This window comes from Pseudomonas sp. H3_E07, assembly GCF_054668895.1.
Genome location: NZ_CP162795.1, coordinates 5,910,002 through 6,025,344, shown reverse-complemented (window position 1 = coordinate 6,025,344; position 115,343 = coordinate 5,910,002). Strand labels below are relative to the sequence as shown.

The 115,343-nt window shown below is 54.7% G+C and carries 104 protein-coding genes, 1 tRNA gene and 6 pseudogenes (2 of these 111 running past the window's edge); 70 read left to right on the top strand and 41 right to left on the bottom strand.

Going from position 1 to position 115,343, the window contains the following annotated elements; translation table 11 throughout:
* Positions 1-936, bottom strand: partial view of an alpha-E domain-containing protein gene (locus AB4O08_RS27910; protein WP_010210504.1) — the 5' portion only. 15 nt of this gene lie to the left of the window's left edge; 936 of the gene's 951 nt are visible here — the first part of the coding sequence; its start codon is at positions 934-936; its stop codon lies beyond the left edge, outside the window.
* Between the two features lie 2 nt (positions 937-938).
* Positions 939-2,348 carry a circularly permuted type 2 ATP-grasp protein gene (locus tag AB4O08_RS27905; RefSeq protein ID WP_010210503.1) on the bottom strand — a complete coding sequence of 470 codons (1,410 nt, stop codon included), beginning with the start codon at positions 2,346-2,348 and terminating at the stop codon, positions 939-941.
* Positions 2,349-2,700: 352 nt separating this feature from the next.
* Between AB4O08_RS27905 and AB4O08_RS27900 the strand changes: the two genes are divergently transcribed.
* The 3 genes from AB4O08_RS27900 to AB4O08_RS27890 all read left to right on the top strand — a co-directional run bounded on the left by AB4O08_RS27900 (position 2,701) and on the right by AB4O08_RS27890 (position 3,623).
* Positions 2,701-3,246 (top strand): hypothetical protein, encoded by a 546-nt coding sequence (locus AB4O08_RS27900; RefSeq protein ID WP_460114597.1) that lies wholly within the window; start codon positions 2,701-2,703, stop codon positions 3,244-3,246.
* A gap of 69 nt (positions 3,247-3,315) precedes the next feature.
* Complete coding sequence (locus tag AB4O08_RS27895) at positions 3,316-3,477, top strand: hypothetical protein (protein ID WP_010210501.1); 162 nt, start codon at positions 3,316-3,318, stop codon at positions 3,475-3,477.
* An 11-nt stretch (positions 3,478-3,488) separates the two neighbouring features.
* Positions 3,489-3,623 (top strand): hypothetical protein, encoded by a 135-nt coding sequence (locus AB4O08_RS27890; RefSeq protein ID WP_010210499.1) that lies wholly within the window; start codon positions 3,489-3,491, stop codon positions 3,621-3,623.
* Here the strand turns inward: AB4O08_RS27890 and AB4O08_RS27885 are convergent.
* Positions 3,614-4,966, bottom strand: coding sequence for a cation:proton antiporter (locus AB4O08_RS27885; protein ID WP_021493170.1), 1,353 nt, complete (start codon positions 4,964-4,966; stop codon positions 3,614-3,616). The two genes, AB4O08_RS27890 and AB4O08_RS27885, sit on opposite strands and share 10 nt — an antisense overlap.
* Before the next feature lie 333 nt (positions 4,967-5,299).
* Between AB4O08_RS27885 and AB4O08_RS27880 the strand changes: the two genes are divergently transcribed.
* The 5 genes from AB4O08_RS27880 to AB4O08_RS27860 are packed head-to-tail and all read left to right on the top strand — an operon-like array spanning position 5,300 to position 10,582.
* Positions 5,300-7,294 (top strand): aminotransferase class I/II-fold pyridoxal phosphate-dependent enzyme, encoded by a 1,995-nt coding sequence (locus tag AB4O08_RS27880; RefSeq protein ID WP_010210497.1) that lies wholly within the window; start codon positions 5,300-5,302, stop codon positions 7,292-7,294.
* A 25-nt stretch (positions 7,295-7,319) separates the two neighbouring features.
* Positions 7,320-8,174, top strand: coding sequence for a transporter substrate-binding domain-containing protein (locus AB4O08_RS27875; protein WP_029529146.1), 855 nt, complete (start codon positions 7,320-7,322; stop codon positions 8,172-8,174).
* A gap of 2 nt (positions 8,175-8,176) precedes the next feature.
* A complete protein-coding gene (locus AB4O08_RS27870; RefSeq protein ID WP_010210493.1) occupies positions 8,177-8,881 on the top strand; it encodes an ABC transporter permease in 705 nt (234 codons plus the stop codon).
* A 7-nt stretch (positions 8,882-8,888) separates the two neighbouring features.
* Positions 8,889-9,587: an ABC transporter permease gene (locus AB4O08_RS27865; RefSeq protein ID WP_010210492.1), complete on the top strand. Its 699-nt coding sequence runs from the start codon at positions 8,889-8,891 to the stop codon at positions 9,585-9,587.
* The gene (locus AB4O08_RS27860; protein ID WP_031291359.1) at positions 9,584-10,582 is read left to right on the top strand and encodes a DMT family transporter; all 999 of its coding nucleotides are present in this window, start codon (positions 9,584-9,586) and stop codon (positions 10,580-10,582) included. Before AB4O08_RS27865 ends, AB4O08_RS27860 begins: the two co-directional genes overlap by 4 nt.
* Here the strand turns inward: AB4O08_RS27860 and AB4O08_RS27855 are convergent.
* Positions 10,538-11,077: pseudogene (locus AB4O08_RS27855) on the bottom strand (TetR/AcrR family transcriptional regulator); the annotation flags it as partial. The gene AB4O08_RS27860 and the pseudogene AB4O08_RS27855 overlap by 45 nt on opposite strands.
* A gap of 90 nt (positions 11,078-11,167) precedes the next feature.
* Between AB4O08_RS27855 and AB4O08_RS27850 the strand changes: the two are divergent.
* Positions 11,168-12,166, top strand: coding sequence for a M14 family metallopeptidase (locus tag AB4O08_RS27850; RefSeq protein WP_137205958.1), 999 nt, complete (start codon positions 11,168-11,170; stop codon positions 12,164-12,166).
* On the opposite strand, the gene AB4O08_RS27845 is transcribed toward AB4O08_RS27850, so the two are convergent.
* Positions 12,128-12,985: an AraC family transcriptional regulator gene (locus AB4O08_RS27845; protein ID WP_010210488.1), complete on the bottom strand. Its 858-nt coding sequence runs from the start codon at positions 12,983-12,985 to the stop codon at positions 12,128-12,130. The two genes, AB4O08_RS27850 and AB4O08_RS27845, sit on opposite strands and share 39 nt — an antisense overlap.
* Positions 12,986-13,128: 143 nt before the next feature.
* On the opposite strand from AB4O08_RS27845, the gene AB4O08_RS27840 reads away from it, so the two are divergent.
* Positions 13,129-13,929, top strand: a complete 801-nt coding sequence (locus tag AB4O08_RS27840) for an alpha/beta fold hydrolase (protein ID WP_021493165.1) — start codon at positions 13,129-13,131, stop codon at positions 13,927-13,929.
* A gap of 200 nt (positions 13,930-14,129) precedes the next feature.
* Here the strand turns inward: AB4O08_RS27840 and AB4O08_RS27835 are convergent, their stop codons facing one another.
* The 7 genes from AB4O08_RS27835 to AB4O08_RS27805 are packed head-to-tail and all read right to left on the bottom strand — an operon-like array spanning position 14,130 to position 20,416.
* Positions 14,130-15,494 (bottom strand): sensor histidine kinase, encoded by a 1,365-nt coding sequence (locus AB4O08_RS27835; RefSeq protein ID WP_021493164.1) that lies wholly within the window; start codon positions 15,492-15,494, stop codon positions 14,130-14,132.
* Positions 15,491-16,153: a response regulator gene (locus AB4O08_RS27830; protein WP_010210483.1), complete on the bottom strand. Its 663-nt coding sequence runs from the start codon at positions 16,151-16,153 to the stop codon at positions 15,491-15,493. Before AB4O08_RS27830 ends, AB4O08_RS27835 begins: the two co-directional genes overlap by 4 nt.
* A 12-nt stretch (positions 16,154-16,165) precedes the next feature.
* On the bottom strand, positions 16,166-16,810 hold the full coding sequence (locus AB4O08_RS27825) for a tetratricopeptide repeat protein (protein ID WP_010210481.1): 645 nt from the start codon (positions 16,808-16,810) through the stop codon (positions 16,166-16,168).
* A complete protein-coding gene (locus tag AB4O08_RS27820) occupies positions 16,807-17,616 on the bottom strand; it encodes an SDR family oxidoreductase (protein WP_010210479.1) in 810 nt (269 codons plus the stop codon). Before AB4O08_RS27820 ends, AB4O08_RS27825 begins: the two co-directional genes overlap by 4 nt.
* The gene (locus AB4O08_RS27815) at positions 17,603-18,277 is read right to left on the bottom strand and encodes a TenA family transcriptional regulator (protein ID WP_042572414.1); all 675 of its coding nucleotides are present in this window, start codon (positions 18,275-18,277) and stop codon (positions 17,603-17,605) included. The genes AB4O08_RS27820 and AB4O08_RS27815 overlap by 14 nt, the downstream gene beginning before the upstream one ends.
* Positions 18,274-19,752, bottom strand: a complete 1,479-nt coding sequence (locus tag AB4O08_RS27810; RefSeq protein ID WP_460114596.1) for an AMP-binding protein — start codon at positions 19,750-19,752, stop codon at positions 18,274-18,276. Before AB4O08_RS27810 ends, AB4O08_RS27815 begins: the two co-directional genes overlap by 4 nt.
* The gene (locus AB4O08_RS27805) at positions 19,742-20,416 is read right to left on the bottom strand and encodes a thermostable hemolysin (RefSeq protein WP_198832021.1); all 675 of its coding nucleotides are present in this window, start codon (positions 20,414-20,416) and stop codon (positions 19,742-19,744) included. The genes AB4O08_RS27810 and AB4O08_RS27805 overlap by 11 nt, the downstream gene beginning before the upstream one ends.
* A gap of 181 nt (positions 20,417-20,597) precedes the next feature.
* Between AB4O08_RS27805 and AB4O08_RS27800 the strand changes: the two genes are divergently transcribed.
* From AB4O08_RS27800 to xylB, 6 genes are all read left to right on the top strand, one after another.
* A complete protein-coding gene (locus AB4O08_RS27800) occupies positions 20,598-21,140 on the top strand; it encodes a cytochrome b (RefSeq protein WP_021493159.1) in 543 nt (180 codons plus the stop codon).
* Positions 21,141-21,304: 164 nt separating this feature from the next.
* The gene (locus AB4O08_RS27795; protein ID WP_069673062.1) at positions 21,305-22,837 is read left to right on the top strand and encodes a sugar ABC transporter ATP-binding protein; all 1,533 of its coding nucleotides are present in this window, start codon (positions 21,305-21,307) and stop codon (positions 22,835-22,837) included.
* Positions 22,830-23,807, top strand: a complete 978-nt coding sequence (locus tag AB4O08_RS27790; protein ID WP_010210472.1) for an ABC transporter permease subunit — start codon at positions 22,830-22,832, stop codon at positions 23,805-23,807. The genes AB4O08_RS27795 and AB4O08_RS27790 overlap by 8 nt, the downstream gene beginning before the upstream one ends.
* 30 nt (positions 23,808-23,837) lie before the next feature.
* Positions 23,838-24,770 (top strand): ABC transporter substrate-binding protein, encoded by a 933-nt coding sequence (locus AB4O08_RS27785; protein ID WP_010210471.1) that lies wholly within the window; start codon positions 23,838-23,840, stop codon positions 24,768-24,770.
* A 22-nt stretch (positions 24,771-24,792) separates the two neighbouring features.
* Complete coding sequence (locus AB4O08_RS27780) at positions 24,793-25,794, top strand: LacI family DNA-binding transcriptional regulator (protein ID WP_460114595.1); 1,002 nt, start codon at positions 24,793-24,795, stop codon at positions 25,792-25,794.
* Between the two features lie 7 nt (positions 25,795-25,801).
* On the top strand, positions 25,802-27,292 hold the full coding sequence (xylB, locus tag AB4O08_RS27775) for a xylulokinase (RefSeq protein WP_044287196.1): 1,491 nt from the start codon (positions 25,802-25,804) through the stop codon (positions 27,290-27,292).
* A gap of 10 nt (positions 27,293-27,302) precedes the next feature.
* Here xylB and AB4O08_RS27770 read toward each other — a convergent pair whose 3' ends face one another.
* The gene (locus tag AB4O08_RS27770; RefSeq protein WP_010210467.1) at positions 27,303-27,746 is read right to left on the bottom strand and encodes an Lrp/AsnC family transcriptional regulator; all 444 of its coding nucleotides are present in this window, start codon (positions 27,744-27,746) and stop codon (positions 27,303-27,305) included.
* A gap of 109 nt (positions 27,747-27,855) precedes the next feature.
* Here AB4O08_RS27770 and AB4O08_RS27765 point away from each other — a divergent pair, with 109 nt between their 5' ends.
* Positions 27,856-28,758, top strand: coding sequence for a DMT family transporter (locus AB4O08_RS27765; RefSeq protein ID WP_010210466.1), 903 nt, complete (start codon positions 27,856-27,858; stop codon positions 28,756-28,758).
* On the opposite strand, the gene AB4O08_RS27760 is transcribed toward AB4O08_RS27765, so the two are convergent.
* From AB4O08_RS27760 to fabF, 3 genes are all read right to left on the bottom strand, one after another.
* Positions 28,736-30,715 carry a peptidase U32 family protein gene (locus AB4O08_RS27760; protein ID WP_021493154.1) on the bottom strand — a complete coding sequence of 660 codons (1,980 nt, stop codon included), beginning with the start codon at positions 30,713-30,715 and terminating at the stop codon, positions 28,736-28,738. The two genes, AB4O08_RS27765 and AB4O08_RS27760, sit on opposite strands and share 23 nt — an antisense overlap.
* Before the next feature lie 70 nt (positions 30,716-30,785).
* On the bottom strand, positions 30,786-31,166 hold the full coding sequence (locus tag AB4O08_RS27755) for a RidA family protein (RefSeq protein WP_034105287.1): 381 nt from the start codon (positions 31,164-31,166) through the stop codon (positions 30,786-30,788).
* A gap of 65 nt (positions 31,167-31,231) precedes the next feature.
* Positions 31,232-32,500, bottom strand: a complete 1,269-nt coding sequence (gene fabF / locus AB4O08_RS27750) for a beta-ketoacyl-ACP synthase II (RefSeq protein WP_460114594.1) — start codon at positions 32,498-32,500, stop codon at positions 31,232-31,234.
* Between the two features lie 109 nt (positions 32,501-32,609).
* On the opposite strand from fabF, the gene AB4O08_RS27745 reads away from it, so the two are divergent.
* From AB4O08_RS27745 to AB4O08_RS27735, 3 genes and pseudogenes are all read left to right on the top strand, one after another.
* Positions 32,610-33,098 carry a winged helix-turn-helix transcriptional regulator gene (locus AB4O08_RS27745; RefSeq protein ID WP_010210461.1) on the top strand — a complete coding sequence of 163 codons (489 nt, stop codon included), beginning with the start codon at positions 32,610-32,612 and terminating at the stop codon, positions 33,096-33,098.
* A gap of 114 nt (positions 33,099-33,212) precedes the next feature.
* Positions 33,213-33,932, top strand: a pseudogene (locus tag AB4O08_RS27740) (PAS domain-containing protein); the annotation flags it as partial.
* 51 nt (positions 33,933-33,983) lie between these two features.
* A complete protein-coding gene (locus tag AB4O08_RS27735; RefSeq protein ID WP_370737450.1) occupies positions 33,984-34,568 on the top strand; it encodes a methyl-accepting chemotaxis protein in 585 nt (194 codons plus the stop codon).
* Between the two features lie 110 nt (positions 34,569-34,678).
* Here AB4O08_RS27735 and AB4O08_RS27730 read toward each other — a convergent pair whose 3' ends face one another.
* Positions 34,679-36,001: an OprD family porin gene (locus tag AB4O08_RS27730; protein ID WP_460114593.1), complete on the bottom strand. Its 1,323-nt coding sequence runs from the start codon at positions 35,999-36,001 to the stop codon at positions 34,679-34,681.
* Between the two features lie 357 nt (positions 36,002-36,358).
* On the bottom strand, positions 36,359-37,228 hold the full coding sequence (locus tag AB4O08_RS27725; RefSeq protein ID WP_010210455.1) for an isocitrate lyase/PEP mutase family protein: 870 nt from the start codon (positions 37,226-37,228) through the stop codon (positions 36,359-36,361).
* A gap of 245 nt (positions 37,229-37,473) precedes the next feature.
* Between AB4O08_RS27725 and AB4O08_RS27720 the strand changes: the two genes are divergently transcribed.
* Together AB4O08_RS27720 and AB4O08_RS27715 are read left to right on the top strand one after the other, a co-directional pair.
* Positions 37,474-37,548, top strand: a tRNA-Lys gene (locus AB4O08_RS27720).
* A 55-nt stretch (positions 37,549-37,603) separates the two neighbouring features.
* Positions 37,604-39,892 (top strand): hypothetical protein, encoded by a 2,289-nt coding sequence (locus AB4O08_RS27715; protein ID WP_460114592.1) that lies wholly within the window; start codon positions 37,604-37,606, stop codon positions 39,890-39,892.
* 857 nt (positions 39,893-40,749) lie between these two features.
* Here the strand turns inward: AB4O08_RS27715 and AB4O08_RS27710 are convergent.
* A complete protein-coding gene (locus tag AB4O08_RS27710; RefSeq protein WP_460114591.1) occupies positions 40,750-41,955 on the bottom strand; it encodes a hypothetical protein in 1,206 nt (401 codons plus the stop codon).
* A gap of 521 nt (positions 41,956-42,476) precedes the next feature.
* A complete protein-coding gene (gene mauJ / locus AB4O08_RS27705) occupies positions 42,477-43,817 on the bottom strand; it encodes a methylamine utilization protein MauJ (RefSeq protein WP_460114590.1) in 1,341 nt (446 codons plus the stop codon).
* Between the two features lie 349 nt (positions 43,818-44,166).
* Between mauJ and AB4O08_RS27700 the strand changes: the two genes are divergently transcribed.
* The gene (locus AB4O08_RS27700) at positions 44,167-45,129 is read left to right on the top strand and encodes a hypothetical protein (RefSeq protein ID WP_460114589.1); all 963 of its coding nucleotides are present in this window, start codon (positions 44,167-44,169) and stop codon (positions 45,127-45,129) included.
* A 622-nt stretch (positions 45,130-45,751) separates the two neighbouring features.
* Here the strand turns inward: AB4O08_RS27700 and AB4O08_RS27695 are convergent.
* The gene (locus tag AB4O08_RS27695) at positions 45,752-47,278 is read right to left on the bottom strand and encodes a phosphorylase family protein (RefSeq protein WP_460114588.1); all 1,527 of its coding nucleotides are present in this window, start codon (positions 47,276-47,278) and stop codon (positions 45,752-45,754) included.
* 51 nt (positions 47,279-47,329) lie between these two features.
* Positions 47,330-48,208: a WYL domain-containing protein gene (locus AB4O08_RS27690; RefSeq protein WP_460114587.1), complete on the bottom strand. Its 879-nt coding sequence runs from the start codon at positions 48,206-48,208 to the stop codon at positions 47,330-47,332.
* A 276-nt stretch (positions 48,209-48,484) separates the two neighbouring features.
* On the opposite strand from AB4O08_RS27690, the gene AB4O08_RS27685 reads away from it, so the two are divergent.
* The 7 genes from AB4O08_RS27685 to AB4O08_RS27655 all read left to right on the top strand — a co-directional run bounded on the left by AB4O08_RS27685 (position 48,485) and on the right by AB4O08_RS27655 (position 56,217).
* Entirely contained in the window at positions 48,485-49,429 is a 945-nt protein-coding gene (locus AB4O08_RS27685) for a CBASS oligonucleotide cyclase (RefSeq protein ID WP_460114586.1), read from the top strand.
* Complete coding sequence (locus tag AB4O08_RS27680; RefSeq protein ID WP_460114585.1) at positions 49,426-49,917, top strand: HORMA-1 domain-containing protein; 492 nt, start codon at positions 49,426-49,428, stop codon at positions 49,915-49,917. The genes AB4O08_RS27685 and AB4O08_RS27680 overlap by 4 nt, the downstream gene beginning before the upstream one ends.
* Positions 49,914-50,810, top strand: a complete 897-nt coding sequence (locus tag AB4O08_RS27675; protein ID WP_460114584.1) for an AAA family ATPase — start codon at positions 49,914-49,916, stop codon at positions 50,808-50,810. Before AB4O08_RS27680 ends, AB4O08_RS27675 begins: the two co-directional genes overlap by 4 nt.
* A gap of 153 nt (positions 50,811-50,963) precedes the next feature.
* Complete coding sequence (locus AB4O08_RS27670; protein WP_460114583.1) at positions 50,964-51,524, top strand: 3'-5' exonuclease; 561 nt, start codon at positions 50,964-50,966, stop codon at positions 51,522-51,524.
* A gap of 236 nt (positions 51,525-51,760) precedes the next feature.
* Entirely contained in the window at positions 51,761-52,465 is a 705-nt protein-coding gene (locus AB4O08_RS27665; RefSeq protein ID WP_078833756.1) for a DUF6710 family protein, read from the top strand.
* Positions 52,466-52,649: 184 nt separating this feature from the next.
* Positions 52,650-54,632: an ATP-binding protein gene (locus tag AB4O08_RS27660; protein WP_078833757.1), complete on the top strand. Its 1,983-nt coding sequence runs from the start codon at positions 52,650-52,652 to the stop codon at positions 54,630-54,632.
* Positions 54,633-54,837: 205 nt separating this feature from the next.
* Entirely contained in the window at positions 54,838-56,217 is a 1,380-nt protein-coding gene (locus AB4O08_RS27655) for a DUF6035 family protein (protein ID WP_460114582.1), read from the top strand.
* A 58-nt stretch (positions 56,218-56,275) separates the two neighbouring features.
* On the opposite strand, the gene AB4O08_RS27650 is transcribed toward AB4O08_RS27655, so the two are convergent.
* The gene (locus AB4O08_RS27650; RefSeq protein WP_078833758.1) at positions 56,276-56,752 is read right to left on the bottom strand and encodes a hypothetical protein; all 477 of its coding nucleotides are present in this window, start codon (positions 56,750-56,752) and stop codon (positions 56,276-56,278) included.
* An 87-nt stretch (positions 56,753-56,839) separates the two neighbouring features.
* On the bottom strand, positions 56,840-58,120 hold the full coding sequence (locus AB4O08_RS27645) for a tyrosine-type recombinase/integrase (protein ID WP_460114581.1): 1,281 nt from the start codon (positions 58,118-58,120) through the stop codon (positions 56,840-56,842).
* Positions 58,121-59,719: 1,599 nt separating this feature from the next.
* On the opposite strand from AB4O08_RS27645, the gene AB4O08_RS27640 reads away from it, so the two are divergent.
* The 4 genes from AB4O08_RS27640 to AB4O08_RS27625 all read left to right on the top strand — a co-directional run bounded on the left by AB4O08_RS27640 (position 59,720) and on the right by AB4O08_RS27625 (position 64,191).
* Entirely contained in the window at positions 59,720-61,567 is a 1,848-nt protein-coding gene (locus AB4O08_RS27640; protein ID WP_460114580.1) for a Mu transposase C-terminal domain-containing protein, read from the top strand.
* Positions 61,568-61,577: 10 nt separating this feature from the next.
* Entirely contained in the window at positions 61,578-62,480 is a 903-nt protein-coding gene (locus tag AB4O08_RS27635) for a TniB family NTP-binding protein (RefSeq protein WP_460114579.1), read from the top strand.
* 2 nt (positions 62,481-62,482) lie between these two features.
* Positions 62,483-63,241, top strand: coding sequence for a hypothetical protein (locus AB4O08_RS27630; protein ID WP_460114578.1), 759 nt, complete (start codon positions 62,483-62,485; stop codon positions 63,239-63,241).
* A gap of 566 nt (positions 63,242-63,807) precedes the next feature.
* Positions 63,808-64,191 carry a hypothetical protein gene (locus AB4O08_RS27625; RefSeq protein WP_460114577.1) on the top strand — a complete coding sequence of 128 codons (384 nt, stop codon included), beginning with the start codon at positions 63,808-63,810 and terminating at the stop codon, positions 64,189-64,191.
* An 850-nt stretch (positions 64,192-65,041) separates the two neighbouring features.
* Here AB4O08_RS27625 and AB4O08_RS27620 read toward each other — a convergent pair.
* Entirely contained in the window at positions 65,042-65,512 is a 471-nt protein-coding gene (locus AB4O08_RS27620; protein WP_099311854.1) for a helix-turn-helix domain-containing protein, read from the bottom strand.
* A gap of 185 nt (positions 65,513-65,697) precedes the next feature.
* Here AB4O08_RS27620 and AB4O08_RS27615 point away from each other — a divergent pair, with 185 nt between their 5' ends.
* From AB4O08_RS27615 to AB4O08_RS27545, 15 genes are all read left to right on the top strand, one after another.
* On the top strand, positions 65,698-66,147 hold the full coding sequence (locus tag AB4O08_RS27615) for a hypothetical protein (RefSeq protein ID WP_460114576.1): 450 nt from the start codon (positions 65,698-65,700) through the stop codon (positions 66,145-66,147).
* Between the two features lie 21 nt (positions 66,148-66,168).
* Positions 66,169-66,564: a DUF6957 family protein gene (locus AB4O08_RS27610; RefSeq protein WP_460114575.1), complete on the top strand. Its 396-nt coding sequence runs from the start codon at positions 66,169-66,171 to the stop codon at positions 66,562-66,564.
* A 428-nt stretch (positions 66,565-66,992) separates the two neighbouring features.
* Positions 66,993-67,388 carry a hypothetical protein gene (locus AB4O08_RS27605; RefSeq protein WP_460114574.1) on the top strand — a complete coding sequence of 132 codons (396 nt, stop codon included), beginning with the start codon at positions 66,993-66,995 and terminating at the stop codon, positions 67,386-67,388.
* Positions 67,389-68,157: 769 nt separating this feature from the next.
* Positions 68,158-68,985, top strand: coding sequence for a pentapeptide repeat-containing protein (locus AB4O08_RS27600; protein ID WP_460114573.1), 828 nt, complete (start codon positions 68,158-68,160; stop codon positions 68,983-68,985).
* Between the two features lie 240 nt (positions 68,986-69,225).
* Complete coding sequence (locus tag AB4O08_RS27595; protein ID WP_460114572.1) at positions 69,226-70,938, top strand: ATP-dependent nuclease; 1,713 nt, start codon at positions 69,226-69,228, stop codon at positions 70,936-70,938.
* A 70-nt stretch (positions 70,939-71,008) separates the two neighbouring features.
* Positions 71,009-72,319 carry a UvrD-helicase domain-containing protein gene (locus AB4O08_RS27590; RefSeq protein ID WP_460114571.1) on the top strand — a complete coding sequence of 437 codons (1,311 nt, stop codon included), beginning with the start codon at positions 71,009-71,011 and terminating at the stop codon, positions 72,317-72,319.
* Between the two features lie 220 nt (positions 72,320-72,539).
* Positions 72,540-73,394, top strand: a complete 855-nt coding sequence (locus AB4O08_RS27585; protein WP_213939592.1) for a hypothetical protein — start codon at positions 72,540-72,542, stop codon at positions 73,392-73,394.
* Between the two features lie 135 nt (positions 73,395-73,529).
* The gene (locus tag AB4O08_RS27580; RefSeq protein WP_460114880.1) at positions 73,530-74,903 is read left to right on the top strand and encodes a transposase; all 1,374 of its coding nucleotides are present in this window, start codon (positions 73,530-73,532) and stop codon (positions 74,901-74,903) included.
* Positions 74,904-75,371: 468 nt separating this feature from the next.
* Positions 75,372-75,689 (top strand): IS66-like element accessory protein TnpA, encoded by a 318-nt coding sequence (tnpA, locus tag AB4O08_RS27575; RefSeq protein ID WP_015885959.1) that lies wholly within the window; start codon positions 75,372-75,374, stop codon positions 75,687-75,689.
* Complete coding sequence (gene tnpB / locus AB4O08_RS27570) at positions 75,686-76,021, top strand: IS66 family insertion sequence element accessory protein TnpB (RefSeq protein WP_015885960.1); 336 nt, start codon at positions 75,686-75,688, stop codon at positions 76,019-76,021. Before tnpA ends, tnpB begins: the two co-directional genes overlap by 4 nt.
* Before the next feature lie 50 nt (positions 76,022-76,071).
* Complete coding sequence (gene tnpC / locus AB4O08_RS27565) at positions 76,072-77,598, top strand: IS66 family transposase (RefSeq protein WP_015885961.1); 1,527 nt, start codon at positions 76,072-76,074, stop codon at positions 77,596-77,598.
* 209 nt (positions 77,599-77,807) lie between these two features.
* Positions 77,808-79,724 carry a methyl-accepting chemotaxis protein gene (locus AB4O08_RS27560; RefSeq protein WP_043205934.1) on the top strand — a complete coding sequence of 639 codons (1,917 nt, stop codon included), beginning with the start codon at positions 77,808-77,810 and terminating at the stop codon, positions 79,722-79,724.
* Positions 79,725-80,086: 362 nt separating this feature from the next.
* Positions 80,087-80,263 carry a hypothetical protein gene (locus tag AB4O08_RS27555; protein ID WP_460114570.1) on the top strand — a complete coding sequence of 59 codons (177 nt, stop codon included), beginning with the start codon at positions 80,087-80,089 and terminating at the stop codon, positions 80,261-80,263.
* A gap of 322 nt (positions 80,264-80,585) precedes the next feature.
* Entirely contained in the window at positions 80,586-80,885 is a 300-nt protein-coding gene (locus AB4O08_RS27550; protein ID WP_460114569.1) for a hypothetical protein, read from the top strand.
* A gap of 434 nt (positions 80,886-81,319) precedes the next feature.
* Positions 81,320-81,619 carry a hypothetical protein gene (locus AB4O08_RS27545; RefSeq protein WP_460114568.1) on the top strand — a complete coding sequence of 100 codons (300 nt, stop codon included), beginning with the start codon at positions 81,320-81,322 and terminating at the stop codon, positions 81,617-81,619.
* 107 nt (positions 81,620-81,726) lie between these two features.
* On the opposite strand, the gene AB4O08_RS27540 is transcribed toward AB4O08_RS27545, so the two are convergent.
* Together AB4O08_RS27540 and AB4O08_RS27535 are read right to left on the bottom strand one after the other, a co-directional pair.
* On the bottom strand, positions 81,727-82,125 hold the full coding sequence (locus AB4O08_RS27540; protein WP_460114567.1) for a hypothetical protein: 399 nt from the start codon (positions 82,123-82,125) through the stop codon (positions 81,727-81,729).
* 140 nt (positions 82,126-82,265) lie between these two features.
* Positions 82,266-82,502 carry a hypothetical protein gene (locus AB4O08_RS27535; protein ID WP_177113980.1) on the bottom strand — a complete coding sequence of 79 codons (237 nt, stop codon included), beginning with the start codon at positions 82,500-82,502 and terminating at the stop codon, positions 82,266-82,268.
* Between the two features lie 212 nt (positions 82,503-82,714).
* On the opposite strand from AB4O08_RS27535, the gene AB4O08_RS27530 reads away from it, so the two are divergent.
* The 3 genes from AB4O08_RS27530 (at position 82,715) to AB4O08_RS27520 (ending at position 84,977) form a co-directional block, all read left to right on the top strand.
* Positions 82,715-83,497, top strand: a complete 783-nt coding sequence (locus AB4O08_RS27530; RefSeq protein ID WP_460114566.1) for a DUF4253 domain-containing protein — start codon at positions 82,715-82,717, stop codon at positions 83,495-83,497.
* A gap of 262 nt (positions 83,498-83,759) precedes the next feature.
* Positions 83,760-84,434, top strand: a complete 675-nt coding sequence (locus tag AB4O08_RS27525) for a DUF1444 domain-containing protein (RefSeq protein ID WP_241669116.1) — start codon at positions 83,760-83,762, stop codon at positions 84,432-84,434.
* A gap of 9 nt (positions 84,435-84,443) precedes the next feature.
* Positions 84,444-84,977 carry a hypothetical protein gene (locus AB4O08_RS27520; RefSeq protein WP_241669117.1) on the top strand — a complete coding sequence of 178 codons (534 nt, stop codon included), beginning with the start codon at positions 84,444-84,446 and terminating at the stop codon, positions 84,975-84,977.
* 365 nt (positions 84,978-85,342) lie between these two features.
* On the opposite strand, the gene AB4O08_RS27515 is transcribed toward AB4O08_RS27520, so the two are convergent.
* From AB4O08_RS27515 to AB4O08_RS27495, 5 genes and pseudogenes are all read right to left on the bottom strand, one after another.
* Positions 85,343-86,482, bottom strand: coding sequence for a hypothetical protein (locus tag AB4O08_RS27515; RefSeq protein ID WP_003191440.1), 1,140 nt, complete (start codon positions 86,480-86,482; stop codon positions 85,343-85,345).
* A 253-nt stretch (positions 86,483-86,735) separates the two neighbouring features.
* Positions 86,736-87,827 (bottom strand): bifunctional transcriptional activator/DNA repair enzyme AdaA, encoded by a 1,092-nt coding sequence (locus AB4O08_RS27510; protein ID WP_065930956.1) that lies wholly within the window; start codon positions 87,825-87,827, stop codon positions 86,736-86,738.
* Between the two features lie 121 nt (positions 87,828-87,948).
* Positions 87,949-88,749, bottom strand: a pseudogene (locus tag AB4O08_RS27505) (isocitrate lyase/PEP mutase family protein); the annotation flags it as partial.
* 406 nt (positions 88,750-89,155) lie between these two features.
* Positions 89,156-90,478, bottom strand: a complete 1,323-nt coding sequence (locus tag AB4O08_RS27500) for a chloride channel protein (protein ID WP_191952841.1) — start codon at positions 90,476-90,478, stop codon at positions 89,156-89,158.
* A gap of 135 nt (positions 90,479-90,613) precedes the next feature.
* A pseudogene (locus AB4O08_RS27495) lies at positions 90,614-90,759 on the bottom strand (potassium transporter TrkH); the annotation flags it as partial.
* 1 nt (position 90,760) lies between these two features.
* Between AB4O08_RS27495 and AB4O08_RS27490 the strand changes: the two are divergent.
* Positions 90,761-91,186, top strand: a pseudogene (locus AB4O08_RS27490) (methyl-accepting chemotaxis protein); the annotation flags it as partial.
* Between the two features lie 171 nt (positions 91,187-91,357).
* Positions 91,358-91,723 (top strand): histone-like nucleoid-structuring protein, MvaT/MvaU family, encoded by a 366-nt coding sequence (locus tag AB4O08_RS27485; protein WP_012723702.1) that lies wholly within the window; start codon positions 91,358-91,360, stop codon positions 91,721-91,723.
* A 116-nt stretch (positions 91,724-91,839) separates the two neighbouring features.
* On the opposite strand, the gene AB4O08_RS27480 is transcribed toward AB4O08_RS27485, so the two are convergent.
* On the bottom strand, positions 91,840-92,802 hold the full coding sequence (locus tag AB4O08_RS27480; RefSeq protein WP_012723703.1) for a GlxA family transcriptional regulator: 963 nt from the start codon (positions 92,800-92,802) through the stop codon (positions 91,840-91,842).
* Between the two features lie 329 nt (positions 92,803-93,131).
* Between AB4O08_RS27480 and AB4O08_RS27475 the strand changes: the two genes are divergently transcribed.
* The 3 genes and pseudogenes from AB4O08_RS27475 (at position 93,132) to AB4O08_RS27465 (ending at position 95,363) form a co-directional block, all read left to right on the top strand.
* Entirely contained in the window at positions 93,132-93,590 is a 459-nt protein-coding gene (locus tag AB4O08_RS27475) for a hypothetical protein (RefSeq protein ID WP_137201177.1), read from the top strand.
* 144 nt (positions 93,591-93,734) lie between these two features.
* Positions 93,735-94,460, top strand: a pseudogene (locus AB4O08_RS27470) (MCP four helix bundle domain-containing protein); the annotation flags it as partial.
* Between the two features lie 21 nt (positions 94,461-94,481).
* The gene (locus AB4O08_RS27465; protein WP_412071110.1) at positions 94,482-95,363 is read left to right on the top strand and encodes a methyl-accepting chemotaxis protein; all 882 of its coding nucleotides are present in this window, start codon (positions 94,482-94,484) and stop codon (positions 95,361-95,363) included.
* Positions 95,364-95,538: 175 nt separating this feature from the next.
* Here the strand turns inward: AB4O08_RS27465 and AB4O08_RS27460 are convergent, their stop codons facing one another.
* On the bottom strand, positions 95,539-96,513 hold the full coding sequence (locus tag AB4O08_RS27460) for a helix-turn-helix domain-containing protein (protein WP_065945821.1): 975 nt from the start codon (positions 96,511-96,513) through the stop codon (positions 95,539-95,541).
* A gap of 312 nt (positions 96,514-96,825) precedes the next feature.
* Between AB4O08_RS27460 and AB4O08_RS27455 the strand changes: the two genes are divergently transcribed.
* Together AB4O08_RS27455 and AB4O08_RS27450 are read left to right on the top strand one after the other, a co-directional pair.
* Positions 96,826-98,139: a methyl-accepting chemotaxis protein gene (locus AB4O08_RS27455; RefSeq protein WP_460114565.1), complete on the top strand. Its 1,314-nt coding sequence runs from the start codon at positions 96,826-96,828 to the stop codon at positions 98,137-98,139.
* Between the two features lie 53 nt (positions 98,140-98,192).
* A complete protein-coding gene (locus AB4O08_RS27450) occupies positions 98,193-98,465 on the top strand; it encodes a DUF1652 domain-containing protein (protein WP_224265959.1) in 273 nt (90 codons plus the stop codon).
* Positions 98,466-98,864: 399 nt separating this feature from the next.
* On the opposite strand, the gene AB4O08_RS27445 is transcribed toward AB4O08_RS27450, so the two are convergent.
* Both AB4O08_RS27445 and AB4O08_RS27440 read right to left on the bottom strand, forming a co-directional pair.
* Positions 98,865-99,206 (bottom strand): carboxymuconolactone decarboxylase family protein, encoded by a 342-nt coding sequence (locus AB4O08_RS27445; protein WP_065945823.1) that lies wholly within the window; start codon positions 99,204-99,206, stop codon positions 98,865-98,867.
* A 21-nt stretch (positions 99,207-99,227) separates the two neighbouring features.
* Positions 99,228-99,773 (bottom strand): FUSC family protein, encoded by a 546-nt coding sequence (locus AB4O08_RS27440; RefSeq protein WP_065945824.1) that lies wholly within the window; start codon positions 99,771-99,773, stop codon positions 99,228-99,230.
* Between the two features lie 218 nt (positions 99,774-99,991).
* Here AB4O08_RS27440 and AB4O08_RS27435 point away from each other — a divergent pair, with 218 nt between their 5' ends.
* Positions 99,992-100,342 (top strand): IclR family transcriptional regulator domain-containing protein, encoded by a 351-nt coding sequence (locus AB4O08_RS27435; RefSeq protein WP_083207115.1) that lies wholly within the window; start codon positions 99,992-99,994, stop codon positions 100,340-100,342.
* On the top strand, positions 100,336-100,572 hold the full coding sequence (locus AB4O08_RS27430; protein ID WP_157829727.1) for an IclR family transcriptional regulator domain-containing protein: 237 nt from the start codon (positions 100,336-100,338) through the stop codon (positions 100,570-100,572). Before AB4O08_RS27435 ends, AB4O08_RS27430 begins: the two co-directional genes overlap by 7 nt.
* A 150-nt stretch (positions 100,573-100,722) precedes the next feature.
* Here the strand turns inward: AB4O08_RS27430 and AB4O08_RS27425 are convergent, their stop codons facing one another.
* Positions 100,723-101,265, bottom strand: a complete 543-nt coding sequence (locus AB4O08_RS27425) for a cysteine hydrolase family protein (RefSeq protein WP_137201183.1) — start codon at positions 101,263-101,265, stop codon at positions 100,723-100,725.
* A gap of 101 nt (positions 101,266-101,366) precedes the next feature.
* Positions 101,367-102,257 carry an MBL fold metallo-hydrolase gene (locus AB4O08_RS27420; protein ID WP_065945826.1) on the bottom strand — a complete coding sequence of 297 codons (891 nt, stop codon included), beginning with the start codon at positions 102,255-102,257 and terminating at the stop codon, positions 101,367-101,369.
* 133 nt (positions 102,258-102,390) lie between these two features.
* On the opposite strand from AB4O08_RS27420, the gene AB4O08_RS27415 reads away from it, so the two are divergent.
* The gene (locus tag AB4O08_RS27415) at positions 102,391-103,419 is read left to right on the top strand and encodes a GlxA family transcriptional regulator (RefSeq protein WP_460114564.1); all 1,029 of its coding nucleotides are present in this window, start codon (positions 102,391-102,393) and stop codon (positions 103,417-103,419) included.
* Between the two features lie 49 nt (positions 103,420-103,468).
* On the opposite strand, the gene AB4O08_RS27410 is transcribed toward AB4O08_RS27415, so the two are convergent.
* The 3 genes from AB4O08_RS27410 to AB4O08_RS27400 form a co-directional block, all read right to left on the bottom strand.
* Complete coding sequence (locus AB4O08_RS27410; protein WP_224265958.1) at positions 103,469-104,407, bottom strand: GlxA family transcriptional regulator; 939 nt, start codon at positions 104,405-104,407, stop codon at positions 103,469-103,471.
* Between the two features lie 665 nt (positions 104,408-105,072).
* Entirely contained in the window at positions 105,073-107,154 is a 2,082-nt protein-coding gene (locus AB4O08_RS27405) for a TonB-dependent receptor (RefSeq protein ID WP_122461176.1), read from the bottom strand.
* Positions 107,155-107,263: 109 nt separating this feature from the next.
* Complete coding sequence (locus AB4O08_RS27400; protein WP_460114563.1) at positions 107,264-107,653, bottom strand: DUF2946 domain-containing protein; 390 nt, start codon at positions 107,651-107,653, stop codon at positions 107,264-107,266.
* 176 nt (positions 107,654-107,829) lie between these two features.
* On the opposite strand from AB4O08_RS27400, the gene AB4O08_RS27395 reads away from it, so the two are divergent.
* From AB4O08_RS27395 to hutU, 8 genes are all read left to right on the top strand, one after another.
* Complete coding sequence (locus AB4O08_RS27395; protein ID WP_122461172.1) at positions 107,830-108,714, top strand: LysR family transcriptional regulator; 885 nt, start codon at positions 107,830-107,832, stop codon at positions 108,712-108,714.
* A 94-nt stretch (positions 108,715-108,808) separates the two neighbouring features.
* Positions 108,809-109,975: a pyridoxal phosphate-dependent aminotransferase gene (locus AB4O08_RS27390; protein WP_137201184.1), complete on the top strand. Its 1,167-nt coding sequence runs from the start codon at positions 108,809-108,811 to the stop codon at positions 109,973-109,975.
* Positions 109,972-110,904, top strand: coding sequence for an AEC family transporter (locus AB4O08_RS27385; protein ID WP_101220337.1), 933 nt, complete (start codon positions 109,972-109,974; stop codon positions 110,902-110,904). Before AB4O08_RS27390 ends, AB4O08_RS27385 begins: the two co-directional genes overlap by 4 nt.
* A gap of 543 nt (positions 110,905-111,447) precedes the next feature.
* Entirely contained in the window at positions 111,448-112,230 is a 783-nt protein-coding gene (locus tag AB4O08_RS27380) for a transporter substrate-binding domain-containing protein (RefSeq protein WP_101220338.1), read from the top strand.
* A 55-nt stretch (positions 112,231-112,285) separates the two neighbouring features.
* Entirely contained in the window at positions 112,286-113,014 is a 729-nt protein-coding gene (locus AB4O08_RS27375; protein ID WP_137201185.1) for an ABC transporter permease, read from the top strand.
* Positions 113,011-113,721 carry an ABC transporter permease gene (locus AB4O08_RS27370; RefSeq protein ID WP_068933319.1) on the top strand — a complete coding sequence of 237 codons (711 nt, stop codon included), beginning with the start codon at positions 113,011-113,013 and terminating at the stop codon, positions 113,719-113,721. The genes AB4O08_RS27375 and AB4O08_RS27370 overlap by 4 nt, the downstream gene beginning before the upstream one ends.
* A 16-nt stretch (positions 113,722-113,737) precedes the next feature.
* On the top strand, positions 113,738-114,502 hold the full coding sequence (locus tag AB4O08_RS27365; RefSeq protein ID WP_137201186.1) for an ABC transporter ATP-binding protein: 765 nt from the start codon (positions 113,738-113,740) through the stop codon (positions 114,500-114,502).
* A gap of 183 nt (positions 114,503-114,685) precedes the next feature.
* Positions 114,686-115,343: the beginning of a urocanate hydratase gene (hutU, locus tag AB4O08_RS27360; protein ID WP_137201187.1), read on the top strand. Its footprint extends 1,034 nt past the window's final position; the window shows 658 of its 1,692 coding nt (coding positions 1-658); the start codon lies at positions 114,686-114,688; its stop codon lies off the right edge, out of view.

The window sequence follows — 115,343 nt, the reverse complement described above, 5'->3', positions numbered from 1 at the left end:
GTAGGAACTTTGAATCGCCCGCGCCAACTCGCGCACGGTGTCGATAAAGTCCGTCAGACGGCTGTGCAATCCCTCTTCAAGAATCTCATCAATCCCGGTATACCTCAGCCGCGCCTCGAACTCCGCCGCCAGCCGCTGCGCCGTGCGCCCATAACTGCCGGGCAGGTCTGCCAGAATATGGCTCAGTTCCTCGATGCAGGCATGCAACGAACGCGGCACATCACTGCGCAACAGCAGCAACTCGGACACGGAACGGGCATTCAGTGCGTTCGGGTACAGCTCGGTGTAGGCCTCGAACGACGACAACGCGCGGAGCAGGGCACTCCACTGGTAGTAACCGCGTGCCGACAAGTCGCTGACTTCTTCCGACTCCTCGCCAAACATCTCGTAGCGCGCATCCAGCAAGCGCAGGGTGTTATCGGCGCGCTCGACAAAGGTGCCCAGGCGGATAAACCGATAGGCGTCGTTGCGCATGATCGTCCCGGAGGTAGCCCCCCGGAACAGGTGCGAGCGCTGCTTGACCCAATCACAGAAGTGGCTGATGCCATGTCGCGCCAGGCCGCCGGCGGCGATGCTGCGCATTTCCAGCCAGGTGGCGTTGAGGTTTTCCCACATATCGGCAGTGATGCGCCCGCGTACCGCGTGGGCATTGCCACGGGCGGCACGTAGGCAGTTGTAGATGCTGGCGGGGTTTTCTTCGTCGAGGGCGAAAAAGTGCAGCATACGCTCGGCGTCCAGCTGTTTATGGCGTTCCAGGTAACTGTCCAGGGTGCCGCTGCTGAGCAACGACATGGCCAGTTCATCCAGTCCGTCACTGCGCCCGGCCTGGGGCATCAATGACAGCGAATAACTCACTTCCAGCATGCGTGCCAGGTTCTCGGCACGTTCCAGGTAACGGGACATCCAGTACAGATCTGCGGCGGTTCTACTCAACATACTCAGCCCTCCACCACCCAGGTGTCCTTGGTTCCGCCGCCTTGCGACGAGTTGACGATCAACGAGCCTTCCTTCAGCGCCACGCGGGTGAGGCCGCCCGGCACCAGGCGGGTTTCCTTGCCCGAGAGCACAAAGGGCCGCAGGTCGATATGCCGTGGGGCGATGCCGTTTTCGACAAACGTGGGGCAGGTGGACAGGCTCAGGGTCGGCTGGGCGATGTAGGCATGGGGCCTGGCCTTGATGCGTTGGCGAAAATCCTCGATCTCGGCCGCGCTGGACGCCGGCCCTACCAGCATGCCGTAGCCGCCGGAGCCCTGGGTTTCCTTGACCACCAGTTGCGGCAGGTTGGCCAGGACGTGGGACAGTTCGTCGGGCTTGCGGCACTGGAAGGTCGGTACGTTCTGTAACACCGGCTCTTCATCCAGGTAGAAACGGATCATTTCCGGCACGTAGGGGTAGATTGATTTGTCGTCGGCCACGCCGGTGCCGATGGCGTTGGCCAGCACCACGTTGCCGGCGCAATAAGCGGCGACCAGGCCGGGCACGCCAAGCATCGACTCGGGGTTGAACGCCTTGGGGTCGAGGAAGGCGTCGTCGATACGCCGGTAAATCACATCCACCGGTTTGGGGCCGTCGGTGGTGCGCATAAACACCTTGAGGTCCTGCACAAACAGGTCCGCGCCCTCTACCAGCTCAACGCCCATTTCACGGGCCAGGAACGCATGCTCGAAAAACGCACTGTTGAAGCGACCCGGCGTCAGCACCACCACGTTGGGGTTGTCCAGGCGGCTTGAGCTCTTCAGGGTCTTGAGCAGCAGGTTGGGGTAGTGGTCCACCGGCGCGATGCGCTGCTTGGCGAACACTTCGGGGAACAGGCGCATCATCATCTTGCGGTCTTCGAGCATGTAGCTCACGCCGCTGGGGGTGCGCAGGTTGTCTTCAAGCACGTAATAGGTGCCGTCGCCATCGCGCACCAGGTCCACGCCGGAAATGTGCGAATAGATGTCGCGGTGCAGGTCCAGGCCGACCATGGCCTTCTGGTAACCCTCGTTGCCCAGCACCTGGTCCGCCGGAATGATCCCGGCCTTGATGATGCGCTGGTCATGGTAGATGTCGGCAAGAAACATGTTCAGTGCATTGACGCGCTGGATACAGCCGCGTTCGATCACGCTCCACTCACTGGCGGGGATGCTGCGGGGGATGATGTCGAAGGGAATCAGGCGCTCGGTGTCTTGCTCGTCGCCATACAAGGTGAAGGTGATACCGGCGCGGTGGAACAGCAAGTCGGCTTCACGGCGACGCTGGGCCAGCAGCTCCGGCGGCGTATTCGCCAGCCAGCGGGAGAAATCCTGGTAATGCGCACGGCACACGCCGTTTGCGTCATTCATTTCATCAAAGAAAGATCGAGCCATTCCAGTACCTTGTCAGTGCCGAGGAAGCAGGGGGGGGCACTGCCGTTTCAAAAAACGCATTTTTTATGAGCCCGTGGCGATGGGTGCCAATGGGCCAGGTCCTTACTTTCTTATGGGGTTGGCTCTGGGTCGGGGGGTAACCAATGCTCCTGTATCCGGGCAGATGAATGGATAAAGCAATGCCTGTGCCGGAATGCCGGAAACCCTCGATTTGTTGGGTATGGGTCGATTCCAACAGGCCAGTGCTCCCATTCATGGTGCACGCTCTGTTCCGATTTGGTGCGTGAACAAACTTGAACTTCATCCGTACCTGATTCTTCTAACAGGACACGAACCCGCATGGAGCATCGATGTGCCCAGAATCATCTCACCAGACACTCCGGAATCGAGCCTGATCGATCACAGTGAACACAACGCCAAGATTTTCGGCTCGCCCAAGGACCGCCTCGACTTCTATCGGCGCGAAATCCAATACGAAACCTCCATCCTCGCCAACCGTACTGACGCTTATCTCACCGCGCAGTCGTTCCTGGTGATTGCCTTTGTGTCGGGCATGGGGAACCTCAACCCCGAATGGGGCAAGCTGTTCACCTTGGTGGTGCCGATTTTTCTTGCAGTGTTGGGCATCCTCAGTTCCCTCAACGCATGGCCTGGGATCCGTGCGGCGTATGAGATCATCGATCACTGGCACTTCAAGCAAAGCGAACTGTTGCGCAGCGAGCCGGTGATGGGCATGGCGTATGACGAGTCGCCGCTGTTTTCCGAGATGGAGTCGTCCCACAAGGGGTATCGCAAGTCGCTGCTGTTCTCCATGCGCGCACCTTGGTTGTTCATGGTGTTCTGGGTAATGCTCGCCGCTTACGCGTTTTACATCCAGGTCGACAACCCAGGGTCGTAAGCCGATGGAACTTCATCGCCCCGGGCATTACCTTAACTCTACCCAGGCGATATTTTCCGAGAGGTAACCATGAGCACAGACAAACAACCCGCCACCGGTGCGGATGCGCCCAAAGACCCGGTTCCGGCGAAAGACCCCAAGGCCAAGGAAAACGACTACAGTCCAGACTTCAAGCCCAAGCCTGAGCCCAAGCCTGAAACCGATGCCGATATCGACACCCAAGGTGGTTAGAGGAGACGGTCATGTCCAAAGAACTCGACGATGAACTCAACGACCCCGGCAATGAAGACCCGGGTTCGTTGATGGATGATGCAGAGGTGCCGCTCAACGATCTGGATGACGCGGCGGATGTGGGTAATACCGAGCGTCAGGACTGAGTATTCACCCGGGCACGTCGTTCATACCACACCAGCATCGGTTGGGTACTGAGGCCATGAACGACGATGCTCAGGGCGATCACCGATAAGGTGAGGTTCACCGCCACCGCGCTGCTGGTGCCGATCAGGCCATGATTGAGCGCGTAAAACAGGTAGTAAATGCTGCCGATTCCGCGAATACCGAACCAGCCCATCAGGCCGCGTTGTTGACGATCAATCAGACGCCCCCAAGGCATCGCCAGCACACTGATCGGCCGAATCACGCCAAACAACAGCGCCGCCATCGGTAATGCCCGCCAATCCCAATGGCTTATCAGCACAATCCCCAACACGGTCACCAGGAACACCTCCATCGAGCGTTCCACCAGGCTGCCGAATGAGAGCATGTCGCCCATCATGACGCCGGCGGCGATCTGGGTGTCCTTCAGTTCGCTCACATCCCCTTGCAACGCCCGGTCCGGCTCGACTTCCAAATGGCCCACCACTGGCAATGCCAGATGCTCCGAAGGCGTTTGTGAGTTTCCGGTGGAGCGGAATTCCGCCTGGCGCAAACCAAGGCCCGCCGCAAACACGGACAGAAAGCCATAACCGCCCACCGCCTCGGCGACCACATAGGCCAGGGCAATCAGAGCGAGGGTCAGGTAATCATTGGGCGAGAGCGTGCTGTCACTGTTGGTGATGCGCAGCCACAACGTCACGCGGCCAATGCCCCGGCCCATCCAGTAGCCGATCAACAACCCGGCCGGCACTGCCCACAGCAAATTCTTCAACACCCAACCGCCCAGCCAATCGCCGTCAAACCCGCCGTGTTGCATGAACAGCAGGGCAAAAATCACAAAGGGGAAGGCGGTGCCATCGTTCAAGCCCGCTTCGCCGGACAATCCGAAGCGCAGCGCGTCGTAATCCTGAGCGTTATTGACCTGCACCAGGCCTGCCAGCACCGGATCCGTTGGCGCCAGTATCGCGCCCACCAGCAGCGACACGCCCCACGACAGCGTAAACAGGTAGTGCAGCGCGAGGCTGATCCCCAGGATGGTCAGCAACATCACCGGACCGGCCATGCCAAACGCGATGCGCCAGGTACGATGCTTGAGCGGCAGGCGCAGTTTCAGGCCGCTGACAAACAGCGAAAACAGCACCGCGACTTCCGTGAGGTGCTCCATCCAGCGTGCCGAGTGCTTGATATCCAGGTGCAGCAGGTCAACACCCAGGGGGCCAATCCCCACACCCAGCAGCAGGCACACTGCCGAGGTGGTGACCGGCATCCAGCGCAAATAGGAAGAGGTGAGGGCGAGGGTGAGCAATACGGCGCCCAGTACGGCCATCCATAGAATAAAAGTCATCGAAGGTGTACCGGGCCGTGGTCTATTCAGCTTGGAGGACTGTGGCGGGTCACCGGTTCAATGTGATTGGGTCAATTGCGAACCGATGGGAATTCATGCTGCTCTCCACCCACGTCACGTTGAGCGAGCTGAACTTCGGCTCAGCCGGCGAATTGCAGGCCTGTCACCGCTGCCAATCGATAAAAATCGCCACAACGACCTCTTTGGACCATAAACGACACGGTCGCAAACTTACCCATTGAACGACTGTTCAGTTTGAACTATGTTGACCGCATCCACCCGTTTGTCACCGGACGGGTTCGCGCTGTTTCTTCTTGAACAAGAGGCTCTGGCATGCGGTTTTCCCCCTTCGTCGAACGAATTGCAGGGCAGGGCGTAGCCGCCTGGGACATCCACCACGCCGCGTTCCAGGCGGCCAGCCAGGGGGAAGACATCATCATCCTCAGCGTCGGCGACCCGGATTTCGCCACGCCATCGTTCATCACCGACGCCGCTGTGAGTGCCTTGCGCGAAGGTGACACCCACTACACCGAAATCCCCGGTCGCCCGGCACTGCGCGAGGCCATTGCCGCGCGCTACAGCAAAACGCTGGCACGTGCGTTGAGCGCCGAGAACGTGATCACCGTGGCGGGTGCGCAGAACGCTTTGTTCGTGACCTCTCTGTGTCTGTTGCAGGCCGGTGATGAAGTGCTGGTGCTCGACCCGATGTACGTCACCTACGAGGCCACGCTGAAGGCCAGCGGCGCGACGTTGGTGCGCGTGCCCTGTTCCCCGGAATCCGGTTTTCGCCTCGATGCCCAGTTGCTCGGCGCAGCCATCACACCGCGTACGCGGGCGATTTTCTTCTCCAACCCGAACAACCCGACCGGCGTGGTGCTCAACCTGCAAGAGCTGCAAGCCATTGCCGACCTGGCGATTGCCCGCGACCTGTGGGTGGTGGTGGATGAGGTCTATGAAAGCCTGGTGTTCGACGGTGAGTACCACAGCCTCGCTGCGCTGCCGGGCATGGCCGAGCGTTGCGTGGTGATTGGCAGTTTGTCCAAGTCCCATGCCATGACCGGCTGGCGTATCGGCTGGATCATCGCCACGCCGCAGATGGTCGCACACGCCGAAACCTTGGTGCTCAGCATGCTCTACGGACTGCCGGGTTTCGTGATGGAAGCCGCCACCGCCGCGGTGCTGGCCCATGACGACGTGACTCAGGGCATGCGCGAGATTTATCGGCGCCGTCGCGACTTGGTGATGGCGGGGCTCAGTGCATGCCCTGGCATCAAGGTACAGGCGCCGCAAGCCGGGATGTTTGTGCTGGTGGATGTGCGCGGCACCGGCCTGGGCTCCCTTGACTTTGCCTGGCGCCTGTTTCGTGAAGCCGGCGTTTCGGTACTCGACGCCGCCGCGTTTGGGGCGCCGGCCCAGGGTTTCGTTCGCTTGTCTTTCACCTTGGGCGAGGAGCGCCTGTCTGAAGCCTGCCAACGCATCGCGCACTTTGTCGCCAAGCTCGCCGGTGAACCGCGTATTGCGGCAGCGCCCAGGATCGAAGAGGTGCCAGCGGCCGAAGCCAAAAAGATGATCGAGGTCATCGACCTGCACAAGCGCTTCGGCAATATCGAAGTGCTCAAGGGCATTTCCCTGACGGCCCACGAAGGCGACGTGATCTCGCTGATCGGCGCCAGCGGCTCCGGCAAAAGCACCCTGCTGCGCTGCATCAACATGCTCGAAGTGCCGGACCAGGGCAGCATCCATGTGGACGGCGAAAGCATCAAACTCAACTACGGCCGTCCCGGCGCGCCCCTGGTCGCGGATGCCAGGCAACTGGTGCGTATCCGCTCGACCCTGGGCATGGTGTTCCAGAACTTCAACCTGTGGCCGCACCGCACCGTGCTGGAAAACCTCATCGAAGCCCCCACCCAGGTCCTGCGCGAAAGTCGCGCCGAGGCCATCGAACGCGCCGAAGCCTTGCTCGAACGCGTCGGCCTCGCGGCCAAACGCAACGAATACCCGGCGTTCCTGTCCGGCGGCCAGCAGCAGCGGGTGGCGATTGCCCGCGCGTTGGCCATGCGCCCCAAAGTCATGCTGTTTGACGAACCCACCTCGGCCCTCGACCCGGAATTGGTGGGCGAAGTGCTGCGGGTGATCCGCTCCCTGGCCGAGGAAGGCCGCACCATGATCCTGGTCACCCATGAAATGGCCTTCGCCCGGGATGTGTCGTCAAAAGTGGCGTTTCTGCACCAAGGCATGATCGAAGAAACCGGCTCGCCGGATGCGGTGTTTATCGATCCACGCAGTGAACGTTGCCGACAGTTCGTCAACGCGCATCAAACTCGCTAACTCCATAACAAGACGGGGCAACATCATGAAATCCAAGCGAATGGCAACGTGGTTGGGCAGTGCAGTGTTGATGTTGGCCGCCGGTTTCAGCTGGGCGGCGGAGAAACCCATCGTGTTCGCGGTTGCCGCAGAACCTTATCCGCCGTTTACCGTGAAAGGCGGCAATGGCCAGTGGTCCGGCTTTGAGGTGGACCTGATCCACAAGCTCTGCGAAGGCATGAAAGCCGAATGCCAGATCAAGGAAGTGGCGTGGGACGGCATCATTCCCTCGTTGCTGGCGAAGAAGATCGACGTGATTTTCTCGTCGATGTCGGTGACCGATGAGCGTGAAAAACAGATTGCTTTCAGCCGTGCTTACTACGATTCCCTGTTAGGCGTGGCCGGGCCAAAAGGCAGCGAAGTCGAGATCTCCCCGGCGGGCCTCAAGGGCAAGTTGATCGGCGTGCAGATCTCCACCGTCAGCGCCAACTACCTGAAGAAGTACTACGAAAACATCGCTGACCTGAAGTACTACGACACCCAGGAATCGGCCAACGCCGACCTGATCGCCGGGCGTATCGACTACATGATGGCCGACGACACCGCCATTGCGATGATGGTCAAGACCCCGGAAGCCAGTGGCCTGGCCCATATCGCCAGCGTGCCCTACGACCCGATCATCGGCCGTGGGGTCGGCGCCGGCCTGCGCAAGGAAGACACCGCGCTCAAGGCCCGGCTGGACAAGGCCATCGGCGAGTTGCTGGTGAGCAAGGACTACGACGACCTGTCGCAGCACTATTTCGGCCTGTCGGTCAGCCCGTGCAAGCGCACCGATACCCCGGCGTTTGTGAGCAAGACCTGTGACAGCCCCTACCCGCAAATCGCCCAGAAGACCGAATAACCATGTTCGACCTTCTCAGCTTCGACGAACAAGGGTGGGGCAATGCGTTGCTCAAAGGGTTATGGATGACCCTGCAGATCTCCGCCGGCTCGTTTGCGGTGGGCGTGTTGATCGGCCTGGTGGTGGCTTGCCTCAAGCTCAGTGCGCCGCGGCCCATCGCGCTGTTGATGCGCGGCTACACCACGGTGTTTCGCGCAGTGCCGGAGCTGCTGTTGATCCTGTTGCTGTATTACGCCGGCTCCATGGGCCTCAACGCCCTGATGCTGTGGATGGGCTTCGCGCAGATGAACATCAGCGGACCGCTGGTGGCGATTCTGGTGTTGGGCCTGGTGCAAGGCGCCTATGCTTCGGAGATCTTCCGCGCGGCAATCCTGGCGATTCCCCACGGCCAGATCGAAGCGGCACGGGCGTTTGGCTTGAGCGGGTTTGGCCTGTTCCGCCGGGTGACCTTGCCGATCATGGCGCCGTTCGCCCTGGCCGGTATGTCCAACCTGTGGATCAACCTGATCAAGGACAGCGCCTTGATCAGCGTGGTCGGCACCAACGAGTTGCTGTACACCGCCAAGCAGGCGGCGGGCTCGACCCGTCAATACCTGCTGTTCTACCTCACGGCCGCCGCCTTGTATTACCTGGTGACGCTGGCTTCCAACTACCTGTCCGGGCGCCTGGAGCGACGAATCCGTCGCTGGATGCCGGTTGTCGAGTGAGCGGCCCATGCCTGATTGGATAAGTTACTACGCGGGGCTGATCGCCAAAGGCTTGCAGACCACCTTGTCGCTGCTGGTGATTTCGGCGCTGCTGGGTTTTGCCCTGGCGGTGCTGGTGGCGTTGGCGCGGTTGTCGCGACGCAAATGGCTGGCCCGTGGCGCGCAGGCCTACACCAGCGTGTTGCGTGGCACGCCGCTGCTGATTCAGATCTACATTTTCTACTACGGGCTGGGCAGCCTGTTCGCGCAGTTTCCGATGATTCGTGGCAGTTTTCTCTGGCCCTACCTGCGTGACGGTTACTGGTACATCGTGTTTGCGCTGGTGTTGTCAGTCGGCGCCTATGTCGGCGAAGTGATTCGCGGTGGCCTGTTGGCAGTGCCCAAGGGCGAAATGGAAGCCGCGTCAGCATTCGGCATGACGCCGCGCCAAGCCTTGTTGCGGGTGCGGCTGCCACGGGCGATGCGCCTGTTGTTGCCGACGCTGGCGGGGGAGACGGTGATGTTGCTCAAATCCACCGCGCTGGCCTCGACCATTGCCGTGGTCGACCTGTTGGGTGCGGCCAACGTGGTACGCGCACAGACCTTGCAGATCTATCAGCCGCTGTTGCTGGTGGCGGCGGTCTACCTGTGTCTGACCTTCCTCATCGAAGGCGTCTACGCCATTGCCGAACGGCGCGGCACACCGCTGCGCAGGTCGGCCGGATGACACAGGACCGCGGGTTGCAAGGGATTGCCCTGTGTTCGCTGGCCTACTTGTTCCTGGCGTTGCAGGACGCGGTGGTCAAGTGGCTGGTGGCGGATTATTCGGTGTTCACCATTCTGTTCTGGCGCAGCCTGGTGGTGGTGATCGTGTGTCTGGTGGCTGGGCGCATGGGCTTGTTGCGGCGGGCCTGGGTATCGGTCAGCCGCCGCATGCTGATCATTCGCGGTCTGTTGTCGTTGCTGGCGTGGTTGCTCTACTACACCGCCGCCAAGGACCTGAGCCTGGCGGAAATGACCACCCTGTATTTCTCCGCGCCGATCATGGTCACGCTGCTGGCAGCGCTGATCCTCAAGGAGCGCGCCAGCCGTGGACAGTGGATCGCGTTGATCATCGGGTTTGTCGGGGTGATCATCGCGTGCCGTCCCACCCATATGCTCGACCCGTGGCCCATCGCCCTGACCTTGGGGGCGGCGTTGTGCTGGGCGTTTACCTATATCCAGTTGCGCCAGGTCGACCCGAGCAGCACGGTGCTGGAGCAGATGTTGATCACCAACGTGGTGTTTGTCGTGTGCATGGGCGTGACCTTGCCGTGGACCCACACACCGGCCCCTGCGCCGGCCTGGCTGGGCATGTTGGCGGCGGGTTTGGTGGGCGGTATCGGACAGTTCCTGCTGTTTGCCAGCTTCCGTCGCGCCACGGCGACGTTACTCGCGCCGTTCGAGTACACCGGGCTGATCTGGGCGTTCATTCTCTCGAGCCTGGTGTGGGGCACGCTGATGGATGGCTCGCTGATCATCGGCGCGGTGTTGATTGCCATCAGCGGCACCCTGGCCATGCTCAGCGCTCGGCACCCGGTGTCACAGGACGTGGTCGGCGCCGAATGCGCCGTGACGCAACCCCTGTACCCAGCAGCGGCAGATGTGCAGCCCGTTGGCGGGGCTGAAGGTGCCGGGGTTGAGGCACCCCTCGAGCCAGAGTCCATCAAGCATCGCCGATAAGCCGATGGCGGCCAGGTGACTGTCGTGGATTACCAGGTTTTCGCTGTTGGCCAAGTCGTCCAGCAGTTGTCGGATCAATGCCAGGTAGGCGTGATAGCTGTTTTCGTGGGACTGGTTCACGTGGGGCGAATGGCGGATCAGGCTCCAGAACACCACCCACACACCGAGCAGATCGGGGTCCATGACCCTGGGCGAGAATGAGGCACTGAGAAACGCGTCCAGGCGCGCGGCAGCGCCTTCGGCCTGTTCCACGTGTGCCCAGAGGGCGCTGGTCAGCTCGTTGGCCAGCTTGTGGTAGGTCTCGGCGATCAGCGCGTCAATGCTGCCGAAATGGTGGTTGAGCAACCCCACTGACACCCCGGCCTCGGAGGCGATGCGGCGCACGGATATCCCGGCATGCCCATCACGGGCCAGGCAGGTAAGGGTGGCGGCAATCAGCAGGTCCCGGCGTTCGTCGGGGTCGGCGCGGCGCAGTTTGGGCAGGTCGGAGGTCATGGGCAGGCCTTGGATGAAACAGCACAGCGCTCAGATTAGTTGAACGTGTGTTCAATCTCTACCGATTAATTGATCAGAGGAGGGCAAGGCATGGCGAAAGACCTTTCGTGGCAGGAAACCGGCGACGCCGGCAATGTGCTGAATATCGGGGCCTGGCGTTTTGACGGCGACGGCACTGGGCCGAAGGTGCACCTGCAGGCGGGCGTGCATGCCGACGAAATCGCCGGGATGCTGGTATTGCATCAATTGCTGCCGCGCTTGCAGGCATGTGCCGATCAGGGGCGACTCAAGGGGACGGTCACCGTGGTGCCCCAAGCCAATCCCTTCGGCATCGGCCAGTTTCGCCAGGGCCGCTTGCTCGGACGGTTTCACGAAGCCACCGGGCAGAATTTCAACCGTGCCTTCGACCATTCCCTGGCCATGGAGCGCCCGGCGAGCAACCTGGCGCAATGGCAGAAACGCCTGGTGCAGTTGGCTGCCGAGGCTGACCTGGTGCTGGACCTGCACACCGATGACGAGGCGTTGCCATACCTCTACATCCATCGCCGTTTCTGGCCCGACCAAGGCCTGGCGCTGGCAGCAGCGTTGCAGGTGGAGCTGGTGATTGTCTGGGATGAAGGCGGCGATGGCTCCTTTGAAGAAACCATCATCAATCACGCATCGCCGCAACTGGCCGCCACCATTGAGCTGCGCGGGCAGGCAGACGTCAGCGACGCCCTGGCGCAACAGGATGCCGATGGCTTGTGGGCGTGGTTGTGCGTCCACGGCGTGATCGACGAGGTGGCGAGCATCGCCGAATGGCCAGGCGACGTGGTCGACATGGGCTGCATGGAAACCATCCTCGCCCCCTGCGCCGGGATATTGGTGTTCGAGAAAAGCCTGGGCGACTACGTGGACGAAGGCACGTGTTTCGCGCGCATTATCGGCCGCCCCGGTGATCCGACCTCCGAAGTGACCTTGCACGCTGCCCAGGCCGGACGCATGGTCACCGCGCACCGCGAGCGCCTGGTGGCCCAGGGCTCGGTGGTCGCCAAGTTCACTGGCACACGGTTATCCGCCAGCTACAGCGGCGGCGTGCTCGACCCGTAGCGGCGCCTGCAACTGCAGCCACTCCCGCGGGCTGGTGCCGATCTTGCGGCGAAACGCACGGGCCAGCGCCGAGGGGCTTTCATAACCGACTTCATCGGCGATCAGGGCGATGGGGCGACCTTCACGCAGGCGTTTCTGTGCCAGGCTCACGCGCCAGCTCAGCACGTAGTCGGCTGGAGTCTGGCCGACCACTTTATGGAAATGCGCGGCGAAACTGGCACGGGACATGTTCGACTCAACGGCCATTTCCTGCACGGTCCATGGGCGTTCGGGGTTGTTGTGCAATAAGGTCATGGCCCGCGCCAGGCGCAAGTCAGCCAGGCCAGACATCATGCCGGTGGTCATGCTGTGATAGGCCATCATGTGGCGCAGGAACTGAATCACCATCAGCTCAAACAGCCGGTTCATCACCGCCTCGCGACCGCAATGTTCGGCAAAGGCTTCGTCGAACAGCCAGTCCAGCGTGCCGGCGATCATTGGGATCTGCTGCAGCGGCATCACGATGGTGTCGGTCAGCGCCACGGACAATGGGTTATCGATCCCCCCATCAAAGCGCAGCGAAGCCGCCACCACCTGGGCGCGCTCAGCTTTTGCCGCGACCAACCGATGGGGCAGGGGACGCGGCACCAGCACCAGGCTGGGCTCGGGAATACGCAGGGTGCCGTCGGGCATTTCCAGGCTGGCCTGGCCTTCCTTGAGCAAGTAAACCCGGCCGCGCTGCTGCAGATCGCGGGTGTCGAGGGCGCCGTGCAGGGGCCCGCTGTGAAAGGTATCGGCACCGATGCCGAAGTGCACCAGCAGTGTGGACAAGCGATCCATGACTCACCTGATAGCAAATAAACAATATTTTTAGACGATCTGCGCTATATCGTCGACTATTAGCCTCCATTTGTAAAACACACTTCGGCATCATGGCCTCACGTTCAACGCCTTGAGCGCCTACCCTAACGGAGCAAACGTCTATGAAAACCTTCAAGTTCTCCCGCGTCGCCGCCGCCCTGATCACCGGTGCATTGGCCTTCGGTATCGCCACCGCCAGCTTTGCCGCGCCACAGAAAGCCACCGTGGTATTGGTGCATGGCGCGTTCGCCGACGCCTCCAGCTGGAACGGCGTGATCGCCGGACTCAAGGCCGAAGGCTACCCGGTGGTCGCCGTGGCCAACCCGCTGCGCAGCGTCAAGACCGACTCGGACTACGTCGCCGACATCGTCGCACATACCCCGGGGCCGGTGATCCTGGTCGGCCACTCCTACGGAGGCTCGGTCATTACCAACGCCGTGCATGGCAGCGACAAGGTCAAGGCGCTGGTGTATGTGGCCGCTTTCGCCCCGGAAAAAGGCGAGACCGCGTTCGAACTGTCCGGCCGCTACCCTGGCGGCACCCTGGGTCCGACCCTCGACAAACCGGTGGTCTCCAAGGACGGCGTGACCGACCTGTATATCCAGCAAGACAAGTTCAACAGCCAGTTCGCCGCCGACGTGGCACCCAAGGAAGCCCAGTTGATGGCAGCCGGGCAACGTCCGATCACCGAAGCCGCGCTGAAGGAGCCGTCGGGTGACCCAGCCTGGAAAAGCGTGCCGTCCTACTTCATATACGGCTCAGCTGACAAAAATATTCCCGAGGCCGCGCTTAAATTCATGGCCGACCGTGCGGGTTCGAAGGAAACCGTGGATGTGAAGGGAGCTTCCCACGTGGTGATGGTGTCGAACCCGACGCGGGTGGTGGCGATCATCAACGATGCGGCGAAGGCTAACGCGCAATAACAGCGCTGATACCACTCGACGATAGGAGCTGGCTCGCCGGCGATGCAGGTACTCGGCACATCAGGCATAGCCAGGTGATGCCATCGCAGGCAAGCCAGCTCCCACATTTGATCGAGATCGGCTTTCCGATTGCAGGAGACCTCAAGGGTTCTCTAAGCGCTCCAGCAACAGGCGCTCCAATGTGCCCGCCGGCGCAGACTTCACCTAGGTATCTCCAGTGTCGCTCTCAGGCCACCGGACGCCAGGTTTTCCAGGTGTACCCGGCCGCCCAAGTGCTGAGCGATGGTGTGCACGATGGTCAGGCCCAAGCCAGCGCCTTCGGGATTGCCCCGGCTGTAGAACAGCTCGAAGAGACGTTCGCGCTGACTCTCGTCGATGCCCGGCCCTTGGTCGTCCACGGTCAGTACGAAGCGTTTGGCGTCCTGGCTCAGCTTCACGGTGATGACCCCATGTTCTGGAGAGAAATTCGCCGCGTTGGTCACCAGGTTGGTCAGGGCAATGTTGATCGCGCCAGGATCGGTCGTCACACGGTACGGGGCATCGTCGGCATTGAACACCAGTTCCAGGCCTTTGCTCAGCAGCCAGGGTGTCAGCTGGATCAGCGTTTCACGCACGGTTGTCGCGAGGTCGATCGTCTGAAGTGTTAGTTGCCCGGCGCTGGGTTCCAGGCGCGCCATGGTCAGCAATTGGCTGACCAGGCGGCTGGTGCGGTCGACGCCTGTGATCAGAAAGGCCAGTGATTCGCGTCGTTCGGCTTCGGTGCCGGCCTCCAGCAGGTTTTGCGCGTGCACGCGCAATACCGCCAGGGGCGTGCGCATCTCGTGGGCAGCGTCGGCGATAAAGCGCCGCTCACGGCCGAGCATCTCCTGGATCTGCGCGAGCATCCGGTTCAATGCCGCCTGCATCGGCTCCAGCTCGGTGGGCAAGGGCGTCAATTGCATCGGTTCCAGTGAGCCTGAGTGCCGCGCCCGCAACGTGGCGGCCATATCGGCCAGCGGCTTGAGACCCCAGCCGATGGCCAGCCAGACCATTGCTGCCAGGATCAAGCTACCCAACACATTGGGCCATAAAGTATGCCGCACGATGCGTTGCACCAGGTCGGAGCGCACGTCGTCACGCTCACCCACCCAGATGCGCAGGCCATTGTCCTTGTCCTTGAGCACGAAACCGCGCCATTCCCGGCCGTTCAGGTCGTCGATATTGCTGTACCCCGGTTGTGCCGGGGGCACGGCGAATGATGGCGCGCTGGCGGTAAATACCAGCAGTTCGCCTTTTGGGCTCCACACCTGGAAGGCGATCTTGCTTTCGTAAGGGTGCCCATCCACCTTGGGAATGGCCTCGCCCAAGGCTTTGTTAAAGGCGCGATACAGGTCGGCCTGGTCTTTGCTTGCCAGTGGCAGGCTCATGACACCTTGGAGCAGGCGCGCATTCTGCGCCAGTTGTGCATCGTAGACTTCGGCAATTTCGTGATTGCTGTCATGCAGGTTCAGCACGCTGATCACCAGCAAACCGGTGAGCAACAGGCCGATGATCAGCGTCAGGGTGCGCCGCCGGATCGAAGTCATCGGCGCTCCTCCACCAGGTAGCCAACGCCTCGAATGGTACGGATCAGATCGCTGGTGAACTTCTTGCGCAGGTGATGGATATGCACTTCCAGCGTGTTGCTTTCGGCTTCTTCGTTCCAGCCGTAGAGCAACTGCATCAATTGGTCACGGGTCATGACGCGGCCGGGCGGTGACAGCAATTCGTGCAGTAGTTGATATTCCTTGGGAGTCAGCAGCACGGGTTGGCCATGGTAACTGACGTGCTGCGTGCTCGGGTCAAGGCAGATGCCAGCGTGTTCGATCACCACCCGAGCGCGGCCGGCGCTGCGGCGCAGCAAGGCGCGCAAGCGCGCCTTGAGTTCGGCCAGATCGAAGGGTTTGATCAGGTAGTCATCGGCACCGGCATCGAGCCCGGCAATGCGGTCCTCGGTGGCATCGCGTGCCGTGAGGATCAACACGGGCACCGTGGCGCCACTGTCGCGCAGGCGACGCAGCACTTCCAGCCCGTCCATGCGTGGCAGGCCAAGGTCCAACACCACGGCGTCAAAGGTTTCGCTGAGCAGCGCGTGCAGGGCACTGCTGCCGTCTTGCAGCCAATCGACGGTGTACCCTTCGCGAGCCAGCGCCTGGTGAATACCTTCCCCCAGCGCCACGTCATCCTCGATCAGTAATAGACGCACGCAGACCCCTTGTCAGTTGAGTTTTTTATGGGTGTCGGCCAGCAGGCTTTCGATTTCCTTGCGCCGCCCGGCATCGGCGGTTTCCCGACCGGGCCGTGGCGCGGCCAGCAGGGCTTTTTGCAAGGCATCACGGGCTTCGCCATAACGTTTTTGCCGGTAGAGGTGTTCACCCCAGAAGTAAAGACTATCAATGCCCGTCGGGTTAAGTTGCAAGGCCTGTTTGAGCAACTGCTCAGCTTTGTCGGCATCGCCGAAACCGATCGGCCAGCCAGGTACCCGGTCGTACAGTGCCGCCAGGCTGGTGTAAGCCGAACCTTGCAGGGCCTTGGGGTCAAGGGCGAGGGCGGTTTCCAGGTCGGCCTTGGCCACCTTGACCTTGCTCAAGGCGCCGAGCCCGCCCTGAGCGCCGGCCCAACTGCTGGTGACAATCCCCGACCAGATCCACGCTTCGGCGACCTGAGGGCGATCCTGTGTGAACGCTGTCGCCTGGGCGGCCAGTCGTTCGAACGCTTGGGTACGCTGCTCCTCCGGCAGGTTGTATTGGATATGGGCCCAGCGCGTCTGGATGTCATTCAGGCGCTGCTGGTCGATGGAGTCCAATGCCCAGGTGAAGGGGCTCAAGGCGCTGAGCAACAGCGCGGCGAACAATTGTTTCATGGGTTCAGATCCTTATTCACGGGTTTAACGCTCAAGCGGCGGACCAGCGGCAGTTGTTTGCGCAAGCCGCGGTCGACCAGGTTCGGCAACAGGCTGTTGAGGCGCACGAAGAAGCGTTCTGGCCAGCCCAGGTAAAGGTCGCGTCGTTCGTTGGCGATCGCCTGGATCACCGCGGACGCCACGGTGTTCGGGTCGTCGACGTTAGACTTGAGTGCATCGTTCAAGGCCTGCGCCGCCGGGCTGTTCATCTGGGTCCGGGTCGCGCGCGGCGCTACGTACAGTACGCCGACACGCGTGTCGGCCAGTTCCCGGCGCAGGGCTTCGGAAAACCCGCGCAAGGCAAACTTGGTGGCGCAGTAGGTCGCATAGCCGGGGTAACCGATAGAGCCATACGTTGAGCCGACATTCACCACCATGGCGGTCGGTGCCTGCTTGAGCAGCGGCAGCAGCAGCTTGGTCAGGCAGATTGGCGCGGTGATGTTGAGCGCCAGCATGCTGTTGATCTCGTTGTCGTCTAACTGTTCCAACATGGCAAAGTGGTTGATGCCGGCTGCGTTGATCAACAGGTTGACGCCACCGATGGCCTCGGCGGCGGCCAGTACTTTACGGCGGTCGGTGAGGAAGGTCAGGTCGGCACTGACCCAGCACAGTTGCTGCGGATAGCGCTCAAGCAAGCCCTCCAGCGGCACGCGATGGCGGGCTACGGCGAGCACCTGCGCACCACTGGCGCACAGGGCAGAGGCGATGGCGAGGCCGATTCCACCGCTGGCGCCGGTCAGCACCACGCGAGCATCAGACAGGCGCATGGGGCGTCTCCCCGATACGCGGCAGGCTGCGGAACATGTCGGTGTAAAGGGCGTACACCACCTTTGATGCACGGATCACCGCGGCCTGGTCGTCGGGGTCTTCCAGGCTGTTCATCAAGCGGCGGTAGGTTTCCATGTGGCCGATGTCCAGGGAACCGTGAGAGCTCAGGTAGCTGAACGCGGTGGCCGGCAGTTGCAGGCGCTCACGGATGCTACCGGCCGCATGGGTAGCCAGGGCGATGCTGGTGCCTTCCAGCACATTGACCATGCCAAACAGGCCTACCGGGTTGTCACGGGCGATCAGGTCATAGAGGTAGCTGACCATCAGCTCGATAGGCAAACCTGGGCGTCCATCGCGCACCGCGTCTTTGTCTCCACCGCAGGCGGCAATGTCATTGAGCACCCAGTGTTCGTGGCCATATTCGTCCTCGATGTACTCGCAGACGGCCTTGCGCAGCCATTCCAGGCGTGACGGCAGGCGCGCACCGCAGGCCATCATCAATGGCACCGTGTGGCGGACGTGATAGTAGGCCTGGGCCAGGAACGCACGATAGCTTTCCAGGCTGACCTTGCCTTCCAGGGCGTCCCGGATGATCGGCAAATTGAACAGGGCCTGGCGTTCGTGTTGGGTGGCGTCTTGCAGGGTGTCGAAAAAATTCACGATGAGGACTCCTCATTCAGTTCGGGGGTGAGATCGGATTGATAACGGGCGACGATGGCGTCGCGCTTTGGTCGACCATTGGCCGTAAGCAGGCCGTTGGCGGTGGTAAACGGTTCTGCCAGGCGCGTCCAGCGATGCACCTGGGCGTAGTCGGGCAGGCCGGTGTTGGCCTCGGCCACCGCGGCGGCCAGTTGGGCGTCGCTGCAGTCGGCACGCAGGGGCCAGAGCAGGGCGTGGTTCTCCGGCAGGGCTTCGCCATAGACGAATGCCTGGGCGATGATGCCGCCCTGGGTCAACTCGGCCTCGACCCAGTCGGGGTTGACATTGCGCCCGTAACTGGTGACGAACTGATGCTTCTTGCGGCCCTTGAGGTAGAGAAAACCGTCTTCATCAACGTCACCCAGGTCGCCGGTGGGCCACCATGGCGCGTGCAGGTCGGGCTGGTCCAGGTAACCGAGCAGCATCGGTCCCTTGACCAGCACTTCGCCGTCTTCGGCCAGGCGGATTTCAACGTGGGGCAGCGGTCGACCGACACTGCCCGGACGGTGTGCCTCAGGATGATTGAGGCACACCACAGACGCGCACTCCGACAGCCCGTAACCCTCGTAAACCGTCATGCCCAATTGCTGCGCACGTTGCAGCAAGGCCTTGGATACGCGCGCGCCGCCGACGGCAGCAAATCGCAGGCTCTGGGGGTTGAACTCCTTTTGCTCGGCGGCGATTACCAGCATCAACAACAATTGCGGCACCAGGATCAGGCTGTGGGGCTGGCGCGTTGCCAGGCAACCGAGCAATTGGGCGGCGTCCACTGCGCTGGCGCCCTGGATGCCCAGGCTTTTCTGGCTGGGCAAGCTCAAAGTGGCGCCGGCATACAAGGCGGCGTAGCAGCCGAGGTTTTCCAGCAATATCGCGATGGGCAACAACGCCAGGTGGTGCCGCGGGTCCCTGGAATGGCTGGCCTGATGCAACTCGCGGGTAACCCGCAGCAAGCTGTCGGCGCTCAGGCAGACCCCTTTGGGGGCCCCGGTGGTGCCGGACGTGAACGTCAGCTTGGCGGTATTTGACGGCATCGCTGGCCGGCCTTCAAAGGTGCGGCACCAGAACTCGCCGGCTTGGCGGTAACCGCCAGCCTGCAGTTCTGCCGCCAGGTGAGGCTCGGCGATCACCCGTTCGGCGTGACTCTGTTCCAGGCAATGGGCGCGCTGGGCCGGGCTGAAGAACGGAGGCAGTGTCAGGCAGGTCAAGCCTTCGAACAGCACTGCCAGGTCCCACAGCATCGCGTCGACGCCATTGTCCAGGGCCAGGGCCACCACCTTGACGCCTTCGTCGCGCAGGCGCTCCTGGCGATAAGCGACTTCGGCGAACAGGGAGGTGTAGTCCATTTTCCAAGTGTCACCCCACAGGGCGATAGCACCATCGTTGCGTTCGGCATGGCCGCGCAGCACGGCGTGGAAACGACGGGTTTCAGGCGACATTGCTGGCGTCCTCGTTCGTAGGCAACCCCAGGCGTGAGAACAGGCCCATGTTGCGTAAATGAATGAACCCGGCGCGGATATTGCCGACATGCACCCAAGGCTGGCTCTCGTAGTAGCTGCCCCAGTGCTGGCGCTCATCGCCCAGGCGCTGCGGGTCGGCCGCGCAGAGAGTGACGGGCTTCAAGCCGAGGCGGTGGAAGCTGTTGACCAGACCGATGTTGCCGGTGAACGCCACCCACTCCAGCCCTCCCATGGCCAGCAGCCAGGTAATGGCGATGATGCTCAAGCGCGCACTGCCGGTGTCGCTGGCCGCGAGGTTGCCGACTTCGGCGATGACGCTGCGCTCCACCGGATGTTCGGCGGCGGCACTGATCAGCGGGTCGATCGGATGGTCGAGGTAGCGTTCCAGGAACAACGGCTCGGCGCTCGCCAGGCGGACGCCGGCGACCGCGCAGAGCTCATCGTTGGCGTGGCTCACGCCAAACAACTGCGGCATGAAGTGGCGAATGTCAGCGCCGTGTGCGACGCGGAAACGCTGTTGGATAAATGCCTCGAAAGCAGGTCGCTGAGGGTCTTGGGGCAGGGCGCGGCAGAGGCGCAGCGGTGCACTGTTTGCCTGGCCGAATAGCAGGGGCAAGGGAATGTTCCAATCGATATCGGGCATTGGCGGTACGCCTCCCAAGTGAAGTTGGGGGCAGTATCGAAGGCATTTCTTAACGAAGTCTGAAGGTGGCGAAAATGATCGATTTGGCGATCTTCAGACTGCCTTAAGACTCCTCGGGGAGGGTGGCGTCGACTCTTCCAAGCCACGTTCGGCCATCCCTTCCCCACAAGGTGTCTTTTTCATGAGCGAAACCCAGACCACACAGCGCTATACACGGTTATCGATGACCCTGCATTGGCTGATGCTGGCGCTGTTTGTTGGCGTCTATGGCTGCATCGAACTCAAAGGCCTGTTGCCCCGCGGCCATGCGCTCAAAAGCCTGCTCCTTGGCGGCCACGCACTGTTCGGCAGCGGGATTTTCCTGCTGGTGTGGTTGCGTTTGCTCGGGCGCCTGGCACCTCGGCCACCGATCGTGCCGCGCCCGCCGGCCTGGCAGACCGGCGTGTCGCACCTTATGCACCTGGCGTTGTACGGCCTGATGATCATCACGCCGATATTGGCCTGGTTGATGCTCAACGCCGGCGGCAAGCCCGTGCCGTATTTTGAATTTGCCTTGCCCTCGCTGGTAGCGCCAGACCCGGTCCTGGCCAAGCAATTCAAGCATTGGCACGAATGGCTGGGCAGTGCCGGTTATTGGTTGATCGGCCTGCATGCGGTGGCTGGGCTTTTCCATCATTACTGGGTGCGAGACAACACCCTGATGCGCATGTTGCCAAAACGCTAGAACCACACAAATCGCGAATAACGCGCCTGGTGAAACGTTTCATCTTGCGATAAACGGCTCACGCAAGCGCTTGCGTAAGTAAATGTATCTGATTAGAGTCGGTGGCAATCGGCTCTGATCCAAGGGGCTCGAATACAAAAATAAAAAAATCCAGGAGCTCATCCATGAGCCTTGAACCCTTGCTTGAGATGCAGGGCATCAGCAAAACCTTCAATGGTTTGCGCGTGCTCAAGACGGTCGGCCTGAAGGTCTACCCCGGCGAAATCCACGCCTTGATGGGGGAGAACGGCGCCGGCAAGTCGACGCTGATGAAGATTCTCTCCGGTGCCTACCAAGCCGACCCAGGCGGTGAAATCCGCATTGCCGGTCAGCTCATCCCCACCTTCGACCCCGCCACCGCCAAAGCCCTTGGCATCGCCGTGATCTATCAGGAATTGAGCCTGTGCCCCAACCTGAGCGTGGCCGAGAACATTTACCTGGGCCGCGAATTGCGGCGCGGCTGGACCATCGATCGTAAGGGCATGGAGGCCGGTTGCATCGAAGTGTTGCAGCGCCTGGGCGCTGAGTTCACCCCGGCCACGCGAGTCAGCAGCCTGTCGATCGCCGAGCGTCAGTTGGTGGAAATCGCCCGCGCCCTGCATGCCCACGCCAAGATCCTGGTGATGGACGAACCCACCACGCCCTTGTCATCCCGCGAGACCGACCGCTTGTTCGCGCTGATCAAGCAACTGCGCAGCCAGGGCTTGGCGATCATCTACATCAGCCACCGCATGGCCGAAATCTACGCGTTATCGGACCGCGTCTCGGTGCTGCGTGACGGCCAGTACATCGGCGAGTTGACCCGCGATGCACTGTCCGCCGAAGCGTTGGTGAAAATGATGGTGGGCCGCGACCTGTCAGGGTTCTACAAGAAGGAACACGCCGCGTATAACCCCGGCAACGTGGTGATGCGGGTGCGCGACATGGCCGACGGCAAGCGCGTGCGCCACTGCAGTTTCGACGTGCATGCCGGCGAAGTACTGGGCATTGCCGGCCTGGTCGGGGCAGGGCGCACCGAGCTGGCGCGGCTGATCTTTGCGGCCGACCCACGCACCTCGGGCACCCTGGAAGTGGTCGGCAAGGCCGTTACCCCACTGCGCACCCCGGCGGATGCGATTCGCGCAGGCGTCGTCTACCTCACCGAAGACCGCAAGGCTCAGGGCCTGTTCCTCGACATGAGCGTGGCGGACAACATCAACGTCTGCGCCTGTGTGCCGGATGCCCATGCCGGCGGAGTGCTGGACCGCGACCATGCGTTGCAGCGATCCAATGATGCGATCAAGTCGCTGTCGATTCGCGTGGCGTCAGGCAAGGTCAATGCTGGCGCCTTGTCCGGCGGCAATCAGCAGAAGGTGCTTCTGGCACGGCTGCTGGAGGTCAAACCCCACGTGCTGATCCTCGACGAGCCCACACGCGGCGTCGACATCGGCTCCAAGTCCGAGATCTACCGCATCATCAATCAATTGGCCCAGGCCGGCATCGGCATCGTGGTGATTTCCAGCGAGTTGCCGGAAATCATCGGCACCTGCGACCGCGTGTTGATCATGCGCGAAGGCCAGCTCGTCGCTGAAGTCGGCGGTGCCTCCGGCCAGGCTATTTCCCAAGAACGCATTATTGACCTCGCCACCGGTGGCGATCAGGTGGTTGCCCATGGCTGAGTTGAATATCGCAACGACAAACAAAGCGGAACGCGCACGCGAGCTGATGCGCACGGTGGGCATGTTGCCCGTGCTGATCTTGCTGTTGGTGGGCTTTGCCCTGGCCAGCGAGAACTTCCTGACGATGCAGAACCTGTCGATCATCTCCCAACAGGCGTCGGTGAACGTGGTGCTGGCGGCGGGCATGACGTTTGTGATCCTCACCGCCGGTATCGACTTGTCAGTGGGCGCGATCCTGGCGGCCTCGGCGGTGGTGGCGTTGCAGGCGTCGATGTCGCCGCAGTTCGGCATGTTCGGGATTGCCGCGGGTATCGGCTTCGGGCTGTTGCTCGGGCTGGTCAATGGCGGGTTGATCGCTTTTATGCGCCTGCCGCCGTTTATCGTCACCCTTGGCGCACTGACGGCCATGCGCGGGCTGGCGCGGCTTTTGGCGGACGACAAGACCGTGTTCAACCCGGACCTGCCATTTGCCTTCATCGGCAATGACTCGTTACTCGGCGTGCCCTGGTTGGTGATCATCGCCGTGGCCGTGGTGGCGCTGTCGTGGTTCATCCTGCGCCGCACGGTGATGGGCGTGCAGATCTACTCGGTCGGCGGCAACCCGGAAGCGGCGCGGTTGTCGGGGATCAAGGTGTGGAAGGTGCTGCTGTTCGTCTACGCCATGTCCGGCGCGCTGGCCGGGCTGGGCGCGGTGATGAGCGCTTCGCGTCTATTCGCTGCCAATGGTTTGCAACTGGGGCAATCCTACGAGCTGGATGCGATTGCGGCGGTGATCCTCGGTGGCACCAGTTTCACCGGCGGCGTCGGCACCATCGGCGGCACACTGATCGGTGCGCTGATCATTGCAGTGCTCACCAATGGGCTGGTGCTGCTGGGCGTGTCGGATATCTGGCAATACATCATCAAGGGCATTGTGATCATCGGCGCGGTGGCGCTGGATCGTTATCGCCAGTCCGGTGCGCGGACCTGATTTCATACAACAATCACAAGAGAGACCCGCATGAACCTTAAACGCATGTTTCCCGTCATTGCCTTGGCTGCCCTGATGTCCCAAGCCGTCGAAGCCCGTGAGTTGAAAGCCCTCGGCATCAGCATGGGTTCCCTGGGCAACCCGTACTTCGTGACCCTGGCCGATGGCGCCACGGCGCGGGCCAAGGAGCTGAACCCCAATGTCAAGGTCACCTCGGTGTCGGCTGACTATGACCTGAGCAAGCAGTTTTCGCAGATCGATAACTTCATTTCGTCCAAGGTCGACCTGATCCTGATCAACGCCGTCGACCCGTCTGCCATGGCCTCGGCGATCAAGAAAGCCCGCGATGCCGGGATCGTCGTGGTCGCTGTGGATGTGGACGCCAAGGGCGTCAACGCCACCGTGCAGACCGACAACGTCGAAGCCGGCAAGCTGGCCTGCCAGTACCTGGTGGACAAGCTCTCCGGCAAGGGCAACGTGATCATCCAGAACGGCCCGCAAGTGACCGCCGTGACCGACCGCGTCAAAGGTTGCAAGGCCGCACTCGCTGCTGCGCCCGACATCAAGGTGCTGTCCGATGATCAGGACGGCAAAGGCTCCCGCGAAGGTGGCTTGAACGTGATGCAGGGTTATCTCACGCGCTTCCCGAAAATCGACGGCTTGTTCGCGATCAACGACCCGCAAGCCGTCGGCAGCGACCTGGCGGCCAAGCAGCTCAAGCGCAGCGGCCTCATCATCACCTCGGTGGATGGCGCGCCGGATATCGAGAATGCGCTGAAGACCGACTCCCAGATACAGGCGTCTTCCAGCCAGGACCCATGGGCCATGGCGCAGACCGCGGTAAACGTGGGCAATGACATTCTCAACGACAAAGCCCCGGCCGAAGCGGTTACCCTGCTCACGCCCAAACTGATCACCCGCGACAACATCGGTACGTACAGCGGTTGGTCGAGTAAACATTGATCCATTGAGAAGGAACAACGCCGTGGTCACCATGGATGACGTGGCAAGCCGGGCCGGGGTGTCGACATCGACGGTGTCGCACGTGTTGAACGGCACCCGCAAGGTCAGCCCGGCCACCGTGCTGGCGGTGCAGCAGGCGATCCAGGCGTTGGGCTACATCCCCAACACCCTGGCGCGCTCGCTGGCCCGGTCAAGCACCAATACCATGGGTGTGGCGATCTCGGCGTTGTCCAACCACTACTTCAGCGAAACGGTGCACGCGATTGAAACCGAGTGCGCCAAGAACGGCTACATGATGCTGTTTGTCGACACCCATGATGATCCGGAGCAGGAATTGCGGGTGGTCACGGCGCTGCATCATCGGCGGGTGGATGGGATTGTGCTGGCGCCCTCCAATGGCTCCAAGGCGCTGGAGTACCTGCGGGCCAACGAGGTTCCAGCAGTGCTGGTTGACCGCATGATGAGCGATCAATTTGACCAGATCGGGGTGGACAACGCCCAGCCGACCCAGGCCCTTATCCAGCACCTGATCGCCCATGGGCACCGGCGGATTGGTTTTATCGCCGGGCGGGAGGGGTTCAGTACCACGGACGAGCGCGTCGCGGGTTATCGCGCGGCATTGCTCGCGGCGGGGCTGGCGTTTGATCCGCAACTGCTGGTCAACGGCGGCTCCAACACTGAACCGGCGCGCAAGGCAACGGTGCAGTTGCTGGGGCTGGCAGCACCACCTACGGCGATTATGGCCGGTAATAACCTGATGACCCTCGGCGCCATGCAGGCCCTGCGTGACGCGCAGATTACCGTGCCGGGGCAGATGGCCCTGGTCGGTTTCGATGATTTTGACTGGGCGGACTTTTTCGAGCCACGCCTGACCCTGATCGCGCAGCCGGTCCAGGCACTCGGCGCCCAGGCCGTGCACCTGTTGTTGCAACGCATGGCCTCGCCTGACGCGCCGCCCCACAGCGTGCGCCTGACGCCGACCCTGCAAGTGCGTAATTCATGTGGCTGTATTGGATTGGAATGACCTCCGTATGAGCAACCCTGTTTCCCTCGGCATCGACCTCGGCACCTCGGAACTCAAAGCGATCCTCATGGACCTCGACGGTTCAGTCCTGGCCCATGCCGGCGTGCGCCTGAGCGTGTCGCGGCGTCATAGCGGCTGGTCCGAGCAAGACCCGCAGGATTGGTGGCAGGCGTGTTTGCAGGCGCTGGCCCAGTTGCGCACGCATGAGGCATTTGCCCGTGTGGCCTGTATCGGCCTGTCTGGGCAGATGCATGGCGCGGTGTTGCTGGGGGCGGATAATCGCGTGTTGTATCCGGCGATCCTGTGGGATGACTCGCGTGCGGTCGCCGAGGCTGAACGGTTGGGAACGGCGTTTGCCGACGTCACCGGCAGCCTGCCCATGGCGGGGCTGACAGCGCCGAAACTGTTGTGGCTGAAACAGCATGAGCCGCAGGTGTTCAAGGCCATCGATTGTGTGCTGTCACCCAAGGACTACCTGCGCTTGCGTTTGAGTGGCGAGCGCATCAGCGAGATGTCGGATGCCGCCGGCACATTGTGGCTGGATGTGGCACGGCGTGAGTGGTTCGTCCCGATGTTGCGCGCGACGGGGCTGTCGCCTGCGCAGATGCCCAGGTTGGTCGAGGGCGGTGCCGCGAGCGCGGTGTTGACGGCGGACGGGCTGGGTTTGTCTTCCTCCGTCGTGATTGCCGGCGGCGGCGGTGACAACCCGGTCGCGGCTGTCGGTATCGGTGCGATCAAGGCAGGGGACGCCTTTATCACCCTCGGCACCAGCGCGGCCATCGTCGCCATCACCGACCACGCTGCCGGCAACCCGGCCAGCGCGGTACACAGCTTTTGCCATGCACTGCCTGACCGTTGGTACACCATGGGCGCCATGCTGGCCGGGGCCAGTTGCCTGCGTTGGGTCACGCGGCTGACGGGGATGCCGGATGAACAGACCTTGTTGGACCAGGTGCAGGCGCAATTGCCGATTGAGCAGGCAGTGCCCCTCAGTACCCCGCTGTTTCTGCCGTACCTCGCCGGCGAACGCACGCCGCACAACGATCCGCTGCTGCGCGGCGGATTCATGGGCCTGGGCCATGACTGCACACCCGCTATGCTCGGTTATGCGGTGATGGAAGGGGTGGGTTTCGGTTTGCTGGATGCGCTGCGCGCCGTGCAATCGGCCGGTGCCAACGTTGATGCCTGCGCCTTGGTGGGCGGCGGGGCGCGCAGCGAATACTGGGCGCAGTTGCTGGCCAACATCCTCCAGCGGGAGATATACACGTTGCACGGCAGTGAATTGAGCGCCTGCATCGGGGCGGCGAAACTGGGCTTCCTGTCGATCGGGGAAGGGGACGCGTTGTTGCAAGCGGGAATGCCGGTGAAGGCCCGGTATAGGCCGGATCCCGCACAGCAGGCAGTACTGGCAGCGCGTTATCGCCTGTTTCAGGGTTTACTGGGAGCGGCAAAAGCACTGCACGAACAGGCCACGCAGCCGTGTCAGGCATCGCGCTGATGACTCACGATCACTCATCCGACAGCGGCGGCAAACGCCGTTTCACCGGGGTTTTCTTGACGATCGCGGTGTTGGTTTCGGCATAGGCATTCAGCTTGTCGAGCAGGTTGTCCAGATGATCCATGGTGCGCACATGCAGCCGTGCGATGAAGCAATCATCGCCGGTCACTTTGTCGCACTCGGTGAATTCGGGGATCGCCTGGATCTGCCGTTCCACCTCATGCAGTTTGCCGGGCAGGGGGCGGATGCGCACGATGGCTTGCAGCAGGTAGCCGAAGTGCTTGGGGTCGATGTCGACGGTGTAGTGGGTTAGCACGCCGCGCTCTTCAAGACGGCGCAGGCGTTCGCTGACACTCGGCGAGGACAGCCCGGTAATGCCGGCCAGGGTCTTGAGGGACAGGCGTGAGTCGTCCATCAAAGCGGCGATGAGTTGCTGGTCGATGGTGTCAATCATGGTTTCCACCTAATAAGTAAAGGCAATCCAGTGGTTTGGCCTTTTTTAGGCGCTGGAGCCGCTCCCGAACAGATTGCCATAATTGAGCCTCACTTGAGGAGCTTCAATCATGGACACATCCATCCGTCGTGGTTCGTGGGAAATGATCGCCGCCATGCTCATCTCGGGCACCATTGGCTGGTTTGTACTGGTCTCTGGCGTGTCGGTGATCGAAGTGGTGTTCTGGCGCTGCGTGATCGGTGGGCTGACGCTCTTGCTGGTGTGCGCGCTGCTGGGTTATTTGCGCCTGGACCTGCTGAACGGGGCCAAGCTCGGCCTGGCGATGCTCAGTGGCGTGGCGATTGTTGGCAATTGGTTGCTGCTGTTCGAATCCTATTCCCGTGCCTCCATTGCCATCAGCACAGCGGTGTACAACGTCCAGCCGTTCATGTTGGTGATGCTGGCGGCAGTGTTCCTCGGAGAAAAGATCACCGTGCAGAAACTGGCGTGGCTGAGTATTGCGTTTTTGGGGATGCTGGCGATTGTCACGGCCCATGGCGACCAACAGACCGGCGACGATTACCTGGCCGGCATCGCCTTGGCGCTGGGTGCGGCGTTTCTCTATGCCATTGCGGCGCTGATCATCAAGCGTTTGAAAGAAGTGCCACCGCATTTGATGGCGTTGATCCAGGTGACCACCGGCGCGCTGCTGCTCGCGCCAATGGTGCCTTGGAACAGTTTGCCAGCCACTACCAACGCCTGGGCGGCATTGGTGACACTCGGCGTGGTGCACACCGGTTTGATGTACGTGCTGCTGTACGGCGCGATCCAGAAACTGCCCACGGCAATTACCGGTGCGCTGTCGTTCATCTACCCGATTGCGGCGATCTTCGTCGATTGGATCGCCTTCGGGCATCGCCTGGGCTGGCTGCAATGGTTGGGTGTGGCGGCGATTCTGCTGGCGGCTGCGGGGTTGCAGCGGGGCTGGTGGTGGCCCCGCTCGCAGACGGTCAGTGCGTACCCTGGAAAATGATGTTTTCCGGGTTGAAGTGCTCCACCGCGCTGCCCGGTTGCGGCAAGCCCAGGATATGCCCCTTGATCTTGCCCACCACGTGCATCTCGCACGGTTTGCAGTCGAACTTCAGGGTCAGCACTTCATCGCCGTGGATCAACTGCATCGGCGCGACCTTGGTCTTCACGCCCGTGACACCCTTCGCCTGTTTAGGGCACAGGTTGAACGAGAAGCGCAGGCAGTGCTTGGTGATCATCACCGGTACTTCGCCGGTTTCCTCATGGGCTTCGAACGCGGCGTCGATCAGCTTCACCCCATGACGGTGGTAGAAGTCGCGGGCTTTCTGGTTGTAGACGTTGGCCAGGAACGACAGGTGCGCATCCGGGTAGACCGGCGGCGGGGTGGTTTCGGCTTTGCGTCCACCGCGTGGATGTGCGGCAACACGGGCAGCGGTCAGCGCTTCGATCACTTCGCGGCGCAAGGCTTTGAGCTGTGAGTTGGGGATGAAGAACGCTTGCGGCGCATCCAGCTGGATATCGGTCGCGTGGTATTCGGTGGTGCCCAGTTGGCCGAGCAGGTCGCGCAAGGTATCCAGCGCCTGCTCCGGCTTGTTGGCCACGCCGAACGGGCCGGGCAGGGTGACGCTGGCGCTGATGCCTTCTTCACTGGTGGCAGTCACGTCCAGCTGCTCTTCACGCAGGCGAGCCACCCACGTCAGGCCGATGCGGCGTTCGGACGAGGTCTTCAACAGCGCCTGTTGCCAGTTGTGGTCGAGGTTGCGGTTCAGCGGATGATTCGGGCGCAGTTGATGCAGGCCGGCCGGCATTTCATTCGGTTCGACGCGGTAGCGATAGCGTTTCTCGCCGTCTTCCTCGAACTCGCCCTTAGGCTCGGCGATGTTGGCGCGGAAACCCACCACTTCACGCTTGACCAGCACGTTGAGGCCGTCGCCATTGGACAGCGGCTCATGGGTGACCACTTGCAGGTCACGCTTGCCGGCTTTTTCCACCACACCCACCGGCAGGCCGGTGAACGTCGGGGTGTCGAAGGCGCCGATGTCGATCTTGCGGTCAGTGACGAAATAGTCGGTGCTGCCACGGTGGAAGGTCTTTTCCGGATCGGGCAGGAAGAAGTGCGCGGTACGGCCGCTGGAAGCGCGAGCCAGGTCCGGGCGGTCTTCAAGGATCTCGTCGAGGCGCTGACGGTAGTAGGCGGTGATGTTCTTCACATAGCCCATGTCCTTATAGCGACCTTCGATCTTGAATGAGCGCACGCCGGCTTCGACCAAGGCGCGCAGGTTGGCGCTCTGGTTGTTGTCTTTCATCGACAGCAGGTGCTTTTCAAAGGCCACGACACGGCCCTGATCATCTTTCAAGGTGTACGGCAAACGGCAGGCCTGGGAGCAATCTCCACGGTTGGCACTACGGCCGTTCTGCGCGTGGGAGATGTTGCACTGCCCGGAGAACGCCACGCACAAGGCGCCGTGGATGAAAAACTCGATGGCGGCATCGGTTTCGTCGGCGATGGCGCGGATTTCCTGCAGGTTCAGCTCACGGGCCAAGACCAACTGCGAGAAACCGGCCTGGTCGAGAAACTTGGCGCGGCCCAGGGTGCGAATGTCGGTCTGGGTACTGGCGTGCAGCTCGATGGGCGGAATGTCCAGCTCCATCACGCCAAGGTCTTGCACGATCAACGCATCGACGCCGGCGTCATAGAGCTGATGGATCAGCTTGCGCGCCGGTTCCAGTTCGTTGTCATGCAAGATGGTGTTGATCGTGGTGAACACGCGTGCGTGGTACCGGCGCGCGAATTCTACCAGGGACGCGATATCGCTCACGTCGTTACAGGCGTTATGGCGCGCGCCGAAGCTCGGGCCGCCAATGTACACGGCGTCGGCGCCATGCAGGATCGCCTCGCGCGCGATGGCGACATCGCGGGCAGGGCTGAGTAATTCCAGGTGATGCTTGGGCAAGGACATAGTTTTTTTAGTCAGGCTTGTCACGGTTGAGGCGGGCATTGTAGCTGTGAAATGCCTGACCGGCACCCACTCAGGCCTGAGCGGCCATCGCAGTCACTTCCACGCGCATGCCTTCTACGGCCAAAGCGGCAACGCCAACGGCCGCGCGCACGGGCCAGGGCTTGGCAAAGAAGCGTTTGTAGACCTCGTTGAAGGCCGCGCGATCGGCCATATCCGTCAGATAAATGGTCAGGTGCATCACCCGGTCCATCGAGCTGCCGGCCTTTTCCAGGGCGACTTTCAAGGCTTGCAGGGTGCATTCGCTTTGCTGGGTGATATCGCCCAGCTCCAGGCTGCCATCAGCACGGGTCGGGATCTGGGTGGACACCAGGATGCCATTGAAGCCGATCACGTCGGAGGAAATCGAGTCGGCATCGGGGTCCGGGGTGTAGTGCAGGTCGTGGTTGGCCATGGGCGCCTCTGGTTGGCAGGTTCAGAAAGGCGCCCATGGTCCCCGAAATTGACGACAGGGGCAAACTACGCCCAGCGGCGGAACAACACGCTGGCATTCACGCCGCCGAAGCCGAAGCCGTTGGACAGCGCGTATTCGATCGGCATCGGGCGGGCTGCACCGCGCACCATATCCAGGCCATCCGCAAGTGGGTCGGGGTTTTGCAGGTTGAGGGTGACCGGGGCAACCTGGTCGCGCAGGGCAAGCACGGTGAAAATGGCTTCAATTCCGCCCGCAGCCCCCAACAGGTGACCGGTGGCGGATTTGGTCGAGCTGATGGCCGGACTGCCTTTGGCGCCGAACACCGTGTTGATCGCCGCCAGTTCGCCTTTGTCGCCCACCGGAGTGGAGGTGGCGTGAGCATTCAAGTACTGCACCTGGGTTGCATCGATTCCAGCCTGGCGCAAGGCCTGCAGCATGGCGCGTCGCGCACCGTCGCCATCTTCCGGGCCGGCCGTCATGTGATAGGCGTCGGCACTGGTGCCGTAGCCCACCAACTCCGCAATCGGCTGTGCGCCACGTGCCAGGGCGTGTTCGAGTTCCTCGATGACGAGCATGCCGGCGCCTTCGCCCATGACAAAACCGTCACGTGCCTGGTCGAATGGCCGCGAAGCCAGCTCGGGTGTTTCATTGAAGTCGCTGGACAATGCCCGTGCCGCCGCAAAGCCGGCCAGGCTGACCCGATGAATTGCCGCTTCGGCGCCGCCACATACCGCCACATCGACTTCACCGGCACGAATCATCCGTGCCGCGTCGCCAATCGCCTGCACACCTGCCGCACAGGCGGTCACCGGTGCGCCCAGCGGGCCTTTCAACCCATAGTTGATCGACACATGCCCGGCGGCCATGTTGCTCAGGAAGGAGGGGATGGTGAACGGCGACAACCGCCGTGGGCCTTTGCTATCGGTGGTGCGTACCGCATCGGCAATTGCCGGGAAGCCGCCGACACCCGAAGCGATGATGGTGGCAGTACGTTCCTGCGCTTCGGGCGTCACTGGCGCCCATCCGGCCTGCTTCAAGGCTTCATCCGCCGCCGCCAGGGCGAACAGGATAAAGCGGTCCATCTTGCGCTGTTCCTTGGCTGCCAGCAGTCGATCGGGGTCGAAGCCGGCTTCTGGATCCTGCTGCACGCTTTGTACCTGGCCACCGATGCTCACGGCCAGGTCTCCGATCAGTTCTTCCGGTAGCCGGCGAATGCCCGACTGCCCGGCCAGCAGGCGTTGCCAGGTTGACTCCACGTCAGCACCGAGCGGCGTCAGCGCGCCCATTCCTGTCACAACGATGCGTTTATTCATGATCAATCGACTCCGGTTGCGTTGAGGGAACAGACCCTATGGACGTCACTATCATCATGAAAGTAACATGGCGTCACGCAAATAGGCACCGCTCAAAGGAATCCCGCCCATGCAACGCAAGTCCCTTACCCGCGACGAATGTCCCATCGCCCGCAGCCTTGAGCGGGTAGGGGAGTGGTGGAGCATCCTGATCATGCGCGACGCACTGCAGGGCCTGCGCCGTTTCGATGAGTTTTCCCGCAGCCTGGGCATCGCGCCCAATATGCTTACGCGCCGCCTGAACGCCCTGGTAGAGGCCGGCATGTTGGAGCGCCAGGCCTACAGTGAAAGGCCGCCGCGCTATGAATATGTGCCGACGGCCAAGGGCGAGGATTTCCGCATGGTGCTGATGTCGCTGGTAGCCTGGGGTAACCGGCATTACGCCGAGGAGGGCACCAGCGTGGAGTTGGTGGAGCGTGCGACGGGCACGCCAGTACAGCCAATGTTGGCCCGTGCGGATGGGCAGCAGGTACCACTTGACCAGTGCATGTTGCAGGCCGGCCCGGCGGCGAGTTCGGGCATGCGCGAACGCCTGGCCTTGCTCGATGCAAAGCGCTGATCAAACGAGTAGTTGACGCCAGAAAATAATCCCTCCAGCGCGCGTAAAGTCGCGGATTTCCGAGCCGATAGCAAGTAGAGACACAGGGTTCTCCGCACGGTTGAGGGTAAGTCCATGTTCAACACAGCACTCAAGACAGCACTGTCGGCCAGGACGGCCGAAGTCACCGAGTTCAAAGGACTGATCGCCGCACTGGAACGCTCCATGGCCGTGGTCGAATTCGACCTGAACGGCAGGGTGCTGCGGGCCAACGACAACTTCCTCAACACCCTGGGCTACAACGCCAGTCAGTTGACGGGTAAATCCCACCGTGACTTTTGCCCGCCAGCACTGACCAGCAGCCCGGCCTACAGCCAGTTCTGGAGTGATTTGAAGGCGGGCAAGTTTGTCTCGGGTACCTTCAAACGTGTGGATAGCAACGGCAACACCATCTGGTTGGAAGCCAGTTACAACCCGGTGCTGGATGAGCGCGGCCAGGTGTTAAAAGTGGTCAAGTACGCGCTGGACGTGACCAGCAAGGTCGAGCAAGAAGCGGCCACCCGCAGCAAACTCACGGCGCTGGACCGGGCAATGGCGGTGATTGAATTCGATTTGAATGGCCAAGTGCTGGACGCCAACGTGAATTTCCTCAATGTGATGGGTTACACCTTGGCGGAAATCAAAGGCAAACATCACCGGCTGTTTTGCGAACCGGCGCTGATCAATAGCCATGAATACACTGACTTCTGGCGTCGCTTGAACAGCGGCGAATTCTTCGCTGGTCAATTCAAGCGCCTGGGCAAGCAGGGGCGTGTGGTATGGCTGGAAGCCAGCTACAACCCGGTATATGACGGCGACGGCAAGCTGACCAAGATCGTCAAGTTCGCCAGCGACATCACCGAGCGCGTGGAAAAGTTCGAAGAAGACTCCCGAGGTGCGTCGCGGGCTTACCATATCTCCTCCGAGACCGAGCGCTTTGCCGAACATGGCACCCAGGTGATCCAGGAGACTGCCAGCGAAATGCGCCGCATCGCCGACAACATCGGCGCCTCTGCGCGGCTGGTGGGGCAACTGGGCGATCGTTCCGAGCAGATCACTGCCATCGTCAACACCATTCGCGGGATCGCCGACCAGACCAACTTGTTGGCCCTCAATGCGGCGATCGAGGCGGCGCGCGCGGGGGATCAGGGGCGAGGCTTTGCGGTGGTGGCCGATGAAGTCCGGCAACTGGCCGGGCGGACCAGCCGCTCGACGGCGGAAATTGCCGAAATGATCGGCATGATCCTCTCGGAAACCCGTGACGCAGTGACCAGCATGAACGCCACCCAGGAAGGCGCGCAACGCGGCGTCAGCCTGGCTGATCAGGCGGGTTCGGTGATCCTGCAGATTCGCACCAGCACCAGTGACGCCGTGGAGGCGGTGAGCATGTTCGCGTCGAAGCTGGATGAGTCGGAAGTCATTCCCAAGACCGCAGTGGGTTGGGTGGGTTAACGCCCCCCAATGGGAGGCGCGAGCATGCTCGCGAAAAACGCCCGGGCAACGCGTAGATTCAGGATGTACGCGTTATCCTTGAGGTTATTCGCGAGCAAGCGCGTGCCTACCTATAGCAGGGTAAACGGATAGTCGACGATCAGCCGCAGCTCGTTCAGGTCGCCATCGCGCTGGTCGGCGTTTGCTGCCACGATCGCATCACGCACGCGCAACGACAGGTTTTTCGCCGGACCACTCTGGATCACGTACTTGGCCTCCAGGTCCGTTTCGTGGTGCGCGCCGTCGTCACCGTAGTCGCCCGCATAGGCGCTGTGATCCGGCGTGTGGGTGCCATTGATATCCGAACCGTTGATATAGCGCCCCATGAAACTCAGTCCCGGCACGCCATAACTGGCCATGTTCAGGTCATAACGGATCCCCCAGGACTGTTCGCCCGGCCCGTTGAAGTCCCCCCATTGCACCGAGTTGGCCAGGTAGACCGAGTCGCCGCCTTCGCCCGCGCCGTTGTTGCCGGTGCCGATGTAGTCAAACGGTGTGTCGCCATGCACTTTCTGGAACGACAGCGTCAGCGTATGCGCCTGCAGGAACGAGTACGCCGCCGCCAACGAGTAGGTGGTGTTGTTGATCGCCCCGGCCTTAGCGCTGCCGGTGTCGAGGGTGCGGTAGAGGTTGCCGTCCAGCGCGAGTGACTGGTCATGGGCCAGCGAGACCACGTAGTTGAGGTTGGTATAGTACTGGCGCCAGATGTCTTCCAACTCACCGGCATACACCGTTGCGCTGAGGGATGGGCTGAAGGTGTACTTGCCCCCGAGGAAACTTGCACTGTTGGCCGCGATATTGGCGTAGGTCGCGTAGATATCGTGATCATGGTTGCTGGTCATGCCACTGTTGGTGCTGGTGAAGTGCCCGGCTTCCAGGTCCAGCCCGGCGATTTCGCTGCTGGTCAGGTCGAAACCGGTAGCGGTCTGCGGCAACAGGCGCGTGCCGCCGGTGGCGAAGACCGGGGCGGTGGGCTGCATGTCGCCGAATTTGAGCTGGGTCTTGGAGACTTTGATCTTCACCGCCGCGCCCACGGAGCCGTAGGCGTCTTCGGGGTCGCCATGCCGGTCGGTCGGCAGGTTGCCGGTGCCGGCGTCCGCGTGGGTGGCGTCAAGTTTCAACCCGCCATAGGCGTAGGCGTCAACGCCGAAGCCGATGGTGCCCTGGGTGAAACCCGAGGCGTAGTTGAGCATCGCGCCCTGGGTCCAGTCGATGTTATCGGCCCGTCCGCCTTCGCGATTGCGATTCATGTAGTAGTTGCGCAACAACCCGGTGACGCTGCTGCCCTCGATAAACCCCTTGGAGTCCGCCTGGTCGGTGACCGATTCGGCAAACGCCATCTGACTGATACCGGCACACACCGCCAGTGCTAACAGGCTCGACTGTTTAATCATGTTGTGACTCCCCCGGAATAATGAGCGCGCGCGCAGAAACACTGCACTTATTGGCTGGCGCATAAAGGTGTATGGGCAGATGTTTGCAGGTGAGCTGTTAGGGTTTTTTATTGTGTTCGGCGTGGCTGCCGAGCTTGATTCTAAGCACAGTCTGCGCGGCCTGCAGCGGGGGACCGGATGAAACTCGATTAATTAAACTTCACTCTTTTTAATCGCCTGCGGGTGTAGCGTGGGGGCTGTCTTAGCCGCTCTGCTTCGACAAAATCCTTTGGTTGCCGCCGCAGAGTCTGCGGCGGATTTTTTTGCGTGGGCGGCTGATTGGAACTGGTTTGTATAAGGAAAGCGGAGCGGGGCGCTTTACTCTTTTACATCCATGAATTCTTCAGCCCATGCCACGTAGCTTTCCGGCAAGGTATAGGTGTGCGTCAGCTCGGTGGCACTGAGGTTATCGGTGCTGTGGGTCAACTGGCGCTGGGCTCGCAGGCTGTCGTAAGTCGCCTTGATCGCCGCAAAGTAAGCACCGTGACCGGCAACCACCACGCGTACGCCGAGGCTCGCCAGGCGCTTGGCATCATTGAGCTTGGGATTGCCATAAGTCACCAGCATCAGCGGCACCGTCAGGTTCTCCGCGATCTTCTCCAAATGCTCGAAATCCGCCACACCGACCATGCAAATTCCATCGGCGCCGGCTTGCTGATACGCCAGGGTGCGCTCGATCACAGCTTCGGTCGGCAACACGCCGGCATTGGTCCGGGCAATGATCGACAACTGCGGATCAACACGGGCTTCCAGCGCGGCGCGGACCTTGCCGATGCCTTCTTCAATAGAGATCAGGTCAGTCGACTTGCGGCCGAATTGCGCAGGCAGCAACGTGTCTTCAATCGTTAACGCGGCCACACCGGCACGCTCAAGTTCTTCGACGGTGCGCATCACGTTCAGCGCGTTACCGTAACCGTGGTCGGCATCGGCAATGAAAGGCAGTTGGGCGACACGGCCGATACGGGTGGCTTGCTCAACGAACTCACTCAGGGTGATCAGCGCAAAATCGGGCGCGGCCAATACCTGCAACGACGCAACGGAGCCACCGAGGATGCCGACTTCAAAACCCAGGTCCGCGGCGATCCGCGCCGACATCGGGTCAAAGACGGAAGCGGTTTCAACGCAGGTTGGGGTGGCAAGCAATTCACGGAATTTGCGGCGCAGGGCTGAGTGAGAAATCTTTGGCATGGGCTTTCCTGGTTCTGGTCATCGTCTTGTGACGATCAATGTCTATTCGTGGTGGTGCGAGATTAACATGCAGGAGCGCGCGGGATGATGACGTTTCAGCATTGGAGGGTATGGAGTGCGGGTTTACGGTTGGGGAGAAGTTACACCAATATTTTCGAACGGGAGTAATCTTTGTATGCGTCACGAGCGGCAACGTTTTCAGTCTTCACATTCGTTTCGTTGCGAGTAGACAATGTGCGCTCTGTTCCGGGGTAGTTCAGCGGTAGAACACTCGGCTCTTAACCGGGTGGGCGCTGGTTCGAATCCAGCCCCCGGACCCACTACATCGCAGGGTCAGAAGGACATATGTCCAGGCACGATAGGGAATCGGATGCAATGGCCGGCATAAACGCCGGTTATGCGGTCTTTCAGTTATCTCGAGCATTGACCTCATCGGGTCTAGACACTGAGAAAGCGCGTGAACGGATTGAGCGCTGGCAGCAGGTGGTCGAACACATGGTGCAGGGCACCGCGCTGTATGGCTCGCGTATACCACTCGTGGATGTGCCTGAATGGGTCACACTGGAGGTAGTCACGGGTGGTCTTGCCACTGGACAGTATCTGGCCGGTGGTGCACTGACCGAGTACGAACGGCGGATGGCCGCCTCAATCCCAGGCATCCGCCCTGGTTTTGAACGACTTGATCTCAACACCTGGCACCTTACGGATGAGGGGATCGAAGCCCTGCAAAAGCAACTGGTGAACAGCGACTATCGGATCGATGTACCAGAAGAGGCAGCGCTACTGTACGTGGCTTGGCTGTTGGGACAGCAGCGCACGGAGGAAGCACGCAGACTGATTGAGTCGATCGCATCTTTTTTTGAGCAACTGCGTTTCTTTCCAATGGCTTCTGACGGGCTACCGCTCGCGGCGGTGGAAGTGCAGATCTTCGATGTCGGCGATATCAAAAAGCTGCTTTCAAAACTCCCTGCGCAGCAGCGTCTGGCGGTGCAAAAACATGTGGTCGTGACTCGGTTGCCTTTCTACGATGCAGCTATCTCGCTCTTCCTCTTAACGTACCAGGATGATTGGCCTTGTCGGCAATATCCTGAAGGCTGGCTTGAGCAGGCGAATGCGCTAAGTAGTCAGTTCGATGCATCCGGTAGCAATGACATCCTCAACGTTGAACCTTTCAGGGGCCGGGTAGGGGAGTTGTACGCGTTGCTAAGGCTCTGCTCCCGTGACCCAATCTCGCTGACAGGGCGTCAAGTCGGACGTATTCGGCGGATCGTCAATGATTTCGTGTGCAAACATGGTCATCCCGAATCCGAAAATCATCTACAGAGCCGAGCCATACAGCGCCATCAGGTGGCCGCGCCCGAGCATCATCTGATCGCGAAGGCGGTTTCTGAGCGTCTGACCAGCTATACGAGCTCGGAAGGCATCTCTGATTTTTCGTCCCTGTTGGAACCGATTACCAATGAGGAGGCGAAGGCATATTCGCTGAAAACCGGTGTCGCCATTCCACCAGCAGTTCGCCGACGCCTCGAGCGCTGTCGAAAGGGAACTATCAGTCAGTTGATTGACAAGGGATTGATCACATCTGGGGATACCGTGGCGCGAGTACTGCCAGCGATGACGGCCGAAATCTGCAGTGCTGGATTTCGCGATACGACACTGCGCACGTTGTCTATCGCAACGTCTCGTGCTTTTCGGCGACGCCGTTCATTGCTACTGCTCAACCTACAGAGCCAAGTCAAAATCAGTGAGTTGCCTTGGGTGGCGGCCGTTGAAGGTGAACGAGAGGCACACACTGTCGCCGTTGAGGGAGCCAGACAAGCCTTGATCGAATCCTCGGCAACAACTCTCGCTGCTTTCCCTCAGGCAATCCTTCCGAACAAGCTACTTCAGGAGTTTGGTTCGCTTGCTGTCACGGCGAAGCTGGATCTTCCTTTTGTGGAGGAGGTCGCGGCAGACATTTTCATGGGAACCTTTTCGAATAAATTCGTGGAAGCAGCCAGGCGAGCGGCCTCGTTGATAGATGGCACCCTTTACGCCCATTATTACGACATCGACACGAACCAACTGGCGATCCTTCCCGATAAGCCGAAATCAAAGAGCAGAAACTATTTCCAGCGTGACTTGGATACCAGTGATGCATTGGCGAAGCTGTGCGCACAGCGGGCTAATGCACCCTCGGGTGGATGGCATTCAGCAACCAACGGCAGGATCATCGAGCAACAACAGATTTTGACAACGCAAAACCTTTCGCTTCTGTTTGGTGATCTCGGTTTGAAAGCGCTGCTACATCATCGCTTGGGCTCACTTGCTCAGGAGTGCTTCCAATGGATATGCATGCGGCAGCAGATGAAAATCAAGTTCTATCACTCTAGCTTGGTGATGCTCAAAAATACCGCTTATGCCTGGCGCCAGATGGTGTTTTATTTATCCATGCAGGATGACGCCGAGAGGCGTTGCGCAATCGATAGTATCGAAGCTCATTTCACGGCTCAACCCATTGCATTCCGAGAGAGATTTCTACCGGCAATTATGGGGTTGCGTGTAGCAGCTTCCGGGCTCCCGTTGACCCTGAACCGCCGGAAAAGTGAGGGTGTTCAGGTTTTTCTCGGATGGACCACCGAACGACATTGGTTGTTACCATCGCAAACGAATGACATCAGTTAACCGCTCGGCTGTATCGATGAGGCGTGCTTGAACGCCTCAAAAGCGATATCTGTATATCTGGCTGGAGTTCTTGTACAGACGGGGCAAAACTTTCATGCATACATCAGGACCGAAGTCAGGAAGGACGTCCAACGAGAAGAGCCTGAACGTCTGCAAAAATCGGAAAGTGGTGGCGCGTAACCTCAAGCACAAGTATAGAAAGTTCCACCCTGACACATCATTTAACTTGTGGGCGATGTCATTTGTTTATAAGTGGCTCATGGGCCTAAAATTGCTGACTCAATGCTCTCAAAATTAACGTAATTGTTCATCGATTGATGTTCATAGACCTCGTTTCCGCCCGCCTGAGCCTTGCCGCCCCAACCTATGACAGTTCCGATTAAGGGGTGAGGGATGCTGGTTTTCAGAAAACACGCTTTGGGATCTGGATTGGAAAACGATGTTGCAGGGCATACGGCCTTGATCTGGGCCCTAGAAAGCCGAACAGAAGCGGATCAAGATCGTCGTCATGGATGATTGCCTTGTACGTGCTGTTCTCCTGGTCGGACAGCTCTTGGCACACTATCCACGTTACCATTTTGTGGATCGTAGGGTCAGACAACGTGTGTTTTTGGAGGGTAGGCAACGATGAATTGGTCATCTCATTTCCTCTGTATATAGTCGGGAAATAAAGACGACGAGGATGGCAGGGTCAAGGTGATGAGCAGATCGAGGAGAGCGTTTCCGACGAAAAAGCGTAACCTCTAAGCATACCCTTAAAAATTAGCCGCACGTTACGTAAGGAGTTGCTGGGTAGAAAGATTCTTCATTATTTTATAAATGTGAGCGCACAATAGCTACGCTCACGCTAACTAACTTTAGTAAGAGTATTGAGCGTCTTGCATCATGTCGTAGATAGTGGAAAGTCGCTTCGTATCTTTGAAGCGCTCGGCAGTCAAAAGCTCTGTAAGCGCACCACGCATGAATTGGTTTACAATGATGTTGTCGTTAGACATTTCCTTATCCCCACCGTGAACAATCGCTGACCGCATTCCATAAACCTTCTTGGTCAGCTTCGCAACGTGCTTCCGTCCGTTAACATCTTTCGCCACGATAAATGCAAACAGGTCGGCAACGTTTTGACCAATGCTCTTCTGGAAGAGAGCTCCGTCATTGTGGGAGAACAAAACTTCCAGTGCTATACAGGTGTAGAGTATTGAGTTACGCATGTCCTTGGTTGACGCCGACTCACCAAGGGCGAGGGCGGTATTTAAAATCCGCGCCTCCAGATCCTGAAGCTTAGCGCCTGTGTGTTTGCGTTCGTATAGCCCCCAAAGCTTTCCTAGCTCCTCACGCGACGTAAAGAACGGATTGTTTACCGGAATTTTCTCTATCGTTTTGTTCCGGATATCGCCCGTCGACATGAAACCCTTGGCGTCGCGAATTTGGTAGGAGTTAGTGCTCACATACATCAGCTCATGAGACATATCTGGCTTTAGCGGAAGCCCGGTCTCAATCAATATGCTTTTGTCCTGTTTTCCCGCCAGAAAAACGATCAGCTTGCCAAAGTTAAGGAATGCGTTTTCGGCCTTTTCATAAGCGATTTCTTTATCGTAAACTTCGCTTATAATCGTGCTAATGTACATGCCTTTTTGGTTTGCCAAAGGCATCTCCAAATCTTGCAGATATCCAAAATTAAAGCACGCCAGCTCGAACTCACGTACGCCATCGTCTAGGCGAATGCCTGAAATGGGAACCGTGATCGTCATCGACGTCGGTTGTTGCTCCAAAAACTCCGAAAAAAATATCTCAGCGGAAACGGGGATTTCTCCAGAGCGTTTGATTATTGGTAAGCGGTCTTCAATGAACTTGTAGATCGTTTTACGACTGAATCTACTTGCTACTGTCGAATTTTCGATTGCCAAAAGCTCGAGCACTATAAAATAGGTATTACGATCCGTTGCAATAATCGATGTCCCGTCTAGCGATGTCCAAGACTTATACGATGTTTCCTTGATCAGGTCATCAGTGTTGATAAGTCTCAAGAGCTCCATCATGGCGCTCATTTTTTCTAAAAAACCCATCGCAATACTCCTTTACTGATCATCCTTCAATTGCCGTTCGCTTGCTTACTAGGCTTCCGCCGTAACCATATCATCTGATCGTTACAGGTTGACGCGATGTAATTTCGAGATTTTTCAGAATGGCCGGGTAGGTATCGCCCAGCGGAGGGCGCTTCTGAGTAAAAATCATCTGTAAACGCAAAGGCTTGGGCCTGTCAGCGGCGGCTCCATCCGTATTTCGCATAGTCTCTCGCCACAATCGCTGCAGCTTCAGAGGCAACCCGGTGAAAGGTGTTGTCCTTCGAGCCATCACCGAATTCGTTGATTCCTCGGGTGACTAGGACGGGTACTTCCTGTTTCCTGCAGGCTTCGTAACCCCATGAGCCTCCATCTCTGCAATATAGGCTTTATCGTAGGGGCCTCTGAAGCTTTGGAAAACCGAGCGGTTGGCAATGAGGCGAGGTCTTACTACCGAAAAAGTCTGGCGTGCCCTGGTCATTTCAAGAAGCTCGGTGCGTGCGGCTTGGCCCTGCGTTGCCTGATCAACCTGTGGCCTCGTCTCCCGATTCAGGTACGTCCTTCAAGAGCTCCTGCAGCCCAGTGAGGTTTTGCTGATGGCCAGTGAAATCTGGGCTCCAATTGACCGGCAACATGTAGGCTTCTGATTTGCCCATTCGGTGCTCTCGGTCGGAAGACCAAATCTCCACCGAGCCATTGCAGTACATGAAGAATTTGAACTGTTCAAGAGCAATCTCGGCCTGAATGTCGCTCCGGCTCTCGCGCCTTGTGTTAAGTAATACGCATCCTCGGATGGGGTCGATGATGAGCCGCTCATTTCTGAAGTCCATCCAAAATTCAATCGCCACTTTGCCATTAGGAGATTCGAGTTTGACGCCAAGCCTTCCTTCGTTCATCCCTCCGTCTGTCATGCGCATTCCACCGAGGTGAACACACGACTTACCTTTTCGAGCCATTACGTAGAAGTCATCTGGAAGTATGTACTCGCGGCCCTCGGCAAGCTCACCTCTCCGAAGTGCCTCCAATTGCTCGTTGTCGAACAGGGTTCGAAAACCCTCCAGCTCGTAAAGGTGATCGCGCTCATATGACGAGGGAGGCCGTACACCAAGCCGTTCATCCATTGCCAGCTCCGCGAGATGGCGCATCAGCGGCTTATCGAAATGGATTCGTTGGTGGTCATCTGGATCGTCTGGATCGACGATATCCTCGCGCTCAGCATGAGCGATCGCATGGCGTCCTTGTGTGGCCAGGTATTGGGAGATATTTTCGCCATGCGCCTCCAGCTCTTCACTCCGAGAGATCGCATCTCTATCCGTCATTTGGGGCAATGTCTGCTCGATCCATGGCCCTCGTTCCCGGCCATTTGGAAGAGAGCGTGCGAAAGCCTTATAGAAACCTAGAAACGAGTAAAAGGGATTGCCGAGTGACAGCCCTTCACGGTAGTAGGCCAGCGCCTTTCGAGCCTCATCGCTCTGCGGAACATGAAGGTTCTCGTCTGAGAAATACTCGGTGATAGCGTTGTTCAGCATCCTGCCCACGCGGAATGGGCTGCTACCGCCTCCCCACATGACAATGTCAACCTTTTTGCCTTCGCGCCAAGCGATAGCCGTCGCCAAGCGCATGACAGCTGCACGACCCTCATTTACAGATAGCCCATAGCCGTTTGCTCGAATCGCAATCGCCGGAAGGCTACGGTGCTGGCCGTCGATTACTGCTGGCTGCAGGAGGAAATCAAGACCCTCGAATCTGACGATTTGAGGACGGTTTGGCCAGAAGACCTGGGTCTCTAGTCCACCTACCACCCATTGCCCTCGCTGGTTCTGGTACCGCTCGGCCAGTTCGAAAGGATCGTCGGTCGCCAGCATTGAAGAGCTCCTAAAAGTTGGTGGCCGCGGTGCGCCACTCCAGATTATATTCAATTTCCATCAGCGGGGCGATGTGCTTGCTTCGAGCGAAAGCAAGTTATCTAATGGACAAATGAGCATAGTCGTGCTGAGTCAATATGTAATAGGGAGGCGGCAAATAGCAAAAGTTAAGCTTCATATGAGTATCTCTAGAGGTGATGACTCGTTTGCTGATTTCTATAGCTTGATGGCTGGGTTAGAGCAATGATTGCTTGGTCGTTACAAAGGGTGATGTGTGCGCGCGGATATGAGTAAGTGCGTCACTGAAATTGAAATTTATGTTACTACCTTAGATTGAGAGAGTGGAGAGATGTCAATCAGTTGGCCGGAGCTTGATGGCTTTATATCCCGGGCTATACAAGGCAATATGATTCAAGCGTCTAGGCGGCTTATATTCACCCACTGCAATGAAGAGCTGGAGAAGCGGGGATTTTTCTTTGCAGATGTGCTTTATAACTTTGGCGGTACGGGGCTGTTGATAAAATATGAGGAGAAATTTTTTCTTATTACGGCGCAGCATGTTATAAAAGCTCATTACTCGGAGCCTCAGAATGAGTCGCCATTTTTCACCAACGCCTTAGCGAAAAGTCAGTGGGATGACGTGAGCAAGCTCCTGTATCCAATACGAGGTTGGGAAATCGGCTCGTTGATTAAGAGCGATATCCCATGGATTGATGATGAGGATATTGTGCTTGTAGAGATGGGGCAACCGATGCCAGGGGGATACCCCGAACACTTCTTGGACTTTGATACCCCAGATAGTTTTGGTTACCTGAGGCGAGATGAATTCCAGGAAGGATTGATATTCCTAGCAGCAGGGTATCCCATCGAGGAAAATCATGTAATGCCTGCTGAAAATGGCGAGCATGACTTTACCACCAATCTTCATCGTTTTACCTATCCTGGTTTCTGCACAATGGAGAACGGAAACCCCTACCTCAGGTTTGAGCGTGAATACACTCATGAAGAGATGAATGGGGTGAGCGGTGGAGTTGTTACAAATGTAGAACCTAACGCTGAGCAGACGCGGTGGGTGGGTATGATACAGAAAGCTGGAAATGGAACGCTTCGTTTCTATCCGGCCTATTTGATTCTGCCAGCAATCTTGAAATACAGAGAAGCGCAGACGTATGTTATTGATCCGGCTGCCAATCTCGTAGATTTGGAGATGCAGGCTACTCTAGAGGCGATACAAGCCAGAAAAGAACTTAACGAGATGATCAGGCAAATGGGGGAGCGTACAATTCTCCAGCAAAATCGTAACGAGGTTTAGCTTTGCCTACCTTGTGGGCCTTGGGGGTTACTCAGGGCTCAGTGTGGGGTGCAGGTTCAGAGACGCGAGCCAAAGTACAGACTGGTTTTCCCATGCCTAGTGATAACAACTGTCCAGTCCAGCTCAAGCAGCCGAATGATACGACGCCACCGGCGCCGTGCCTAAGGCAATGAAGAGGTATCACCGAGCCCAAGGACGTAAAGTGGGAGCCCCTGGCGGTTCACAACATCGGACTTGGCGTGCTTCGAGGCTATCTGACAGGAGAAGGGAAGCTGCTTGTAAAGAACACCTCGGAGGCTAACCTCGTCGGTTTCGTGCCTGGAGGGGCGCGCCCTATGGGCGAGTACATGAAAAATCCAGAGAATGCCCTCATCGTCGCTGGCCCGCAGGCGTTTGCGAGGGAGTGGCTGTATGAGGGTCGGTACAATGAGAACGCCGATGCGTCCACCTATCCGTCCTTCATTTTCGCACGTAAGGGGTGAGGGCACCTTACTAAAGTCAGATGCCTCCAGCCCCGAGCCACCATCAACACTTAAGTATGGATAGTGGCGGAAGATACGTCACCGACGTGCTTTCGCACCGAACGCCTCATATAGGGGGGGTCGACATTTGGGCCTGGTATTCAGTGACCTTGAGCCCGACTCCAGCCGTGAATGATGTAGTCAACGACCACAATGGCAGCAGCATCGGACGCCACTTTGTGGAAAAGATCATCCTTTTTGTCGTCGCCGAAATCGCTGATTCCTCGGACGACCAAGACCGGGACGTTTTGTTTCTCGCAGGCATCCACGACACCATAAGCCTCCATCTCCGCGACACAGGCTTTATCGTGGATCTGTCGTAGCCGTGCGAAGAATTCGGAGTCTCTAATGAGTTTTTCCCCGGACACGATCGTTGCAGTGGAAGCTTTGAATTTTGGTGCGACTTCGCCAGCTGCGGACTCTTTCGGCATGCTCACACCTAGCGCCTTTGCGCGCTCCTGCAAGCGGTCGGAGAGTGACGGAGAAGAGAAGTAGGTGCTGAGATCCTGAAGCGTCGCCATTCCAGGCCGTTGCATCTCAGGGCGCGCCGCCAGGACACCATCTGCCAACGCGGCAGCGCTTTCGTAATACACAACGCGCTCCGATACGATGGCCTCACCCAAGGTCATCTTCCCTCGCAGCCCGCCAGCGATGCCCATCATCAGCACTTTTTTTGGCTTCAGCTCTGACAAAAGCTGGGTAGTTATGTTGCCGGCGTTCACATTACCTGCCGAACCTAGCGAAGCGATCGCACACGAAACAGGGCCATCGTGTCTGTCCAGGATCGTCGTCCAATAGTGGATGTAGTTCGCAGAGCGCCGATGCGGCGTCTCATCCTGAATCCCGCAGGCAAGCTTGGCTGAGGCCAGTTCAACTGACAGGGCAGTCAGAATCAGAACATCTGGAGTCCGGGAGGCTTGTTCAGCTTCTCTTTCTGCTTGGAATAGCCCCACGGTCATCTCTGCCAGCTCTTCCAGCGGGAAAATAGGTTCTTGCAAAGAAAGTGTCCCCAGTTCCCCTTTCACTTGCTCTCCAGTGATTGGAAACATCGACAGTGGGTCACTGAAGAACGCTTTATGCAAGCCGATCGCCCCGACACCATCATCGCTGAAGCCTCCGACCTGCAAGTCGAAGGGCAGAACGGGTAGGCGTTTTCTGCGCATTTTGTGCGCCCGATCGGATACCCCACGGCCTCCACCGATGGCAATCATCGCAGTGGCCACTTCGACTTGCTCATCCCCGATATTGCCGCCGGTCACAAGGTCATCATCGATATAGATGATCTCTGCGAACTTCTTGGCCTGCAGTCGCCGAATGAACATACGATGCTCTTCGGACATCTTCTCCGACATGGCTTTGAGAGATGTGACGATCTTCATCTGGCGTGCCGGTGTGTAATTCGAGGCAAGCGCGCTTGCCTCGTTAGCTACCGTCCAATCGAAGGTAAGCAGGTCACCATCATCATTTTTGGGTTCACCGGCAAGGTATACAACAAGTCCGCCATTAGCGTCCAAGATGCTTTTGGTGAGCGCCCGGGTGAAGGCGTGGGCCCGATCGACGAAACGCTTCTCCGTTTTGTGAGAGATGCTGCCCGCGATCAGAATGAAATCATTTTCAAGGTTTGCCATCGTGACAATTCCGGTAGCTGAGGTGTTAAGTGTTGGCTAAATTTTTATGGGTTAATACTGGAGTAGTGCCCTAATCTCGTCCTTGTTTTTGAGGGCGAGCTGGATGACTTCGGGCTTCTGGCCGGCCTGATCGTCATTCAGGTTAAGCTGGAACAGCAGGTACAAAAGCAGCGCTCGACGGCATTCGAGATGCATCTCACCCTGTTCCATCAGGAAGTCGGCCTCAATCAGTTGGTGCTGCGCCGCGCTTAGGCCTGGGTGTGGGACGAGAACGACATCCACGATAGTGTTCCACGCGTAGTCCTCATCAGCCCGCTCCCGATCTTGCCCACCATATTTGCAATACTTGATACGGGTCAGAGAGAAGTCCCGGAAGGCCTGACGTTTGTGACAATAGGCCCGGACGTGCCAGCGATTCCCGTCATGAACCAAAGCATGAGGAGAAAGTCGCCGCTCTCCACCTTCAGGGTCTGTCAGTGACTGATAGAAGACCTCAACGTAACCTTTTTCGCGAATCGCGCGCAGGATCTCCCCAACAACGTCCGCGTTGAGTCGACGGCCCAGTTTGGGAACGGCGGCTACAGGGGACTGCCAACCCAGAAAGTTTCCATATGGGATCTCTGGCTGTACGGCCACGCGAAGCAAATCATCCAGGTAGCGCTCGACCGAGGTAGATCGGAAAACGGCTTTGAATGCATCGGTTGCTCTGTAAACCCTTGCCCGCGTGTCGTACTCCAGGTTGCTCTCGGCAAGCTTGCCGTACTCAGTAATATCCAGTGATGCCTGTGGCACTGATATTCCGAAGAAGTCAGTGAGGCTGCTTCGGTTGATCTGACCATCCCACCGCAATCGATAGTCGATGAATTCCAACCGGCGTTCCTGTCCCCAACGTGCTCCTTGCCGTCCCTTGCTGTTAGGTTGGTCGTCCATGGGTCTGGATTCGTTTGTCATGATCGAAACTCAATAGCGTATAAAAACTAGACTGCATATAAAAACTATGCGTATAGTAATCATACGCTAGCGAGTTGGAGTTCGCAATTTTCCTGGCTGTATCTTCGGATGATGCAGGACGGTTGAGCCGCAGGAAGCCGTAGGGGCAATTTGGGCATAGCGCTCGAGTTGCTGCGCCATCTCGTCCGTCGGCATGTGGTTGAGCCGCTGGTAGGGAGGCTTCGCGATTAATACATTTCCATGAGGGGGCGGCAGATGCCACTTACCAACAATCAGATCAAGTATTACGACAGTAACGTGCTGCGCCTGCCAAAGGACAAGCGGGAGACCTACAACGCTCAGGTCGACCGCCTAATCGCAGCGCTGAAGGACAGCCTGAAAAAGCAGGACAAAATCACCATCAAGAAGGTGGTGAAGGCCGGATCTTTTGCCAAGCACACCATCCTGCGGCCTAACTCCCAGTTTCCAGCCGACGTTGACGTGGTCTTCTACATCAGCGGGCAGAAGGTCGATGAGGAAACCTTCGGGACACTGAGCCAGAAAATCTACGATGCGCTGATCAAGCTGTACCCGAACAAATCTGTTGAAGACTTCGAAATCCAGCGTAAGGCAGCCAAGGTCACCTTCGTAGGTACGGGACTTGAGGTCGACATCGTTCCGGTCATCGAAAACCCAAACAAGGAGGGCTACGGCTGGCAGTTCGACCGTGTCGATGGCACGAAAACCGAGACCTGCGCGCCCTGCCAAGTGAAGTTCGTAAAGGATCGAAAGGATGAGGATCCGGACTTCCGCACCCTTGTGCGTATGGCCAAGCAGTGGCGCAGCTGGAAGGGCGTTCCTCTGAAGTCTTTCCACATTGAGCTGATTATGGCCCACGTGCTTGAAGTGAACGGGAAGGCCGGCTTGCTTGAGAAACGCTTCCGTGACTTCCTTCTGTACATCGCAGAGTCCGGGCTGAATGAGGTCATCAAGTTCCCCGAGAACGGATGGGTCTCTCAATTCTCTGATACGGTCGTAATCATCGACCCGGTTTGCGATACGAACAACGTCGCGAGCCGCATCACAGAGGAAGAGCGTAAAGAAATCGTTCAGATCGCTCAGGAGTCCTGGGAAACCGCGCACTTTGCATCGCTTGAAGATGATCTTGAGGTGTGGAAAGAGCTTTTCGGCAAGGGCCTCAAGGTGGAGGCCGCAATATGAGTTCTACCTCCACCCAAACCAGCACCTTCACCACTACTGATATTGAAGCGGTCATGCGGCGTATCACGGCTGACCTCGTGATGATCGCTTCCAGCAGCGGCGCGATCACCGAAGCCGAGGCTCGTGAGTGGGGGCATGACATTGAGGTTCTGGCCAAGTACGGCTACCTCGAGTATGTCGATGTCACCCTGTTGAGCTACGGGGTCGAGTACAAGGCTGCGCGATTCTACGTCAATGAGTCTGGCTCGCTTGCGAACCAGCGGCCAGGAAATGCCCTCTGGCCAAGGCTCTCGAGCCCAAAACTGCGGATTGTTCTCGGCACCACTGACGCCTACGATTCGAAAGCTCAAGAAAATATGGCCAGCAAAATGAAAGGCAGCTGGTCGACCAATTACGCGGATATTTCTCACTCCCAGCTGACCCAGAGTGGTGGGCGTGAATACTCTAGCAATGGCTTTGGCATGGAACGTAAGGACTACACCCGATGAGCACAACCTCCGTTTTTGACTCGGCCATTGAGCTGCCGGACATCCAGCTGACTGATCGCGAGAAAAGGTTGCTCGGGTTTTCTGGCCGCTATGAACGTGTGCAGAACCAGCTCCAGCTGCTGCTGAACCAAGGCCAGTTGTCCGAGTGGAGCAAGCAGCATCATAAAAGTGTGCTGCCGATCTGCAACCTCGTAGCCGATCAGTATCCCCTGGTGATCTTCCATGGCGACGTTGGTACCGGGAAAACCGCAACAGCGGAGTGCATTGCTAACCGTATAGTCCTGGATTCGCGCGCTGAGGACTCGGTTCTGTTCAAGCTGAGCAACCGCGTTCGTGGCTCCGGTAAGGTCGGCGAGATGGGCACTCTCTTGACCCAGGCTTTCGCGGAAGTCGCCGAGGCAGCGGGTAAGAAGCGCCGGGCAATTCTGATTATTGACGAAGGTGACTCGATCGCGGCCTCCCGATCGCAAAGCCATAGCCACCACGAAGACAAGGTGGCAGTGAACACCTTGATCCAAGGCGTAGATGAATTGCGCAAGTACGGCGGCCGAATCGTGGTGATCTTGTGCACCAACCGGCTCTCCGTTCTTGACGCAGCGCTTCGTCGTCGTGCAGCTATCGTTGAAGAGTTTACTCGGCCCGATATCGCTGAGCGGAAGGAGCTGTTCAGCATGGACTTGGCAGGCATGGGCCTTTCTGACAAGGAGCTGGCTGAGCTGGCTACTGTCACTGGTGAGCGCAACGGTCAGCCCGTATGGACTTTTTCAGATATTCGGACTCGTTTGTATCCTACTGCGATGGCAAAGGCTTTTCCGAATAGGCCGCTGACCTTCCAAGATCTGACTGACTCGATTCTGTCTATGCGGCCGTCTCCAGTGATGGAGGATAAGTAATCGACCAAGACCATGATCGGCGAAACGGTTCGGTGGGGCAGGGGCAACCTGCCTTCTCTCCCATCGTATTTGCCTGCCGATAATTTCCAGCATTTTGTGTCTGGTAATGGACGCTGTGGTTGTCAGCCTGGCAACTGCTCAAATGGGGTAACTATGAACGCCGACAAAGAAATTTTCGTTTCCGTAGATATTGAGGCTTCAGGCCCAATTCCCGGGAAGTACAGCATGCTGTCAATCGGGGCATGCTTGACTTCAAACCCGGAGGAGCAGTTCTCTTGCTACCTGAAACCGATCTCTAAAGAGTTCGTTCCTGCAGCTCTGGAGGTGACGGGCTTGTCCTTGGATAAGCTGCGTAAAGAGGGCTTGGAGCCCGCTGAGGCGATGTCACAGTTCAAGGCTTGGGTTGAGTCTCTTGCCGGTGCAGACCAGTCGGTAGTGTTCGTGGGCTTCAATGCATCCTTCGATTGGAGCTTCGTGAATTACTACTTCCACCAGTACCTCGGTGAGAACCCATTTGGCATTGCAGCGTTGGACATCAAATCGATGTTCTTCGGTACTGCCCAGTGCACCTGGAAATCGACTCGGTCGAGTGAGATTGAAAAGGTCGTTAGCCCTGAAACGTCTGGAAATCACGATGCTTTGGACGATGCCGTGTATCAGGCAGAGCTGTTCAATTTGATTCGACAGAAGCTGGTTGCTAGCAAGCGCTCGTAAATTTTTGTGGGTGGATTGCCAAGCACTTTACTGTTACCACCTTGGCTTGAGGGCTTAGCCGGTGATCAGAATGGGCCATGGTGGTTGCTGAAGCTGGGATTGACACTGAAATCGTGTATCTCAGGAAAATCAATGGACAATCGAAAATAGCAGTGGGTGTGATTGATCCGTTAGACGGTGCGCGCTTGTGGGCCGCTTACCGTTGAATAGGAGGTATCACTCCAAAAGAGGGCTCCATGTACACAACCGACAGCACCAATATTGCGGTATACAACCACCTCATGAAGGTCGCTAAGGAGATTGCGCTGACCAATCCAAAAGGTCTTCCTGATTTGATCCGCGCAATCCTCAGGCCGCTTCAGTCCGAACATCTGCTAGCGGTAGCTGAACGTGGTCAAGACGCGCTGCCAAACCTTGATGGTGCTTGGTTCTTTGGATCAGCCGTGCGCGACAGATTATTCTCCACCTCTGGATCTCGCTGGCTTGGCCGACCACTTCCCCAAAACCAGTACGTCCTCAAGCTTTCCCGGGATATCGTGCTTCCATGGCCATGGAGTCTCCGAGGTTACGTTTCAGCTCTGGCGACTATTGGTTCCGCCAAAGCACCCGTCGCCATGAGCCAGACATCTACAAGGCCCTACAGCCGTAACTATCAAGGGCCGTGGGTTCAGGACGATAATCATAGTGTGCATCTTTGGTTACCTTGGGGTATCGGTTTTGTATATGGAGGGAATCACTCGATCGCTGCAGGGATTCTGGCTGGAGAGGGTGAGGTCATCCCTGAAAAGGTGTACGACATGAGTCACCTCTTGGACAGCCTTCACTGCGACGGGGCGTATTTCTACGAAGCGGACAATGGAGAGAAGGTCGAGGCTGTTATCGACGTAAGGCGCGCTGCAGTTTTTGAGATTGGTAGGCTTATGGGTGCACAACACTCGTGAAGGCTGCATTGAAACCATCGAGAATCGCTGTGGGAGCTTGATCGTCTGCCGCTGTAGACATCGCGATGAGGTATTTAAAAGGTGCTCTATCTAGATTCTGCTTAGCATTCCAATGGGGTAGGATTGCTGAAATACGCAGTGCTAGAGCCAATGGCCCGGAAGCACCAATCCATGGAGGAAATTGATGTCCGACCAAACCCGTCACCTGTCGTTGTTTGAGGAGGACTATCTTCTCCGCGAGTTGGGCCCCGTCGCGCATGTGCCACAGGTGGCTCTTACTGAGCTAGTGGCTAACGCGTGGGATGCCGGCGCAAGCAAAGTTGACTTGTTTCTACCCTCTGAGCCTGGCGGAACGCTGACGGTGGTCGACGACGGTCACGGAATGTCGGCCCAGCAGTTCAGCAAGCGATGGATGACGCTTCGGTACAATCGCCTCAAGCATCAAAGTTTCAAGGTCGAATTTCCTAAGGGCAAGAGCGCCAGATTCAGGAAAGCCTATGGCCGCAATGGAGTTGGCCGGCATGGGCTTCTTTGCTTCGGTGATGAATACCAGGTGGAAACTTGGCGTGACGGCAAACTGAGTACGTTCACTGTAGGAACGGAGTCAGGGCCTAGTCCTTTCGTGGTGCGCTCCGAGGAGTTTGGCCAACGTGAAGGCTCCGGTACACGCTTGTCGGTGTCAGTCACCCGAAAGCTGCCGGACGCGAATGAAATCATTACAGTCCTTGCAGCAAGATTCATCCATGACCCGGGCTTTCAGATTCGAGTTAATGGCACACCTCTAACCTTGGCAAAGCTTGAGCAGCATGCTCGTACGCATAACCTCGAACTGAGTGATGGCCGGACAGCAAAAGTCATTGTCATCGACTCCACACAGCAGAACCACTCGTCCATCCACCAAGGCGTGGCCTTTTGGGTTGAGCACCGACTCGTAGGCAACCCCTCGTGGGTCATCGGCCAGGTCGCAAACTTTGATGGCCGCACACGATTCGCTAAGCGCTATAAGGTCATCGTCGACACCCAGGGGTTTGAAGACCAAGTGATCCAGGATTGGACAGGATTTCAATCGACGCCTGTCGTTGAGGAGCTGTTCAAGGCCGCTGCGGATTGCATCGGCAAGGTAGCAGACGAATTGGCGACCGAGGTGGTTGAAGCCACTTCAGAAGACGCCTTGGTACAGAACCGGTCAGAGCTCAAATCATTAGGGCACGGCGCTCAACTTGAGGTCACAGCCTTCACAAAGGCTGTGGCACAAGCGCACCCGATGGTCTCTCCGGAGTTTCTCGCCACGGCCGTAAAAGCAGTGATCAACCTGGAGAAATCCAAGAGCGGGGCATCCTTGCTTCAAAAATTGGCCAATCTGCCTGCGACGGATATTGAGGGCTTGGATTCCCTTTTGGCAGACTGGTCGGTCAAGGACGCTTTGCGTGTGCTCGATGAGATTGATGGCCGGCTCAGCGTCATCGAAGCCATCACCAGGTTGGCCGAAGATCCAGAGACAGACGAGCTCCATACACTGCATCCGTTGATCCTACGATCGCGCTGGTTGTTCGGGCCAGAGTTCGAGTCCATGGAGTATTGCTCGAACATGACATTGAAAAGCGTGGCGAAGCAGCTCTGGGGGGAGGGCGACGCCTCGTTCATTAACGAACGCAAACGGCCTGACATCGTAGTGCTGCCAGACCGATCTACTGCCCAACTGGTGGGTATTGAACAGTTTGATCCCCAGGACGCCTCAGTCGCCCAAATGCAGAACATCCTACTTATCGAGCTCAAGAAAGGGGGCTTCAAACTGAATCGAAAAGAGGTTAACCAGGCCGATGGGTATGTGCAGGACATTGCCGCATCCGGATACGTCAACGGTTCTCCGTTCATCACGGCTTGGGTCGTTGGCCAGTCGATCGCCGCCGGAGTGAGTACGTCCAAAACAGTGGGTGATGAATCTCGTAACTATGGCCAAGTGAGAGCCACCACTTATGGCGCTTTGGTGAGCACCGCCAACCTTCGCCTGATGCGTTTACGGAAAACTCTGGAGGATAGGTACGACAATCTCACCACGGACGCGCTCCTGTCTAAGGTGTTGTCGACGCAGGAGCAGGTCAACCTCGACTTGGTCGCATGCAGTTCTGACGACGCAAAGGATGGGGCAATCAAGGAAGCTGTTTGATTTCAAGCCGAGACCATTTATGGCAGTGGGTCTCGGCGCAGCCAGAAAAGTTGAGACGCTGTGAAGCCAAGGAATGTCGGTTCATTCAGAAAGGAGTTTCCATGCTACAAGCTGCAACCGGGAAGCTGCTCTTGAAGTACGAGCTGGGCACAGATCATGTTCTTGTTCTGCACGGCAACATGTACAGTGCTTAGGGAGGGAGTTCGTGCGCACCTTAGAATACGCTCAGCCTACCGAACAGATGAAGCTGACAGATGTAATGGATCTGGACAGCGCAACGCCAATCGAAATCAGCAGTTTCCTAAGCCGTGAATTGTCCTTGGTCATACAGGATAGGGCGGAGCTAGCTTCTCGGTTCATTCTGGATCGAGACAAGCCTTGGTTGGTTTGCCAACTGTGCGGGGCCGCTCTGTTGCTGGTTCGTACACAACATCGTTTTTTTCACTTCCGCCATCACCCAGTCATTGAAGGGCTCATTCAATGCGACATTTCAACAAAGGGTGAGCTCAGCTCCGCTCAGATTACAGCGATCAAGTACAACGCGCAGAAGGAAAGCCAGGCCCACATCCGACTCAAAGGGATCATTCGCGACAGTCTGATTGCTGATCGATCGTGCGGCGAGCCCCTGGTGGAGAAGGTCTGGAAAGGCCAACCAGTCGCCGACCGTGCCACTTGGCGCAAGCCGGATGTCCAGGTCGTAAGGGGGAATGAGCGCATCGCGTTCGAAGTCCAGCTGTCGACCACTTTTTTAACTGAGATCGTCGGACGCCGGGAGTTTTACAGAGCTAATGGCGGGGCAATGATCTGGGTATTCCAGAGTTTTGATCCCAGCTCAACCAAGACAGCTGAAGAAGACATTTTCTTCCTGAACAACCTAAACGTTTTCATCGTGAACGATCAGACGCTGGCGCGTTCCAGAGCCACTGGGCGAATGGCGTTTGAATGCTGGTACGCGGTGCCGGAATTGACCGGTCGTACAATCGTAAACGAATGGAGGAGGGCTGAAGTATTTCTGGATGACCTGACGTTCAGTCCGGAAAAGCAACTCGTGTTCTATAACGATTACCTGTCACAGAGAGAGGTATTGGAAAGCTCCGTAAATGCTGATGTGCTGCGCCGTGACTTCCATTCTTTCTGGATGGAGTTGGGCAGGGAGGACACACCACAATCCCGGGAACGCTGGGTCGATCTGCGCGAGCGGATGGCAGTTACGTACCCAGATATAAAGCTTCCGAACTCTCATTGGACAGATCCATTCCAAGGGGTCGTCTCCATAGTGCTGAGCGCCCGCTATGGTCGACCGATAGGGTATCGATTCGAGCGATTACTCAATGTCAGCAACCAAGCCTTCGACTCCTACAAGCCTTTTCTGCTGCAATTCGGCTGGACGCTGGAAATCTTTGAACAGAACGAGCTATTGGCCGAACAAGATAAGAAGGGGACTTGGGCTAAGCGGCGCCAGATCATCCGCACTGCGCTGCAAGCTCGGGATGATGCTTATCGGCCCGATCGGCAATACAACCGTCTATTCGCATTCTTGGTACCGGAGCTTAAGGAACGTCTGATCAACATGCGTGAGTGGTGACGGCGGGGCACCGATAACCTCCAACGCCGGCGATGAAAAAACAGCCGTAACCTTATGATCAACCTTTCGTAATCTCAGGATGATCCATGAGCTCCTGAGCTTCACGCCAAGCTTTGTCGAAGAGCTGCGAACGGGTTTGCGAATACAGACTGGGTGAATGGAAGCCCACCGCTGACTCAAGCTTTCCAGTCTTTCCAAAATCGCTACTGGAGATCCAAACGGTATCAGGGGCAACCAGAACGGCTTTAGCCCCAATGTCGCGATGCACCGCGATCCTGAGCCAGGGTCTGGCCGCCTTCAGGGCTTGGGCAGCTTTGATGCAGTCAGTGTGTGCCACTATCCAGATATTATGAGGACGCTTATCCAGAATCTTTGTTATGTATCCAATATCGGCTAGGTCTCGGGTCAAGATCAGGATTTCTCCGGTGGCGCTGCTAAGTTGACTCAATCGAGTGCCCCAAGTGGATGCGCCAATTGACATTTTCGCGTCCGAGCACGCGAAGTCGAAACCGCCGTTGTCATTGCTGAAAGCCATCACGTTTCCTCACAGCTGTTTAGTGCCCGATCGTTACACGAAAGACGCGTGTGGTCGACATAGCTGCTGGTGTTTCTTGGAACGAAATCAATCGCGCTCCCTCATACCCAGGCGCTTGATAGAATGCATACGCTCTTGATCATGAGAGTGGTAATAGGTGTCTTGGGTGGTGCTGAGGTTACTATGACGAAGATCTAACTGCAGGTCTTTCGCCTTGCGAAAAGGCGCGTCAAATGTTGCCGATGTATGTCTGAGCCAGTGGGCTGATGCTGACCGTAGACTGTTCATTTCGTACGCCTCGCGTCCCTCAGCCTTCATCTTAGCTAGAGCGTTGTCGAAAACGGACTGGAGGAGGGTGCGCACTTGTCGTCCAGACAAGCCCGCTCGGCCTTCCAGCGTCGTGAGTAGAGGAGTTCGTTCTTTTTCCGCCGGTAAGTTCGGCAAGCCGAGAAAAGTGCGATAGCGTCTGAGGTACCGATCAACATACTCGTCCCGCACCGCAATTTTTCCTGGTTTGTTGCCTTTTCCGATCACGTGATACCACCAGTTGCCTTCAGGGTCTTGGCGGAAATCTCCCATGCAAGGCTCCCAGTTCGACCGGCCAACCAGATCGGAGATCCGAAGATACATGGCGAAAAGTGTAGCCAGGATGAAGAGGGTACGTTCATGTCGAAGCGGCTCAGCCGAAGCCATTGACTCCGCAGTCTCCAGTACGTAGTCCCATTGCAATGGCGTTAAGGCCCGATTTTGAGCTTCGGCATTAAGATTCCCGGTGAAATCCCGCTTATTTTTTACAAGTCTGAACGGGTTTAGGCTCACCAAGTTATCTTCGGCGAGGAACTCATAAAAACTGCTACATACCGAGAAGATTTGATTCATCGTTCCTTTGGAAGCCGCATACACCTGTACAGCATCAGCCTGGGCGTTTAAGGCACTAAGCTTTTGGCTGAAGGGTTTCCATTTTGGATTTGGGACTACGGGATAAACCACAGCGGTTTCAGCATCTTTATTAGCGATGAAGCGACCCCGTGTAACTGACCCAATCCAATTTGTCGGTGGATTCCTACAAAACTGCAAGTAGGCTTCAGCGTCTTGACGCTTTAAGGTGAAGATTGATTTATGCCTAACAATAAGGGCCCAAAGAAGTAATCGTTCAACGTGGGTTCTATAAGAGTTGAAAGTCTGCTCGCTACCTTCGTATGCGCGCAAGAACGAGCGCACGGCTCTGTAGCCTGCAGATGCGCACAGTGCAACGGGGAAACTTTCGATATAGTCACTCACAAAATTGATAGATGAACTTTCACTCGAAAAATCCTGATCTAAAAAAGCTTCAAACGTTTCAAATAGTGGATTTGGGTCAAAAGCCATTTTCAATCACCGACGCCAGGAATTGGGACTTCCAGTTCTGATAGTTACTGGAAGTTTGAGCCCTGCTCAAGGATAAAGTGATAGGGAGGTCAACGATGGTATAGCTGGAAAGCAGCTGTGGCAACACCCAAGCAAGTACGAATTATAATGCGAAAAACATTGACTTATACTGCGCAGAGTTATAGGCAACACCAATAAAAACAAATAAGATAATATTGTCAGTAATTAACCAAATATTGCCAAACTTTAATTTAATGGTAATTGATAGAGTGCCAACCCTTTCTGATACTGTATTAATATCTTGATATTGACGGAGCGATCAGCCTTTGTGACGCAGCCTCGTTTTAATTGAAAAGTATACTTGGTGTGACAAAGTCTCTGAATTTTTATAAACGCACGACCTCCCCGAAATTCGGGGGGATGGACACACCAGCGATTTCCGACATCTCACACTTTTTGCAAACCCAGACAATTTCTTGAAATTATTTAGACGATTTTCGTGATTTTTTCGTAGGAGAACCGTGAATGATCAGCACCAAGTCTCTCCAATTGCGCAAAATCCGAGATGCTTACCAAGTCGCACAGATGCTGCAAATGCCTCTGCAGCCCCCGCTGTGAGTGCTCTTGACCAGAATGCAGACCAGGAAGCGGAACCAGGAAGTCTCAAAGTTTCGTTAGCACTCCCGACGACGCCACCTGACAAAAAACACAATTAAATCATATGGATAGGCGAACTGGCTTAAAATTCCAGGCTCATCATTTCGTCAAAAATCGGCCCATGCCCGAATAGGATCAGCTTCCAAGACCCAGTGTTTACGGGGGTGAAGAGCTCTTCGGATGGGAAAGTCTCATCAAATCGCGACCGTCACAGCAAAAATCGGAAAGTTGTGAACGCTGGGAATTAACTAGACTGCGATAACTATCTGATTTGCAGTAACTTCGTCAAGTTGTTCAAAAAATTGAATGGACGGTTTTGATTTTCGTCCACTCATAATTCAGAAGAATATTTTTTAATAAGATAAATGGACGAATACCCTTAGGCCGCTTTCAGTTTGAAACCAAGTGCAAGGAGTAAACGGGCGCGCTGTATGCCGCTGCCTACTACGCACGGTTCGATTGAGTTCTGAGCTAGGCCAAGAGCATATCCTCGTTCAGATCGTTTTTGCATAAAAAGACGATAAAATCGATCAGTGCGCTATTAGGTGAGTGAAGCAGCAGGAGACGACACTATGTCTCGAAAATTGAATTCTAGCGCAACCAATTGATTTTAATCAATTAATCTTAGAAAGATAAGCTGTGTCAATTCATGAGTAATCAATGCGCAAAAGCTATTTCATAGCGTTTTTTAGACCGTTTTTGCATATGCATTTCGCTAGTTGTCAGCGTGTGTAATTAAAACATCAAAACAAAACAAATGGCTCGAATATTGACAAGAAATTAACTTCTTGATTGCACTCAGAAAAATCATCTTGACTAGCAACTGTCAATTCTTAACTAATTATAGTTTGAGATCTAGTTTGGATTACTTAACCAATGAATGACCAAAAGTGAACCTCGCTATCGCTTGATTCTTGTCAAAGGTCGTGTTGAATATATCAGATGACTCAAGAATTGGATTTCAAAATGAGCGACTCTGATCAAACGGCACTAGCGGAAAAAAAATTAGCAACTGTTGATAGTCGAATTATAGAGAAGGCGCCTGTTGTACCAAACCCGATGGTAAGAGTCCGGGTGAGCGTGGATGATAAGCCAGTCCTGCTCTATAAGGCTGAAGCCTCCACAGATGAGGAAGCTCTCGCGATCGATCGCCGAAAGATACTGAAACAGTATGATTCCGGTATAATATCCAAGAGGCGCGCCAAAGAACTCTTGAAAGTCAAAGAGTCGCGATTTTATACACTGCTAGGAGACTTCAAGCAGAGTACCGATTACCGAGGCATGATTAGGCAGAAAAGAGGGCCAGTAATAGGTTCTACACAGACTTCGCCTGAGTTGTTAGAGATCTATCAGGTTGCGTATGATAAAAAATATCGTGGTAAGCGTGCAGGTGTTGCGATAGTTTTAGATTATGCGAGAAAATTATGTCGGAAGAAAAATCTCGAACAGCCCACACGTCATGCCGTAAGTAAATTTTTAGCTACCAAGCCGGAGCGAGAAAAATTTTACCGCAAAAATGGTGAATCTAAGGCAGACCAAGCTTTTGATCAGCGAGACGATTTTCGCGATTTAGAGTCGCCGTTGGAATCGATCGTTATGGATCACACCCAGGTTGACATTTTACTTGTAGATACTGTGCATAGAGACGTTATCGTAGGGCGGCCTTGGCTTACAATTATTATCTGCGCCACGACTCGAGTAATTATTGGATACTATCTGAGTTTGACTCATCCAAATGTAATCACGGTTCAGCTTGCCTTGATGTCTGCGATTCTCAGGAAAGACAGTCAGTATAACCCGCTGCAAACTGACCCTGAAATATTTCCATTCTGCGGAATTCCAAAAGAAATTTATACTGACAATGCTATGGAATTCCTTAAGCAGGAGCTCATTGCTAAATGTGCAAGATATGGTATTGATTGGGCTCATCGGCCTATTGGAAAGAAATGGTATGGGGGGATCGTCGAACGTGTGATCGGTACATTCATGGTTCGAGGTGTGCATTTCTTACCAGGTGCAACTGGCAGCAACGTACAAGACCGTGAAGGTTTTGAAAGTGAGTTGAATGCTTGTCTGGATATTTTAGAATGCAGGGCATGGTTTGGTGAAAAAGTCACTGAATACCATGGAAAAAAACATTCTGCACTAAAATGCTCTCCTCGCGCCGCTTGGACTCATGCAAAGGCGGTAGGTCGAGATGATTTGATATCAATGGTCGATGAAGATGCAGAAAAGTCCTTCATGCTCGATTTCATGCCTTCTTCATACAATCATAAAATACATCCATATGGCATCAATTTCTCAACTCGGCGTTACTCTGCGCCCATTCTCGATAAGTACATCGGTGAAGAATGCGAGCTTAGGTATAATCCATACAATTTACTGTCAGTATGGGTTTTGCTTGAAGATAATTTTCATGAGATTCCATGCGTTAGAGCCCGCAGCAACTTGTCGGCGGACTGGGAAGTTTATAATAAATCATTATGGATTTCTAGGACTCACAAAGATTACAAAAATCTTCCAGACGGTGCTATTTGTGATGATTTTGCTTTTGATTCAATGGATGTTCAGGAAGACATTGTAGATGGTGCTATTGCTAAAACTTCAGCTTACAAAGAACTCAAGCTGAATCCAGGCGGTACGTCCAATCAAGAGACTCCGTGGCTTCTTCCACAACCGATACCAACGCTCCCAAATGCCCTGATCGAGCATCACGCCGCGGAGGATCATCTAGCTGATGACCTAGACGATTATAAGCCTGCAATATTGATTGATACATTGGACGAGTGAGGGTGGTGTTATGAGTAACTATGATCATATCTTGCCGGAAAAGCGATTTCAATTAGATCTTGGTGATAGAGATCGTCTCAAAATTTGCAAAAAAGATATTTGGATTCCTACAAAGCGGTTAGACCCTTTGTTTGAGACAATCGAGTACGTTTTGATGAGTGAGGATCAGATTCAAGCGCCTGGCATGCTCATATATGGCGCTGGAGGTTACGGAAAGTCAGCAATCATCCAGCGACTGGAACAAATGTATGCTGTTGGAGATCAGCGGATCAAAGCGATTGGTGTGGGGGAAGACTTAGACAACAGTAAGCTACGGGATCTTATATGCGATGCGTTTGGAATCAAGCTTTCCAATAGTCGTAACTCAAGAGAACGTACAGCTCGCTTGCTGCATATCCTCCAAACTGAGCATTTTTGTGCTCTGCTCATAGATGAGCTTCACGATACCGGCTTCAAAACCATTTCCCAACAAACCAATTCACTGTCGCTGATGAAGCATCTAGCAGGCCGGCCTCTTTTTCTTTGCTTAATCTGTTTTGGCGATGCACGGGCGAAGGAGGTGTTGGAAAAAGACGATCAAATTTCTCGTCGTTATATTTATTGGCCACTGGAGCTATGGAAAGACGATACTGATTACTGTGATTTTTTAGCGACCTACGAGACTCACCTGCCGTTACGATTACCTTCTGAATTGGCTGGTAAAGTACTGAGGAAGCGAATCCTCAAACACTCTCATGGGAATATGGATAACATCGTGAAGATCCTCAAGGCATGTTCGATGGATGCCATTATCTCCGGGCGTGAGCGTATTGAGATTGAGCAGATTACTGATGATATTTCTTTCCTATGCCTGAAATATGGTCTCAGTTTAGTGCCGTCGAAGTCTCCAATTCCTGCGAAGCGTGGTAAATAGCCATGGTTACAGTATTGCACCAACAGCAAAATAACGCCTGTGAACAAATGTTCAAGCATATGAATCTGTCAGATTGTCCGACATGCGCAGATATTCTGGTGTTCTCAGGGAAGCATGGGCTCGGCATGTCAACTTGCGTCCAGCATATAGCTTACGTACTTGGTCGAAAATGTGTAGTTCTGAGCAATCAGGCGGCGGAACTTAGTTTTTTTCCTTCACAATGGCTAGCTGAGTATTTTGGACTATTCACTATTAAATGCTCAAGCACCCAGTTGCCTAGGTCGTTAGTCGCCATAGCAAAGCTTGTCGAGCTGAAAGTTATCGTGATCGAAGATTTTCAGGATTTTAAAAGCATTCCCCCGCGACATATATCCACGATCATAGATGATCTGACAGCTCTTCGCCGAGCAGTTCCTGGATTGTGTATCATACTAACGGTGGCCGACAATTCGCTATCTTGGCTTAAATGTGCAATATCTGAATTATCACTGGTGTCTGCGGTAGTAACGATGAGGCCGCTTTTGCGAGGTACAGATTTTTCGAGCTTTATTAATGGATATGTGTATGCGAAAAGACGCGGTTACCTTGATGTTTTTTCCGTTCCGAAAGTTCTGGAGCTATTGTATCAACTGTTTGAACTGTCAATAGGTCGCCTTGTGCTTGCTATTGACATGGTCGTTAGGGCTGCGGTCGAGCTTCCTTATGAATCTGTTCTGATTCGTGTAGAAGTCATCGTAATTTCCTTGCGGGTGCAGCGTTGAAAAGTGCTCTCCTTCCATTTGATGGCGAGACATTTACCAGCTGGATTTACCGTTTGTCCGTGTATAATAAGTTACCAAGGCTCTCAGTGGATACCGTTAAGGACTTATTTTTAGACGCATTGAGCAAAGGTAGTTTTGACCCTGATTTTGATTCGTCATGCCAATTCTCGATAACGTGCCGGGATGTCTGTACTCTGCCGAGACACTTGTATGAAGGGTTTTATTTGCATACGTCACAATGGATATTTCCCAGATACTACAGGCGTTCATACTGCTACCGATGCTTTTGTGAACAAATTCCAATAGTCGGACACCCAGCGGTATTGAAAGAGTGGGCCGTAGTGTATTGTACCATTTGCTCTAAGCATGGGGTGCTGTTGCAGGACGGGGCGTATGGTGCCTGTAAATTCTTAGCGGTTGGGTCTGAATTATTTAGCTTTCACAATGATGTACTGCATGGGAGAAATTTGGGGCGGCTGAGTCCCGAACAATATCGAGTAACCAATACTGTCCAGGTCATGATATCAAGCTCAGAACTTCATGCAGCGGAAAGCAATGAGCCTCTGATGGATTCGTTCTTCAGTTTTGTGAAATTGTTTATAGAGATAATGTTGTATCCTGATTTTGGCCCTTGTTCCCAACTATTCGCCAGAAATAAGTCATTGCCAAGTGATGTCGTAGTCTGGAAAAAACTTCTTTTAGGGCCTTTTTTGGCTTCGACTCCTCAAAGAAATGCAGCGATGTTGCTACTGGGATGGGCTATTGGCGTGGACGGTTCTAATTGCGAGATTTTGAATTCAGATTACATTCATACATTGTTCCAGCTTGGGCGGGTCTCAAACGTAGTCGGAAGCACTGAACTGGAGAGAATATTACGTCTGCTGAGTGCAGATCTTCAATACGCTGGAATCCATGAGTTCGTAGAGGGTTACTGTAGTAAATCCAACTAGAGAGGTGAGACTATGATGTACGTTTCATGGATAAGTTTACCTTTGCAGATTGAGTTGGTGGACGTACAGCGCGCTTTTGCTCGATCAATTTTTGTGCAGCTGGCGATAACAAGTGTCGGTCAGATCGTAGCATACGACTTATTTCTCGATCAAAAACTTGAGGTGCACTTGCCAATAGCTAAGCATGCGAAATACCGAAAACTAGAATTCAGAAATAGGCCTGATTTTTCTTCCCGATGCTTATGTAAAAAATCTCGGATGGTCGAGGTTGACGATGCATTTATTTTTTTTAAGTATCATTTTTATGACTGGCCGATTTCTCTAATAGGATCTAGGCAAAGCATTCACGTGATTAGCACAAGCAATCTTGCTTGGCGCTTAGAGACTACAATCAACTTGGTTAATGCTAAGTACGCCAAGTTGCGGATAGATCGCTAACCTTAGCGAGCCGTATTGCTATAGGCTAGGAATGTCCGCACCTAGAATAGCTCAGCGGCCTGGTAGTGGTTGTTTAAGTCTAACGAGATTCATTATGCTACAAATGTAGAAGTTTATTTAGGCGCGTGGCTGTGCAGTTGTATTCTCTTAAGTTAGGCCGGATTCTTGATTGAACCAGCGAATGCAAATCCATTGTGTTTATCTCATGAGCAACCCAAACCCGACTACGGGCGAGGTGGTATAGACCGAAGGTACCAACCAAAAAAAGTCCGAGAATGGAAAAAACTGTGGTCGCCAAACAGTGGAGGTTCGCAGGTTGGAGTAGCGGGGCCGTCACCGGATCCGCTTAAGGGTTGGCCATTGAGGCTAACAACCTGTCGCTCATGGCACCTTGCCACAAATGTACTTAATCCTAGTTTAGCCAGTATTCCCTGACCGACGACAAAGCGATTCCTAGCTTTTCAGCAACTTGGCGCTGAGTGAGGCCGTCTGCCTGCAGCTTAAGGACGGCTTTCTCGTTATCTAGATTTAACGGTTTGCCGCGTGTTCGCTTGACGAGCTCACCTGCAGCATCGAACTGCTCACCGAGAGCTTTCATACCGCCCTCATCTTGGAATTTCGATGAGTCTCCGATGGCACTGTGAAGCACCTCCAGAGGCGAGCGCCCATCTTTTTGAGCGATAGACAAAGCCAGCATCGTGACTGGGCTGATCCCAAGCGATTCCGCCAGTTCGACAAACTGATCCAGGGTGATGCTCGTCTGGGCGTTTTCCAGCGCGCTGACCTTGCGGCGGTGGGTGGCGTCCGAGATGTCGGCGTACCGGGCACGTCGTACTAGGCGGAGCGCACGAAGCACCCCTGCAAATGCGGTTCTTAATCCCATGACTTTCCCAAAAGTCAGGATATAGCCACAATTGACCTGTGCGAATAAACGTCAATATAGTGTATTATCCGCCAGGCATGGCGCTACGCTTGCGTCAGCCATCGAGGGATGTCGCGTCGGGCGCCTGCTGTCGATTTTCCCGAACCCCCACATCGCCATAGCGGTGGATTCATCCGAGACAGCTGATGTTCAGAACAGACGACAACGATTTGGCAGGTATCCCAGGATTGTTCGGCGATGGGCTTGCGCACTGGCATGCGGTTTCCCGCATGCTCCGAAAGCACTGGTTCCACCTAACTGTAAAAATGGTTGTAAAGGGTAGGGCGCAAGAGTTTGAGCTGATGGTCAATGACGAGCCCAAGCTCCAGCAAGTGCTCCAGTCACAAGACGATGAAGTCTTCGTCAAAGAGATTCAAATTGTCACCCCAGCCAACATGAATGGTGGCGACGCATGGCGCATGGAGAAGGTCGACAGCTTGGCCCTGGGTCACGATTCTGATGGTGACGCCGTCTGTGTAGTGACGGTTGAGGGTGGCTCGATTTATCACGACTCGTATCGCTCCAGCCTGGATGTAACGACGTTGACCAACGTGCGCACTCTTTACAATCGCAACGCTGGGCAAGGCGTTCACTGACTCGTCAGAGGAGCAGCGGGAATGGCTAGCGCGGATGGTGACGAGCTGTTGAATGATGACCATACTTTTATTGAAGGCGCATCACTGAGTTTGGACGAGGCTCGTACATTTGTGTCTGAGCGCTTTCCGAGGAAAGCTTATTGCTTGGTGGAGCAGTGGACTCTTTTCCAGGCAGACGTATCTGCTGATGATCTGGCCAAGATTCACGCCGCAGGGCATCTTCCATTGGTGGTCTTTGCCCATCGAGTGATAGAAGATAGCCGTGGTCGCTTTCAGCCTGGTGATTGGGTGCGGTCGAGTATGTGCACATCGTTCGACGGTAGCATTCTGGCTGAAACCAAGAACACCGTGTATGTGTTGGTCGGCCCCGGTCGACGCCAAACGGCGAGTCTGAAAACGATTTTCTCTTTTTTCTGATCGCGTATAGCAGTGGTCAGTCCATCTGGTAAGGACACTTAATGCCCGGCTCCATCGATGTAGATTTTCACAGCAAACAGCATTCTGACTTTGATCTCCAGTGCATAGCCGGAGCCGTTTCCCAAGGCTTCGCTGAACCGGTTACTGCATACCTCACTGAAGCGTTCATCAAGTCTCGGACATGTGTTGGAGTCGTATTCGGACATCAAGGGGGCGACCCTCACGGAAGGTTCGAAGACGGCCGGGTTATCCAAACCGGTGTTGTGGTGATGGCTCAGAAGGAAGAGGGTTATTGGGTCTTATCAGATGAGGCGGGCAGCAGGTACGTGCTTGTTACATTTCGACCGGATGGTGGAAGCGAGAGTCTGCTGAATTACCTAAGAACGGCAGAACCGCAACCAGAGCTATCTTGCTGAGCTGAGCTGTACATGAACGATATTCCAACAAACGGCCATGCCTTACCTGAAATCAAGATTGAAGAGTTCAGAGTGCGTTATCCGCAGCTTTTCTCGGATCCCAGAGTCGATGAGATCTACTGTGATCCAGGTTGGGGCGGTCTTCTCTTGGTTCTTTGCGATACCTTGCAGTCGCATCTAACGCGGCATCCTGACGTCCCGCCGGTGACTGTCGCCCAAATCAAATCTAAATTTGGCGAGCTTCATTTCTTTTATGACGGTGGTGATGCGTACTGCCGTGGAGCTGTTGATTTGGCAGCCGGCCTTTCGCTCAAAACTTATGAAAGGTGTGGGGCTCCTGGCAAGCTTATAGAAGGGCAGTGGGTTAGCACGCTGTGTTCGACCCACGACGGTAGCAGTACCGAATAAAGCCGTAGGATCCGACTCGTTTAACTGGGCTGGCGTGCCGCTTTCGCGGATGGCTGTCGTGAACCGAGCCACTCCGCGTCTCGGCCCTGCCGGGCTTCCATCCTCACGTCTTCGGCCATAGGCCTGCGCGCTCCGCTTACGTGGGGCGCTGATCGGTGCTAACGATTTTTAGATTTGAAATTGAAGCGAATTTGAATGTCCTTCACCTGGGAGGGTGGATGGTTCTCAGTCCTTCGGCTTTAAACATGAGGCTGGAAAATTTACTCACTCGATCATCACGCTTTGGTAGTAGCCAGGCCACATTGAGCGAAGCGTTACCTTGCATAAGCTCGTTGATAATATTTTCTTCTTATTAGAGATTCTGACAATTCTTCGACCCGCAATCACGTTACCCACCACTACCTCAGATGGCAGAACCCATATCCAATTCGTCATCCTTCGCTCTCATCAAATCGCCCAAGTCGAATCACAGCCTACCAAACCCAAAGCAGCGGCATGCAGCGGTCTTTCTGCGAAAATCAGTTTTTTGATGTCACTAACCGCGACTCGACGGACGAATTAAGTACAGTAATGGATAGATCTGCTGGGCTAGTGTCTGCGACTTGACTTTTAGAGAGAGAATTTTCAGTATTGCCATTGCGCCAATGACGGTGGCGTTCAGCCCTAGCTAGATAAAGCCTCTGCACCGTTGCTTCAACTTCTTCATCCCAGCCATCTCGAATGGTCAACGGAATACTAGGGTTCAACGTTGGCCCCGAGAGGTTTGGCCATGAGTCGTTTTGTTACCCCCTCCCTCAGTGCTTTCAAGTCGGATGCAGCTGTCCTGCTTCGCGATTTCCGTGACGGTTGTCCTGATGCCACCAAAAGGCTTGCTCGGTATTCGTCTCGTCCCAAGACAGAAATCAATCTCGCGACATGCCTGCGAGCCATCGCCAGAGAATACGAGACCACATACGAGGAAATCACAGCTGAAGAGCAGCTGATTTCTAGGTACGCGCAGCATTCCTATGCGCAGGGGTACTGGAGGCAGCCCTACAGCGGCGAGTTTCGTCGTGCTCGATTCCTGCTTCAGTTTGATGCGCTTATTGAGTGCCTACGAGATCAGGTGCCCCTTGCCGTCGCAGCCAAAAAAAGAAATGTAGATTTCAGTGGCTTTCACTTCAGCAGCTTGCTTTTCAGCAGAATTAGCCTAGTGCTTGATCGGAAAAAACTTCCGGACTTCAGCAATCTTCAAGCGCCAGAAAGTCTTGTGCACTCGCATTGGATATTGGACGTAAAGAGTTTTAGAAAATCCGATTTCAGAGATGCAAAATTCTATTCGATTAGCGTCGATCCGTTGGTACTCCCGGGGGTCAATTGTTGGATGGCAGATTTCGACAATGCCGACTTAACTGGAGCGGATTTTCGTGGATCCTACCTTCGAGGTGCGAGTTTTTGTAGCGCGAATTTGGAAGGAGTGGATTTTCGAAATGCCAATATTTTCGAATGCAATTTCACCCGTGCTCAAGGGGCATTTGTGAGCGGTAACGTTCCAGACGATGATTGGGACGTAGGCCCATGTGGGGCTGTTATTGCTGACGATGACCTTAAGTCTTAGTCAGGCCGAAAAACAGCAAAGGCGCTGTGGTGATATTTCGTTACTCGACTAATCTCAGCAATCTTCCTGCTCGCGTGAGGTTAGCCATGACCCCGCGCGAAGTAGGCGAGAGGCTTCTCAGCATTCGCCGTCTCCATTCTGTGATTAGTGCAGACGAAAGAAGTGGGCCAGTCGGTAAGAAATCATCGAGTGTCGAATCTCCGGCTTTTCATATGGACGCTAACCGTGAAGGACTGACTTATGCGAATTGCAAAGCTTGAAGTCCAAAACTTTCGGGGTATTAAACTATTAGTCTGGTCTCCCGGGTCTCAAGCGCTGTGTTGCATTATTGGCCCAGGCGACAGTGCAAAAACCACCGTCTTGGATGCGGTTGAAGCGTCATTGTCGTCGAGGTGGTTCACATTCAATGAAGCAGATTTCCATGAGGGAGACACTCAGTCCGTCATAAAAATCGAGGTCACGATAGGGGAGCTATCTAAGGCGTTACTTTCCGACCAGCGGTTTGGCTTGTACATCAGAGGCCTGAGATCTGATGGAATTATTCATGACGAACCAGCGGCAGATCATGAGCCGGTACTGACCGTCAGGCTCACTGTCGACGCGACCATGGAACCGGTGTGGGAACTCGTTTGCGACCGTTATCCAACACCGCGTGTTCTATCCAACCGTGATCGCTCTCTCTTTGGAGTGGTGCGCCTAGCCGGGGAAGAAGCTCGTCATCTGACCTGGGGGCAGGGCTCCGTACTTGCTAGGATGACAGGCGACCAAGAGGGCGCTGCGCAGCAACTTGCAGAGGCGTATCGGGTCGCTAAGCAAACAGCCAATCTGTCATCAATTCCCTCGCTGGTAGCGGCAGCCGAACGTGCTGAGCAATTGGCCAAGGAGTTAGGCGCATACGTTAAGGAAGGCTTTGCTCCGGATCTTGAGCTCGGTAGAGGCGGATTTAGCTCAGGATCTATCGCGCTGCATGATGGTACGACACCACTTAGGCTGTCCGGCCTAGGCACGCGTCGATTAGCAACTCTCGCAATCCAGCGAGCCTCGATCATGGAAGGAGCCATCGTCCTGGTTGATGAGTTGGAGCAGGGACTTGAGCCTCATCGTGTTCTTGGAGCGGTTTCGGCCCTTCGGACGGCCCATGAGCGAGCATTCACTGCACGCGTTGCGACGGGTCAACTCCTGATTACGACCCACTCGGATGTAGTACTTTCAGAGCTGAAGAGCGAATCGATCTTTGTAATGCGTCGGTTCAATGGTCTCGCATGGATCAATCAGGCGCAGACGGATGCGTTGGCTAAAGTCCTGAAGCACGCGCCTAGAGCCTTATTCGCTCGCAGGATCCTTGTCTGTGAGGGCGCCACTGAACTTGGCCTGATTCTCGGGCTACGAGAACTCTACAGGCCTCGCCACAATGATGTTCCAGTTGAGCATCTTGGATCGGCTATCGTCGATGGTAATGGAGCAGCCGCCCCTTCACTCGCACTCGCGCTGGCAGGATTAGGGTATAGCACCGGTTTGTTTCGAGACTCTGATCGGCGTTTACCTGCGGCAACCTCCGCGAGTCTCCAGCAGATAAACGTGGCAGTTTTCGAATACGGGGACGACCTTTGTACTGAGCAAGCCATTTTGCAAGCAAGTTGGCCTGACATCGTTGATATGCTGCTTAGAGCTACGACGAATACGTTGGGGTCAGCGACTATCCTGGCGCAGCTGAGACCTTCGTTTCCAGGCAGTGATATAACCGCACCCTTTGCTAACTGGATTCCCGCAGCGCCGGGGAGTGGGGGAAACCAATCTCGCATTGCGGAGCTTGCGGTTCAGTACAATTGGTTCAAGTCGGAAGAGCGGGGACGCGCCATCGCACCTTCTGTTAATCAGCTTGTAGAGCAAGGCCAACCCAGCCGATTGTCTCTTTGCCTTAAAGCAATAGAGCGGTGGCTGTATGTCCAGTGACCTTGATTGGCTCTTCAACTTGAGTTGTCGCTCAATCGTAGCTCCAGCCGGATATGGAAAAACGGAGATCTTGGCCAAGGCAGCCGCCTACTTTCCACGTTCGCTAATTCTTACTCATACCCATGCCGGCGTGCATGCCATTAGCGATCGTGTGAAGCGCCTGGGCATTCCCAAAGAGCGGGTAGCAATCGACACCATTGCGAGCTGGGCAAGCCGTTACGCATATGCATTTCCAATACTTGCCAACCATCCACCCAAAAATCCGAGAGGTGTTGAGTGGAACCAGGTCTACCAAGGGGCTCTAAATGTACTGTCTAATCCCATAGCTCAGAGGATCGTTCAGTCTTCCTACGATCGGATCTACATCGATGAGTATCAGGATTGCGAGAGTTTCCAGCACACCATCGCCAATACCTTGGCCCGCATTGTCCCTACGCTGATCTTCGGTGATCCGATGCAGGGTATTTTCGAGTTTGTGGAGTCAAAAATTAGTTGGAGTGCCGAGGTAGTTCCGAGCTTTCCAGTGGCGTATGAACTCACCGAGCCACATCGATGGAGCACCTGTAACCCCGCGTTAGGTGTCTGGATCGCCGACGTTCGTCAGAGACTACTTGCGGGTAGCCCCATTGATTTAAGGCAGGGGCCAATTAACTATCGAGCCGCAGCTAATGCCTTCGATATGTCGCTTTTCTTTGAAGGCATTGATGAGCGCAATGGATCGACAGCTGCAATCCATTGTCGGCGGGGGATTTGCGATAACCTCGCTAGAACCAGTAGAGGTGCTTATCAGGCCATTGAGGAAATGGCGGGCGCGCGCCTTATCCAGTTTGGTCAGCAATGGGATGCATCGGTGAATGCGTGGCAGAGAATTGCTGCTTTGAACGCATTGTTGGATGACGCAATGGCTCGCGACATCGATCAACCAGCGGCAGTTGATAACCTATACGACCTTAATGTTCGACGACAGGCCGCATGGGATAAATTTGGACTCACCGGCTCTGCAGAGAGTGCTGCCGATGTATTATCACATGAGAAGGCTCATCCACTATCCCGTACGCACCGAGGCGAGCTGCTAAGCGACGCGCGACGGGCTTTGGTAGAGGTTTCGTTCGGACGCAGCGATTGCTTGACGGTCGCATGTCAGCAGGCGCGTCAGCGTTTGAGCCATACAGGGCGTGGGCCGACAAAACGAGTAGTTTCTACTCCGTTGCTACTCAAGGGACTGGAGTTCGATCACGTGCTGATTCCCGATGCGACCCATTTTTCAAATGAGCGATTCGCCTGCGCGAAACTCTTCTATGTAGCGATTTCAAGGGCGAGATATACGTTATCGATATCGTCCTCTAGCCCGATTCTTCAGTTTCCCAAACCGATCCTGTAAGGATTGACGATGTCTGCTTATGGCGATCAGTCCACTGGCCCGTGATCGCTTCCGGCCAAAAGCCCGCCGCTCACAAGCGACCGTTGTCGACCCTTTGCAGCCGTTTAAGGTGTCTGAGAAACCAGGGGCGATTCAGATCAACCACTCCAGCCCAGGGAATTTTCTGCTCATTCGTGACAACCTAAAGCCCGCCACCTTCCAAGACTCAAGAGAACTCTGAATGTCGCTACCGACCAAAACGCCCATCCGCAACGTTCACATGCGGGCATTAGCGAGCGTCAACGACCAATTGTGCCTCACCCTGTTTATGCACGAAGATGTCGATGCGAGATGGCAGGAGTTAGCGACGTTGCGCCCGACTGAATTTACGAGCGAAGTGTTCCCTGATAACGAGTTCGCCGAGCGAATACACGTTCCTATGACACGCCTGTTGTCGTTTCGTGATGCTCAACTCAATACATCGCTGGGAGTGAGCTTCGCTTTCGCAGTCGAGCAATTGCTTCTCTTCATCGAGGCTGCTTTACGGCACTGGGGAGATATAGCTGAAACCCCCATTACACTGGCTGATCCCATTGATGAGACGTTGAATCAGCATTTGGTGACGCATACTGTGCCAATAGAGCCCTCATTGCTGAGGACGGTTAAATACCTGAGATTAAGGCGAAACCACGTAATCCACGGGGCGACTGAGCTTTCGAGCGAGTACTCGAAGCTCCTGAAGCACGACGCACCAGGTCTTCAGAGATTCTGGGAGGCACGTTCATCCATCCCCGGCCTGATTTTCGGAGACAAATCTCCAACAACCTTTTCTCCGAGTGAGACGATTACGTTGGTCAAGCTCGTCAGGGTGTGCCTTGAAGAGATTGATACTAGCGTTGCTGGTCAGCTGCGGCCAAATTGGATCTTCAGATCAATCAATGCGGGGCTTTTGCGGGATCGTCATGAGCTACGCGTGAAAAATCCGGTGGTGGTGGGCCGAAGAATCCGAAAGATCAAACATCATTCGGGCTCGATGTATGGTCTGCACGTTCAAGCTTCAGATATTGCGAGCGCTCTGGGAGAGTCACTCCAATAGATAAGGCAATACGATGCAAAGGTCTGTCATATAGATTCCGTTGACAGACCGCTTTTGGCCGATTCTGTTGAAAAAGTGCTCCCCTGTTTGACCTGCGGCAAAATTGCTTCATTGGCCGGCGGGGGATCACAGAGCATGATGGGACAATTATCGAGTGGGCAGGAGCGACTGTTTTACTCGTTCAACCTTGAATATCACATCCCAGCCAATCATCTTCTGCGCAGCATTGATCAGTGTCTCGATCTGAGTGACCTGCGCCATTACCTCGCCGATTTCTATAGCCCTATCGGGCGTCCGTCGATTGATCCTGAACTAATGATCCGCATGCTGATCGTGGGCTATTGCTACGGCATTCGCTCAGAGCGGCGGCTGTGCGACGAGGCCCATTTGAACCTGGCGTATCGCTGGTTCTGCCGGTTAAGCCTTGAAGATGAAGTCCCCAACCACTCGACCTTTTCCAAAAATAGACACGGCCGTTTTCGGGACAGCGATCTGTTTCGCTGGTTGTTCAATGAAGTGCTGCGTCGTTGCATGGACGCAGGCTTGGTCAAAGGTGAAGGCTTTGCCGTGGACGCCAGCATCATCAAGGCGGATGCGAGTCGGCAGCGCGGCGTACCGAGTGATGAACAGATCAACTGGAGCGATCCGGCCCTGAGCACTCGCGCCGTGCGTGAGTACCTTGAAGGCCTCGATGAGGAGGCTTTGGCCGAAACGCTACCGAAACGCCTGTCGCTGACGGATCCTCAGGCCCGCTGGACGGCTGCTCCAGGCGGCCCTGCTTTCTACGCTTACTCCACGAATTATCTGATCGATACCGAGCACGGCGTGATCATGGATGTGGAACCCACACCGGCTCATCGAACCGCAGAAGTCGAGAGCACCAAGACGATGATCGATCGGGTCGAAGCGCAGTTCGACATCAAGCCGGAACGCCTGATTGGCGACACCGCTTACGGTACCGCGCCGATGCTGGCCTGGATGGTGGAGGAAAAAGACATCGAGCCGCATGTGCCGGTGTGGGACAAAACTGAGCGCAAGAACGACAGCTTTTCGAGTAACGATTTCCACTGGAATGAAGAGGCCGAGGAATACCGCTGCCCAGCCGGCAACCCATTGCGCAGCGAATGGCGAGCCTTCAAGAACGAGCGTTCGCACGTCACCAAAGCCAACACCATCATCTTCCGATCCAGACAGACCGACTGCGCGACATGTCCGATGAAAGCCAGGTGCTGCCCGAACACTTCGATTCGCAAGATCGCTCGCAGCGTCCATGAAGCCGCTCGCGATGTGGCTCGGCGCATTGCCGCAACGCCGGCATATCAGCGCTCTCGCCACGAACGTAAAAAGGTCGAAATGTTGTTTGCCCACCTCAAGCGCATCCTGAAATTGGATCGCCTGCGGCTACGTGGCATGAGTGGCGCGACGGATGAGTTCACGCTGGCCGCTGCGGTGCAGAACCTGCGACGGCTGGCCAAATTTTCATCTCAAGGGCCACCAGTCACGGGATAGGTGCGCCTGCACCAAGCAAAAAACCTCAAATTAACCCACTAGCAGAGCAGCAAAGGTAACCGAAGGCCCAAAAAAACCACTCAATGTGGTGAGTAGGTTCTCCGGTGGTGGTCGTGCCTGAGTTCAGGCCATTTGAAAGTCCGACTTTTTCAACAGAATCGGCCGATTGCAGCCAATAGCGAGACGCTGCTTTTGACCTGAAGAGATTTCAACGAAGTTTCACCGACGTACTACTGCGTTCTTTTAGGTGGCAATTCAGGTGTCATCGGCAAGCTCGCTCTGAGGATTTAAGCCCCATGACTGACCGCTTGGTGTCAAGCTATCCTGACGTACACCGTGCTTTCGATGCTCTAGAACCGGCCGAGAAAAGTAAGCGGATGGCGAACACACCTACCGAACTCCAGTATTTAGGGCGATGGTGTCCGCGTATTTTAAGCGGACGCGATCACCCTTATCGCCAGGATTTCCATGCGCCAACGCAGCTCTTACCCCAAACCATTTAAAGCCCAGGTCGTCCAGGAATGCTTGCAACCTGGAGCGACGATTTCCAGCGTAGCCATCCATCACGGCATCAACGCCAACGTGATCCGCAAGTGGCTACCGATTTACCGGGATCAATCACCCGCAACTCTGCCGGCCTTCATCCCCGTACAAGCTGCACCCAAGCGCGCAACAGAAGAGACGGTGATCATCTCACTGGTTCTGGGCGATAAATCCGTCACCGTAAAATGGCCAGCCTCAGATCCGGACGGCTGCGCGTGTTTTATCCGTGGCCTGGCCCAATGATTCGTATCGACTCCATCTGGCTCGCCACCCAGCCCATGGACATGCGGGCCGGCACTGACACTGCACTGGCCCGGGTGGTTGCCGTGTTCGGTGCGGCGAAGCCGCACTGCGCCTACCTCTTTGCCAACCGCCGGGCCAACCGCATAAAGGTGCTGGTGCATGACGGCGTTGGTATTTGGCTAGCGGCGCGACGTTTGAATCAGGGCAAGTTTCATTGGCCGGGCATCCATCTTGGCGCGGAGGTCGAACTCGACCCCGAACAACTCCAGGCGCTGGTACTTGGATTGCCTTGGCAGCGAGTAGGTGCAGGCGGCGCAATTACATTGCTCTAATACCTGGCTTATAGCTGTGACCGGAGGACTGCTTTGGTAAAATCCACGGCATGACTTCTTTGCCCGATCTCGATCAAATGCCCCCTGAACAACTGCGCGCGCTGGCTGCGCAGCTGATGTCCAAGGTCGACACCATGGGCAGAAAGATCCATCGTGATGAGACGATCATCGAGCAGCTCACCCACGAAATCGCCATTCTCAAGCGACACAAGTTTGCTAAGCGCAGCGAGCAGATCAGCCCGGCGCAAGGCAGCTTGCTCGATGACCTGCTTAATACCGACCTCGAAGCCATCGAGGCCGACTTAAAAGCACTTCATCCCGCACCCGCGCAGATAGAACCACGCCAGCAACCCAAGCGTGCGCCGTTGCCGCCGCAGTTCCCGCGCACTGTGATCCATCACGAGCCGGACAACACTCAGTGCGCTTGCGGCTGTCAGCTTCAGCGCATCGGTGAAGACGTCAGCGAGAAGCTGGACTACACGCCGGGCGTGTTCACCGTCGAACAGCACGTTCGTGGGAAATGGGCCTGCCGGCAGTGCGAAACACTGACCCAGGCCCCGGTGCCGCCGCAGGTGATCGACAAGGGCATCCCCACTGCCGGCCTGCTGGCGCAAGTGATGGTGGCCAAATTCGCCGACCACCTGCCGCTCTATCGACAGGAAAAGATCTTCGGCCGTGCCGGCCTTGCCATCCCGCGCTCGACACTAGCGCAGTGGATGGGTCAAACCGGCGTGCAGCTTCAGCCGCTGGTCGATGCGCTGCGCGAAGCAGTGCTGGCCCAGCGCGTAGTCCACGCCGATGAAACACCGGTACAAATGCTGGCTCCAGGAGAGAAGAAAACCCACCGCGCTTACGTCTGGGCCTATAGCAGCACGCCATTCTCGGCACTCAAGGCCGTGGTCTACGACTTCAGCCCCAGCCGTGCCGGCGAACATGCGCGTAACTTCCTGGGCACGTGGAGCGGCAAGCTGGTCTGTGACGACTTTGCCGGCTACAAGGCAAGCTTCGAGCTGGGCATCACCGAAATCGGCTGCATGGCCCACGCGCGCCGCAAGTTCTTCGACCTGCACGTCGCGAATAAAAGCCAGTTGGCTGAGCAGGCGCTTCACTCGATTGGCGGGCTGTACGAAGTCGAGCGACACGCTAAGGAAATGAGCGACGAAGACCGTTGGCGATTACGCCAGGAAACGGCGGTGCCCATCGCTGAAAAACTGCATGAGTGGATGCTGGCCCAACGCGAACTTGTGCCCGAGGGCTCTGCTACGGCCAAGGCCCTGGATTACAGCCTTAAACGCTGGGTAGCGCTGACGCGCTACCTGGACGATGGTGCTGTGCCCATCGACAACAACCAGATCGAGAACTTGATCCGGCCGTGGGCGCTTGGGCGGTCGAACTGGTTGTTTGCTGGGTCGCTGCGCAGCGGCAAACGGGCGGCGGCGATCATGAGCCTGATCCAGTCGGCACGTATGAACGGGCATGACCCGTATGCTTATCTCAAGGATGTGCTGACGCAGCTGCCGACGCAGCGGGCCAGCGAGATCGAGCGACTGCTACCACATAGCTGGGCGCCTGCTTAGCTACAGGTAAAGCTTTGCTGGTTTCAGCCGAAACATTCCGAACGGAGAAAAAACTGGCTACGGCAGGCTACTACTGAACCATCCTGGGCTCTATCAGACGTCGACTTCATAGAACGTTCGCCTTGGATAGCTTTAAACAACATCTTCAAGCCCTGAGGCCTGCCATGCTTAGAAATGCTCCTTTGAGTACAAAGCTACTGCTTATTTTGATGTTTCCCCTGTTGGGCTTTCTGGTCTTCGCCGGGATTTTTGTAGCTGACAAACGAGAGACACTGAGCGAGATGAACCGAGCGGTCACCGCTACCGGCACCGCGCAGAAACTCAGTGACGTAGTAACCACTATCCAGCGTGAGCGCGGCGCAAGCGGCGTGTTTCTGGGCAGCGGTGGTAAGACGATGCAGGACAAGTTGAAAGTCTTACGCCAAGAAACCGACCGTGCGGTGAGCGCGATGCATGCGCAATCGACCGAGGGTCTTATCGCGCCTGACAAGATGCTGCGCGCAATTGATGGTTTGGCCGGACTGCGTCAGCAGGTGGACACGCTCGCAATCAATAACGGCGAGTCCGGCACCCGATTCACCGATCTTATCAAAAATTTGATCGGCTTCTCTTACTCACTGGAAACCAGCATTGAGGATCCGGAAATCCTGCGTGGGCTGAGTTCACTCAATCAGTTCGTAGACATGAAAGAGCGCTCTGGTCGAGAGCGTGTACTGCTTGGCCTGGCATTCAACCAAAACCGTTTTGATGCGCCGCTGTTGTCACGTTTCAGCCGCAACATGGGCGAGTTCTCCGGCTATTTCGAGGCCTTTCAACGCTGGGCTCCTGCCGTGTTCAAAAATAAGCTGGATGCGGTTCTACAACAGCCCGCATCCGTCGATGTAGCTCGCCTGCAAAAACTCGGATTTGATACGCCTCTAGGCGATCCGCTTAATATCAAACCCGAAGACTGGTTCAACCTTTCCACCAGCCGTATCGACATGATGGCTCAGGTCGAGGCTGAACTGGGCCAGACGGTCGTGAGCCTAGCCAATGTCGCGCGTACCGATGCCCAGCGCAGTCTGTATGTCGCAATAGCCACCGTCATTCTGATGTTGATTGCGGTGCTGTGGCTCGCTTCGGTGATTATTCGCAATATCAAAATCGCTGTGGTCGACGTGAACCGCACCCTTATTTCGCTATCCACGCGTGACCTAACTGCCAGAACCCGTTACACCGGCAGAGACGAGTTTGGCGAGATCTCGCGTAACCTGGATAACATGGCAATACAGATCGGTGAAGTGATCCGTGAGATCGGGAGTGCCACGGCGCAGGTCGCGACCGCCGCCGAGCAGTCTTCGGCTGTGGCCCTGCAAACTAGCAATAACGTCGTCCAGCAGCGTCAAGGCACCGATCAGGTGGTCACTGCCATCAGCGAGATGAGCGCCACGGTCAAAGACGTGGCGCGCAGCACTACCGACGCCGCAGAGATGTCGCAGCGCGTTAATGCCAGCACTATGCAGGGCAAGGCTGAAATCGAGAACACCATCAGCTTGATCAAAGGGCTTGAGGTTCAGGCCGAACAAACATCCCGAATCATTGAGGAGCTCAAGGGTGAAAGCTATTCCATCTCCTCGGTTTTGGATGTGATTCGTGGTGTAGCAGAGCAAACCAATCTGCTAGCTTTGAACGCTGCCATTGAGGCTGCCCGTGCCGGTGAGCAGGGTCGTGGATTTGCCGTGGTCGCCGATGAGGTGCGGAATCTGGCCAAAAAGACTCAGGATTCCACCGTCAGTATCCAGAAGATGATCGCCAATCTGCAATCCGGCTCCGACCGTGCCGCCACTTCCATGCAGGAAACTCTAGGGAAGGCTCAAGAAGGCGCGAGCAACGTAGTGCGCGCAGGGGAGTTGCTAGAAGAAATAGCCGAGGGCATCGCGACCATCAGCGACAGCAACATACAGGTCGCCTCGGCGGCAGAACAACAGAGTCAGGTTGCCGAGGAGATCCACCGCAACGTAAACGACATCAACACTCTGGTTATCCAGGTCAGCGCCGGTGCTGAACAAACCGCCGTCACCAGCCGCGAGTTAGCCCGCTTGGCCGAGCAACAGCAGGGGCTGGTGGGACGGTTCAAGGTGAACTGAGTTACAAGTTTTTTTACCGGATGCTCAAATGCCCGAGAGAATGACTTTCGGGTATTTGAGGATTGGTAGGTGAGAGGGTGACGCGCCTATAAGGGCTACTTTGCTCAACGCGATAAACGAGGCTTTTCATGACGCCGGATGAGGTCAGGCCATGGATTATCAGCCGTCCTACGGCTTTCTGAAGGACTGCTTATACCGTTCTGAGTCATACAAGGTGACTTTGGCAGACGCTTACCGAGAAAACGCGGGTGGCTACTCGTATCGTTCTCTGGGCGGTTGATGAAGTAGGGGGTGACTCTAACGAGGTCGCTGAACTGTTGTCGTGTGGAGGTCGGGCCCGACTTGAGACTATATGCGCTCAAATGGAGGAACAATACTTCTATCTGCTGGAGCGCGACGACGACGGATCTTTTGATTGGTTTTGCAAGGCCCGCGCATCTAGTGCTAGCGTGTTCCTTGCCCGTGACGAACTTGACGACGCGGTCTATGAATCGATTTTCGCGACTGATAAACCGTTCCAGGTCAGTGATTTCTTGTGAAAGCGTTGTGCAGTGTGAGCAACGAAAAGCTGTCGATGACCACTTTCGACCCATTGCAGCGCTTCGCATCAGGCAGAGGTCGGCCAAAGTAATTGTCGGTCAGCAACGATGAAATAGAGTCTACCGTATGACGAAAGTGTTGGAGACGAGCCTTCAACCCTCTCCCATCGACACGTTTCGTGCGAATCGAGTAATGTACCTGCGAATTTTTTTGCGCATTTGGTCGAGTCATTGAGGCTACATATACAGTAGCTTAAAATTATTCGATTAGCTCATCCAGGTCGGCCAAAACTGTCCCCTGAATAGACCATTAGGAACGTTTATGAATAATCTCGCGGACATAGCTTTGAACTATCTTTGGACGCTGAATTTTTCAAGCGATGATTTAGGGTTTGACGAGGATTGGGTAGTAAAAGAAATTGAGTCTATGTCTCATGAAATGGAACATAATTTCACTGACGCAGAGCGTCAAGCTGTCAAGGAGTCTGCGAACCGAGCTTTGACAAGGTGGCTAAGGGAGCCTGATGAGCACGGCTATACGCCACGCAAACTTCTTAAACCAGAGCAAAGAATTTTTCTAGAGTGTATTGCATCAGGAAAATTCAGCGGCCCAGAGCTCTGATTACTCCAAGCGGGCAACTCGGCCGTTTGAAAAAAGAAATAGCGTTATTCAGCCTCACCGTTCGACTCGTGATGGCGGGTCGCAAAGTCAGTCAACAGCCGGTTCTGGCGAACTGCCGCTGATCGCGAAGTGCCGAAATGGGACGATAGCTGGGGGTCGTCCCGTAGTCTGCACGCCATCTGTTGAGCAGGCAGTATCGGCCGGAGGAGGGGAGATCAAGGTTGATCTAGGCGCGGCCATTTGCGTGTGAAACAGCAGGATCGGCAATGTGATTGCCCTTGTCGGCTCGTATTGTCCGCCTTCAATCGTCAATTGTCCCAGTTCTGACCGGGACGTGCTTAACCACCATTGGCGGGGTTGAGCTGCAGACGCTTGGAACGACCCGCTATGCCTGTAAGTCTACCTGTATCTACTCATGGGTAAGGTACAGCGCAATGGATAAGACAATCACCGTCGATCAACTAGCGACCACCGACCTTAGATCAATCAACGAAATATGGCTCGGCGGGACGCATACCCAGCTATGCCTATGGCGTGGCGAACAGGTCTTCACCCACGAGATGATGAGCGAGGGCACCCACGATCAGAATGTCCGACGTCTTTGCGTAAAGGTGGTCAACCCTGACGATCAAGCTGCAGTGGCCAACGTTGAGTTGATGGTGCGCGAACGGCTGGAAAAGATGGGGAAGGAAGGCGAGTTTTATCCGGCTGAGGAGGCGGACACTCATCGATAGCACCCATCAGCTCTGGTAAAAAACAGGGTATCGGCTAGTCGTGAGTGCCTCAGTACGCAACGTGAGGATGTGTTGCGATTTCGGCTTTATGGGCAATTGCACTAATTCTATGCTTTGGCGCTCCTGTATTGTTCGTTCCACCAGGTGACAAGCTCAGCATGTTGCTCGTGAGTGATCCATGCGAAATTTGTTTCGTCCACCGGGTCGCCCCCAAAGACTAAGGGTTTCGTATACCACTTGATCTTGCCTGCGAAACGCTCGTCCGGTTCGAGGGAAATCTGCTGGGGAAGGGCAAACGGCGCGGCATAGGACGCATCGAGTGGCAGCGTCGGAATGGTAAATATTACTCCGGAAGAGTTGATGACCATAAAGTCATCCCATCCTCTTAGACCTAATAGCGTGTACCCCGGAAGATGATGATCAAATCCGTAGGCCTTCATGGCAGCTAAGCTCTCATCCTCCGTGAAGATGATGAAATAGTCGTCGTTTTGCCAACCTTCGTTCATGAGGGGGTGACTCACTTTTGGCAGATAGGGAGGTACTCGGTGTGCTACCAGCGTCTCGTGGCCGACAGAGAGCAACGGTTGCTACAGTCGGATGATTGTCTGATCACAGAAGGGCTGCATTGTTTTGGTACAGGCGCAAATCACTGGGAGCGTAGACGTTGCCATTCATTCCAGCAGTCCTCAGCGATGAGGTCTGGATAACCACGATCTTCTTCCATTGCCAACGCTGCGCGGAAAGGCAAAGCGATGCAGGTGGATCTGTCTCGGATTTCACACACCTCAATCTCGGTAAGCGGCTGGCCCTTTTTATCCTCGGCGGCTTGCAGCACTGCCGCAAGAGCCGGCACAAAGACTAGACATAACGGATCTGTAGTCATCAGTTTCTTCCCTGAGTCGATTAGAAATTGCATGGTAGGCCAGTTTCGGACATCAACATTACCTCGAAGTGCGAACGTCAAAGTTAGCGTACCGTGCTGCTATGTGATGGCAGGAAGACCTATTTCGCTCTGCGGCAGACCTTCAATGATGATCCTGGAGCGCTTAGGATTACTTACTCAGTTCAGTAGCAACATGGAGCAGGCCACGGTTTATGGATATCGAATTTCGCGGTAATGGCATGCGTGACAACCCGTCCATAGGTACATGCGACGAGTACGGCGTGAGCGGGATTACCAGCTTTGACGATCTGACCGAAGCTCGGCGTAAGATTGCTGAGGCGCATCCAGGCTTTAAACCTCTGTTCTCGCTCGATGATCTGCACCAAGCCCGCTACACCTCGGGACATGTGCGCAATAATTTAGGGATGGACGATGCATCGGAGCAGGACATAGCGGGCTTGCCTCCAGAGTGCTTTGAGAATGGTGAATACATAGGCTATCCGACTACAAAAGAGGAGTTCGCAATCTGTCTTCGCAATTTCATGACCCTGGTTGCAGCCACGTCTTTCGAGGATGCTTGTACTCATGGTTTGACGCTAGATCAGCAGGCCCTCCAGGAGTGGATCGGTTACCAGAACAACCCTATCTCTCTTCTAGAGCAGCCTCTTTCAGCGCTCCTGGTACCCGTTCAGCAGTCCTGCCAGGCACTCGCGGCTTTTCCGAATGGCTATTTCACTTCGGATCTGGATCCCGCGAAAAACTTTGCCGTTGCGCGTCATTTTTCAGAAGCGCATGGCTATGAGTTGATGGGCGTAGGTGCTTCTTACATCGGCTTCATTCGTGCTGAACCGCCTGATACATCACTTGCTAACGTCGTAGCCAAAGACTTCTGTGCGCTCTATAACACTAGCGATGAAAACCTACAGGGACGTGTTTCCAAAGTTGCGCAGGCGATCTCCGGTCGGACGCATCTTTGGCTCCGTTACGTGGAGTGAGCTTCGTCGCATCCAAAGTCCGGCTGAATAGTTAACAAAGCTTGTGAGAGGTCTGGAGCTTTTTGCCGCCTCGTAGGAGGGCAGTATCCACACATCCACTACAATCAGGCACATGATTGGCGCTGCTCGTTTTCCGCTACGTAACGTCAATTTCGTCTGATAGCTGTCGATATGGAGAGCAGCCGTCCCAAGCGCTGAACAAGTTTAAGCCTGCCCAATTCCCGCTGTTTACAATTGCCTGCTGACAAAAAGGATTCTGTACATGCTTTTTTCCCTGCTCGACAAATTTTTCAATCGACCGCTAACTGATGAAGCATTTGCCAAAAAATTTATGGATTCGACTCGTAAAGCTGGATTCAGCGAGAATCTGAATTTTGAGAAAAACGAGTTCCGCATCCGCCATGGGGATGGATCGTACTTCAATCTCCATAATGCCTTTCGCGACTATCAAAATGCAGACAAAGCACAGAAATCCGCCGTTCTTACCGGATACGTATCGACGCTGTTAGAGGTGGGTAGAAAAACCGAGACTGTGTTTGATAATGTCAAAGCACAGCTGCGTCCGGTGATTCGCAACCTTGCCATGCTTGAAGAAATTCGACTGGAACACGCCCGTAAAAATGGCGACAAGCAGTACGATTATGTTTCACAGCCTTTGGGCCGAGACTGCGTTATTCTGCTTGCTGTCGATTCGCCCGAGTCCACTGCCGCCCTTACCAATGGCCCCGAAGCACATTGGGGTGTGACGATGGAAGAGGCGGTAAAGATCTCCATCGAGAACCTGCGTGATACGACAAACGAAGCCTTCGGGGAGATTATTCCAGGCCTATACGCTGGGGAGTGGGCGGATGGGTACGACACCAGCAGGGTGTTGTTGCCAGATGTCCTTCAGCGCGTGCCAGTTAAAGGTCGGCCAGTGTTCATGGTGCCCAGTTGAGACGTCCTGATGGTCACTGGAGACAAGGACGAACAGGGAATTCGTCAGATGGTAGAGCTTGCTTTCCAGGCTCTTGAAAGGGGGCGTGCTGTCTCTACCGATATTTACACCTACGAAGGTCGCGATATCATACCGTTTAACTGTGATGATGAAGGGGTCAGCAGTCGGTTGGTTACACTGGAGCATTTGCTGCTGCAGAGTAATTATGCCAATCAGAAAGAGTTGCTCGACAAGCTCAATCTGGAAAAGGGCATCGACATCTTCGTCGCCTCCTACAACCTCTTCCAAATGGCTGACCAACCAAACCAGACGGTATCGATGAGCGCCTGGACAAAAGGTGTGCTGACGCTGTTGCCCAAGACAGATCGCGTCGCGTTGGTTGAACCTGTTGAGGGTGGGGAAGCGACAGTCAAAACCGTCTCCTGGAGTGAACTTGAATCCGAGCTTGGCGATCTGCTGGCTACAGAAGCGGGCTATCCACGTCGCTATCGGACACTGGGATTTCCTTCGGTTGAGCAGCTTAATCGCCTGACTACCTTGTGATCAGTGCTCTACTACTCTGGCGCACTGCAATGGAGGTATCGCTGAGCTGGCAAAGCAGCAGTCGCAATTTATCATTACGATACACTCCCCATTTTGATTGCTTATCCTGGTGGGAAAATTTGGGAGTTTACCGATGTGGGGTTGGTGGCTTCTCTAGCGCTACTGAGTCGGGCCGCAAGATCTGACTGACTTACTTCAGTTGGCGAGTCGCTGTGCGCGGGCAGGCTGTGGCGAACCGAGCTCCCGCGTCCCGCCGTATCTCGGCCCTGCGGGCGTCCATCCTTCACGCCTTCGGCTGTGCCAGCCTGCGCGCTCCGCTTGCGTTGGTTACTCAGTGCGATATGGTCGATACGCCAAGCAGCTTCTCATTTCTCCGATGGGGAAACCACATCTTGCCAGCCATCAATCAACTCCATATTTTGCGCAACGAGCTGGCAGGGCTTGCCAGTTGCCTTGCGACAATTGCTAAGCGCCTGCTTTCGTGCTGTCTTGAGTGAGCGCGCGCCGTAGTACCAGTAAATGCTGCTACTTTCCTTGGACATGGCCATGGCTTTCTCGGTAACGCTCTGAAGATAAGCCTCAGCGCTCGCACGGTCTTCGGGCGCCAGCTTCGAAAGCAGCAGCATTAATGCGCTGTCGTCCATGGCAGGAAGCCGGTTGCTCCTGAGAAAATCTTCGATATGAGGCTTTAAAAGGGTATTGGCCTCTTGTTTGTAGAGCGAGTGCCCATCCCTACCGAATGGGGGTAGCAGCGCCAGTTCAGCATTACCTCCCGCCGAGCGGTAGCCCGCGATCATCCGACCTACAAGATCTGGGCTGAAAAACGGATCATTCTCGGCGTAAATCCAGAGCGTTGGCGTTGGGTTGCCTTTGCCAAATTTCGTGAGGTTTCGCACAAGATCAGTTTGATATAACGAGCAATTAGAGTCCGCAGAGCCCACATTTGTGTAGTGGTAAACGCCGCCAGAGATGTTAACTACCGCCGTCAATGGGTGACTTGGTTGAGCCGCGAGGTCTAGCATTGACGCTCCGCCGATAGAGATACCAACACCTACTGCCAAGGATGGATCTACATCTGGACGCTCACGCACAGCCGCCAATGCGGCGCCAAGCTCTCTGCCATGCGCATCGAGAAATCGTGCCACGTTGGGATTGGTGCAAGTTCCCCCTTCATTCATGAAGTTTCCGGTCGAACGACCATAGCCGGGCCATACAATAGATGCGGCAAGCCAGCCACGGTGCGCAAAGTCGTGAGCGATATGAGCAAGCCAATCGGCATGTGCGGCGGACGGAGATGTTGCCGCCGAGCCGTTAACAATCAGTGCAATGGGGTACTTACCCTCCTTTACGGGACGAACGATTAATGCTTCGATTTTCTCAATATGTGAGTCAACCTGGATGGGCAGTAAGAGTTGTTCTTCGCTTACCAGTGAGTCTGCACGGGGTTGGCTTGCAAAAAGCATCAGACCAAACGTGATAGTCCTGAAGCGTAGTATTGATTGCATTTAGAACGCTCGCTGATACGTTAGAAGCCAAGCTTAAACTGGTGCGACAATAGCTGATCGTAAGGTTCTGTCCAACACGTCTTGTGGTTAGCCCGGGATGTCTCATCGCGTATCACTCAATCCAGCACCGTTGGGAAATAGGTGATGTGGAATTAACCTGCTGACACGTGGTGACTTACGCCATTAGTTCTGGAGTTCGGAGGGGCTGTTTCCGGAACTCTTTAGTTGTGTCTGCATATGTTCCGATTAGCAGCTAATCCAACAGGAATTCGTCCTGTTGAGTTATCTGCAAAGCAGTCTTCTCCAAACGCAGTAAAAATTCTTTTCGGGGCTGTCCTCCGCCATATCCGGCGAGTGCTCCATTCGTCGCTATGACACGGTGACAGGGAACGATAATGGATAAGCGATTGTGTCCATTTGCATTGCCCACTGCTTGGCTTGCACCTGGCTTACCGATGGCCCCAGCGATGGCACCGTAGGTTGAAATGGTTCCATAGTCGATTTTTAAAAGCTCTGCCCACACAAGCCTGTCAAAAGAACTGCCTGGCATATGGAGCGGTACTGAAAATTTCTTTAGCTTTCCCTCAAAATAAAGTTTTAGTTGCACTTCGATTTGCTTGATGTGGAGATGCTCGCCAGGCGCAATTGAATACCCATGACGCCCACGCAGTTCGTTTAATTCAGCGGTTAGCGCTGGACGGTCAAGAAATTCGAGGAGTACCAAACCTCGTTCCTCTGCCATGGCAATCATTGGGCCCAACGGTGTAGTCAGATGGCGATAAAGCAGGAGGGACGTTTCAGTTGCCTTACCGGGGGGCATTTGAAATGTTTTTTTGAAAGCATCCCTAAAGCCACTCAATGACTCGTATCCTAAGTCAAATGCTGTGTTATCCAGGGTTTCGCCCGAAGAAATCCGGCCTAGGGCGACACCGAGCCTTCTAGAGCGCATCCATGCATGAAAAGTCATGCCAAAATTTTGTTTGAACCACCTGCGTAAGCGTAACGGATCGATACCACGCGTAGTTAGTTCAGCATCACTCCAGCGAGCGTCAGGTGATGCAGATACAGAGGCCAGTAGCCCCTTGACCCAATCTGGCGCGGAAGCCGCGAGATCTAATGGCTTGCATCGTAAGCAAGGCCGATAACCTGCAGCCATCGCTTCGTTGGCCTGCGAAAAGAACTCTACATTCTCGGGCTTTGGCTTACGTGCACCACATGTAGGGCGGCAAAAAATACCTGTAGTTTTGACAGCAGTGAAAAAAACGCCTTCATAGGCGGTGTCGCTGCATAGCATCGCATTTACCATCTCGCTTCTGGGCGGAAGAGCGGGATTGTAAGATCTCATTAGAGCGTAGCCTCGTCTTCGAATGGGTGTGAAAATCGCTTTCGAGGTGCGGAAAACAGCGGCGATTTTCATGCGGATTACAGATTAATAGGGCGAAGATAACTTTTCGCTTAGGTGTTTTTTTTGCTGCCATAAGGTTATTCAGGTCGCTGTAGGTATATGCGTCCAATGGATACTCGAAAAGCTTTCCCGTTCGCAGGAAGCTCTTGGCGAACGCCTTGTTGGCGCCGCATAAGAATTCAGCAATGCTGGAACCAGCGCTTAGCCGTTTGACGCCTAGACTCGTTAATTCATCCATGCCGGGTTGGCCGTTCCAGGCAAGCAGGTTGACGGGTAGCCGCGTTGCCTCGCACAGTGTAGCAATGTCGTTTTCCTCAACCATTCCAGCCGCAAAGATGCCGTCTGCACCTGCTTGCTCGAACAGCGATGCACGGAAGAGGGTCTCTGGCAATTGTCGCGCTGGCTCTACCAAACATCTCAGATAAACGTCAGTTCGTACGTTCACGAACAAGTCTATTCCATGCTTGTTTGCTACCTTCTTTGCCACTTCGATTTTTCGCAAAATCAGATCAGTGCTGCCTGTTCCGTCCTCAATGTTGATTCCAACGGCTCCAGCCCTAACTACGCAGTCAATAACTTTAGCAACCGACTCAAGGTCGTCGGAATAGCCCCCTTCGACATCGACCGTGAGGGGGACTGTAAGCACTCGAACCATTGACTCAACTGTAGTAGTCAGCAGTTTTAGGGGAAGTTGATTGCCATCCTGGTATCCATGCGCCCAAGCAACGGCGGCGCTGCTGGTCGCGACTGCCTTACTCCCTACGCTCTCGACAATACGTGCGCTGCCAGCATCGCTCACGTTGGCGAGTACCAACAAATTATCTTGGTGAAGGTTGCGGAAAACCGCACTTAGTGGCGTCATTCAGTGGTGCCCCGGAGAGAGAAGACTGATGCAGATCGCGCTATCGTAAGCTGACTACACAGACGTCTCCACCGAGAAATCGACAGTGATTTAAGAGCTAGCGAATATAGTTTCTGCGGGCTAGGAATGGGTGAATACCTACTCAAAAGCCTGCTGAAAGACGTTGCCGTACACATCCAGTCATTGCAGGGATCGGATAGATGATTACGATCTTCTTCCATCGCCAACGCTGCACTGAAAGGCAAAGCGATGCAGGTGCATCAGTCTCGCTGGAATAAACCCAGCGATCTTTAAGGATGCATGCGGCAGGCACGTGGATCTTCATCACTCGTGCAGAGGACACGTTAGCGCTGCAGCATGAGAAGGATAAACTGAGCTCACTGGCTAGAACGACCACGCGGTAGGCTTATCGAGTAGGAATCTTTGGCTTAGTGGCAGGTTCTGCACTCTCGAGAAAGCCTCGCGCCAACTGCTGATACAACTCAGGGCCCATTCTTGAACTGACAGCCTTGGCGATCAGGGCTACCGCCATGAGACTGATCACCATGCTGTGGCTATTAATCATCTCCATCACAATGATTGCGGAGGTGATTGGCGACTGAGTAACGGCAGCCAGAAATCCGACCATGCAGAGTGCAATAGTGGGCTGCGCGGCCAGATGGAATAGCTCTGCGGTATTGGCGCCGACTGCGGCCCCTACAGCGAGCGAGGGGGCGAAAATACCTCCTGGAATACCAGAGAAGTAGGTCACTACGGTCGCTAAGAAGCGAGTAATGGGGGCGTGCCATGGCAGGACTACATCGGATGCGATGACCTGAGAAGTAATGCCGTACCCACTACCGAACGACATTCCGCCGCTCAACCAACCTAAGATGGCGACGACCAATCCACAGATGCCGGCAAACCACACCGGGTGCAGGCGCCGCCATTGCCAGATGATGAAGTGTGGATGCCGCTGCGGCCATAACAACATTCGACTAAACAAACCACCCAATAGCCCGCATCCAATTCCTATGACTAATGCCGGGACGACAATGTCGAGGTTTATGTCCTGAATGCCGAAGTGACCGAAATAGTTGTAGTTTCCCTGCAAGGCAATGGCAACCATCCCAGAGAGGATAATGGTGCTGAGAAGAACCCCGCTGGTACGGGTCTCCAGCTTGCGTCCAAGTTCTTCTACCGCGAATGCGATCCCTGCCAAGGGCGTGTTGAATGCTGCCGCAATACCCGCTGCACCTCCCGCCAGAATGAGATCCTCGCTGCGCACGATTCGCGCATTGGGCAGGAAGCGGTGAAAGAATTGCATGATGGATGCGGCAACTTGCACTGAGGGGCCTTCACGCCCCGCCGAAAAGCCGCCCGTCAGCGCCAGAGTTCCAAGGCTTATCTTGGCGAAAGCAATGCGCAATGAAACCAGTCTGTTAATGGGCTTACCTTGACGCGCAAGTCGTGTTGCTGCGATTACCTGAGGAATTCCGCTACCTTGGGCGCCCACAAAAAAGCGCGTTGTCAGCCAGACTACGAGCATGCCGATCATTGGGGTGTAAACAAGCGGAAGCCACGCTCGCTCAGCGGTCTGTTGAGCAAACTGCGCCAAGGCCATGTCTGCCAGACTAGCGAAAGCCACCACCAGCAGCCCAGCAATGGTTGCTGCAATCCATAGCGATACCCTGGTGCGCCAGCGTATGGAGGCGAAGCCTCGGCGTAACAGCATTATCGGCTTGATCACCCGAGGAGCTCCTCTTGAAGTCGCTGTATTGACCGCAAGACTAACCAAATAAGCAGCTCGTTCCAAACAGCTTTGGCGGAGTCGCTCGACAGGCTTTTTTCGCGCCCATGGGTATTCACCTATTCATTGATAGGACTAATACCTCCAAAAAACCGGTTTTACGAGTACCAGGACGGTGAGTATCTCCAGCCGTCCCAGCAGCATGCCAATGGTAAGCAACCATTTTGCAGCGTCAGGTAATGACGAGAAGTTACCAGGGGGCCGATGATTGTGCCTAAGCCTGAGCAGGGTCGAGGATTCGCGGTGGTCGCCGACGAGGTCAGAACTCTGGCCTCGCGCACACAAAACTCCACTGAAGAGATCCGCCGGATTATCCAAGAGCTGCAACTGGCAACAGGCGACGCCGTCGAGCAAATGAAAACGGGAAAACTGCGCGCGCAGGAGTGCATCGAATCCGCTGATCAGGCCTCTACCAGCCTGGATGCAATCAATGACGGCGTTGAGCAAATCGTAGGAATGAACACCCAGATAGCCAGCGCGGCGGTTCAGCAGCACGCCGTCTCGGAGGATATAAATCGCAATGTGACCGAGATTCGTAACGGTAGCCTTGCATTGATGGAGGGGATAGAGGACAACGCTGTGACTGCGGAAGAACTCTCGCTGCTGGCTGGGCAACTGCGTACTGTCGTTTCGCGTTTCAAGCTGTAACGCGACAGAAGGGGAGCTCAACTTGTTGCCTCCCTCCAGCTTTTGCTTACGCTCCTACCGATAGCGCGTTAACACCCAGCATTTTATAGGGGTCTAAGAGTTGAGTCTTCTCCTTCCTGCGAGTGTCTATTCTCTCGTAACGTGACAATACTAATTACTCAGGAAACTCCCATGTCCAAACTCGCAGAATTCCGCCAGCTAGAAAAACACCTCGCCGAACAGCTCCAAGCTCTCGAAGCCCTCAAGGGGGATGCAGGCCTCAAGAAAGAAATCGAATTCGAAACGAAGCTGCGCGATTTGCTCGCAAAATACGGCTACAGCCTCAAGGACGTGATCAACCTGCTTGATCCGCAAGCCGGTCAACGGGCTCCAGTAGCCGAGTCCAAAGTGGGCAGTCGCAAGCCTCGCCAGTTGAAGGTTTATAAAAACCCTCACACTGGTGAAGTCGTCGAAACCAAGGGTGGTAACCACAAAACGCTTAAAGATTGGAAATCCAAGCACGGCGCCGCGACAGTTGAGTCTTGGCTGAGCAAGTAATCACCTTCTGCAAGGAGGCCCTTATGGGGCCTTCTTGCTCACAATTTTACTGTGCGGGATCAGCTATAACGCTCGTTGACGAGTAATATCAGCAGTCTGATGGTCAGACCGTACATTCATATGGTTGACTTAAATCTTTGGCGATACTCACTTGGAGTTACGCCAAAAAACTTCCAAAATTTCCTTATCAAACTTGCCTCATGTCCCAGTCCCGTCAAGTGTGCGATTTCCTTGAGAGGGCACTCGGTGCTCACCAGCAAGTGACGTACGGCATCAACTCTTAGTTTTTCGACCATCTTGCTCGGGGTCTGCCCTGTTGTTGTCCTGTACCTTCTTATGAAGGTACGCTCGCTCATATGCATTCGCTTGGCAAGCGCCGCGATAGACAAGTCTTCTACAAGGTTTTCATTTACCCATGCATGCAGATCAGAAAAAGTGCAACTTCTGGTTTGCAAATCTAAGCTAGAGCTAAACTGACTCTGGTCACCAGGCCTCTTTAAGAATACGACTAAGTGCTTCGCGACTTTCAAAGCTAAAGCGTGCCCTAAATCAGCTTCAACAAGTGCTAAGGCTAAGTCAATACCTGAGGTGACACCAGCTGACGTCCAAATGCGTCCATCGTTGACAAATATAGGCCCACGACGAAGTAAAACATCTGGATGAGTTTTCTCAAGTTCATCATACGCAGACCAGTGGGTTGTAACTTTGCAGCCTGAGAGCGCTCCGGCTGCGCCTAGTCCAAACACTCCTGTACAAACGGAGACCAGACGCGTCACTTTCTCAACGTGAGCCTTAAATACAGCGCTAAATTGGGGATGTTTACAGAATTCGTATATGCCTAACCCACCAGGAACGATTAGCGTATGTGGGGCTAGTGAGCTCTCATCTAGAAGGGCGGTGTGGATATAGGTATCAGGAAGCAAAGCGGCTACGCTATCAAGCGAAACCATCGATAGATGGTAGGGCGGAGCTTTCGGATCTGAAAAATAGTTGGCTGTTGAAAATACTTCTAGAGGGCCGGCCAGGTCGATCAAATTAGCTTGGGCAAAAGCGATGAACTGAATCGTTTTAGTTAGCATTCAGCGGATTCCTGCGCACCTATGTAGTGCGCATGAATCCATTTTTGGCGTGAATCGTCAACCTGTTGTCATTTTTTTCGGACGAAATGATAGCGTATTATGATCACATCGCCACCTTGCTTGAGCCAACGTTAGATTGCAAAAACGGATTCTTTTAACAGTGTTATCGGTTTTAGACACGCATATGATCTGGATTGCGCGTAAATACATCTTCAAAGCGAGGGATAGTTAGCCATAAAATTTTGGTTCAGCTTCAGCGCGCTCGTCGTCATGGAAGACAAGAAAATAATAATTTCATGATAGTCAACGAACTCTGCTGGTTTCCTATAATGCCTAAATTAAAAAAATATATAGAAGCAACACAAAAATGCGAAGAACTTACCATGCAGATGGTAGAAGATGTAGGTGGGATTGTTTTTTCAGTGCGGGCGCTTGAGCATACCTTTTTGCTCGCTAATCTTGAGGTGGAAAAAGCTGCGCAACTCGACGTAAGTGATACCAATAAAACTACCTCGTTGCCTTCCTATATGCTTGCTAGAGAGTTGAAGAAACTGAATTTTTCACTTGAAGCATTGAAAACGTCTATTAAGCGTAACATCGGCGAAAGCCTTAGTTATCTCAATTCACTTACAGCCAATCTCGAAATGGAGATTCCGGATGACCCGGATGATCCGCTTTGGGAGGCATTTCGTGACTATAAGAAAGTGTTGATTAAAAGTGTCCGAACCTTGAAGAAGCTTGATGATGAATTATTTAATGCGGAAATTAGTCTTGTCGACGAATCGTGACGAAGCGCACTAGCATGCGAGCTACTTCCGTATCGCAGTAAAATTAGTTAAGGTTATTGCCTAGCGCAATAATATGCATTATTTCTATTAAAATACTTGTCCAGGCTAGCTAGCTTGTGATGAAAGACGACTGTCGGAGTCGCTATGAATTTCAAGAATTTAGGTATTTCAACTAAAGCTACTTTATGTTTCGGAAGTATCACTGCCATTCTCATTTTCTTAGGTGTTTTCGCTTACGTGCAGCTATCTCACTTAAGGGCCGCCGGACAACAGTTAGCAGAAAATGCTTTGCCGAGTACGCAGACTATCGATGATATCCAAATCTCCTTGCTTAACGCCCGGCTAGAAAGCATCAGGATGCTTGCTAACTCAACAAATGTGGCGGGGAAAAGCGCCGCCGAAGCTAAAGTCCAACATTCGGTGCAAATATTAGAAGAGCGTAGCGATTACTATCGTAAGAACCTCATGGCTGGTGAGAAGGATCGGGAGCAATTCGAGGCTGCAGATCAAGCAATGAAGATTTATATTGCAGGGCTTGCGCAATTGTCAAAGCTTGACTTGTCTGAGCATGAGCAGGCCTTGATATTTGCTAATTCTACCCAAGCGGATAATGCCAGCTCATTTCAGGAAAAACTTAATGTTATTAGGCAGTTCAATGCCGAACAAGCAAAAGCTTTGGGGGTCGAGGCGGACGTTGTTTATAATGAAAGCGTGAATGTACTTGTTACTATTGTTGTCGTTTCTCTTTTGCTTACTATTGTTTTAGCTATAGCATTGACGCGCAGTATAGTAAAGCCTGTGGGGGACTCGCTCAGGCTTGCTGAGGAAATTGCGTCGGGGGATCTTACGCGGCGTCTTGAAATTACGGGCACAGATGAGGTTTCTAGGCTAATGGTTGCCCTCAATCTTATGTCTAAGAATCTCCAGGACACAGTTTTAGAAATTTCTGAAGCGTCCATCCAGCTGAGTTCAGCTGCAGTCGAAATGACCTCCATAACTGAGGCTGCGGATCGGCATCTTCAGCAACAGAATAGCGAAATTGAACAAGCTGCCACTGCTGTAACAGAAATGACTTCCGCAGTTGAAGAAGTTGCTCGTAACGCAACCTCTACCTCCCAAGCAGCCCAGGAGTCTAGTGAGGCGGCTAAGCTCGGTAATCTCCGTGTTTCCGAAACTTTGTCTGCCGTAGAGACTTTGACAGAGCTCGTGGAAAGCTCCGCCTCTCAGGTGACAGAATTGGCGGGACAGGCGGAAGATATAAGCCAAGTCGTAGGCGTAATCAGAAGTATAGCGGAGCAAACCAACCTGTTGGCTTTAAACGCCGCAATTGAAGCCGCACGCGCAGGCGAACAAGGGAGGGGGTTCGCTGTTGTTGCTGATGAAGTGAGAGCGCTCGCGCATCGAACTCAAATTTCCACCTTGGAAATAGAGAAAATGATAACAGCAATTCAGAGTGGATCCTCAACAACAGTCGATTCAATACGTCGAAGCACTGAAGAAGTTTATAATACTAAAAGGACAGCTGAGGGGGCGGGTCAATCATTGCGGCAGATCACGGATTCCGTTCTTCAAATCAACGAGCGTAACCTACAGATCGCAGTCGCATCGGAGCAACAAGCACACGTCGCTAGAGACGTTGACAGGAGCTTGTTGAGCATTAGATCTTTAGCGATCCAAAGCAGCGAGGGTGCAAATCAAACAATTAAGGCCAGCAATGAACTCAGTCGGCTAGCGGTTAACTTGAACCATCTCGTTCAAAAGTTTAAAGTTTGATATTGGTGCATTTGAAAATACTTTAAGAGCTGCTTTATTGGAATGCGCGTACCAGGCGCGGTACCCTAGGTGAGCCCGCAGCAAAGCCCAGGAGCCGCCGCTGCGTGCTCGCTGATCTTCCAGCCGCCACCAATCACCTCTCTCAACTTGCTCGCACCTAATAAACCCGTGTGTGTCACGATTTCTTACGAAGAGAGGGCTGTCCTATGAACGAAGGATGAATGAAATATTTAAGACTGTAGTATTTGCAAAAGGATTGATAATTGGTGAAGCCACACGCGTATGCAATTTCTTTTGGAGTGAGGGAGTTATCCTCCATGTTTAACATACGCCTCGCTTTTTCCAGTCTCTGCTCTCGCAAAAAGACGATAGGCGTAGTGTTCTTAAATTTCTTAAACCCCATTTGCAGAGAGCGAACGCTAAGGCCTGCATGGGTGGCGACTTCGCACACGGTTAAGTGTGGGTCTACACTGGATGCCATGTATTCTGCAGCCATGTTGATTAAGTGAGGCGTAAGCGTGATGGATCTTTTGGGGCCCAGGATACTCAAAGTGTAATTGTTACGAAAGTTGCAGAGAAAAAAACCTATCAAGCTTTCTTTTAGGCTGTCAGCAACTCTTTTTACAAATATTGGTGATTTTTCCGAAAAATCTAAAATGGTTTCTACGAGTCTTTGGATAGAATTAATCTGCCATCGTTCGCTTGTTCTTTGGTCGAAAAAAATTCTCGATTTAGGGGAGTAGCCTAAGATCAAGGTAAGTTGTTTTGCCATGTCAGCGTTGGAAATATATATCGTTGTGTAGTTTATTCCCTCGGCATAATTCGCGAGAAATATTTCTCTCTGGTCAGCGATTACGAGAGCTCCTCGCTCGACCCTGTGTATTCCATTATGGTTGCGCCATTGCATAAAGCCAGAATGTGGAACTGTAATAGAGAAACCATCCAGTTCGTTCGACGTTCTATATCCCCATCCAGACTGGCTATAAGAAAGACTTACGAATGACGTGCCCATAACACAAATCCTTTTTTCATAGTCTAGCGTCCCGTTCAAACCCGGAGTTATCGACATGAAATTATCGTAGCTTTGGAAGTGCTCTGACGCATCCCCTATGTCATGAAAATGTAGTTTGTTAGCGCCGTAGATATCCATCATTCATTCGTGGTCACAGAAAATTCTATTATAGCTTTTGCCCCGCCCTGCATTCAATTCCGTTTTTATTGCATTTGAATTGATAATCAAAGAAAAGCGCAATACTAAAGAAAAGCGCAGAATTATTTTTGCTTGTTGCTGGTGTTTATAAAAAGTCATATTTATCCTGGTCGCGAGTTGACGGTAGCCCTCTATTTTTAGCCCAATGGCTAGTTGATATTTAGGTGTGGATTGAGCTTGAGGGGTAGAGAGTTATCCATTAGGTTTTGCGCAATAACTATTCATTTCGTTATCATTTACTAAGGGCTGATCATGTTTAATAAAGCACTGAAAAGAAAACTATCCGATTTGGAAGCTAAAAGCAGCGAGCTTAACGAATTGTTTGTGGCTCTTGATCGGTCAACGGCTATCATTGAATTTAATGCAGAGGGAAATGTGGCAAGTGCGAATAATAATTTTTTGCGCTTGTTTGGTTATTATGCTGACGAGATTTTGTGCAAAACGCACAAAGACTTTTGCCTGGCGAGCTTTGGCCGAAGCCCTGAATATCCTTCTTTTTGGCAGAGGCTGCAGTTAGGAGAGTCATTGTCTGGCACCTTTCCTCGGATTACGAAGATTGGTGAAGTTATTTGGATTGAAGCCACTTATAGCCCACTGTTGGGCGCATCTGGGAAAGTCGAAAAAATAATAAAATTCGCCTTTGATGTAACGGAGCAAGTCGCTCGAGATTCAGAATTGCGCGCGAAATTGAATGCGATTGACAGGGCGATGGCAATTATTGAATTTGACACATGTGGAAATATAATATGTGCAAATCAGAACTTTTTAAATGTTGTGGGTTATGATGTGTCCGGATTAAAAGGGAAGCATCATAGTTTGTTTTGTGAGCCGGAGTTGACTCGCACAGAAGGATACATTGATTTTTGGCGACGCCTGAATGCGGGCGATTTTTTTAGCGGCCAATTCAAAAGAATAGCCAAGAGCGGCAAAACGGTCTGGCTGGAGGCAAGTTATAATCCTGTTTACGATCGTGATGGGAAGTTAATCAAGATTATAAAATTTGCTAGCGACATTACCGCTCGCATTGAGAAAATTGGCGAAGATGCCCAAGGTGCATCACGTGCGTACCATATTTCCGCTGAAACTGAGCGAGTTGCAAAACAAGGAGCGCAGGTCATTCACGAGACAGCGATTGAGATGCGCTCAATAGCTGAGAGCATTGGAATATCTGCGCGATTGGTTGGAGAGTTGGGGGATAGATCGGAGCAAATAACGGCTATCGTCAACACTATACGGGGTATCGCTGAACAGACCAACCTACTTGCGCTGAATGCTGCAATCGAGGCAGCACGTGCCGGTGACCAAGGTCGTGGATTTGCGGTAGTGGCGGATGAAGTCAGACAGCTGGCGGGACGTACAAGCCGCTCTACAGCGGAAATTGCAGAAATGATCGGTAGAATTCTTACTGAGACACGCGACGCGGTGGCGAGCATGGTTTCTACGCGCGAACGTGCACAGCGCGGCGTGATGCTGGCTGATCAAGCGGGAGAGGTTATATCCCAAATCCAAAGGGGAACAAGCGATGCGGTTGAGGCGGTGAGCATGTTTGCTTCTAAATGTGACTGAAAGCAATCTATTATAGGTTGAGTTTAGTAGACCCTCTGATAGGGCGTCTCCGGGTGTCAAAAATACTAGCAGGAATTTCTGCGCTTCAGTTGCGAAAGGCTCTCGAGTCGGCTTTTCGACCACTTTCGTGCGATTGTACATTGAGCGCAGATGGCACCCTTACTATCAAACTTTACGAACCTTGTTCTGGTCGTGTGGATCTTCTTGTTACCGCTGTCCGTGGTGATATCCTTGCGTCCAGTTCCGCACTTTCGTCGCTGATCGAAGAGCTGAGCTTTGAGATCGACGCTTGCCGACGTTCGTTCTCTCAGATCGGTAGGAGATAAGTCTTTTTCCATACCCCGACATTCTTTCCGCTCGTGTGCCTTCATCCTGCTCACGGTAAAATATTCATACCGATTTACCCGGAGCGACCGAAATTGTTTGCTAAAAGGCGATAAAGTCGGGTGGGAGACATCCCGTGCTATACTTATGCGTGCCCACCGTGTGTTTGGCACCCATTACTTTCGAGTGAAGTGATTAGATGAGAATGACCTCGTTTGGTAAACTCTAACTTGCATTAATGGACTGATTGAATGCCTCACATATGTTTTTCCAGACTCGAAGGGTCGGGCACGCCAAGCAAGTCCACATCACGTTTTATTTCTGTGCAAAGATCGGATTGCCGCGACGCGCAGCTTCGATCCGATAGCGTTTTTTTGAAACGTACCCAGACGAATACTGCTTTAGCGTCGTGACTCATCACTTTGATGGGCAGCTTTCATCGCTTGCCATCCATGGGTAATCCCTCCACCCGCTCGAAGCGCTGTCGCTAACATGATCGCCTCGGCTACATCTTGCTTCGACGCCCCCGCGCTGATGGCTCGCTTCGCATGGTCGGTAATGCAAGAAGAACACTGTGTAGTCACTGCTACGCCAACAGCGATTAATTCCCGCGTGGCTAAATTCAGGCTACCGACATCCTTGTTGAATACAGCTTTGTCAAAGTTGAAAAATGCCGCGACCATTTCGGGGGCAGCCTCTTGGAGATCTCGCATGAAGTTAGCATCAGCCTGATGGTTGTGCATTTTTGTATACCTTTAAATTCATTATTGGAGCGTGGAATTTGATGCTTGGTGCTGCTTGATTGAGTTCACGGTCATGCGGTGGCCAGACTCAAATACATTAAGCCCACGCTGTGTCAGCTTCCTACCGACCGGCGATGGCGGCTCGTATGCAGCGAGAAAGGCCAGACGCTCAGCCGCACGTTGTGTAAGCCAGTTGGCTGACAATCGCTTTTTCCGCATTTTTCCCAAGTCGGAATTAAGTGCTCTGATAATTCGTCGCTGCAGCCATGTGGCCTTGGGCGGCCCTAACAGATCAAACCCTGCGTACAGCAAGCCGAGGCCCGCTGCGATTCCCAGTCCCGTGGACAGGCATTGATCGACTGCAAATGTCATGTAGTTGCTCGGCTGAACAAGCACAGCCAAGGTGAGGCAGAAACCAAGCCCGTAGGGGGCGAGTGTCGGTGACGTCATGCTCATCAGCCCCAGAAAAAGAGGCGCAGAAAGCACCAGGATCAACATCTCGAAATCGCCCGAACCCTGCGCAAGCGAACTGAGTACAAACAGGATAGCGACAGGGATGGCGATCAAGGCTCCCCCAGTAACTTGGCGGTTGCCACGCGTGGCACTGGGTGTGAGGAGAATGCCTGGGAGAGCAAGACAGGTAGCACGATCATCATGATGAGTGCGGCTTGTTCTCCTGACAGAGTCCATACCCCGATAGCGCTCAGGAAAACAAGTGAGCCCAGGCGGTAGATCTGCCTCGCTCAACGGTGCAGCGCATCGTAGGAGCGCTGGAAGAGCAGGTAATGATTCGGAGTGAAGGAGCCGGAGGAATCAGTCTCGGGGCGGGTTTGTTAAGGCTTGTCGCGAATGCCCATGTCGACCGCATGACTGTCGTTCGCCCTTGGCTGCATAAGCTGAGCGAGGTGGTTCAAGAGACGGTTGTATTTTCGAGGCCTGCCGGCATCCAACTGATCGTTGAAGACCGTGTTGTTGCTGATCGTGAGTTACAGGTGGTGCCACGTCTTGGCCAGTTGGATACCCCGTTGTATGGGACATCTGCTGGACGGGCGCTCTTGGCTCTAGACAAAAATGAGGACTTAAGGCTCTGTTTGCAGCTGAAATCGCTACGAAGCAGGAGACGGCGGTATTGCTGACGCTGCTGAAACAGTTGGACAATATTCGCAAAATCGGGATTTCAAGCGATCACGGTGAACTCATCGAGGGCATCACCACGACAGCTGTCGCGCTGGATACAGTGTTAGGCCGTTTTGCAATCTCAATGCCAATCCCTACATTTCGTTTCGAAAGGGCTCGCGATACCTACATTGAGGAGTTATTGCGTTCCAAGGCTGGAGTGTTCAAAGAGATCGGTATAGTCGGCTAGCGCACAAGCGGGACGATCCTGACAAGGTATAGTCCGTCTGAATCTGAGGCGATGAATGCTTAACTCGTTGCCGGCGCCATCAAATTGCTAGTGCGTTGATGATGAAGGCAAGGGCCCCATGGGGCCCCGCAAAGTCAAGTCGTCGCGCGGTTAGGCCGACAGGTACTCGTCCACCGATTTGACAGTGGCGTAGCCGAACTCAAAGGCTGCCATCATCGTTGCATGTGCATGAGCGGCTGGAACGTTTACACCACCAAATTTGAGATCCAGGGTCGCGCAGGCATCGTGCAGCACAGTAACCGGATAACCCATATCCGCTGCCGCACGTACTACGGCGTCTATGCACATGTGGCTCATCGCGCCTATGACCACGATTTCCTGTACGCCTGAGCCATCCAGCTGCTGCTTTAGATCAGTTTCTCTGAAGGCGTTGATGTGTTTTTTTACGATTACAGTTTCATTACCTTGGGGAGCTACATCTGGTTGAATTTCCGCACCTGTGGATCCCTTTGCAAAGATCGGAGCGCCTTCAGCGGACTCATGCCGTATGTGGAAAACAGGAAATCCCGTATCACGGGCGTGGCTGATCACTCGGATAGCATTCTCGACAGCGGTGTCGATCCCGGTCAAAGGTAGCTTGCCAGTGGGTAGGTATTCGTTTTGCAGATCAACTACTACAAGGCCACGTTTCATGAACGATCTCCGGTCAATTTATCCGAGCTTAGGGAATGGGTGGCGAAGGCTCAGATCGGCAGGTATAGCACCTGCCTTATTCCGAACCCAAAAGGTTTGAGTCAGAACTCCAGTGAAGCGCCATCTTCCGGAATATCGACCCGGCTCTCGATACCTTGCTTTTTGACGTATGTGCGCAGCTCTTCACGAGTCAGGGACATGTGGTTAATTGCGTCCATGTGCACTGCGACGATTTTCGCGTCCTTCGCAGCCTTTGAGGCGCGTAAAACGTCTTCCTCGCCCATGATGATCGATCCCTTATAGCCGGTCATCATTGCTTTCCCGGCATTCAGTACGATGACTTCGGGATGATATTTCTCAATGGTCTGGTCGACCTCTTTACGCCAGACAGTGTCACCGGCCAGGTAAAGGGTCTTGTAGCCTGGAGCTTGAAAAACAACGCCCATTGCTTCGCCAAGAGGCTTCGCTAAAGCGGGTACTGCATACATTTCGTCGGTGCCATGCTGACCACCGGTCTTGGTGATTTTGACGCCGCCGAATTTAGCTTCGTCAGTCAGTACGCGCACATTCTTGAAGCCTTGGGAGCGAATCAACTTCGCATCGTCCTCATGCTGCGTGAACAGAGGGATGTCTTTCGGCAGTGCTTTTTGTGCGGCATCGTCCCAGTGGTCAAGATGCGTATGAGTGACGATGACAGCGTCTACACCAGAGATCACTTTTTCGGGCGACTCAGTCAGATCAACCAAGGGATTGCGCAGGTCACTACGGTAGGTATTTTCAAATCCTGGGTAGGTACCCTTTTTGGACAGCATCGGGTCGATCAGAAAGGTCGTGCCGCCGTAGGAGATTTTTACCGTTGCGTTCCGAACTTGCTGCAAGTCGACTTTATGGGCCGCGTCCGGGGAATTGAGAGTCTCGGAGCTCGCAAATGCCGATGAGGTTGCGGCAGTGCAGGCAAGGCCAAGGGCGATTGGAAGTGTTTTAAAGTTCATCTCGTTAATCCTGTTATTGCATCAGTGACTCCATTCTTGCCCAATACTCTGGGACTCAACAGTGGCCTGAATGACAGATTTCGATATAATCGGGCCATAAAACCTGCGCTGTTCTCGAATGTGAGGCTGACTGATGCAATCCACACGCGTTGCTGTTCTGGCTTTTGACGGAGTCAGCCTGTTTCATCTTTCCGTCCCTGGAATGGTGCTTGGAACAGCTCAATCTGCACCCGGTGAACCTCATTACGAGGTCAGTTACTGTGCAGAGGCTCCGGGAATGGTGATAAGCGACCAGGGCATAGGCTTAGCGGTCGATCATGGCCTGGAACTGATGGAGGCATCCGACGTAATTGTCATTCCGGCGTGGGGTGATCATTCGGTCGCAGCGTCTGCAAAGCTTGTGCAAGCCTTACAACGTGCAAATTTCCAGGAAAAGCTCATCGTCGGGCTATGTCTGGGAGCATTCGTGCTCGGCGATGCCGGGCTTCTTGATGGCAAAGAAGCAACCACTCACTGGGCAGTCAGAGACGAGTTTGGGCGACGGTTCCCAGAAGTTCGTTTCAGGCCTGAAGTGCTCTATGTCAGTGATGGCAACATCATTACCTCTGCAGGAACCGTTGCGGCAATAGATTGTTGCCTTCACTTGGTACGGCAGCGGCTCGGCGCCGATGTAGCGAATCGCACCGCAAAAATGCTGGTGACACCGCCGCACAGGCAGGGCGGCCAAGCTCAATACGTTGAGCATCCTGTGCCGCAGCTATCCAGCGAGACTCACTTGTCTGATGTGCTGGTATGGGCTCGTATGAATTTGGCCAGTGATCTGTCGCTCGACGTAATGGCGGACATGGCGAAAATGAGTAGGCGCACCTTCACTCGTCGATTCAGGGAATCGACTGGCAGTACCGTCTCAAAGTGGTTGAATGCTCAACGCGTTGTCAGAGCGCAGGAGCTGTTAGAAACGACTGACCTGCCTATCGAATGTGTAGCCGGTGAGGCAGGATTTGGAACGCCTTTATCGTTGAGGCAGCAATTCGCTGTGCACCTCGGCACGTCGCCTTCTGAGTATCGGCGAATGTTTTTCCGTGAAAAAAAATTGGAAGAAAAAAATAGCGAACTAGATTTTTTTCCAAGAATCAAGCTCGATATTACGCTTAATATATAAATACTAAGTTAGTATAGTATTCAGTCCGCCGCTTAATGTGAAAAACCTTTCAGAGAAGCGGCTTAAACCGCTCTCGATATTCCTTGGGCGTGACGGAGTATTTTTTTGTAAAGTTACGAATAAACGTTGACTCGTCACCTAGCCCACACTTATTGGCGATTGCTTTGAGTGGCGAGTTTGACGTCACAAGTAAGTGGCAAGCCGTTTCTAGGCGAATCTGCTCGACCATTTTACTCGGCGTGCTACCTGTGACTTCACTATATTTACGTGCAAAAGTTCTTTCACTCATGTTCATAAAATTTGCTAGTGAAGATATCGATAAATCGCTATTAAGATTGCTATTTAGCCAAGCGTGAAGATCTGAGAATTGACTGCTTTTTGACTGTAACGTCAAAGATGAGCTGAACTGATCTTGATCTCCTGGCCGTTTTAAAAAAACAACCAGATGTCGTGCTACTTCGAGTGCAGCAGAATGCCCCAAGTCGGCTTCAACCATTGATAACGCCAAATCGATCCCGGAAGTAACACCCGCTGAAGTCCATAAGTCCCCGTCATTAATAAATATAGGGCCGCGCCTTACGTTTACAAATGGAAAGTCTGTTTCCAATTTGTCATAGGCAGACCAATGAGTAGTAACGTGTCGCCCGTTTAGTTTTCCAGCTCTCGCTAGCGCAAATACCCCCGTGCAAACGGAAACTAGACGCTTTGCATTTTCAGCATGTCTTACAAAATGTGTAAAAAACTTTGGATGATCACAAAATTTGTGGATGCCAGGCCCGCCTGGGACGATCAGCGTGTGCGCTCCCGGTGTTTCCGCTCCCAAAACCGCAGCGTTTAATGAGAAATTAGAGAAAATCTCAGTGGTTCCACTTAAAGAAAGGATCGATAAGGAGTAGGGGGGATGATCCGGGTCTGCAAAGTGGTTAGCCGCAATAAAAACATCCAAAGGGCCTGCTAAGTCGAGAAGGCTAACTTCGGGATAAGTCATGAACTGAACAGATCTTACAAGCATTTGTGTTACACCTTCCGGGAGAGCACCTTGTGGGTTCTGGTGATTTTGGCAGAAATCATCAATTTTTTGTCATGTTTTTAACTTATTTTCGTCTATCGTAACTTTAACCTAGAACGCTGCAGCATAGCCCAATCTCACCTAGGGATAAATTTAGTAACTTGAACATCCTTGTGCGATGTATTGGTAATTCGCACGGCCTAATTATTTTTTCGATTTGGAGATTGGTTTTATGTCGGGGCTTATGAAGAGCGCTATGGGGTTCGAAGTGAACATGGATGATGAATTTGCAGATAATATTTGTAATATTCTTGGGCTGTTGGAGATTGGTTCTTCAGGTGTTGCAGGATGTGAGTTGAGGAAGGTCGCCGAATCGAATAGTTGGATAATCGAATTTTTTTGGCGCGACGAACAATCTATGCATGCTCATTTTCGATCATGTCAACTGCAAGAACTGATTAAGCTGTTGGCTTCTAGATCGCGTAAGATTGTATTCGAATGCGACAGTGAATGAGCCTAATACATATAGATTTCTCAGGCGATTAGTTACCAACCAGCTTTCTCTTAGTTAATCGGATTGCGGTGAGGAAGACGCGCATTCCTTGGAGCTGATGAGGCCTAATAGGCCTCAACAGAATTCCTCCTCAGAAGTCCAAAGTCACTCCGGTGTAAAGCGCACGGCCATCACCCGGGGAATGTAGGGATGCCTGGGCACCGTCCGGGTCATACCAAGCATATTCATAATAACGATTTGTAAGGTTTTTCAGCTGTAAGTCGACACTAACTGATCGTGTCACTTTGTATGTTGCGCCGAGGTTCATCAGCACGTAACCGCCATACGTCCCTTTTTTATTCTCCCGTTCTAGGTAGTAATTGGTCTGGCCGTTCATCCAGGCCGTCAGATGTAATGCTGGTGTCGCGTCGTAGCTGATTCCCGCGTTGTAGAGGTGATGCGGGATGTGGTCGATTTCCTGACCTTTGCTGTTAGGCAACGTGGCACTCGGCTGGAGTATTTTCGAATATTGCCAAGAGTAGGCCATCCAGATATTGGTGCGTTCGTTCGGATACAGGTTCATCTGCAAGTCGTAACCCCAGCGCCGTGTTTCACCAACATTATCGGATTCGCCGCTTGGGTCGTTCAGCCTTCGACTAACTTCCCCCGAGGCCTCTTGCTGCCAATAAGCAACGCGCCCGTCTACCCAGTCATCCGGCGTGAACTTGATTCCGGTTTCCCAGCCCTCGTTGATCGAGGGTGCCAGATCGGTATCCCGGGGAGGTATCTTGTAAGCCGCCGCCCCGGTGCCCACTTGAAAGGTACGTCCCCAGTTCGCATAGAAGCTGGCAACGTCCCAGGGAGAATAGACAACGCTGATCTTCGGCTGCTTGATCAGCCCGTAGTCGTTGATGTCGTAATCTGTGCCGGTCATTTCATTAGTGAAGTCGCCCTGGATCTTGTCGACCCTGTAGGCGGGTACGATCTTCAGAGACTCGAAAGGTTTGATCTCTGCCTGGACATAAGCGCCGTAGGTGTCGAAGTCGAACTGTTGGTCGCGGGTGGTAGCTAGACGTGTGCGGTCTCTAGTGCGATAGCGCTCACTTTTATTTTGCTGCTGCTGTACGTCTGCGCCTCCTTCCAAGGCGAAGTCGTAAAGCCAGCTGACTTGCGGTCGCCAGGTCACGGAGGTTAGCGCGCCATATTGCGTCTCGTAAGCGTCGCGTTCCTGTTGAGCGCTGGTGCTCCAGTATTGCGTCCAACGCCTGTCATCGAAGGTGTTGACGTAGGTCTTCGCTGACCAAGCGAGGTTATCAGCCAGGTCTGTATCAAAATGCAGACTGACTTGGTTCATGCGACGCGTACCCTTGTCAGTAGCGTTGAAGCTGTTGGTCATTTCCGGGTGATGACGTGCATCGTCTTCTCTTAGATAACCTGGCTCCTGAGCTTCAGTTTCGTAGTGACGAGCAATAAGGCCGATACGGTAGCTGTCATCGTCCGGCGTGTAGAACCATTTGCCAGACATTGAAAACTTGTCGGCTTCGGCATGATCCCGGTAGCCATCAGATTTTTGATAGGCGAAAAAGTAATTCTGAGTCCAGTTGCTGCTCTCAATTCCCTTGGCCAGCTGTGCTTCTTGGGTATTGAAGCTTCCATAACGCAGCCGCGCCTTGTTGTAGTCGCCACCTGTGCGGGTGAGCATGTTGACGTTGCCGGCAATGTTGTTCAGACCATAACGCGCATCGCTGGTGCCACGCACCACCTCAATGCTGTCCAGCTCCATGGGGAAAATCATGTCCATGAACGGCATATTGCCGTCGTTGCTGTTGCTCGGAATGCCGTCGATCAAAAGCTTTACGGCATTCACTTCGCCTTCACCGTTAAAGCCACGGAAGGAAATTTTCCCTGAGGTCGTGCCTTGGTTGAATTCAGTGAGCATGACACCCGGTGCGCGACTGAACAGTTCCCAGCTGTAATTTACTGGCATTTTTTCGAGGATGTCTCCTCCGAGAATATCCACCGAGCTGAGAACGTTGCTGGTACTCAAAGGGCCGCTTGCCGAGCCCTGAATGCTGACCGCACCTAGGGTCAGGGTTGAATTTTCGATTCTGCTGGCTTCAGCTAATGCCACTGACAGCGGGCTCAACGCGAGCACGCCTATTGAAAGCAGGGGCCAAAGGGGGCGGGACACAGACAATGCCTTTGCAGGGCGCAAAGTGGTTGAAGCAGGCATAGCACGCACTTCCTGATGATCAAGAAACTTTAAGGGCGTTCAGCGTCCATCGCAGGCCGCTAGAAGGATTTAAAGAGAGCAGCACCGCATGAGGTCAGCGGTGTTGTGATCAGGCGAAAGGGGATGCGCGTGGACTTAGGCTTGGCCAACGAACTCTCGGATGTAGCGTGGGCAACTCAGGATTTTCGAGGGCGGTATTGTGGGTGTACGGCGGTAGGTAGTGCCGGTAGTAGTTGGACGGTAACGCTGCAAGTCCCGCATGACCACAACAGCAGTCGCCGTGCTGCATGACAGGTTTCGATTGCGGCAGCTGCAGGGCATCAATTACTTTGCCGAGGTCTGCAGGAAGGGCGCTCAAGTTCCCACCTGAACAAAAACCACCCCAAAGCATCAGGCGCACGTCTGGTGCCTGTATCGCACGACTCATCGGCATAGCGAACAGATTGAGCAGGACAGCCAGACAGGCAATCCAGGGACGGATACGTTTCAACGAGCTCATAAATGAAATCGCCGCGAAGGGGCAACTATTTAGCCCGCTTTAAAGAGTGAAGTAAATTTTTCCTGGGTGCGCTATTTCGCCACAGGTCATATTGGATCGCAGGGAAGATCTCTGCGTCCAAACAAGACGCCTGCACCAACTGGTAAGCTCGCTCATCAACTTGTTGGATGATGGCTATGTCTCTACGCGCACTTCGAACACTGCTTGCTATTGCCCAACACGGTTCTTTCGTCAGAGCAGCGGACGCCGTTCATCTCACCCAGTCAGCGGTCAGCCTTCATGTTCGGTCGTTGGAGGAGGATTTCAACGCGCTCCTGTTTGACCGTTCACGACGGTTGCCGGTACTGACGGATGCGGGCCATATCGCCGTGGAGCGCGCGAGAGAAATTCTAGCCTTGTATGACGGCATCTCCTCTGAGCTTGGCGGCGACAGCGAGTTACGGGGCAGGCTTAGAATCGGCGCCATCCAAACAGCACTGGCAGGCGTTTTGCCCCTCGCACTGTCTGCATTGCGCGCCCTGCATCCGCACCTGCGCATCACTGTTGCGTCGGGCATGTCTGCTGAGTTGGCCACGCGCGTAGAAGCGGGCGAACTAGATGTTGCGATCACCACAGAGCCGGTGAAACCACACCCTTATGGCCTGGTGAGCACGGTGCTTTACGAGGAAGGTTTCTGGATCATCGCGCCTGTGTCACTCGCGCATGAGGACTTGCAGCTTCTTCTCAAAAGTCAGCCGTTTATTCGCTTTGATCGTCGTGCCTGGGCGGGTCGAACCATTGAGCGGGAGCTTCGCACTATGCGGATGCGGGTGCAGACCAGCATGGAGCTTGATAGCCAAGATGCGATTATCCAGATGGTTTCAAGCGGACTTGGAGTATCCATCATTCCTCTCGCTCAGCAACAAGTCGAAAGCCTGACCACACTCGCCTTTGAGCCGTTCGGCACGCCTCAAAAAACCAGGCGCGTTGTATTACTGGAGCGCGAAGAGCGTCCGCTTAGGCGATTGGCTTCAGCCCTGGCGAACGCCGTGAAAGCTTATTCTCCGCACACCGACCCATGAGTGATACTTGTTGTTTGCTGAATTTTAAATCGTTTTTATTTTAGAGTCCGACTTCTTATCGTGGTGCCCATCCAGACGCATTCTTGAGGGCGACATGAGCACTCCACCTACCGCAGACAATATCCTGCAGTCTCCTATCCTGATCATGGCAAAGCGAGCGGCGTTGATGCGAGCGCAGGGCAGGGATGTCATCGACCTGACATTGGGCGAGCCAGACTTCAACGCGCCGCCACACGTTCTTGAAGCTGCGCACGCTGCGCTCAGCGGTCGCCTGACCTACTCACCGTCTAACGGTATTGAACCACTTCGTCGCGCGATCCGAATGCGCATGAAAGAAATTCGAAACCTCGATTACGCCGATGATCAAGTGGCCGTCGGCTGTGGCGCCAAACAAATCATCTACAACGCTTTTCAAGCGACCCTCAAAAGTGGCGACGAGGTGATCGTGCCCGCGCCCTATTGGGCGAGTTATCCCGCCATGATCAAGATGTGCGGCGCGCGACCGCTGATTGTTTCGACTACAAGAGAACAAGGTTTTCGCCTCACTGCAGAGCATTTGGATGCAGCGCTTAGCCGGGCAACGTCGCCCAAGTGGATCGTCTTGAATGCGCCGGGCAACCCGTCAGGAGCGCTCTACTCACGTGAGCAACTGTTGGCCATCGCCGAAGTGCTGCGTCGATATCCAGGGGTGATGGTGCTATCAGATGACATTTATTCAGAAATTCGTTACACGGATGATCCCTACCAAACGTTGGCGGCGGTGGCGCCTGATTTGAGAGACCGTATCCTGATCGTGGATGGCGTATCTAAAGTTTACGCAATGACCGGCTGGCGAGTGGGGTGGGGGTGTGGGCCAACGTCATTGATCACGACGATCAGCTCGGTTCAATCACAGAACTGTACTCAGACCAGCACCCTGAGCCAGTTGGCGGCGGTTTCCGCATTGACTGGGCCTCAAGCGTTGGTGGGCGAGCGAAATGCAATTTATCGACAGCGACGTGATGCCGCGCTCCAAATCCTGCGGGCCTGCGAAGCTATTGATGTCGCATGTCCAGAAGGCGCGTTTTATCTTATTCCTAGGATCAAAACGATCAATGATGATCAGGCCTTCGCGCTCAAGCTCCTTGAGGCGGGCATAGCAACTGTTCCAGGTAGCGCTTTTGGGATGCCAGGACATCTCAGGCTTTCCTTTGCTACCGATGAGTCCATCCTGACCGCGGGCTGTGAACGTTTGGTGCAAAAAATCAAGGCGGGCGCATGACCCTTTCTTTGTTGATTGCCTTGTTACCCATCGCTTTTTTGATCGCGCTGGGCGCATGGCTCAAGCATCGTCAATTTCTAGCGGATACCTTCTGGGCGCAGGCAGAGCGCTTGGCATATTACGTATTGCTTCCTTCACTTTTCTTTCACGGACTGGCGACCGCCAAGCTTGATGGAGTGCCCATTCAAAGCATGGTCTCGGTGCTTATATTGTCGACTGTAGTCGTGTCGCTAATGCTATTGGGAGCAAGAGCGTTGATCACTCGGGACAATGCGACATTCACGTCAGTTTTTCAGGGTGGCATACGCTTCAACAATTACGTTGGCGTTTCTGCCGCGGCGGGTTTGTTTGGTGTGCAAGGCGTAGCGCTGGCAGCCGTCGCGAACGCTGCGATAGTGCCTACAGTTAACATCCTGTGCGTACTTGTTTTCGCAAGGTTCGGATCTAGCGGCAGAATGACATTTAGCAAAGTGCTCAAGCAGTTGGCACTGAACCCACTTGTACTCGCTTGCTTCGCCGGCGGGTTGATCCAGGTCTTAGGCTGGGGGCTACCAGTTGGTATCGAGCCGATGCTCAAAGCCTTGGGTCAAGCGTCACTGCCGCTCGGTTTACTCTGCGTGGGTGCCGCGCTTGAGTTCGGGAGCATTAAGCAATGGCTACGCCCGGTCGGCTATTCGTCTCTGGTGAAGTTCTTAGTCATGCCGCTCGTCACGCTTGGAGCTTGTCATCTGTTCAGGCTTGAAGGGAAAGCTGCCATTGCAGCACTCCTGTTCCAGGCGCTGCCGACCGCTTCATCCTCCTACATCATGGCTCGTCAGTTGGGCGGAGATGCGCCACTAATGGCTGGGATCATCGCTTGCCAAACCCTTCTCGCAGGCGTCGCTCTTCCCATTGTCATAGTGGTAATGACCCAATGGATTGACTTCTAGGCATTTACGAAAAGCGTTCAACGATGCCGTCCTGATGCGGGATGTTTCGCGCACCACTTTTGAGCCGTATCCGTTTTTTTCTTCTATTACGCCGAGATTGTGGCAGTAGTACGAATTCAGATTCTATCTCGAGCTTGGAGTCATCCGGGTCGCCGAGGGGGCTTCAGGATCATGTCCGCGATAGGTCGATGCTGATCCGCCTCCAACCGCCTACGCCATCTCCCGAACTCAGCCACATGGCGCATATCGAGATTAAAGAGGTTGACTGTCCTCCTGACCTCTAGAGAAAAAACCTCCGATAACCCCTATTTACAGGCAATTCTAGCGTCTTCTAAATCCCCAGAAAGGAATCGATCAGATCAAAGGATGACTGATTGCCTAGGCCTGTCTGTACAAGTATGTATTTGCGCGCTAGAGTCGACCATGTGTCTCGACACGTTTGTCCGCAACCTGGGGGCTGTGTGTTCAGCGTAATGCCACACGCGCTCCATAACTGTACTCGTGCGCCCCAAGCGCTTCTGTTGGTTATTAGGAATAAAAACAATGAAAAAATCTATTTTGACCTTATCAGTATTGGCTCTGTGCGCGGCGGCTGGTATTGCCGTTGCCAAGGAGTACAAGGAGTTGCGCTTTGGAGTCGACCCATCCTATGCACCCTTCGAATCCAAGGCCGCCGACGGCAGCCTTGTGGGCTTTGATATTGATCTGGGTAACGCGATTTGCGCTGAACTGAAGGTCAAGTGCAAATGGGTAGAAAGTGATTTCGACGGGATGATTCCTGGCCTCAGGGCCAATAAATTCGACGGCGTGATTTCTGCCATGACCGTGACTTCTTCGCGGGAAAAAGTCATCGATTTCTCCAACGAATTGTTCTCGGTGCCAACATCCTTCGTCTTTAAGAAAGGCTCGGCCTTGAGCGAAGACATCACGACGCTGGCTGGCAAAACCGTTGGCTATGAACAAGGCACCACCGAGGAGGCCTACGCCAAGGCCGTGCTGAACAAGGCCGGGGTAAAAACCCAGGCCTACGCCAACCAGGATCAGGTTTATGCTGACCTGGTCACGGGTCGCCTCGATGCCTCGATTCAGAACATGCTGCAAGCTGAAATGGGTTTCCTGAAGTCCCCGCAAGGCGCTGACTTTGAAGTGAGCAAGCCAGTCCATCACGAACTGCTGCCAGCAAAAACGGCGATCGGTCTGCTCAAAGGCAATGCCGAGCTTAAAGCCCTAGTGAACAAAGGCATACAGGCGCTCCACGACGACGGCACCTACGTGGCCATCCAAAAGAAACACTTCGGTGATCAGAATATTTACAGCGGCAAATAACGACGCTGCGCCCATTCACGGATGGGCGTTTTCCTGATTGACGAAGGGCTTCCCCATGTTAGAAAACCTATTGCAGATGCTGGGGCTGTCGGGCTTCAGCCTCAAGGGCTTTGGCCCACTTTTGCTGCAAGGCACCTGGATGACGGTCAAGTTATCCTTCCTTTGCTTGCTGCTAAGCGTGATTTTCGGCCTGATCGGTGCCAGTGCCAAGCTTTCAACGTCGGCGCTGTTGCGCGTCCCTGCACAGGCCTACACCACGCTGATTCGTGGAGTGCCGGATCTGGTTCTGATGCTGCTGATCTTCTACAGCTTACAGACCTGGCTCACCCAGCTGACCTCAGCCTTAGGGTGGGATTACATCGAGATCAATCCATTCAGTGCCGGCGTGATCACGCTGGGCTTTATCTATGGTGCGTATTTCACTGAGACTTTCCGAGGCGCCATCCTCGCCGTGCCGCGTGGCCAGATGGAAGCGGCCACTGCTTACGGCCTTACCCGCGCGCAGCGTTTCCGCTACGTACTGTTCCCGCAGATGATGCGTTTTGCCTTACCGGGTATCGGCAACAACTGGATGGTCATCCTCAAAGCCACCGCGTTGGTCTCGATTATTGGGTTGGCCGACCTGGTGAAAGTGGCTCAAGACGCCGGCAAGACCACCTATCAACTGTTCTTTTTCCTGGTGCTGGCGGCCTTGATCTATCTGGTCATCACCACTGCATCGAACTACGTCTTGCGCCGGCTGGAAATCCTCTATGCCGCAGGCACCCGGGAGGCCGTGCGATGATCGAACTTCTGCAGGAATACTGGAAGCCTTTCCTCTACAGCGATGGCTATCACATCACCGGGTTAGCGATGACCCTGTGGCTACTAAGTGCTTCGCTTTTCCTGGGCTTTTTGATGGCACTCCCGCTGTCGATTGCCAGGGTCTCAAGCAACGTATGGGTGCGCTGGCCGGTACAGTTCTACACTTATCTGTTTCGCGGTACGCCACTGTATATACAGCTACTGATCTGCTACACCGGTATCTACAGCCTTGCAGCGGTGCGCGCGCAACCCATGCTCGACGCATTCTTCCGCGATGCAATCAACTGCACCATTCTTGCCTTCGCTTTGAGCACTTGCGCCTACACCACGGAAATTTTCGCCGGGGCGATCCGTAACATGAATCACGGCGAGGTCGAAGCGGCCAAGGCATTCGGACTGCGCGGCTGGAAGTTGTATGCCTACATCATCATGCCATCTGCGCTGCGCCGATCGCTGCCGAACTACAGCAACGAAGTCATACTGATGCTGCACTCGACCACAGTCGCGTTCACTGCGACTGTGCCGGACATTCTCAAGGTCGCCCGGGATGCCAATTCGGCAACGTTCCTGACATTCCAGTCGTTCGGTATCGCCGCCGCGATTTACCTCGCAGTCACTTTCTCTCTGGTTGGCCTGTTCCGTCTGGCTGAACGCCGCTGGCTGTCTTTCCTCGGCCCGGCTCATTAATTCAGGGTGTTTGAACATGTACAAATTGACCGTTGAAAACCTGCATAAAAGCTATGGCAGCCACGAAGTACTCAAAGGCGTTTCCCTAAACGCCAAGACCGGCGATGTGATTAGCCTGATTGGCGCCAGCGGGTCGGGCAAGAGCACCTTCTTGCGTTGTATCAACTTTTTGGAAACGCCCAACGACGGCGCCATGGGCCTGGATAACCAGCCGATTCGCATGATGCATGACCGCCACGGCATGCATGTGGCCGACGCTTCTGAACTGCAGCGGCTGCGCACACGGCTTGCGATGGTGTTCCAGCACTTCAACCTCTGGAGCCACATGACCGTGCTCGACAACATCACGATGGCTCCACGCCGCGTCCTGGGTATCAGCAAGAAAGATGCTGAGGAGCGTGCTCGGCGGTATCTGGACAAGGTAGGTTTGCCGTCTCGCGTTGCCGACCAGTATCCGGCTTTTCTCTCTGGCGGGCAGCAGCAGCGGGTCGCTATCGCTCGGGCTTTGGCCATGGAGCCTGAGATCATGTTGTTCGACGAGCCGACTTCGGCGCTTGATCCAGAATTGGTCGGCGAGGTGCTCAAGGTTATCCAGGGTCTGGCCGAAGAAGGTCGAACCATGATCATGGTGACTCATGAGATGAGCTTCGCGCGCAAGGTGTCGAGTCAGGTGTTGTTCCTCCACCAAGGACTCGTGGAAGAGCAGGGCTTACCTAAAGATGTCTTGGGTAACCCCAAGAGCGAGCGCCTGCAGCAGTTCCTTAGCGGCAACCTCAAGTAACCGCTATGCCTTCGAGCGACTCTTCGGTCGCTCATTAGCTCCAAATTACCTTGCCCTTCGTCAGTGACCATGCTCGAGTAAAATTCGCTTGATTATGGTTGTATATACATGATTATATTTATGCGTGACCTGTAGCGTTAAACCAATAAATAGGCTGAGAAAGTCATTTCGAGAGGATTACCGGTGAGCAAGCCATCCCATTTCCGTAATGTCGAAATCCGCGCCGCGCGTGGTAACACGCTGACCGCCAAAAGCTGGCTGACCGAAGCTCCACTGCGCATGTTAATGAACAACCTCGACCCGGAAGTGGCCGAGAACCCAAAAGAACTGGTGGTGTATGGTGGCATCGGTCGTGCGGCGCGTAATTGGGAATGCTACGACAAGATCGTCGAAAGCCTTACCAATCTAAACGACGACGAGACCCTGCTGGTGCAATCCGGCAAGCCGGTCGGCGTGTTCAAGACCCACAGCAGCGCCCCGCGCGTGCTGATCGCCAACTCCAACCTAGTGCCGCACTGGGCCACTTGGGAACACTTCAACGAACTCGACGCCAAAGGCCTGGCCATGTATGGCCAGATGACCGCCGGCAGCTGGATCTACATCGGCAGTCAGGGCATCGTCCAGGGCACCTACGAAACCTTCGTAGAAGCCGGTCGCCAGCATTACAACGATAATCTGAAGGGTCGTTGGGTGCTGACCGCAGGCCTCGGCGGTATGGGTGGCGCCCAGCCACTGGCGGCAACCCTGGCCGGCGCCTGCTCGCTGAATATCGAATGCCAGCAAGTCAGTATCGATTTCCGCCTGAACAGCCGTTACGTCGACGAGCAAGCCACAGACCTCG

Coding starts and splice junctions, on each gene's coding strand:
- AB4O08_RS27445 (WP_065945823.1), bottom strand. CDS start 99,206: ATGCACAACCATCAGGCTGATGCTAACTTCATGCGAGATCTCCAAGAG.
- AB4O08_RS27635 (WP_460114579.1), top strand. CDS start 61,578: ATGAGTAACTATGATCATATCTTGCCGGAAAAGCGATTTCAATTAGAT.
- AB4O08_RS27410 (WP_224265958.1), bottom strand. CDS start 104,407: ATGACTTATCCCGAAGTTAGCCTTCTCGACTTAGCAGGCCCTTTGGAT.
- AB4O08_RS27905 (WP_010210503.1), bottom strand. CDS start 2,348: ATGGCTCGATCTTTCTTTGATGAAATGAATGACGCAAACGGCGTGTGC.
- AB4O08_RS27525 (WP_241669116.1), top strand. CDS start 83,760: ATGCTTTTTTCCCTGCTCGACAAATTTTTCAATCGACCGCTAACTGAT.
- AB4O08_RS27385 (WP_101220337.1), top strand. CDS start 109,972: ATGACCCTTTCTTTGTTGATTGCCTTGTTACCCATCGCTTTTTTGATC.
- AB4O08_RS27880 (WP_010210497.1), top strand. CDS start 5,300: ATGCGGTTTTCCCCCTTCGTCGAACGAATTGCAGGGCAGGGCGTAGCC.
- AB4O08_RS27745 (WP_010210461.1), top strand. CDS start 32,610: ATGCAACGCAAGTCCCTTACCCGCGACGAATGTCCCATCGCCCGCAGC.
- AB4O08_RS27520 (WP_241669117.1), top strand. CDS start 84,444: ATGGTCACTGGAGACAAGGACGAACAGGGAATTCGTCAGATGGTAGAG.
- fabF (WP_460114594.1), bottom strand. CDS start 32,500: ATGAATAAACGCATCGTTGTGACAGGAATGGGCGCGCTGACGCCGCTC.
- AB4O08_RS27400 (WP_460114563.1), bottom strand. CDS start 107,653: ATGAGCTCGTTGAAACGTATCCGTCCCTGGATTGCCTGTCTGGCTGTC.
- AB4O08_RS27435 (WP_083207115.1), top strand. CDS start 99,992: ATGATTCGGAGTGAAGGAGCCGGAGGAATCAGTCTCGGGGCGGGTTTG.
- AB4O08_RS27550 (WP_460114569.1), top strand. CDS start 80,586: ATGAATAATCTCGCGGACATAGCTTTGAACTATCTTTGGACGCTGAAT.
- AB4O08_RS27535 (WP_177113980.1), bottom strand. CDS start 82,502: ATGACTACAGATCCGTTATGTCTAGTCTTTGTGCCGGCTCTTGCGGCA.
- tnpA (WP_015885959.1), top strand. CDS start 75,372: ATGCGCCAACGCAGCTCTTACCCCAAACCATTTAAAGCCCAGGTCGTC.
- AB4O08_RS27465 (WP_412071110.1), top strand. CDS start 94,482: ATGGTTGCCCTCAATCTTATGTCTAAGAATCTCCAGGACACAGTTTTA.
- AB4O08_RS27370 (WP_068933319.1), top strand. CDS start 113,011: ATGATCGAACTTCTGCAGGAATACTGGAAGCCTTTCCTCTACAGCGAT.
- AB4O08_RS27585 (WP_213939592.1), top strand. CDS start 72,540: ATGTCGCTACCGACCAAAACGCCCATCCGCAACGTTCACATGCGGGCA.
- AB4O08_RS27675 (WP_460114584.1), top strand. CDS start 49,914: ATGAGCACAACCTCCGTTTTTGACTCGGCCATTGAGCTGCCGGACATC.
- AB4O08_RS27610 (WP_460114575.1), top strand. CDS start 66,169: ATGGCTAGCGCGGATGGTGACGAGCTGTTGAATGATGACCATACTTTT.
- AB4O08_RS27820 (WP_010210479.1), bottom strand. CDS start 17,616: ATGCGCCTGTCTGATGCTCGCGTGGTGCTGACCGGCGCCAGCGGTGGA.
- AB4O08_RS27485 (WP_012723702.1), top strand. CDS start 91,358: ATGTCCAAACTCGCAGAATTCCGCCAGCTAGAAAAACACCTCGCCGAA.
- mauJ (WP_460114590.1), bottom strand. CDS start 43,817: ATGCTGGCGACCGACGATCCTTTCGAACTGGCCGAGCGGTACCAGAAC.
- AB4O08_RS27615 (WP_460114576.1), top strand. CDS start 65,698: ATGTTCAGAACAGACGACAACGATTTGGCAGGTATCCCAGGATTGTTC.
- AB4O08_RS27685 (WP_460114586.1), top strand. CDS start 48,485: ATGCCACTTACCAACAATCAGATCAAGTATTACGACAGTAACGTGCTG.
- AB4O08_RS27660 (WP_078833757.1), top strand. CDS start 52,650: ATGTCCGACCAAACCCGTCACCTGTCGTTGTTTGAGGAGGACTATCTT.
- AB4O08_RS27785 (WP_010210471.1), top strand. CDS start 23,838: ATGAACCTTAAACGCATGTTTCCCGTCATTGCCTTGGCTGCCCTGATG.
- AB4O08_RS27670 (WP_460114583.1), top strand. CDS start 50,964: ATGAACGCCGACAAAGAAATTTTCGTTTCCGTAGATATTGAGGCTTCA.
- AB4O08_RS27875 (WP_029529146.1), top strand. CDS start 7,320: ATGAAATCCAAGCGAATGGCAACGTGGTTGGGCAGTGCAGTGTTGATG.
- AB4O08_RS27850 (WP_137205958.1), top strand. CDS start 11,168: ATGGCGAAAGACCTTTCGTGGCAGGAAACCGGCGACGCCGGCAATGTG.
- AB4O08_RS27600 (WP_460114573.1), top strand. CDS start 68,158: ATGAGTCGTTTTGTTACCCCCTCCCTCAGTGCTTTCAAGTCGGATGCA.
- AB4O08_RS27680 (WP_460114585.1), top strand. CDS start 49,426: ATGAGTTCTACCTCCACCCAAACCAGCACCTTCACCACTACTGATATT.
- AB4O08_RS27405 (WP_122461176.1), bottom strand. CDS start 107,154: ATGCCTGCTTCAACCACTTTGCGCCCTGCAAAGGCATTGTCTGTGTCC.
- AB4O08_RS27540 (WP_460114567.1), bottom strand. CDS start 82,125: ATGAACGAAGGTTGGCAAAACGACGACTATTTCATCATCTTCACGGAG.
- AB4O08_RS27835 (WP_021493164.1), bottom strand. CDS start 15,494: ATGACTTCGATCCGGCGGCGCACCCTGACGCTGATCATCGGCCTGTTG.
- AB4O08_RS27885 (WP_021493170.1), bottom strand. CDS start 4,966: ATGACTTTTATTCTATGGATGGCCGTACTGGGCGCCGTATTGCTCACC.
- AB4O08_RS27555 (WP_460114570.1), top strand. CDS start 80,087: ATGGAGGAACAATACTTCTATCTGCTGGAGCGCGACGACGACGGATCT.
- xylB (WP_044287196.1), top strand. CDS start 25,802: ATGAGCAACCCTGTTTCCCTCGGCATCGACCTCGGCACCTCGGAACTC.
- AB4O08_RS27770 (WP_010210467.1), bottom strand. CDS start 27,746: ATGATTGACACCATCGACCAGCAACTCATCGCCGCTTTGATGGACGAC.
- tnpC (WP_015885961.1), top strand. CDS start 76,072: ATGACTTCTTTGCCCGATCTCGATCAAATGCCCCCTGAACAACTGCGC.
- AB4O08_RS27480 (WP_012723703.1), bottom strand. CDS start 92,802: ATGCTAACTAAAACGATTCAGTTCATCGCTTTTGCCCAAGCTAATTTG.
- AB4O08_RS27845 (WP_010210488.1), bottom strand. CDS start 12,985: ATGGATCGCTTGTCCACACTGCTGGTGCACTTCGGCATCGGTGCCGAT.
- AB4O08_RS27595 (WP_460114572.1), top strand. CDS start 69,226: ATGCGAATTGCAAAGCTTGAAGTCCAAAACTTTCGGGGTATTAAACTA.
- AB4O08_RS27895 (WP_010210501.1), top strand. CDS start 3,316: ATGAGCACAGACAAACAACCCGCCACCGGTGCGGATGCGCCCAAAGAC.
- AB4O08_RS27695 (WP_460114588.1), bottom strand. CDS start 47,278: ATGGCAAACCTTGAAAATGATTTCATTCTGATCGCGGGCAGCATCTCT.
- AB4O08_RS27800 (WP_021493159.1), top strand. CDS start 20,598: ATGAGCGAAACCCAGACCACACAGCGCTATACACGGTTATCGATGACC.
- AB4O08_RS27870 (WP_010210493.1), top strand. CDS start 8,177: ATGTTCGACCTTCTCAGCTTCGACGAACAAGGGTGGGGCAATGCGTTG.
- AB4O08_RS27890 (WP_010210499.1), top strand. CDS start 3,489: ATGTCCAAAGAACTCGACGATGAACTCAACGACCCCGGCAATGAAGAC.
- AB4O08_RS27455 (WP_460114565.1), top strand. CDS start 96,826: ATGTTTAATAAAGCACTGAAAAGAAAACTATCCGATTTGGAAGCTAAA.
- AB4O08_RS27515 (WP_003191440.1), bottom strand. CDS start 86,482: ATGCAATCAATACTACGCTTCAGGACTATCACGTTTGGTCTGATGCTT.
- AB4O08_RS27715 (WP_460114592.1), top strand. CDS start 37,604: ATGGCCGGCATAAACGCCGGTTATGCGGTCTTTCAGTTATCTCGAGCA.
- AB4O08_RS27605 (WP_460114574.1), top strand. CDS start 66,993: ATGAACGATATTCCAACAAACGGCCATGCCTTACCTGAAATCAAGATT.
- AB4O08_RS27425 (WP_137201183.1), bottom strand. CDS start 101,265: ATGAAACGTGGCCTTGTAGTAGTTGATCTGCAAAACGAATACCTACCC.
- AB4O08_RS27805 (WP_198832021.1), bottom strand. CDS start 20,416: ATGCCCGATATCGATTGGAACATTCCCTTGCCCCTGCTATTCGGCCAG.
- AB4O08_RS27790 (WP_010210472.1), top strand. CDS start 22,830: ATGGCTGAGTTGAATATCGCAACGACAAACAAAGCGGAACGCGCACGC.
- AB4O08_RS27755 (WP_034105287.1), bottom strand. CDS start 31,166: ATGGCCAACCACGACCTGCACTACACCCCGGACCCCGATGCCGACTCG.
- AB4O08_RS27625 (WP_460114577.1), top strand. CDS start 63,808: ATGGATTCGTTCTTCAGTTTTGTGAAATTGTTTATAGAGATAATGTTG.
- AB4O08_RS27765 (WP_010210466.1), top strand. CDS start 27,856: ATGGACACATCCATCCGTCGTGGTTCGTGGGAAATGATCGCCGCCATG.
- AB4O08_RS27865 (WP_010210492.1), top strand. CDS start 8,889: ATGCCTGATTGGATAAGTTACTACGCGGGGCTGATCGCCAAAGGCTTG.
- AB4O08_RS27690 (WP_460114587.1), bottom strand. CDS start 48,208: ATGGACGACCAACCTAACAGCAAGGGACGGCAAGGAGCACGTTGGGGA.
- AB4O08_RS27530 (WP_460114566.1), top strand. CDS start 82,715: ATGGATATCGAATTTCGCGGTAATGGCATGCGTGACAACCCGTCCATA.
- AB4O08_RS27420 (WP_065945826.1), bottom strand. CDS start 102,257: ATGAACTTTAAAACACTTCCAATCGCCCTTGGCCTTGCCTGCACTGCC.
- tnpB (WP_015885960.1), top strand. CDS start 75,686: ATGATTCGTATCGACTCCATCTGGCTCGCCACCCAGCCCATGGACATG.
- AB4O08_RS27760 (WP_021493154.1), bottom strand. CDS start 30,715: ATGTCCTTGCCCAAGCATCACCTGGAATTACTCAGCCCTGCCCGCGAT.
- AB4O08_RS27580 (WP_460114880.1), top strand. CDS start 73,530: ATGATGGGACAATTATCGAGTGGGCAGGAGCGACTGTTTTACTCGTTC.
- AB4O08_RS27630 (WP_460114578.1), top strand. CDS start 62,483: ATGGTTACAGTATTGCACCAACAGCAAAATAACGCCTGTGAACAAATG.
- AB4O08_RS27560 (WP_043205934.1), top strand. CDS start 77,808: ATGTTTCCCCTGTTGGGCTTTCTGGTCTTCGCCGGGATTTTTGTAGCT.
- AB4O08_RS27620 (WP_099311854.1), bottom strand. CDS start 65,512: ATGGGATTAAGAACCGCATTTGCAGGGGTGCTTCGTGCGCTCCGCCTA.
- AB4O08_RS27460 (WP_065945821.1), bottom strand. CDS start 96,513: ATGGATATCTACGGCGCTAACAAACTACATTTTCATGACATAGGGGAT.
- AB4O08_RS27395 (WP_122461172.1), top strand. CDS start 107,830: ATGTCTCTACGCGCACTTCGAACACTGCTTGCTATTGCCCAACACGGT.
- AB4O08_RS27665 (WP_078833756.1), top strand. CDS start 51,761: ATGTACACAACCGACAGCACCAATATTGCGGTATACAACCACCTCATG.
- AB4O08_RS27365 (WP_137201186.1), top strand. CDS start 113,738: ATGTACAAATTGACCGTTGAAAACCTGCATAAAAGCTATGGCAGCCAC.
- AB4O08_RS27645 (WP_460114581.1), bottom strand. CDS start 58,120: ATGGCTTTTGACCCAAATCCACTATTTGAAACGTTTGAAGCTTTTTTA.
- AB4O08_RS27700 (WP_460114589.1), top strand. CDS start 44,167: ATGTCAATCAGTTGGCCGGAGCTTGATGGCTTTATATCCCGGGCTATA.
- AB4O08_RS27640 (WP_460114580.1), top strand. CDS start 59,720: ATGACTCAAGAATTGGATTTCAAAATGAGCGACTCTGATCAAACGGCA.
- AB4O08_RS27545 (WP_460114568.1), top strand. CDS start 81,320: ATGGATAAGACAATCACCGTCGATCAACTAGCGACCACCGACCTTAGA.
- AB4O08_RS27375 (WP_137201185.1), top strand. CDS start 112,286: ATGTTAGAAAACCTATTGCAGATGCTGGGGCTGTCGGGCTTCAGCCTC.
- AB4O08_RS27840 (WP_021493165.1), top strand. CDS start 13,129: ATGAAAACCTTCAAGTTCTCCCGCGTCGCCGCCGCCCTGATCACCGGT.
- AB4O08_RS27825 (WP_010210481.1), bottom strand. CDS start 16,810: ATGAAACAATTGTTCGCCGCGCTGTTGCTCAGCGCCTTGAGCCCCTTC.
- AB4O08_RS27730 (WP_460114593.1), bottom strand. CDS start 36,001: ATGATTAAACAGTCGAGCCTGTTAGCACTGGCGGTGTGTGCCGGTATC.
- AB4O08_RS27390 (WP_137201184.1), top strand. CDS start 108,809: ATGAGCACTCCACCTACCGCAGACAATATCCTGCAGTCTCCTATCCTG.
- AB4O08_RS27380 (WP_101220338.1), top strand. CDS start 111,448: ATGAAAAAATCTATTTTGACCTTATCAGTATTGGCTCTGTGCGCGGCG.
- AB4O08_RS27710 (WP_460114591.1), bottom strand. CDS start 41,955: ATGGGTTTTTTAGAAAAAATGAGCGCCATGATGGAGCTCTTGAGACTT.
- AB4O08_RS27795 (WP_069673062.1), top strand. CDS start 21,305: ATGAGCCTTGAACCCTTGCTTGAGATGCAGGGCATCAGCAAAACCTTC.
- AB4O08_RS27415 (WP_460114564.1), top strand. CDS start 102,391: ATGCAATCCACACGCGTTGCTGTTCTGGCTTTTGACGGAGTCAGCCTG.
- AB4O08_RS27510 (WP_065930956.1), bottom strand. CDS start 87,827: ATGAGATCTTACAATCCCGCTCTTCCGCCCAGAAGCGAGATGGTAAAT.
- AB4O08_RS27810 (WP_460114596.1), bottom strand. CDS start 19,752: ATGTCGCCTGAAACCCGTCGTTTCCACGCCGTGCTGCGCGGCCATGCC.
- AB4O08_RS27650 (WP_078833758.1), bottom strand. CDS start 56,752: ATGGCTTTCAGCAATGACAACGGCGGTTTCGACTTCGCGTGCTCGGAC.
- AB4O08_RS27475 (WP_137201177.1), top strand. CDS start 93,132: ATGCCTAAATTAAAAAAATATATAGAAGCAACACAAAAATGCGAAGAA.
- AB4O08_RS27725 (WP_010210455.1), bottom strand. CDS start 37,228: ATGCCAAAGATTTCTCACTCAGCCCTGCGCCGCAAATTCCGTGAATTG.
- AB4O08_RS27860 (WP_031291359.1), top strand. CDS start 9,584: ATGACACAGGACCGCGGGTTGCAAGGGATTGCCCTGTGTTCGCTGGCC.